At 60.7% G+C, this 115,343-nt stretch carries 93 protein-coding genes, 4 pseudogenes and 1 riboswitch (1 of these 98 running past the window's edge); of the genes and pseudogenes, 54 read left to right on the forward strand and 43 right to left on the reverse strand.

Annotation, left to right across the window (positions count from 1 at the left end; all coding sequences use genetic code 11):
- Nucleotides 1-204: 204 nt before the first annotated feature.
- The 3 genes from NKI19_RS15615 to NKI19_RS15625 form a co-directional block, all read right to left on the reverse strand.
- Nucleotides 205-1,791: a hypothetical protein gene (locus NKI19_RS15615; RefSeq protein ID WP_352474457.1), complete on the reverse strand. Its 1,587-nt coding sequence runs from the start codon at nucleotides 1,789-1,791 to the stop codon at nucleotides 205-207.
- 250 nt (nucleotides 1,792-2,041) lie between these two features.
- Nucleotides 2,042-2,767: a thermonuclease family protein gene (locus NKI19_RS15620; RefSeq protein WP_352951177.1), complete on the reverse strand. Its 726-nt coding sequence runs from the start codon at nucleotides 2,765-2,767 to the stop codon at nucleotides 2,042-2,044.
- Nucleotides 2,768-2,863: 96 nt separating this feature from the next.
- Entirely contained in the window at nucleotides 2,864-3,136 is a 273-nt protein-coding gene (locus NKI19_RS15625) for a hypothetical protein (protein WP_352467052.1), read from the reverse strand.
- 921 nt (nucleotides 3,137-4,057) lie between these two features.
- Here NKI19_RS15625 and NKI19_RS15630 point away from each other — a divergent pair.
- Nucleotides 4,058-4,336: pseudogene (locus NKI19_RS15630) on the forward strand (integrase core domain-containing protein); the annotation flags it as partial.
- Nucleotides 4,337-4,459: 123 nt separating this feature from the next.
- Here the strand turns inward: NKI19_RS15630 and gmd are convergent.
- Together gmd and NKI19_RS15640 are read right to left on the reverse strand one after the other, a co-directional pair.
- On the reverse strand, nucleotides 4,460-5,530 hold the full coding sequence (gmd, locus tag NKI19_RS15635; RefSeq protein WP_352474458.1) for a GDP-mannose 4,6-dehydratase: 1,071 nt from the start codon (nucleotides 5,528-5,530) through the stop codon (nucleotides 4,460-4,462).
- A gap of 141 nt (nucleotides 5,531-5,671) precedes the next feature.
- Nucleotides 5,672-5,973 (reverse strand): annotated as a pseudogene (locus NKI19_RS15640) (nodulation factor ABC transporter ATP-binding protein NodI); the annotation flags it as partial.
- An 888-nt stretch (nucleotides 5,974-6,861) separates the two neighbouring features.
- Between NKI19_RS15640 and NKI19_RS15645 the strand changes: the two are divergent.
- From NKI19_RS15645 to NKI19_RS15670, 6 genes are all read left to right on the forward strand, one after another.
- Nucleotides 6,862-7,224 carry a hypothetical protein gene (locus tag NKI19_RS15645; protein WP_156937465.1) on the forward strand — a complete coding sequence of 121 codons (363 nt, stop codon included), beginning with the start codon at nucleotides 6,862-6,864 and terminating at the stop codon, nucleotides 7,222-7,224.
- Between the two features lie 393 nt (nucleotides 7,225-7,617).
- Nucleotides 7,618-8,607 carry a nodulation protein NodZ gene (locus NKI19_RS15650; protein WP_352951168.1) on the forward strand — a complete coding sequence of 330 codons (990 nt, stop codon included), beginning with the start codon at nucleotides 7,618-7,620 and terminating at the stop codon, nucleotides 8,605-8,607.
- A gap of 241 nt (nucleotides 8,608-8,848) precedes the next feature.
- Complete coding sequence (locus NKI19_RS15655) at nucleotides 8,849-10,264, forward strand: mannose-1-phosphate guanylyltransferase/mannose-6-phosphate isomerase (RefSeq protein WP_031212902.1); 1,416 nt, start codon at nucleotides 8,849-8,851, stop codon at nucleotides 10,262-10,264.
- Between the two features lie 665 nt (nucleotides 10,265-10,929).
- Nucleotides 10,930-11,103, forward strand: a complete 174-nt coding sequence (locus NKI19_RS15660) for a hypothetical protein (protein ID WP_352474479.1) — start codon at nucleotides 10,930-10,932, stop codon at nucleotides 11,101-11,103.
- Nucleotides 11,104-11,450: 347 nt separating this feature from the next.
- A complete protein-coding gene (locus NKI19_RS15665) occupies nucleotides 11,451-11,909 on the forward strand; it encodes a (2Fe-2S)-binding protein (protein WP_352467057.1) in 459 nt (152 codons plus the stop codon).
- A gap of 3 nt (nucleotides 11,910-11,912) precedes the next feature.
- A complete protein-coding gene (locus NKI19_RS15670) occupies nucleotides 11,913-14,114 on the forward strand; it encodes a xanthine dehydrogenase family protein molybdopterin-binding subunit (protein WP_352474459.1) in 2,202 nt (733 codons plus the stop codon).
- A gap of 816 nt (nucleotides 14,115-14,930) precedes the next feature.
- Here NKI19_RS15670 and NKI19_RS15675 read toward each other — a convergent pair.
- Nucleotides 14,931-16,022 carry an aminotransferase-like domain-containing protein gene (locus NKI19_RS15675; protein WP_352489774.1) on the reverse strand — a complete coding sequence of 364 codons (1,092 nt, stop codon included), beginning with the start codon at nucleotides 16,020-16,022 and terminating at the stop codon, nucleotides 14,931-14,933.
- A gap of 136 nt (nucleotides 16,023-16,158) precedes the next feature.
- Nucleotides 16,159-16,335, reverse strand: a pseudogene (locus NKI19_RS15680) (GntR family transcriptional regulator); the annotation flags it as partial.
- A gap of 108 nt (nucleotides 16,336-16,443) precedes the next feature.
- Between NKI19_RS15680 and NKI19_RS15685 the strand changes: the two are divergent.
- The gene (locus NKI19_RS15685; RefSeq protein ID WP_352565407.1) at nucleotides 16,444-17,361 is read left to right on the forward strand and encodes an NADP-dependent oxidoreductase; all 918 of its coding nucleotides are present in this window, start codon (nucleotides 16,444-16,446) and stop codon (nucleotides 17,359-17,361) included.
- Between the two features lie 255 nt (nucleotides 17,362-17,616).
- On the opposite strand, the gene NKI19_RS15690 is transcribed toward NKI19_RS15685, so the two are convergent.
- Genes NKI19_RS15690 through NKI19_RS15715 form a run of 6 tightly spaced genes read right to left on the reverse strand, consistent with a single transcriptional unit; the run spans nucleotide 17,617 to nucleotide 22,807 of the window.
- A complete protein-coding gene (locus tag NKI19_RS15690; protein ID WP_352489776.1) occupies nucleotides 17,617-18,210 on the reverse strand; it encodes a HupE/UreJ family protein in 594 nt (197 codons plus the stop codon).
- 47 nt (nucleotides 18,211-18,257) lie between these two features.
- Nucleotides 18,258-18,797 carry a hypothetical protein gene (locus NKI19_RS15695; protein WP_352489777.1) on the reverse strand — a complete coding sequence of 180 codons (540 nt, stop codon included), beginning with the start codon at nucleotides 18,795-18,797 and terminating at the stop codon, nucleotides 18,258-18,260.
- A gap of 2 nt (nucleotides 18,798-18,799) precedes the next feature.
- Nucleotides 18,800-20,008, reverse strand: a complete 1,209-nt coding sequence (locus tag NKI19_RS15700) for an agmatinase family protein (protein ID WP_352489778.1) — start codon at nucleotides 20,006-20,008, stop codon at nucleotides 18,800-18,802.
- An 11-nt stretch (nucleotides 20,009-20,019) separates the two neighbouring features.
- A complete protein-coding gene (locus tag NKI19_RS15705) occupies nucleotides 20,020-20,829 on the reverse strand; it encodes an ATP-binding cassette domain-containing protein (RefSeq protein WP_352489779.1) in 810 nt (269 codons plus the stop codon).
- The gene (locus NKI19_RS15710; RefSeq protein ID WP_352489780.1) at nucleotides 20,826-21,728 is read right to left on the reverse strand and encodes an ABC transporter permease; all 903 of its coding nucleotides are present in this window, start codon (nucleotides 21,726-21,728) and stop codon (nucleotides 20,826-20,828) included. The genes NKI19_RS15705 and NKI19_RS15710 overlap by 4 nt, the downstream gene beginning before the upstream one ends.
- Nucleotides 21,729-21,742: 14 nt before the next feature.
- On the reverse strand, nucleotides 21,743-22,807 hold the full coding sequence (locus NKI19_RS15715) for a putative urea ABC transporter substrate-binding protein (RefSeq protein ID WP_352489781.1): 1,065 nt from the start codon (nucleotides 22,805-22,807) through the stop codon (nucleotides 21,743-21,745).
- A gap of 101 nt (nucleotides 22,808-22,908) precedes the next feature.
- Nucleotides 22,909-23,024, reverse strand: a riboswitch (guanidine-I (ykkC/yxkD leader).
- 375 nt (nucleotides 23,025-23,399) lie between these two features.
- Between NKI19_RS15715 and NKI19_RS15720 the strand changes: the two genes are divergently transcribed.
- The 6 genes from NKI19_RS15720 (at nucleotide 23,400) to NKI19_RS15745 (ending at nucleotide 28,909) form a co-directional block, all read left to right on the forward strand.
- Complete coding sequence (locus NKI19_RS15720) at nucleotides 23,400-24,041, forward strand: NADPH-dependent F420 reductase (RefSeq protein WP_352489782.1); 642 nt, start codon at nucleotides 23,400-23,402, stop codon at nucleotides 24,039-24,041.
- Entirely contained in the window at nucleotides 24,038-25,537 is a 1,500-nt protein-coding gene (locus NKI19_RS15725; RefSeq protein WP_352489783.1) for an aldehyde dehydrogenase family protein, read from the forward strand. The genes NKI19_RS15720 and NKI19_RS15725 overlap by 4 nt, the downstream gene beginning before the upstream one ends.
- Nucleotides 25,534-26,304 (forward strand): type 1 glutamine amidotransferase domain-containing protein, encoded by a 771-nt coding sequence (locus tag NKI19_RS15730; protein ID WP_352489784.1) that lies wholly within the window; start codon nucleotides 25,534-25,536, stop codon nucleotides 26,302-26,304. Before NKI19_RS15725 ends, NKI19_RS15730 begins: the two co-directional genes overlap by 4 nt.
- Nucleotides 26,305-26,448: 144 nt before the next feature.
- A complete protein-coding gene (locus NKI19_RS15735; RefSeq protein WP_352489785.1) occupies nucleotides 26,449-26,793 on the forward strand; it encodes a hypothetical protein in 345 nt (114 codons plus the stop codon).
- 75 nt (nucleotides 26,794-26,868) lie between these two features.
- The gene (locus tag NKI19_RS15740) at nucleotides 26,869-27,663 is read left to right on the forward strand and encodes a helix-turn-helix domain-containing protein (protein ID WP_352489786.1); all 795 of its coding nucleotides are present in this window, start codon (nucleotides 26,869-26,871) and stop codon (nucleotides 27,661-27,663) included.
- Between the two features lie 436 nt (nucleotides 27,664-28,099).
- The gene (locus NKI19_RS15745) at nucleotides 28,100-28,909 is read left to right on the forward strand and encodes an MBL fold metallo-hydrolase (protein ID WP_352489787.1); all 810 of its coding nucleotides are present in this window, start codon (nucleotides 28,100-28,102) and stop codon (nucleotides 28,907-28,909) included.
- A gap of 158 nt (nucleotides 28,910-29,067) precedes the next feature.
- Here the strand turns inward: NKI19_RS15745 and NKI19_RS15750 are convergent, their stop codons facing one another.
- A complete protein-coding gene (locus tag NKI19_RS15750) occupies nucleotides 29,068-29,937 on the reverse strand; it encodes a LysR family transcriptional regulator (protein WP_352565405.1) in 870 nt (289 codons plus the stop codon).
- Between the two features lie 229 nt (nucleotides 29,938-30,166).
- On the opposite strand from NKI19_RS15750, the gene NKI19_RS15755 reads away from it, so the two are divergent.
- Both NKI19_RS15755 and NKI19_RS15760 read left to right on the forward strand, forming a co-directional pair.
- Nucleotides 30,167-30,322, forward strand: coding sequence for a YjiS-like domain-containing protein (locus NKI19_RS15755; RefSeq protein WP_352951170.1), 156 nt, complete (start codon nucleotides 30,167-30,169; stop codon nucleotides 30,320-30,322).
- 10 nt (nucleotides 30,323-30,332) lie between these two features.
- Complete coding sequence (locus tag NKI19_RS15760) at nucleotides 30,333-31,316, forward strand: aldo/keto reductase (protein WP_352489790.1); 984 nt, start codon at nucleotides 30,333-30,335, stop codon at nucleotides 31,314-31,316.
- 159 nt (nucleotides 31,317-31,475) lie between these two features.
- On the opposite strand, the gene NKI19_RS15765 is transcribed toward NKI19_RS15760, so the two are convergent.
- The 3 genes from NKI19_RS15765 to NKI19_RS15775 form a co-directional block, all read right to left on the reverse strand.
- Nucleotides 31,476-33,416 carry a calcium-binding protein gene (locus tag NKI19_RS15765; RefSeq protein ID WP_352489791.1) on the reverse strand — a complete coding sequence of 647 codons (1,941 nt, stop codon included), beginning with the start codon at nucleotides 33,414-33,416 and terminating at the stop codon, nucleotides 31,476-31,478.
- 402 nt (nucleotides 33,417-33,818) lie between these two features.
- Nucleotides 33,819-34,895: an acyltransferase family protein gene (locus tag NKI19_RS15770; protein WP_352489792.1), complete on the reverse strand. Its 1,077-nt coding sequence runs from the start codon at nucleotides 34,893-34,895 to the stop codon at nucleotides 33,819-33,821.
- Nucleotides 34,896-34,992: 97 nt separating this feature from the next.
- The gene (locus tag NKI19_RS15775; RefSeq protein WP_352489793.1) at nucleotides 34,993-35,781 is read right to left on the reverse strand and encodes a class I SAM-dependent methyltransferase; all 789 of its coding nucleotides are present in this window, start codon (nucleotides 35,779-35,781) and stop codon (nucleotides 34,993-34,995) included.
- Between the two features lie 488 nt (nucleotides 35,782-36,269).
- Between NKI19_RS15775 and NKI19_RS15780 the strand changes: the two genes are divergently transcribed.
- The 8 genes from NKI19_RS15780 (at nucleotide 36,270) to NKI19_RS15815 (ending at nucleotide 47,479) form a co-directional block, all read left to right on the forward strand.
- Nucleotides 36,270-36,980 carry an AAA family ATPase gene (locus NKI19_RS15780; protein WP_352565403.1) on the forward strand — a complete coding sequence of 237 codons (711 nt, stop codon included), beginning with the start codon at nucleotides 36,270-36,272 and terminating at the stop codon, nucleotides 36,978-36,980.
- Between the two features lie 90 nt (nucleotides 36,981-37,070).
- Entirely contained in the window at nucleotides 37,071-38,354 is a 1,284-nt protein-coding gene (locus tag NKI19_RS15785; protein ID WP_352489795.1) for a hypothetical protein, read from the forward strand.
- Nucleotides 38,355-38,645: 291 nt separating this feature from the next.
- Entirely contained in the window at nucleotides 38,646-38,879 is a 234-nt protein-coding gene (locus NKI19_RS15790) for a Trm112 family protein (protein WP_352489796.1), read from the forward strand.
- A 329-nt stretch (nucleotides 38,880-39,208) separates the two neighbouring features.
- Nucleotides 39,209-40,432, forward strand: coding sequence for a glycosyltransferase family 4 protein (locus NKI19_RS15795; RefSeq protein WP_352489797.1), 1,224 nt, complete (start codon nucleotides 39,209-39,211; stop codon nucleotides 40,430-40,432).
- Entirely contained in the window at nucleotides 40,429-41,685 is a 1,257-nt protein-coding gene (locus tag NKI19_RS15800) for an O-antigen ligase family protein (RefSeq protein ID WP_352489798.1), read from the forward strand. The genes NKI19_RS15795 and NKI19_RS15800 overlap by 4 nt, the downstream gene beginning before the upstream one ends.
- 4 nt (nucleotides 41,686-41,689) lie before the next feature.
- Complete coding sequence (gene asnB / locus NKI19_RS15805; protein ID WP_352489799.1) at nucleotides 41,690-43,687, forward strand: asparagine synthase (glutamine-hydrolyzing); 1,998 nt, start codon at nucleotides 41,690-41,692, stop codon at nucleotides 43,685-43,687.
- A 1-nt stretch (nucleotide 43,688) separates the two neighbouring features.
- A complete protein-coding gene (locus tag NKI19_RS15810) occupies nucleotides 43,689-45,905 on the forward strand; it encodes a GumC family protein (RefSeq protein WP_352489800.1) in 2,217 nt (738 codons plus the stop codon).
- Complete coding sequence (locus NKI19_RS15815) at nucleotides 45,902-47,479, forward strand: lipopolysaccharide biosynthesis protein (RefSeq protein ID WP_352489801.1); 1,578 nt, start codon at nucleotides 45,902-45,904, stop codon at nucleotides 47,477-47,479. Before NKI19_RS15810 ends, NKI19_RS15815 begins: the two co-directional genes overlap by 4 nt.
- 147 nt (nucleotides 47,480-47,626) lie before the next feature.
- Here the strand turns inward: NKI19_RS15815 and NKI19_RS15820 are convergent.
- Both NKI19_RS15820 and NKI19_RS15825 read right to left on the reverse strand, forming a co-directional pair.
- Nucleotides 47,627-48,723: pseudogene (locus NKI19_RS15820) on the reverse strand (NAD-dependent epimerase/dehydratase family protein).
- 247 nt (nucleotides 48,724-48,970) lie between these two features.
- On the reverse strand, nucleotides 48,971-49,684 hold the full coding sequence (locus NKI19_RS15825) for a helix-turn-helix transcriptional regulator (RefSeq protein WP_352489803.1): 714 nt from the start codon (nucleotides 49,682-49,684) through the stop codon (nucleotides 48,971-48,973).
- A gap of 359 nt (nucleotides 49,685-50,043) precedes the next feature.
- Between NKI19_RS15825 and NKI19_RS15830 the strand changes: the two genes are divergently transcribed.
- On the forward strand, nucleotides 50,044-51,711 hold the full coding sequence (locus NKI19_RS15830) for a sensor histidine kinase (RefSeq protein WP_352490097.1): 1,668 nt from the start codon (nucleotides 50,044-50,046) through the stop codon (nucleotides 51,709-51,711).
- 185 nt (nucleotides 51,712-51,896) lie between these two features.
- Here the strand turns inward: NKI19_RS15830 and NKI19_RS15835 are convergent, their stop codons facing one another.
- Entirely contained in the window at nucleotides 51,897-52,574 is a 678-nt protein-coding gene (locus NKI19_RS15835; RefSeq protein WP_023675618.1) for a LuxR C-terminal-related transcriptional regulator, read from the reverse strand.
- A 510-nt stretch (nucleotides 52,575-53,084) separates the two neighbouring features.
- On the opposite strand from NKI19_RS15835, the gene NKI19_RS15840 reads away from it, so the two are divergent.
- From NKI19_RS15840 to NKI19_RS15860, 5 genes are all read left to right on the forward strand, one after another.
- On the forward strand, nucleotides 53,085-53,807 hold the full coding sequence (locus NKI19_RS15840; RefSeq protein ID WP_023675619.1) for a nucleotidyltransferase family protein: 723 nt from the start codon (nucleotides 53,085-53,087) through the stop codon (nucleotides 53,805-53,807).
- Between the two features lie 53 nt (nucleotides 53,808-53,860).
- Nucleotides 53,861-54,997, forward strand: a complete 1,137-nt coding sequence (locus NKI19_RS15845) for a DegT/DnrJ/EryC1/StrS family aminotransferase (RefSeq protein WP_352490098.1) — start codon at nucleotides 53,861-53,863, stop codon at nucleotides 54,995-54,997.
- Entirely contained in the window at nucleotides 54,994-55,668 is a 675-nt protein-coding gene (locus NKI19_RS15850) for a sugar transferase (RefSeq protein ID WP_352489804.1), read from the forward strand. Before NKI19_RS15845 ends, NKI19_RS15850 begins: the two co-directional genes overlap by 4 nt.
- Before the next feature lie 74 nt (nucleotides 55,669-55,742).
- Nucleotides 55,743-56,747: an SDR family NAD(P)-dependent oxidoreductase gene (locus NKI19_RS15855; protein ID WP_352489805.1), complete on the forward strand. Its 1,005-nt coding sequence runs from the start codon at nucleotides 55,743-55,745 to the stop codon at nucleotides 56,745-56,747.
- An 81-nt stretch (nucleotides 56,748-56,828) separates the two neighbouring features.
- Entirely contained in the window at nucleotides 56,829-58,091 is a 1,263-nt protein-coding gene (locus tag NKI19_RS15860; RefSeq protein ID WP_352489806.1) for a polysaccharide biosynthesis/export family protein, read from the forward strand.
- A gap of 24 nt (nucleotides 58,092-58,115) precedes the next feature.
- Here NKI19_RS15860 and NKI19_RS15865 read toward each other — a convergent pair whose 3' ends face one another.
- On the reverse strand, nucleotides 58,116-59,414 hold the full coding sequence (locus NKI19_RS15865; RefSeq protein ID WP_352489807.1) for an HlyD family type I secretion periplasmic adaptor subunit: 1,299 nt from the start codon (nucleotides 59,412-59,414) through the stop codon (nucleotides 58,116-58,118).
- A 242-nt stretch (nucleotides 59,415-59,656) separates the two neighbouring features.
- A complete protein-coding gene (locus tag NKI19_RS15870; protein WP_352489808.1) occupies nucleotides 59,657-61,408 on the reverse strand; it encodes a type I secretion system permease/ATPase in 1,752 nt (583 codons plus the stop codon).
- A 405-nt stretch (nucleotides 61,409-61,813) separates the two neighbouring features.
- On the opposite strand from NKI19_RS15870, the gene NKI19_RS15875 reads away from it, so the two are divergent.
- The gene (locus NKI19_RS15875; protein WP_352489809.1) at nucleotides 61,814-62,506 is read left to right on the forward strand and encodes a N5-glutamine methyltransferase family protein; all 693 of its coding nucleotides are present in this window, start codon (nucleotides 61,814-61,816) and stop codon (nucleotides 62,504-62,506) included.
- Between the two features lie 101 nt (nucleotides 62,507-62,607).
- Here NKI19_RS15875 and NKI19_RS15880 read toward each other — a convergent pair whose 3' ends face one another.
- From NKI19_RS15880 to NKI19_RS15915, 8 genes are all read right to left on the reverse strand, one after another.
- Nucleotides 62,608-62,874 carry an acyl carrier protein gene (locus NKI19_RS15880; protein ID WP_023675628.1) on the reverse strand — a complete coding sequence of 89 codons (267 nt, stop codon included), beginning with the start codon at nucleotides 62,872-62,874 and terminating at the stop codon, nucleotides 62,608-62,610.
- A 56-nt stretch (nucleotides 62,875-62,930) separates the two neighbouring features.
- Nucleotides 62,931-64,487, reverse strand: a complete 1,557-nt coding sequence (locus tag NKI19_RS15885) for a class I adenylate-forming enzyme family protein (RefSeq protein ID WP_352489810.1) — start codon at nucleotides 64,485-64,487, stop codon at nucleotides 62,931-62,933.
- On the reverse strand, nucleotides 64,484-66,505 hold the full coding sequence (gene asnB / locus NKI19_RS15890; protein ID WP_352489811.1) for an asparagine synthase (glutamine-hydrolyzing): 2,022 nt from the start codon (nucleotides 66,503-66,505) through the stop codon (nucleotides 64,484-64,486). The genes NKI19_RS15885 and asnB (NKI19_RS15890) overlap by 4 nt, the downstream gene beginning before the upstream one ends.
- Nucleotides 66,506-66,508: 3 nt before the next feature.
- Nucleotides 66,509-67,492 (reverse strand): NAD(+) synthase, encoded by a 984-nt coding sequence (nadE, locus tag NKI19_RS15895; protein WP_352565413.1) that lies wholly within the window; start codon nucleotides 67,490-67,492, stop codon nucleotides 66,509-66,511.
- Nucleotides 67,489-70,227: an AMP-binding protein gene (locus NKI19_RS15900; RefSeq protein ID WP_352489812.1), complete on the reverse strand. Its 2,739-nt coding sequence runs from the start codon at nucleotides 70,225-70,227 to the stop codon at nucleotides 67,489-67,491. Before NKI19_RS15900 ends, nadE begins: the two co-directional genes overlap by 4 nt.
- Before the next feature lie 253 nt (nucleotides 70,228-70,480).
- Nucleotides 70,481-70,729, reverse strand: a complete 249-nt coding sequence (locus NKI19_RS15905; protein ID WP_352489813.1) for a hypothetical protein — start codon at nucleotides 70,727-70,729, stop codon at nucleotides 70,481-70,483.
- 361 nt (nucleotides 70,730-71,090) lie between these two features.
- Nucleotides 71,091-71,990 carry a proline iminopeptidase-family hydrolase gene (locus tag NKI19_RS15910; protein WP_352489814.1) on the reverse strand — a complete coding sequence of 300 codons (900 nt, stop codon included), beginning with the start codon at nucleotides 71,988-71,990 and terminating at the stop codon, nucleotides 71,091-71,093.
- 173 nt (nucleotides 71,991-72,163) lie between these two features.
- Nucleotides 72,164-72,889, reverse strand: a complete 726-nt coding sequence (locus NKI19_RS15915) for a LuxR family transcriptional regulator (protein ID WP_352489815.1) — start codon at nucleotides 72,887-72,889, stop codon at nucleotides 72,164-72,166.
- Nucleotides 72,890-73,189: 300 nt separating this feature from the next.
- On the opposite strand from NKI19_RS15915, the gene NKI19_RS15920 reads away from it, so the two are divergent.
- The 10 genes from NKI19_RS15920 to NKI19_RS15965 all read left to right on the forward strand — a co-directional run bounded on the left by NKI19_RS15920 (nucleotide 73,190) and on the right by NKI19_RS15965 (nucleotide 83,853).
- Entirely contained in the window at nucleotides 73,190-74,863 is a 1,674-nt protein-coding gene (locus NKI19_RS15920) for an ABC transporter substrate-binding protein (RefSeq protein ID WP_352489816.1), read from the forward strand.
- A gap of 107 nt (nucleotides 74,864-74,970) precedes the next feature.
- Nucleotides 74,971-75,999 (forward strand): ABC transporter permease, encoded by a 1,029-nt coding sequence (locus tag NKI19_RS15925; RefSeq protein WP_352565401.1) that lies wholly within the window; start codon nucleotides 74,971-74,973, stop codon nucleotides 75,997-75,999.
- Nucleotides 75,999-76,973 carry an ABC transporter permease gene (locus NKI19_RS15930; RefSeq protein WP_352489818.1) on the forward strand — a complete coding sequence of 325 codons (975 nt, stop codon included), beginning with the start codon at nucleotides 75,999-76,001 and terminating at the stop codon, nucleotides 76,971-76,973. The genes NKI19_RS15925 and NKI19_RS15930 overlap by 1 nt, the downstream gene beginning before the upstream one ends.
- A complete protein-coding gene (locus tag NKI19_RS15935) occupies nucleotides 76,963-77,988 on the forward strand; it encodes an ABC transporter ATP-binding protein (RefSeq protein ID WP_352489819.1) in 1,026 nt (341 codons plus the stop codon). Before NKI19_RS15930 ends, NKI19_RS15935 begins: the two co-directional genes overlap by 11 nt.
- Entirely contained in the window at nucleotides 77,985-78,977 is a 993-nt protein-coding gene (locus tag NKI19_RS15940) for an ABC transporter ATP-binding protein (RefSeq protein WP_352565399.1), read from the forward strand. Before NKI19_RS15935 ends, NKI19_RS15940 begins: the two co-directional genes overlap by 4 nt.
- A gap of 305 nt (nucleotides 78,978-79,282) precedes the next feature.
- Nucleotides 79,283-80,491, forward strand: coding sequence for an ABC transporter substrate-binding protein (locus tag NKI19_RS15945; protein ID WP_352489821.1), 1,209 nt, complete (start codon nucleotides 79,283-79,285; stop codon nucleotides 80,489-80,491).
- Nucleotides 80,492-80,502: 11 nt separating this feature from the next.
- A complete protein-coding gene (locus NKI19_RS15950) occupies nucleotides 80,503-81,276 on the forward strand; it encodes an ABC transporter ATP-binding protein (RefSeq protein WP_352489822.1) in 774 nt (257 codons plus the stop codon).
- Nucleotides 81,269-81,979 carry an ABC transporter ATP-binding protein gene (locus NKI19_RS15955; protein ID WP_352489823.1) on the forward strand — a complete coding sequence of 237 codons (711 nt, stop codon included), beginning with the start codon at nucleotides 81,269-81,271 and terminating at the stop codon, nucleotides 81,977-81,979. Before NKI19_RS15950 ends, NKI19_RS15955 begins: the two co-directional genes overlap by 8 nt.
- A 7-nt stretch (nucleotides 81,980-81,986) precedes the next feature.
- Nucleotides 81,987-82,874 carry a branched-chain amino acid ABC transporter permease gene (locus NKI19_RS15960; RefSeq protein WP_254819527.1) on the forward strand — a complete coding sequence of 296 codons (888 nt, stop codon included), beginning with the start codon at nucleotides 81,987-81,989 and terminating at the stop codon, nucleotides 82,872-82,874.
- A gap of 1 nt (nucleotide 82,875) precedes the next feature.
- Nucleotides 82,876-83,853, forward strand: a complete 978-nt coding sequence (locus NKI19_RS15965) for a branched-chain amino acid ABC transporter permease (protein ID WP_352565398.1) — start codon at nucleotides 82,876-82,878, stop codon at nucleotides 83,851-83,853.
- 19 nt (nucleotides 83,854-83,872) lie between these two features.
- Here the strand turns inward: NKI19_RS15965 and NKI19_RS15970 are convergent, their stop codons facing one another.
- From NKI19_RS15970 to NKI19_RS15985, 4 genes are read right to left on the reverse strand one after another with little or no spacing between them, the layout of a single operon-like run.
- Nucleotides 83,873-85,051 carry an ABC transporter ATP-binding protein gene (locus tag NKI19_RS15970; protein ID WP_352489825.1) on the reverse strand — a complete coding sequence of 393 codons (1,179 nt, stop codon included), beginning with the start codon at nucleotides 85,049-85,051 and terminating at the stop codon, nucleotides 83,873-83,875.
- The gene (locus NKI19_RS15975) at nucleotides 85,044-86,186 is read right to left on the reverse strand and encodes an extracellular solute-binding protein (protein WP_352565396.1); all 1,143 of its coding nucleotides are present in this window, start codon (nucleotides 86,184-86,186) and stop codon (nucleotides 85,044-85,046) included. The genes NKI19_RS15970 and NKI19_RS15975 overlap by 8 nt, the downstream gene beginning before the upstream one ends.
- Before the next feature lie 22 nt (nucleotides 86,187-86,208).
- Nucleotides 86,209-87,030 (reverse strand): ABC transporter permease, encoded by an 822-nt coding sequence (locus NKI19_RS15980; RefSeq protein ID WP_352489827.1) that lies wholly within the window; start codon nucleotides 87,028-87,030, stop codon nucleotides 86,209-86,211.
- The gene (locus NKI19_RS15985) at nucleotides 87,027-87,905 is read right to left on the reverse strand and encodes an ABC transporter permease (RefSeq protein WP_352489828.1); all 879 of its coding nucleotides are present in this window, start codon (nucleotides 87,903-87,905) and stop codon (nucleotides 87,027-87,029) included. The genes NKI19_RS15980 and NKI19_RS15985 overlap by 4 nt, the downstream gene beginning before the upstream one ends.
- A 250-nt stretch (nucleotides 87,906-88,155) precedes the next feature.
- Here NKI19_RS15985 and NKI19_RS15990 point away from each other — a divergent pair, with 250 nt between their 5' ends.
- The 6 genes from NKI19_RS15990 to NKI19_RS16015 all read left to right on the forward strand — a co-directional run bounded on the left by NKI19_RS15990 (nucleotide 88,156) and on the right by NKI19_RS16015 (nucleotide 95,116).
- Complete coding sequence (locus NKI19_RS15990) at nucleotides 88,156-89,082, forward strand: ArsR/SmtB family transcription factor (RefSeq protein WP_352565394.1); 927 nt, start codon at nucleotides 88,156-88,158, stop codon at nucleotides 89,080-89,082.
- A 184-nt stretch (nucleotides 89,083-89,266) separates the two neighbouring features.
- Entirely contained in the window at nucleotides 89,267-90,778 is a 1,512-nt protein-coding gene (arfA, locus tag NKI19_RS15995) for an arabinosylfuranosidase ArfA (RefSeq protein WP_352489830.1), read from the forward strand.
- A gap of 49 nt (nucleotides 90,779-90,827) precedes the next feature.
- Nucleotides 90,828-91,919 carry an ABC transporter ATP-binding protein gene (locus NKI19_RS16000; protein ID WP_352489831.1) on the forward strand — a complete coding sequence of 364 codons (1,092 nt, stop codon included), beginning with the start codon at nucleotides 90,828-90,830 and terminating at the stop codon, nucleotides 91,917-91,919.
- A 19-nt stretch (nucleotides 91,920-91,938) separates the two neighbouring features.
- A complete protein-coding gene (locus NKI19_RS16005; protein WP_352490101.1) occupies nucleotides 91,939-92,856 on the forward strand; it encodes a carbohydrate ABC transporter permease in 918 nt (305 codons plus the stop codon).
- Complete coding sequence (locus NKI19_RS16010) at nucleotides 92,853-93,701, forward strand: carbohydrate ABC transporter permease (RefSeq protein WP_352565393.1); 849 nt, start codon at nucleotides 92,853-92,855, stop codon at nucleotides 93,699-93,701. The genes NKI19_RS16005 and NKI19_RS16010 overlap by 4 nt, the downstream gene beginning before the upstream one ends.
- A gap of 95 nt (nucleotides 93,702-93,796) precedes the next feature.
- The gene (locus tag NKI19_RS16015) at nucleotides 93,797-95,116 is read left to right on the forward strand and encodes an ABC transporter substrate-binding protein (RefSeq protein ID WP_352565392.1); all 1,320 of its coding nucleotides are present in this window, start codon (nucleotides 93,797-93,799) and stop codon (nucleotides 95,114-95,116) included.
- A gap of 169 nt (nucleotides 95,117-95,285) precedes the next feature.
- Here NKI19_RS16015 and minE read toward each other — a convergent pair whose 3' ends face one another.
- The 3 genes from minE to minC are packed head-to-tail and all read right to left on the reverse strand — an operon-like array spanning nucleotide 95,286 to nucleotide 97,109.
- Nucleotides 95,286-95,558 carry a cell division topological specificity factor MinE gene (minE, locus tag NKI19_RS16020; protein WP_023677151.1) on the reverse strand — a complete coding sequence of 91 codons (273 nt, stop codon included), beginning with the start codon at nucleotides 95,556-95,558 and terminating at the stop codon, nucleotides 95,286-95,288.
- Nucleotides 95,555-96,370 (reverse strand): septum site-determining protein MinD, encoded by an 816-nt coding sequence (minD, locus tag NKI19_RS16025; RefSeq protein WP_352489833.1) that lies wholly within the window; start codon nucleotides 96,368-96,370, stop codon nucleotides 95,555-95,557. The genes minE and minD overlap by 4 nt, the downstream gene beginning before the upstream one ends.
- Before the next feature lie 19 nt (nucleotides 96,371-96,389).
- Nucleotides 96,390-97,109: a septum site-determining protein MinC gene (gene minC, locus NKI19_RS16030; RefSeq protein ID WP_352489834.1), complete on the reverse strand. Its 720-nt coding sequence runs from the start codon at nucleotides 97,107-97,109 to the stop codon at nucleotides 96,390-96,392.
- Nucleotides 97,110-97,345: 236 nt separating this feature from the next.
- On the opposite strand from minC, the gene NKI19_RS16035 reads away from it, so the two are divergent.
- Entirely contained in the window at nucleotides 97,346-98,206 is an 861-nt protein-coding gene (locus NKI19_RS16035) for an alpha/beta hydrolase (RefSeq protein WP_352489835.1), read from the forward strand.
- Nucleotides 98,207-98,299: 93 nt separating this feature from the next.
- On the opposite strand, the gene NKI19_RS16040 is transcribed toward NKI19_RS16035, so the two are convergent.
- Both NKI19_RS16040 and NKI19_RS16045 read right to left on the reverse strand, forming a co-directional pair.
- A complete protein-coding gene (locus NKI19_RS16040; RefSeq protein ID WP_352489836.1) occupies nucleotides 98,300-99,406 on the reverse strand; it encodes a glycosyltransferase in 1,107 nt (368 codons plus the stop codon).
- A 10-nt stretch (nucleotides 99,407-99,416) separates the two neighbouring features.
- A complete protein-coding gene (locus NKI19_RS16045) occupies nucleotides 99,417-100,967 on the reverse strand; it encodes a GumC family protein (protein ID WP_352489837.1) in 1,551 nt (516 codons plus the stop codon).
- 171 nt (nucleotides 100,968-101,138) lie between these two features.
- Here NKI19_RS16045 and NKI19_RS16050 point away from each other — a divergent pair, with 171 nt between their 5' ends.
- On the forward strand, nucleotides 101,139-102,416 hold the full coding sequence (locus NKI19_RS16050) for a VpsF family polysaccharide biosynthesis protein (protein ID WP_352489838.1): 1,278 nt from the start codon (nucleotides 101,139-101,141) through the stop codon (nucleotides 102,414-102,416).
- A 19-nt stretch (nucleotides 102,417-102,435) separates the two neighbouring features.
- Here the strand turns inward: NKI19_RS16050 and NKI19_RS16055 are convergent, their stop codons facing one another.
- A complete protein-coding gene (locus NKI19_RS16055) occupies nucleotides 102,436-103,875 on the reverse strand; it encodes a glucosamine inositolphosphorylceramide transferase family protein (protein WP_352489839.1) in 1,440 nt (479 codons plus the stop codon).
- Between the two features lie 201 nt (nucleotides 103,876-104,076).
- Here NKI19_RS16055 and wecB point away from each other — a divergent pair, with 201 nt between their 5' ends.
- From wecB to NKI19_RS16070, 3 genes are read left to right on the forward strand one after another with little or no spacing between them, the layout of a single operon-like run.
- Nucleotides 104,077-105,231 (forward strand): non-hydrolyzing UDP-N-acetylglucosamine 2-epimerase, encoded by a 1,155-nt coding sequence (wecB, locus tag NKI19_RS16060; protein WP_352489840.1) that lies wholly within the window; start codon nucleotides 104,077-104,079, stop codon nucleotides 105,229-105,231.
- Nucleotides 105,224-106,555, forward strand: coding sequence for a UDP-N-acetyl-D-mannosamine dehydrogenase (gene wecC, locus NKI19_RS16065; protein ID WP_352489841.1), 1,332 nt, complete (start codon nucleotides 105,224-105,226; stop codon nucleotides 106,553-106,555). Before wecB ends, wecC begins: the two co-directional genes overlap by 8 nt.
- Entirely contained in the window at nucleotides 106,552-107,355 is an 804-nt protein-coding gene (locus tag NKI19_RS16070; RefSeq protein ID WP_352489842.1) for a WecB/TagA/CpsF family glycosyltransferase, read from the forward strand. Before wecC ends, NKI19_RS16070 begins: the two co-directional genes overlap by 4 nt.
- A gap of 44 nt (nucleotides 107,356-107,399) precedes the next feature.
- Here the strand turns inward: NKI19_RS16070 and NKI19_RS16075 are convergent, their stop codons facing one another.
- On the reverse strand, nucleotides 107,400-108,839 hold the full coding sequence (locus NKI19_RS16075; protein WP_352489843.1) for a lipopolysaccharide biosynthesis protein: 1,440 nt from the start codon (nucleotides 108,837-108,839) through the stop codon (nucleotides 107,400-107,402).
- Between the two features lie 169 nt (nucleotides 108,840-109,008).
- Here NKI19_RS16075 and NKI19_RS16080 point away from each other — a divergent pair, with 169 nt between their 5' ends.
- Nucleotides 109,009-110,127 carry a glycosyltransferase family 4 protein gene (locus NKI19_RS16080; RefSeq protein WP_352489844.1) on the forward strand — a complete coding sequence of 373 codons (1,119 nt, stop codon included), beginning with the start codon at nucleotides 109,009-109,011 and terminating at the stop codon, nucleotides 110,125-110,127.
- Here the strand turns inward: NKI19_RS16080 and asnB (NKI19_RS16085) are convergent.
- Complete coding sequence (gene asnB, locus NKI19_RS16085; protein ID WP_352565390.1) at nucleotides 110,101-112,026, reverse strand: asparagine synthase (glutamine-hydrolyzing); 1,926 nt, start codon at nucleotides 112,024-112,026, stop codon at nucleotides 110,101-110,103. The genes NKI19_RS16080 and asnB (NKI19_RS16085) overlap by 27 nt on opposite strands.
- 165 nt (nucleotides 112,027-112,191) lie before the next feature.
- The gene (locus tag NKI19_RS16090) at nucleotides 112,192-113,433 is read right to left on the reverse strand and encodes a glycoside hydrolase family 5 protein (protein WP_352489846.1); all 1,242 of its coding nucleotides are present in this window, start codon (nucleotides 113,431-113,433) and stop codon (nucleotides 112,192-112,194) included.
- A 116-nt stretch (nucleotides 113,434-113,549) separates the two neighbouring features.
- On the opposite strand from NKI19_RS16090, the gene NKI19_RS16095 reads away from it, so the two are divergent.
- Nucleotides 113,550-115,343, forward strand: partial view of a heparinase II/III family protein gene (locus tag NKI19_RS16095; protein WP_352489848.1) — the 5' portion only. It continues 135 nt past the right edge of the window; only the first 1,794 of its 1,929 coding nucleotides appear in the window; its start codon is at nucleotides 113,550-113,552; its stop codon lies beyond the right edge, outside the window.

The raw sequence follows: 115,343 nt of genomic DNA on the forward strand, positions 1-115,343 counted from the left end.
CCGCACGGGCTCGGACCTCGGGAGAGAACTTGTTGGTCGTCTTGCTTGTCATGGCTCCACCTTCTCAGGAGTTGGAGCCTCCGATCAACCCGGGGCGGTTCACTCGCTCGGGCTGTCTTCTCTTGGGCCGCGGCTTGAGCCTGCAAGGTTGGAATCGCTGACCTTTTGACGGCGAGATCGACGGCTTGCTCAAGCAGGGTGGTATTATGCCGGACGAGCACTTTTGCGACCCTTCATTGATACCGTCACGAGGTCTGAGACCTCAGGCGGCAAATCCTGGTCGAGGGCCTTGCGAAGGACTTCGGGATCATCGGTGAAGAGCGGAACATAGAGGATCTCTTTGACCACCTTTTCCACAGGCACCTCAACCCGCTTCTCAACCTCTTTCTCGACCATAACTTCGACTGGTACCTTAATCGTTCGAATTCGGCGCCACCGCCAACTCAGAAGCATTCTGCGGAGCAGCCTGGAAGTCTTGCTGTCTGAATTGTCCTCTTCTCGGGCGGCAATGCGCTGGAGCGCTAGAGCGACCATTGCCGTAATTGGTCCCGCGAGCGCGGCGATGAGCGCGAGCGAGCCGAACCAAATCACAGAGATTATTCCGGCCTGTGCCTCAGTCACCAGTTCAGGTTTGCTGCCGTACCACCGTGAGGCAATACGGCGGACCTGATCTGTCCGCGCCATTGGGATCCGCTCCTTGGCCAAGGCGCTGAGGGCTTTGGCAATCTGGTCCTGTCTGACCTGGTTTTGCGCCGAGGTGTTTGCCTTGTTGGCTTCTGCCGCCTGGGCATCTGCGAGCCGTTTGCCCGCTTCATCCAATCGACGCTGCCAAGCCGCGGCATCACTATCGCGCGTTTGCTCCAGAGACGAACGCCTATCGACAAGCTTCTGCCTCTGGTCAGTAGTCATAGGAGGGCTATTTGCCCGCAAACGATCGAAATTTTCGCGCAGCGCAGCAATCTCTTGATCGAGCGGCTCAATCCGAGTGTCGAACTTGGTGATAATTTTCGTGCGGGGGTTGGCAAGTTTAGCCACTTCCGATTCTAGCCTGCGTGCCGAGTCGCTGTCGCCTGAATCGCGCGCCATCTTGATACGTTCAACAAAGCTGTCGCGTTGGCGCTCAAACTGATCGACAGCGTCTTTAACTTCGCGATCACGCTGTTGAATCAGCGCCGATCGAACAGCATTTTTCTCATCCACTTGATCGCGAACACGCGAGGCCTCTGGAGTAAGGGCTGTCGTTCCCTCCAATTCCGCATTGGCCTCGGCAATTTGCGACTGAGAGGTCGCACGCGATTTTTCTGCAAGAGAGGTCAGCTGCTCAATTTCGGAACGGGCTTGATCGACCTGATCGGCTCTTCGACCAAGTTCGTCAGCAGAGGCGAGCTTTGTCGCTTCCTGCTCAAGGGCATCAATCTTGTTTACGAGCTCCTCATAACGCAGCTGACGCAATGCGCCTGCCCTCTCCATCCCCATAAAGACAGTTTCGAAAGTGATGCCTGCAAGAACCAGGAGGAAGACCAAGATTATGGGCTTCCAGAGCCAAGACGCGCTGAAAAGCAGTGTAGCTATCGGTATCTTGGTGAGCTCCGCGATTGCCACCATGAGAAAGGGTGCACTGGCGAGCGTCAAATCCATTGCAGTGACAGACTCGCTTGCAGAAAACGCTTGTACGCCTAATGCTACACCTGTCGTAAGACCAATCGCTGCGGCCGCAATCTCTAGGGCCCAGGCACCACGGTAGGTCCACTGGCCATAGCTTGCCAGCTTTTGACTCATCACAGTCTGCATTTTACTCGCCCCCCGACAGGGCAACATCACGCCTTGATCGCCTGCCAGCATACATTTAACGGTTTTGAAAGTCTTAGTTAAGGCGTCTCTTCTCTCTATTGTCGCAATAACTTTTTCTGCCCTTCAGATATAGAATACCTCGTCAAAAAAATGGGGTTAGCAGACCGCGTCGCCCATGCATGGTTTTCGTTGGATCGGTGTAAGCGGAAAGCCGAACAGGCCGTAGCGCGCTTACTCCGTTACATTTCAGCTAGCAGAGTGTTTCGCATGCGATCCCATCCTTGTCGCGATCGAGTTTTCCGCCCCATGAGCAGTTTTGCAGGTACCAGTTGGCTTCGTCGCAGGAACCGATCTGCTTGCACGTTCTCCGCGGCTCGCAAGAATAGCCGCTCTGCGCGACCAGCTTACGGCTGATGATGCCCAGCGGGCGACTCGACGGCGCCGCGCCGTCGGCGTGCGCAGCGCGCCATTCCCAGGGTGCCTGAAACGTCCCGGCCCACAGGCCGATCTTTGAGGCTTGGGCTTGCGCCTGCTGCCCCCCATAGGCGCCCTGGCTGTAGTGAGGCCAATCCAGCGCCTGGCCGTGCTTGACCATCCAGGCGGCCACGCCCGCGCCGTCGGCGCGCCGACAATCGCCGACAAAGCGGTGGTAGCGGTCCCACGTCACGAATGTGCATTCGAGCGGCCTCGACGCGGCCAGGAAAGTGTCCAGCGCTTCGGCCGATCGCCGGCCGCAAGGATACTCGGCGCCATTCGCATCGCGGCACAGCTGCCGGCCCTCTGGCGCGTCGATGCCGTTGAAGCGGACGCGCTGGCCGTGGATTTCGATCGTATCGCCGTCAATGACGGAAGCGACACCGGTAAGCGAGGCGGGCGCCGCCCTTTGTGGGCTGGCCTTTGATGCATCGTCGCTACGTTGCGCGCCCGACGGCGCCAGGAAGGCGGCCACCGCCGCCGCTGCCGTAAGACCGAGCATTGCCGGCACGCTCGCAAGTTGGCGCCGCCACAGCTTGGCACCGGTGGGTCTCTGCCACCGATTGGATCGATATTTGCGGTATGGCCTGCTCATCCGCTACGCCGACCAGCCCGGCCATGCGCTGTCGACCATGGGCAGGCCGGCGCAATAGTAATCGTCAACGAACCGCCCGGTGGACCGGTCGCGGCAGCGCCAGATAACGCTGTAGTTCTGGCCATAGAATTGGTCCCACGCGACGCCATAGGTTTGTGGTGGCGGTGGCCGGTAATATGTTCCGCCTCCATAGCCGTTGTTGGCAGCGACACCCACAGCTGCGCCGCCGACAGCCGCGATCGCTATGCCTGTCGCGACAGCATTGTCGGTTTGCACAAGCCTGGTGCACCTCTCTGCTGTTGCGCCCCTGCGCACTAGAAGGGCCGCTACCCTGCTACGATACTGTTCGTCCGTGCTGCTGGCGAGAACGTGACATAGCGCAACGGTATTCATTGCCGTGAGATCGCTGTCCGACACGACAGCGGTCGTAGAGCAGCCGCTGACGCACAGGGCTGCACTTGCGATGAGTGCTCCAATTTTCATGTGAATCCCCCAAACAAATATTGGGGCGAGTCCGACCTAGAAGTCCAGAGTTTTGTTTTTCACTTTGCTACGATTCACAGCATGCTGCGGCTAGCTGGCATCCACTGCAACCAACCCTTCCGCCGGTCGTTGACTGATGCTGGGTTGATCTCAGCCACTCCAGAACTTGCCCGCTGGCTCAAAACCGGCGGGCTTTTTTTCCGCGACGCCGGAAGGCTCTATCTCGCCGTATGTTGTGGTACATCGGCACGCCGTCATCGGGCCGTGCCGTTGACCGAGGTGGTCCCTCCGCCATGGTCGGCCGGCGCAGCCTTGACCGTCCGCGCGGGCCATCCCAATCAAGCCCGCTGGCTTCGGTCGGCGGCTTTTTATTTGATGCCCGGCGCCGTCGGCTTGGATCTAGATCCTCGCCAGTGCCGGATTGAAGGTAAGCTGCGGCGGTATGATCGCACTTCGCGCGGGACGGACCATTGGTGTGCAGCAAGAGCGCCGAGTTCATTCGGCCAAGATTCTGCACTAGGCCGAGGTAGGTGAAGGCAGATAGCTATCCGGTAATCGCTGAGATATTGGAGATAATGTTCCCCCATGGAGGTGTGTACCAGTATTATAAGTTTCCAAACTTCATGTACGAACGCCGTGGACGAGCTGCTGTGTGCGCTTGCCGTAAATCGCTTCCGCGAGTTCACAGTCGGAGGTTGGCTAGGACCCTAACGCGAGAGCTTCAACGGCCCCCTTCGCGATGAACTCCTCAACGAGACGCGGTTCACGTCCCTGGCCCAGGCCCGCGCGAGGCTCAATGTATGGCGCGCCGATTACAACGGCGCGCGTCCGCACTCGCACATCGGATGGCAGACACCCAACGAATGTGCATCGACCTTCAACCCGCGACGGTCGCTCGCGCTGCGCAACGTGAAACGCTCCGCGCCAGCACCCGTCGCGTCCACCGGCCATCAGGGCAAATCCACCCCCGGAAACGAACTCACGACTGGATAGAATTGGGGGAAACGTCAGGGCGGCCATAACTTTGCAGTCTTCAGACGCGAGGCGGCCTACAACAGCGCTGCCCACCATGCTTGTGGCCCGCGACCCACACGGCTTTTCCCTTCAGATCGTACATTATGCTTCCTTCATGATTACCGATGTCTGCATGACCTTGAGGTCTTCCCGCACCATTTCCGCGGCGAGCTCGCGCACGGATGTCTCATGCACCCAGCCGAGCTTCTCCTTCGCCTTGGTGGCATCGCCCAGGAGAAGATCGACTTCCGTGGGGCGGAAGTAGCGTGGGTCTACCTGGACTAGGCATCTGCCGGTCTCGACATCATAGCCCTTTTCGTCGACTCCCTCACCACGCCATTCGAGCGCGACGCCGACATCTTCGAAAACCCATTCGACGAATTGGCGGACAGGGGTCGTCTTGCCCGTCGCCAGCACGTAATCATCCGGTTGATCCTGCTGCATCATCATCCACATACCACGCACGTACTCACGCGCATGGCCCCAATCGCGTTGAGCATCCAGATTGCCGAGATAAAGCTTGTCCTGCTTGCCGAGGTAGATAGCAGCGGCGGCGCGGGTGATCTTGCGCGTCACAAAAGTTTCGCCGCGCAGTGGGCTTTCATGATTGAAGAGAATGCCGTTGGAAGCATGGATACCATAGGCCTCGCGATAGTTGACCACGATCCAGTAGGCGTAGAGCTTGGCGGCGGCGTAAGGGCTGCGCGGATAAAAGGGCGTTGTTTCGTTCTGCGGTACGGATTGCACGAGGCCGTAGAGCTCTGAAGTCGAGGCCTGATAGAAGCGGGTCTTGTCCTTCAGACCGAGGAGGCGGATCGCCTCAAGAAGTCGCAATGTTCCGATACCGTCGGCGTTTGCTGTGTATTCCGGCGTTTCGAACGACACCTGGACATGGCTCTGAGCGGCCAAGTTGTAAATCTCGTCTGGCTGGGATTCCTGAACTACTCGGATGAGATTAGTCGCATCAGTGAGGTCACCGTAATGCAAAATTAGGCGCGGATCGGGATCGTGCGGGTCTTGGTAGATGTCTTCGATGCGACCCGTGTTGAAGGAAGAGGAACGTCGCTTAATCCCATGAACGACGTAGCCTTTTTCCAGCAGAAGACGGGTAAGATAGGCACCATCCTGTCCCGTTATGCCCGTAACCAGAGCAACTTTCCTGTTCTCGCCCATTTTCTTCCTGCTCTATTATAGTTGAAGTTTCGACTCCGGCTCGCCACACCGCCAGCAAACTGCGGCCCGCCCCATACCCTATGGTAGGATTTCGACAGATGCGACGCGGAGCTCGTCATTGACAGTGTCAGCCAGCGAGCACACCTGCTCCTGCTTGGAGGCATAGCAAAACAGAGTCTCGCCGCTAACCTGCCTAAGTCGCACATGCGGCCTGAGTGCCGAACTCAGCTCACGGGGTGAGCGACATAGATTTCAATCACGTCGCACCCGATTTGCTCATCAATCAGCGAGTGAGGACGCACGTCCGTTCTCAAGCACGCAGGTCGGTTGCATAGCCGCTCCGCTTCTTCCACGAAGTGGGTGGCCAGTAGAATCGTCTTGCCCTGCGCCAACAGGGCACGTAGCCATTCCCAGATAAAATGGCGGGCATGTGGGTCCAAGCCGACAACTCCACCTTACCGCTCTCTTGCGCTAACCAAGTAATCTTAATCATTGCCTGCTTCAGCGTCTTCTAATGGAAATTGTTTTGATCAGTGAAATCGATTGTTTGGATGAGGTGCATCCATAAAATGGATTGTTTGACAGGGCAGCGCGGCACATCGGCGGCACAAAGTCGTGGGCGCGAGGTTTCGCTCCGCGCGAAGACAAAGTTCGTGGCAGTCGGGGGCTTTGGGCGAACCGCACATTTGAGACGGCGGCGAAAAGCCGGGTAGGGCATTACGTATTGACCTCCAAGGAATTTCGGGCGCGCTAGCCCGAAAACGGTAGCTGGGCTTCAACGATGGGGGGACGAGGCGACCATCAAACTGTGTTTCATACTGTAGGCGATCGCAGTGCGGCGAATTTGAACGGCCGCCTTTGCCAGCCCTCGCCATCGCATCCGGCTACAGGTGCCGAAGATCTTCTCGATCCGAGTACAAATTCTGTGGATCGGTTGGTTCCAGGCGTCGAGCTTTCGGCCTCGTCGCGCCCCCACAGCGGTTGCGACGATGCGCGGCCTTCCACCCTTGGCGCGCACCGCGTCGCCGAGATGATTGCCTCGGTAGGCGCTGTCGGCAAACACTTCGCCGGGATTGTCGGGCAGAGCATCAGGAACGGCGTTGCCGTCCTCGGTGTGGGCGCCGTGACGGCGATCTCCTCGACAAGGGCCGTATCGGCGTAGGCACCGAAATGGGCTTTGAAGCAATGAAACGCTGGTCGGCGCTTGTACTTGACCCAATGGCCCTCTTCATCATCTTCGCTGGCCGAGGCGATGATCGCCGCATCGACAGGCGTGCCGATCTTCACCTGGATCGCTGAACTGGCGGGTGATCTCGGCGAACAACAGGGTCATGAACCTCAAGGGCCTGTCGAAAACGGACGAGAGCGGGTTCGCACAGGTGTCGGCTCCGACACCGAGAACCCGCAGAACCGTCGGAACGATCCTCCACATGGCTGCAGACGCCAAAATTCCTCTCTCGGCCGTCGTCGCACAGCATCGCGTGCCAGTCGCTCAGTCCGGCCGGATCGAAAGCTATCCGGTCGACACGAGTTGCGCCATGTTGGCGCACTTGAAAGCGTCAGAGGGCGCTGTGTCGCATCTTTCGATGGGACCGGACGCCATGATGGCCATAAATGACGTGGATGGCCTGCGCCTGACATTCGACGGCTGGCGGGTCCTGCACATCCGTCCTTCAGGAAACGCCCGCAAATGACATGTTACGTTGAGGCAGTTAAGAATTGGACTTGAAAAAGGGACTTTGTGGACTGCCTCGAACGGCTGTTTCGCTTAGCAAAGCGCGGCCTCGCGTCAGCAGAGGCCCATCGTCAAGGAATGCCTTAGTATCCAACACATGGATGGGCCACATCCACGCAATCAATTTTACAGATGTCGCCCGGCGCATTAGAGAACGCTGAATTTAACCGGAAGCGGGAGTACCCGGCGTCAAGATTTGCGAGCGTCACAGAGATAAGGATAGGCAGTGCAGAGGGAGCTCTTCTGCCCCACGCGCAGCCTCTACCAAATCGCCCGGCGTAACGGTCGACTAGTATCGATTAAGAGATCCCAAGCCAGATGCAACCTCGTCTCTGAAACGAAATTTCCGAAAATGCAGGTCAGTGGATTGGTAAAGCGCAGGTTCGTCGTCTCTCAGAGGCGTACGGGGTTCGGTGATTGTCTATGGTCGCTGGCGGCCGCTTGGCGCTACGCTCAGCGGTCGGGACGAACGCTAGCCGTCGACTGGCGCGGGTCCTGCTATCTCGACCAACCCTTCACAAATGCCTTTCCGGTGTTCTTCGAACCGATCAATGACATCGCTGGCGTACCGGCTATTTGCGACGACCGGGTCAACGACTTTTCCTTCCCGGGTCCATTCTTCCCGGAGTGGTGGAATAGGCCAGCGATCGACTGCCTTTACCGCCCAGATGAGCAGATTTTCCAAGAGCGCGACGAGTTGGGCGAGCTCTTTCAGGCCGAACACGATGTCGAAGCGAACACAGTAGTGTGTGACGCTTGCTTGATGTGGCGCTGCGATGAGGATGCCGAGCGGCAGGTCTTCCAGAGTGTCAAGCCTCGGTCTGAAATTCAAACACGCATAAATGCCATTTACCAAGAATGTTTTGAGGGGCACAGCATCATCGGGGTTCATGTTCGACATGGTAACGGTGAAGACATCATGGACCATGCGCCCTACTGGGCCGATCCGGAGTTCGCCGTTCGACAAGTGTGCACTGCGGTTGATAAGGCTAAAGCGTTACCGCACCCCAAGCCTGTGCGGCTGTTCTTGTGCACGGACAGCGCGCAAATCCTGGATCACCTGTCGGCCAGGTTTCCCGATCTTCTCACCGTCCCCAAGCATTTCCGATCCGATCAAGACGGCCCCTTACACACTGCAGCACTTGGGATGGACGGCGCAATTTCCGCCCTCGTTGAGATGTATCTTCTCGGGCGCTGCGATACTGTAATTCGGTTTCCTCCGACGAGCGCCTTTACACGATATGCACGCCTTTTCGTACCACGCGTAATTGAGTTCGATCTGAAGGAGCCAAGTCGTTTGATTTTGATAGAAGACAGCCAAAGAATCTCTGGTCTCAGTTAAGACCCGTCACCTGCACAATTCGGCGGATGCAACCAACAGCATAGTTGAATGTCCATTTCTCATCGAGGCCATGGAAGCGTCGTACGATACCGATAGCGTCGTCATCTGAGGCCGTTCGGCAACGCGCCAGAACTTCGCTGTTACTCGGAGGCCGCAGACCAAGCCAGAGCGACGGCGATCGTGACGCTAACGCTCGAAAGGGCGCGGGCAATCACTCCAGAGACGAAATCGAGGTTGTTATATGAAAGTGGTTCCCGTCATCATCAGCGGCGGAGCCGGATCGCGGCTATGGCCCGCCTCAAGGCAATCGCACCCTAAACCTTTCCTCAAAGTGGCAGACGGGCATTCACTGATGCAGCACACTGTGTTGCGCGCCGGTTCGATAAAGGGCGTAGTGGAACTCGTCGCCGTGACATCTGGGGAACACCTCTTCCTTACCAAGGACGACTTCGACGAACTAGAGTCCGTGGTCCTGCCACGCACCTTTCTGCTCGAGCCTGAAGGCCGGGATACGGCCGCAGCCGTTGCGGCAGCCGCCATCCATGCCAAGGCGACGCAAGGCCCTGACGCGATTCTATGCGTCTTCCCAGCCGATCACATGGTTGGCAACCTGCCTGCATTTTTAGACGTCATGTGCCGGGCCATCGAACATGCGAAGCTCGGGCGGATCGCCACATTGGGCATCACCCCAACCAGACCGGACACGGCATTCGGCTATATCGAAGCGGATGGTGAGAAAGTCGTCCGTTTCGTTGAAAAACCGGATCTGGACACAGCCAAAGCCTATGTCGCGTCCAAGCGCTTCTTTTGGAACGCCGGCATTTTCTGCTTTAGCGCACAAACCATGCTCGACGAGATGGCATCGCATTGCCCCGCGGTGATCCAGGCCGTCTCCGACAGCTACGAGAACGGCCGCTTCAGTCAAGGCGAAGGCTTTGCCAAGATCGAACTCGCGCCTGAGCATTTCGGCTCCGCCCCGCGAATCTCGCTCGACTACGCTGTCATGGAGAAGACGAACAAACTTGCCGTGGTTGCCTGCGACATGGATTGGAACGACATCGGATCCTGGAACGCAATGGCCGATTTGATCGCCCCCGACGAAAGCGGGAACAGGATACGCGGCGATGTGCATATGGTCGACACGACCGGCAGCTATGTGAGCTCCGACAAGCGCGTCATCGGCACGGTCGGCGTCAGCGATCTGGTGATCGTCGATTCCCCGGACGCTTTGCTTGTCGCATCCCGCGACCGCGTTCAGGACGTCAAGAAGCTGTTCGAGGGCCTCAAGGCTTCAGGACATGAAGCTCACCTGGTCCATAGCACGGTACACCGGCCGTGGGGTACCTACACGGTTCTTGAGGAAGGCGAGCGCTTCAAGATCAAACGCATCGAGGTGAAGCCCGGTCGGCGGCTGAGCCTGCAGATGCACTATCATCGTTCGGAGCACTGGGTCGTGGTCAGCGGCTCCGCGAAAATCGTCAATGGCGAGCAGGAGTTGTTCCTGGCGACAAACGAATCAGCCTACATCCCCTGCGGCCATAAGCATCGGCTGGAGAACCCAGGCAGAATTGACCTGGTGATCATTGAAGTGCAGAGCGGCGATTATCTCGGCGAGGATGATATCGTTCGCTTCGACGACGTATATGGTCGAACGTAGATTTCACCCGCGTGACGAGAACGGTCAACGTGTCGCTGACTAATTACCACTAGGAAGCCCGTCTGCCCACTCAGGACCGGATGCTTGTGGAATCGGGAATTGACCAAGGCAGGGCGAATGACCGCAATCGGCATCAGGGGTGGGACAAATCAACCGGAAAAGACCGGAGAGCATAGTAACGCAACACAGTCCCACTGTCGAATAGCCTTTGATATTTCTGACTTTCCAAGCACCCTCAGGGCCCACCAAAATTATATCAATGGCTTATGGCCGACTTCGCTCTGAAGTGGGCCAAATCGACCTCGCTATCCCCGCAGCACTCAGTTCGATTGTTTTCGCATGAAAACGAGCAAGGACAGGGGGAGGGCGATCTTGTGCTGGCTTCTATGTCCAATCTTGCTCCTGTTCGTCGTCAGGTTGTGTGCAGCCACATAGCGCGGCTATCGCGAGGCTGGAAGGCCTCCGATCGATAGGTGCGGCGAACGGCGGCAACGAGGTGCGAATAGGATGGCTGAGCGTATGATCGAGAATACCGCAGTTGCGGTCTAGCGCGAAATGCAGCGTCTGTGACTCATCGGTCATTGCAGCGGGAATCATGGCCCTAAGCCGCCCTTCATCAGCCCACCAGCGCCCAGAAGAAGGCGAAGATCCGTCACAATGCCTACCTGTACCAAGGCTTCAAGCAGTTCACCGCGAATGGGAAGACCGCCAGCCATTGCTTCTTCATTTTCGGCCATTCGCTCGCTACGAATGACGACCACATCCTTAACCGCATAGCGCGTGGCAAGTTTCTGGCACCTATGGTGAACCAGCATCCGCGGATAACCAGCGGATCATGAACCACGCGAACGAGCTAGCGGTGCAGCGCAACGAAAAATCGCCGCTTGATGTCGTCTTTTATGATGCTGCTACAGTTCATGTCTGGGGTTTAGGCTTAGAAGCGGAATGACTGCCAACCAGGTCATCGAGCCGGAAACTGACCGGCCGGTGGGCCCAAAAATGACATTCAGTTGCCTCCAGCCTTTCGACACGAGCCACTTCACGATCTCGCGATTGCCAGCTAGCGGCTTGTTGCTCGAGCTGCGCGATCCTAGTCTGTGGTCGCTATGCCTCAGCAAGAAGAGTCCGGTTCCTAGCCGGGCGGAGGCGCAACGAGATAGCCAGCTCAGGACAAGGAGAGCAAGCCATGGTCGCTTTTACCCTCAATGGCGAGGCGCGAACACTCGACGTCGATCCAGAGATGCCGCTGCTCTGGGCGATCCGTGACGGCATCGGACTCACAGGAACGAAATTCGGTTGCGGCCTTGCCCAGTGCGGCGCTTGCACGGTTCACGTTAACGGCATGCCGACGCGCTCGTGCCAGACCGCAGTCGGCGACATCGAAGGAGCCTCGATCACCACCATTGAGGGCGTGTCGGGCAAGATCGGCGAAACGGTCCAGGCCGTGTGGGCCGAGTTCGACGTACCTCAATGCGGCTATTGCCAGTCTGGCCAGATCATGTCGGCCGTGGCCCTCCTGACAGAGACGCCGAAGCCGACGGACGATGATATTGATTCGGCGATGAGCGGCAATCTCTGCCGCTGCGCCACCTATCATCGCATCCGCGCGGCCATCCACGAGACCGCCAACCGGCTGGAGACTTGAGGCATGTTGCAGTTTCTCCCGAAGCATAATGCCGTGGGGCCCACGCGGCGCCAGTTCCTCCTCGGCACGGCCGTCACCACCGCGGGCTTCGCCGTGGGCTACCGGCTAATGATGGCCGCGCCCGCCAACGCACAAACGACGCCTGCAGCGGTCCAGGCGAACCCCTTCCAGACCTATGTCGAGATCACACCGGAGAACCGAATCGTCATCCACTCGTCGCAGTTCGAGATGGGACAAGGCTCCTATTTCGGCATCGCCACCCTGGTTATGGAAGAGCTCGACGGCGCCTGGGCGCAGGTCCACGTGGTCGGCGGATATGGCAATACCGCGCTCTACGGCAATCTCGCCTGGGGCGGGGCCGCGCAGGGAACCGGTGGCTCCACGTCGATGAGCTCGTCGTGGGAGCGCTACCGCAAGGCGGGTGCTGCCGCACGGGCCATGCTGGTGGCGGCCGCGGCGCAGCGGTGGGACGTGCCAGCCGGCGAGATCACAGTCGCTTCCGGGGTCGTGTCGCACGCCTCAGGGATGCAGGCGCGCTTCGGTGACCTGGCTAAAGCCGCAGCGGGAATGCCGGTTCCCGACGACGTGCCGCTAAAGCCGCGCGACAAGTGGGCCCAGATCGGATCGGACAGCCTCAAGCGCTACGATTCCGCCGGCAAGACCAATGGCGCGCAGACCTACACGATCGACCTCAAGATAGATGGACTCAATACGGCCGTTATGATCCATCCGCCGAAGTTCGGCGCTGAGATCGAGAGCTTCGACGCCTCCAAGGCCAAGGCACTCGACGGCATTGTCGATGTCGTCCAGACGCCGCGCGGCATTGCCGTGGTCGGCAGGGACATGTGGACGGCGCTCAAGGGCCGCGATCTCGTGGAGGTGACCTGGAACGAAGAGAAGGCCGAAAGGCGCGGCACGGCCGAGATCATGGCCGAATACACTAAGGCAGCAGACGATCCGGGCGCGGCCACCGCGCGCGACGACGGTAACACTCCCGCAGCGTTGGCCAGTGCTGAGAAAGTCATCCAAGGGCACTACGAATTCCCCTATCTTGTCCATGCTTCGATCGAGCCACTCAACGCGGCCGCCCGAATCAACGAAGACGGCACCATCGACGTCTGGGGCGGACACCAGATGCCCGATCTTTATCAGGCGGCTGCCGCTCAAGTAGGCGGCACCACGCCGGACAAGGTGAGGCTGCACGTGATGAAGACCGGCGGCAGCTTCGGCCGCCGAGCGGTCTCGGACGCAGATCTCATTATCGAAGCTGTTTCCACAGCGCGTGCACTGGGACCCGGCAAGCCAGTGAAGGTGCAGTGGACCCGCGAGAACGACATGCGGGGTGGGCGGTACCGGCCGGTCTATGTGCACGCAGTCAAGGCGGGGCTCGACAAGGAAGGCAATGTCGTCGCTCTCCATGACCACATCGTGGGCCAATCGATCGCGGGCGGTTCGCCCTTTGCGGCGATGATCGAGAACGGCATCGATCCGACCTCCGTGGAGGGCGCCACCAACCTGCCCTATGCGATCCCGAACCTGAAGGTCGAGCTGACCACGACGGACGTGAACATCCCAGTGCTGTGGTGGCGTTCGGTAGGCTCCACCCACACCGCTTACGCAATGGAAACCCTGATTGATGAGCTCGCCGCCGCTGCGAACCGTGATCCGGTCGATTTCCGCTTGTCGATGCTCGGTCACCATCCACGGCATGCCGGCGTGCTGAAATTGGCTGCTGAGAAGGCAGGCTGGGACAAGCCTCTGCCGGAAGGCCGTTTCCGCGGCGTGGCCCTGCATGAAAGCCTCTCGACCTATGTCGCCGAGGTGGTGGAGATCACCTTCAACGATGCAAATGATTTCAAAGTCGACCGCGTCGTCTGCGCGGTAGATTGCGGCACCGCGATAAATCCTGACCAGATCCGCGCTCAGATGGAGGGCGGTATCGGCTTCGGGCTAGGCGCGATCCTCCAGGAGGAGCTGACCCTGACGGGCGGTGTCATAGACCAAGAGAACTACGACACCTATACGCCGCTCAGGATCGAGCAGATGCCGCGCGTCGAGGTGCACATTATGCCGTCCGACGAGCCGCCCACGGGCGTTGGCGAGCCCGGTGTGCCGCCGATCGGCCCGGCCGTCGCCAACGCGCTACGGGCGGCGACGGGCAAGACGATCCGCAAGCTGCCGATCATAAAGAACTTGTCAGCATAGCCGGGAATGACACCATGAAAACGGCCGCGATGAAGATCGCGGTCGTAGGTCGTTTTTGAACGCCTCCTGACAGGCGATCACCTCCATTCGATCAATTTCCGGCGGCTGCCCGGTCCAATATCCGGTTTAGAGACGGTAACCCGTGTTCTGAACGACCGCAGACGGTCGTTGGTGCTGGTAGCACTGAAGAACCGCTTTCGAGACGCAAATGCCGCACGCAAATGTCTCGAAAGGGTCACACTAGAGACTTTTGTACCACCTATTGCATGTCTGCTATCGCTTTCTGGGCGCGAGAAGCGGCCGGTCCTCTGACGGCCCCATAACAGGACATTGATGTCTTCGCGCTGAGCGTCAGCAGTTGGCTCTACCGCGACCTTTCTCAGGAAGGCTGCACACCGACGCGATCTTCCTTTCACCTTGCGCAAACCTCCCTTCCGAGTGAGGCGTTCAGCGCGTCGGCTTGGTGGACTGAGGCACTTCTGAGTGGGACAACAACATTGAAAAATATTGGAAAAGATTTGAATGCTCTGAAGTCCCACTGATCTCTTACCAATTGATTTTTATGGCTTTCTGAATACCCTCCGGGCCCACCATTGTCATTATTTATCAACGACTTAGAAAAATTTTACCTCGGTTAGCCATGTCATAACTGGCGAACCTTCATCCATGGAATTGATTTTGTTGATTTATGGTGGGCTACCGAGGACTCGCTGCAACCGAAGTGGAATGGACCGTAGGCGCCAAGAGGCGCGTTGAGATCAAAAGCTCGATCGCGATGGGTCTGAAGCTTCCTCTTGGCGCTGAACGCTAGTGGCGCTATTGCGCCGCTTCCGCGAGCTGTCGGCAATACTGTGTAAGCCGACGCGTATCCAAGTTGGTCACGCCGAGCAGGAGCCCCTGCCACGGGGGTGATCGGACGCACCATTGAGAGAGGGGCGACGGAGCCAAGCCGAACGAGCGGGCGCGGCGGGCGATCTCCACGCCCGACAGAGAGGCGGTTATCGAGACAATAACGGCCAAGCCAGCGGTGGCTTCGACTTTCAGCGACTCCGACCCGACCTGCGCGAGGCCCTCAAGCAGGGCTTGCCGCCGAGACGCGTAGAGGCGCTTCATGCGCCGCAGATGCCGAATATAGTGCCCCTCGCGCACGAACTCGGCCACCGCGCCTTGGAGCGCCAGGGCCGGAGCCGGCGCCAGGCAGGCGCATACGTCACCGAACCGGCCAGTCAGTTCGATGGGCGCAACGACAAACCCGAGGCGCAGAACCGGGCTGATCGTCTTGCTGAAGTTGCCAATATGCACGACCCGTCCACCGTGATCGAGCGAAGCGAGCGCTGGAGCCGCCCGGCCGGTCAGCTGCAGCTCGCTCAGATAATCGTCCTCGATGATCCAGGCGTCGCTCCGCCGAGCCCAAGCGAGCAACGCAAGCCTGCGGGGCAGCGACATCGTCATCCCGAGCGGCGCATGTTGCCCTGGCGTGACGATCGCCAGCGCTGCGTCCTGAGCGCTCCGGACGCCGGAAGCGACATCCAGGCCTTCGGGGTCGACCGGAACGGCCGTCACGGTGATGCCGGCCAGGTCGAGCGCTTTGCGTGTGATCGGGAAGCTCGGGTCCTCGATCAAGGCTCGCGATCCCTCGACCTGCAGAGCGCGCACCGCCAGACCGATCGCCCCGGAATAGCCTGCCGCGATGAACACCTGGGCGGGACTGCACCGAAGACCCCGCGCGATCCCGACATAGGCCGCGATCTCCTTTCGCAGCTGCGGATCGCCCCGGGGATCGGGATAGCTGAGCGGCGCGGCCGCCGCCCGCCGCGCCGCTCGCGCGAAGACGCGCGACCACAGCTTGAAACGGAAAGGCGTCTTGCGAGGGCACGCCCATCTGGAAGGGCAGGGGCGGCGTTCCATAAGTATGGAACAGCTCCGGCAGGGGCGGCACGTCTGGCGACCACAAGGGCGCCGACCAAGGCGACGGGCTCTCGGCGACGCGGGTGCCCGCCGCGCCGGCGCCGACCGCGAACTGCTCGTCGATGAGGCGCTGGTAGGCGACGCGTACGGTGCCGCGCGAGACGCCGAGCTGAGCGGCCATGTCACGCCAGGAAGGAAGCTTTGCTCCCGCGTCTAGCCGCCCCGTCTCGATGGCGTCCCGGACCGCCCGGTAGATCTGCGTCGCCAGCGGCGTCCTTGCGGCGCGGTCGAGATGGATGGGCACAGCAGCCATGGCGCAATGGTACCATCATTTCCGCTAATCTTGGTCCTGTTTCACGACCAGAGCCGGACATATCTACCGGCCATCGCCACGTGACAAATGACCGAGGAGACAATTCCGATGAAGGCAATCGTTGTGACGGATCAGGCCGCGGGAACGGCCGGGATGAAGCTGGCCGAGCGGCCCGAGCCGCAGGCAGCGATAAACGACGTCGTCGTTCAGGTTCATGCGTCAGGATTCGTCCCGACTGAGTTGGCGTGGCCATCGACCTGGACCGATCGCCTCGACCGTGACCGGACGCCATCGATCCCCGGGCACGAGCTGGCCGGCGTGATCACCGCCCTCGGCTACGGGACGACAGGACTGTCCGTGGGCCAGCGGGTATTCGGCCTCGCCGATTGGTATCGCGACGGCACCCTGGCGGAGTATGTAGCCATGGAGGCACGTAACCTCGCGCCACTGCCGGGCGACGTCGACTTCACGGTAGGCGCCAGTTTGCCGATCTCGGGCCTGACTGCGTGGCAGGGTCTGTTCGACCATGGCCGCCCTCAGGCCGGGCAGAGCGTGCTCGCGCATGGTGCGGCCGGCGCAGTCGGGTCGATGGTGACGCAACTCGCACGAGAGGCCGGCGCCTATGTCATTGGCACTGGACGCGCTGCCGACCGCCAGAAGGCGCTCGACTTCGGCGCGAACGAGTTCGTCGACCTCGAGAACGACGCCCTGGAAGATGTCGGCGGCGTCGATCTGGTGTTCGATGTCATCGGCGGCGACATACAGAAGCGATCCGCGGGCCTGGTTCGAGCCGGAGGAACACTGGTGACCGTCGTCGGGCCGCCCGACGCGCAGCCCGCCAATGGCCTGGCAGTCGACTTCGTTGTCGAGTCCGATCGTGCTCAACTGAGTGAAATCGTCCAGCGGGTGCGGGACGGACGACTGCGGACGAACATCGGCAACATCTCGACCCTCGATGATGCCGTTTCCGCCTTCAACCCGACCGAGCGACGCTCGGGGAAGACGATCATCCGAGTTCGTCCGTGAGCGACACGCGCGTATCGATGCACGCGGCCGACCGGCGCTGTCCAGATCGGCCGGCTGCGTCCTAGTCGCGACCCGCGGCGGACCGCTCAGTACGCGCGAGGCGTACGGCAAGCTGCATAGCCTCAGTCCCCGGATGCGATCAGAGTCGCTCAGACCGGGTCTTCAGGATCTGGTATAGCATGTTTCGGATGCGCAGCCAGACGGTCAGACGCTTGATCATGCCTTCGCTTCCTGTTCATCGCAGATACCTGCGGGTCAGATGATCTGTGCCGCCAACGCCATACCGACCACCGACGTGCCGACTCCTGCCGTGCGGATGGCGCCCGGCCAGCGCCGAAGTGTCAGGGCGGCCAACGCGCCGGTCGCGTGAAGAGCCGAAGTAGCGACCACGAAGCCAACCGCGTAAGCGATGCCGCTGGTCGTCTCGGGAATTTCGAGGCCATGGACATTGCCGTGGAAGAGGGCGAAAAGGGCAGTCAGCGACGCAGCCACAGCGAGCGGAAACGGCTTGGCAAGCATCATCATGGCGCCGAAGACTACCAGCGATAGCGCTATGCCCGCTTCCAGTGAGGGCAGGCCGATGCCGGCGATTCCGAGCAGGGCGCCAGCGACCATCGCCGAGACAAAGCACGACGGGACGATGATGATCCCATTGCCACCGGCGCGAGCGGCAATGATGCCTACAGCCATCATGGCAAGCAGGTGGTCCATACCGGCCAGCGGGTGCTGAAGGCCGTCTACAAACCCATGAGCATGAAAACCGCCGCTGTGGGCGAAGGCCAATGAGGGGATGAAAGTTGTGGCGGCTGCCAAGGCGAGTCTGCCGAAGAATGAATGCGTTTTGTTCATGGTTCCTGACCTGTTTGATAGAGGTGCGATCGGTTCAAGGCCGGTGCTCATTGTCCGGCCCCTGGCATGGTGAATTGTGCGGCGCCGGACCTGTCGGCTAGAAGCCGCGCCTCGCCGAAGTCGAGGGGCGTTTGTGCCTTGCCGTTGTGGTAGACGAAGGCCAGGCGGCGCCGACGCGACGTCAGTTTCGCGGGCAGCGGGTGATAGGTGACGCCGGCGCCGCCGATCAGCGGCATGACGGCGCCGACATCGACCATGTCCTGCGTCTCGACGCGCAGAAGATGCAGCCGTACGCCGTCGGCGGTCTCGCCGACGAACGGAATCCCGGCGAGGCGCAGGAAACTGGAGGGGTCTGGCGCCCGCGAAAACCCTTCGAGAAACGCGATCTCGACGAGATCGAGATCCGTCGCCCGCGTGTCGGCGGGTTCGGGCGCATGGTGGTGCGGCAGATGCGGTGTCTGCCATTGCAACGGCTTGCCGGCCGGCCCGTTGTGGCCGACGGGGTGCGGATGGTGATGATGACCGTTCGGCCTGTCATGGTGACCGTCGCCATGGTTATGGTCGTGGTGATGATGATCATCGTGCATGGTCAAAAGCTCGTCGGCTTGTCGATGATGGATTTGTGCTTGCCGAGATTGCCGTGCGCGACCATCGAGCCGAGCGCCTCGACGACCACCCGCACGCCAAACAGCGCCGTGATGTCTGACGTGTCGTAGGGCGGCGACACCTCGACCACTTCCAGTCCGCAGATGCCGGGCGCCGACACCAGCCCGAGCAGCTTCAGTGCCTCGCGCGGCAGGAAGCCGCCGGGCTCCGGCCAGCCCGTACCCGGCACGAAACCGCAATCGATGCTGTCGACATCGAAGGAGATGTATACGGCGTCGGTGTCCTTCCATGCGAGCTCGAGCGCGATCTCCGCCGCCTTCTCCAGCCCCATCTGTTCGATATCGGAAATCGTCAGCACGTTGGTGCCGCGCTTCCGCGCCTCTGCGACGCCGTAGCGGGGCACCTGCCAGCCGCCGATGCCGAGTTGCACCAGATTGGTGGCCGAGACGTTCGGCAGGTTGGTTGCCCAGTACCAGGGCGTCGTGTGCATACGTTCGTCGAGATCCTTTTCCTGAATGTCGATGTGGCGGTCGAAATGGATGATGCCGATGCGCTTGGAGGTCACGTCGGCGATGCCGCGCACGCACGGAAACCCGATCGAATGGTCGCCACCGAGCATGATCGGCAGCGCGCCGGACGAGGCGACATGGCTGACGCCCTTGGTGATCTGGTCGAAGCTCTTTTCGAGATTGGCGGGAATGGTGAAGACGTCGCCGGCATCGCAAAGCGTCATCTGCTCGCGCAGGTCGACACCGAGCTCGTAATTGTAAGGCGTGTAGAGCGCCGAGATGCGGCGCATGCCTTGCGGCCCGAAGCGGGTTCCGGGCCGATAGGTGGTGCCGCTGTCGAAAGGAATGCCCATGACGGCAGCGTCATATCTGCCGACATCGCGGACGTTCTCGACATAGGGCGCCTTGAGGAAGGTGTTGATGCCGGCGAAATGCGGCAACTCGCCTCGCGCGAATGTCGGGATCGACTTGTCGATGATCGAATCCGATCCGGGCAGGCCCATGTCGAGTGCCCATTTCTGTTCCTTGCGCCAGCCATCCTCGGGCAGCTTTCCTTCCGCCTCGATCGACTTCCAGCCCTGCATGTCGCGGATCTCGAAGTTCGGATGATGGAAGCGTTGGCGCGGCTGGCGGTCGGTGAGCCCGGCGCGGCGATGCCGACGTTCTGGACTATCTCTGTGCATGAAAACCTCCTTCACGACGCCGTCGTCGCGATTGCGCTATCCAGTCGGGTCGTCCCAACCATCGCGGCCACTTCGGCCACGTCTCGTGTGGAAGCCCGGTGCTTGCGGTCGAGCTTCAGATCGTAGGTGATCGTCGCGCCATAGGCGGAGGGGAACTGGGGGTCGTGGCGCACCTTGTCGAAGACCAGCACGCGGGTGCCGAGCTTGAATGCCTCGCCGATATCGTGGGTGACCATGACCACGGTCATGCCGTGCTCGGTCCATAGCTCGGTGAGCAGCTCATGCATCTCGGCACGGATGCCGGGATCGAGCGCGCCGAACGGCTCGTCGAGAAGCAGGATCCGCGGCCGCCCGAGCAAGGTCTGCGCGATCGCCAGCCGTTGCTGCATGCCACCCGACAGCGAAGCCGGATAGAGGTCGCGCGCATGGGCAAGCCCGACCCGTTCCAGCATGGTTTCGGCTTCTTGCCTGGCGCTTTTGCGCCTGGCGCCGAAGACGCGGCCGAACGGTCCGCCCGAACGCAAGTCCTCGACCAGCAGCAAGTTCTGCAGCGCGGTCAGATGCGGAAACACGGAATAGCGCTGGAAGACGATGCCGCGCTGCGGCGTCGGCTCCGGCACGATCGGCTGGTCGCCGACGACGACCACGCCGCCGCTTTGCTGTTCCTGGCCAAGCAGGATGCGCAGGAATGTCGATTTTCCACAACCGCTGGCGCCAACCAGCGACAGGAATTCACCCGCTTCGGCGGAGACGTTGACCCGTTCCAGCACACGGGCGTCGCCGTAGCTCTTCTCCAGCCCATGGACGAGGATCCGGCTCATCTGCTCCGCACCGGATGCGCCCAGGGCGAGATGATGTGAGAGAGCCGCACGAGCAGCCAGTCGGTCATCACCGCAAGCAGCGTGATCCAGGCGACGTAAGGCAGGATGACGTCCATCGACAGGTAGCGACGAACGAGGAAGATGCGGTAGCCGAGCCCCTCGGTGGAGGCGATGGCTTCTGCCGCGATCAGGAACAGCCAGGCCGGCCCAAGCGCCAGCCGTACGCAAGTGATGAGGCGCGGCATGACCTGTGGCAGCACCAGCCTGAGCACCGTGGTCCAGCTGTTGCCGCCGAGCGTCTGTGCCTTGGCGACGAGCTCCGGCGGCAATTCCATCACCCGGTTGGCGATGTCGCGCACCATGACCGGTGCGACGCCGAGAGCGATCAAGGTGATCTTGGCCGTTTCGCCGAGGCCGAGCGCAATGAACAGGATCGGGAGCAGCGCCAGTGGCGGGATGACGCAGACAACTGTGACCAAGGGCAGCAGAAAGGCCCTGACGCGAGGAATGAAACCTATGGCGACGCCGAGGCTGAGCGCCACCAGCGTGGCCACGCCGACGCCGGCGAACAGCCTAATCAGGCTGGCATAGGTGTCGGCCCATAGGATCAGGTCGCCGGAGCGCTTGTCCGGCACTGTCGCCAGGTCTGAAAAGGCCGACCACATCTGTGCAGGGGAGGGCAGCAGCTTGTCGCTGGGATTGACCGCCAGCCTTTGCGCGGAAGCGAAGAGATAGGCAATCGCCACGGCGGCAAACGGCAGCGTCCCAAGCAGCAACGCTCCGCCGCGCGAGACCGTCGCGTTGATGAGGCGAAGCCGCGCTTTCGGCCTGCTAAGTTGCAGGCGCGCGACCTCGGGGCCTATTGCGGCCTGCACGATGCCGGTTCCTCTGGCTAGCATGTCGCGCTCCCGTGTCAGAGCGTTCCGCCCGCCGCCTCTGCCATAAAGGCCGGATCGAAGCGCAGCTTGACGTTGTTGACGTCACCCAGCGTCGAGCCATCGGGGAAGCTCATGCCGATCACGTCGACGCTCGGCGCGTTGGTACCAAGAATGCCGTGGCTGAACAGGAAGTTACGCACCAGATCCATGGTCTTCGGCAGTTCGGCGCCGTTGGTGAATGCGACCGCCTTGGCCGGCTCGAAGAACATCGCCGTTGATCCTAGCTGAGCGTCGAAACCGGTAAGATCCGTCCCCGACGCCTTGGCCATCTCTTCCTTGGCCGCCTTGCCTTCGGGCGTGCCCGAGGTCATCAGCGCCATGGCTTCATACCATGCACCGACAAGCGCCTTGCCCAAGGCCGGATTGTCCTTCAGCGTCGCGGTGTTGACGACCATCATGTCGATGATCTCGCCGGGAATCTCAGTCGAATCGAATACCTTGTGGGCGCCCGGCATGGCGGCGATTTCCGAGACCAGCGGATTCCAGGTGACGACGGAGGTGACATCGCTGGTGCCGTAGGCGGCGACCATGTCGGCATCGGAGGTGTTGACCACAGTGATGTCCTTCTCGGCGAGCCCGACCGTCTCCAGTGCGCGCGCCAGCAGATAATGCGAGACGGAGAGCTCGACGAGATTGACCTTCTGGCCGGCAATATCCTTGAGCGCGGCCTTGTTCTTGAGGATGACGGCGTCGTTGCCGTTGGAGAAATCGCCGACGATCAGGGCCGTGGTGTCGACACCGCCGCCGGCCGGAATCGAAAGCGCATCCATGTTGGTCATCGAACAGCCGTCAAAGCCGCCGGCGGTGTACTGGTTGATGCTCTCGACGTAGTCGTTGATGCGGGTGATTTCGACATTGATGCCGTATTTGTCGGCCCACTTCTTCATGATGCCGCTGTCGGAAAGATAGCCCCACGGCATCCATCCGACATAGATCGACCAGCAAATCTTGAAGTCTTTCTTGGGCGCCGCTTCCGCGGCCGATATGGAGGGAAGGCTGAGTGATGCGGCTAGGATGATTGCAGCCAGTTTGCGAAGCATTGCGTACCCCTGTTTGCGATCCGGATTGCGTCCGGACGTCTGTTGGGGGTTCACGGAGCGCGCATCCGGGAGAGGTTCGCGCCAGCAAACCCGTGCAGGGGTTCTCCCGGGATTTTGGCCCGCCGTGTTCCGCCGGATGCCTCAATGCATCTCAAGCGGTCGCGTCTCTTGGACCAGCACCGTAATCGACACGGCCGGAACCCTAGACGCTCTGCACGTGAACGACGAAGCAAGGGGCGTGCCAGTCCGGAAAGCCGTCCTGAGGCGGCCTTTCCCCGGATTTGCAGGCAATCGCGTTATGCTGATGCCACAAAAGTCATCGCAACGCCGACGGATTAGGCAAAGAAAATCTAGCGTCACCAATGTGAGCCTTGTGCCCTGGGGACCTCCGCTGGTGGCACCATCCTCTATGGTGGCCCACATACACGCCCAGTAGGGACACGTTCGGGGAGGGCGTGAGCGCGCGGCGGATCCGGATGCCAATTGGCGCCGACCCATGTGACGAGTGCGCCCGATCGTGCAAGGGCAATTCGTGAAATAAGCGCGACTGCAATGATGCTAGGCAAGCCCGATCGCGTGTCGGGAGGCAGTTGTGAAAGTTGCGATCATCGGACCAGGCTCGCTCGGGAAGGCCTTGGCGAAACGTCTTGGCCTCGCCGGGCACGAAATTCGCCTCAGCTTCAGTCGTGACGAAGGCAAGTTGCGCGCAATCGCGGCAACCCTCCATGTTGGCTTCGGTGCCCCTGACGAAGTAGCGAGATGGGCCGACGTAATTGCCCTGGCGACGCCATGGCCGGCTCTCGAGTTGGCGATGAACGCGCTTGGCGATTTGTCGGGCAAGATCGTCTGGGACAATACCAACGCAGTCGCGCCTGACCTTTCCACGATGCTGCTAGGCACTACTACGTCGGTAGGCGAGGAGGTTCAGAGGCGCGCGCGGGGCGCGCTTGTCGTCAAGTGCATTCCGACCTTTGCCGAATTGCTTGACAGGGATGATCCGCGTCTCAACGGCGATCCGGTGACGAGCTATGTCGCCGGCAATGACGCTGATGCCAAGGCGGCGGTTTGCCGGCTTCTCGCCGATCTACCGACAATGCCGGTCGATGTCGGCGATCTCACGGCCTCGCGCCTGATCGAGCCGATGATGCTGCTATTGGTCCAGCTCGCTTATCGGCGCGGGATGGGGCCGACAATTTCCTTCAATCTCATTCGACAGGACGGAACCGGTTCATGACTGATTATCTACCCGCGCGGCGCAAGGCGATTCCAGTAGGACGTCTGCTGATCGATGGCCAATGGCGCGATGCCGTCAGTGGCGAGACTTCGACGACTTTTGATCCGACCACGGAGGCGGCTATCACCGATATTGCGAAGGCGGACGTCACCGACACGAGCGATGCCATCGCGGCCGCGCAGCGGGCTTTCGAGCAAGGACCCTGGGCGCGGATGCATCATGAGGAGCGCGCCAAGATCCTGTTTCGCATCGGCGATCTGATGGACGAGCGGGCCGAGGATTTCGCGGTGCGCGAGGCGATGGATATGGGTATGCCCTATCGCGATTTCCGCGATATCATCATGCCGCACTGCTCAGGACTGTTCCGCTTTCATGGCGGGCTCGCCATGAGCGCGATGGACGGCGCCTATCGTACAAGCTACGAACCAAATATCAGGATCCTGACGCGACGCGAGCCGCTTGGCGTGGTCGCTGCGATCACCCCGTTCAATTTTCCCCTCGCGCTGTCCTGTTCGAAGATCGCGCCGGCACTCGCGGCGGGTAACACGGTCGTTCACAAGCCTGCGACCGACACGCCCCTGACGGCCCTCGCCTTGGCGCAAGTCATCCTCGACGCGGGCGTCCCGCCGGGCGTCTACAATCTCGTCACCGGCCCGGGCGGCACCATCGGCGACGCGCTGGTCAACGATGCCCGCGTCGACAAGATCGCCTTTACCGGGTCGACCGCCGTCGGCCAGGGCATCATGCGCAACGGTGCCGGGACGATGAAACACCTGACCATGGAGCTCGGCGGCAAGAGTCCCAATATCGTTTTCGCCGATGCCGATATCGATGCCGCGATACAGGCAGCCTTCTGGGGCATCTTCTGGAACAAGGGCGAAGTCTGCGTCGCCGGATCGCGCCTGCTGGTCGAACGCGCCTGCTATGACGAGGTCGTCGAGAAGCTGAGCGCCATGGCCAAGTCGGCGACGCTCGGCGATCCGCTGGACCCTGCGACGATGATCGGGCCGATCGCGGCGCGCGGCGAGTATGACAAGGTCTTGAGCTATGTCGAAGAGGGCAAGCGCACCGCGCGACTGACGGCGGGCGGCGGCACCTGCCAGATCAACGGCAAGGGCCTCTTCATCGAGCCGACCATCTTCGCCGATGCGACCAACGACCTAAGGATATCGCGCGAAGAGATTTTCGGCCCCGTCCTGCCGGTGATTCCATTCGACAGCGAGGAGGACGCGATCCGGATCGCAAACGACACGAGCTACGGGCTCGCCTCGGGCATCCAGACCGGCGATCTTGGCCGCGCCTTGCGGCTCGCCGACCGGATCAAGGCAGGCACGGTGTGGCTGAACTGCTGGCACAAATACCATCCTAATGCGCCGTTCGGAGGCTTCAAGATGAGCGGCTATGGCCGCGAGCAGGGCCGCGAGGCGTGGGAAAGCTACACCCAATACAAGACGATTTGGGCAAATCTTGGCGAACCAGTCGAGATGGCGCGATGAGCGTACGCGATCCCAACCCGCTCGACCCGCTGCATCCCAAACGCGTCGCGATGGTCCTTTCAAACCCGGCTGTGTCAACCACCACAGGCTGGCCGGTCGGGTTTTGGTGGAGCGAGTTAACTCATCCCTGGCTCGCCTTCACGGAGCGCGGATACGAAGTCGCGATCTTCTCGCCTGAGGGCGGCAAATGCGAGGCGGATGCGTTGAGCGACCCACGCGATCCGTCCGGCTATTCGGATACGGATCTGATCTCGCTCGGTTTCCTGTCGACGCCGAAACTGGCGGCGCTGGTGGAGACGACCCGGCCCATCGCAGAGCTGTCGGTCGACGCGTTCGACGCGATCGTCGTCGCTGGCGGCCAGGCGCCGATGTTCACCTTCGAAGGCGCAACTGAGTTGCAGCGGCTGTTCGTCGCCTTTTTCGCGGCCGACAAGGTCGCGGCCGCCTTGTGTCACGGCGTCGCGCTGCTGCGCTACGCGCGCCTCTCAACCGGCGAGCTGCTGGCCAAAGGCCGCACTGTTACGGGGTTCGCCAATGTCGAGGAGGACTTCGCCGACAATGCCGTCTGGGAGATGGGCGCGCTGCCGCACGGTACGCATTTGATGCCATGGCGGATCGAGGATGAGATGCGTGCGCTCGGCGCGAACTATATTCAGGCCGGGCTGTGGCGCGATTTTGCCGTGCGCGACGGCAATTTGATCACCGGCCAGCAGAACTTCTCCGGAGCGGCGACCGCCCGTCTTGTCATCGAGGCGCTCGGTGGCTGAGGACCAAAGACCGCTCCTGTCGGTGAAGTTCGGGAGTCAAACTCGCCGTCAGGACGGCGATGCCAAACGACATCGGCCCAGTAGGAGCCGGGGTCGTCCAAGAACTTCATTTCAAACAACCACAATCAGCAGCGAGGATGAACCATGGCCGTGGTGACGACACTTGATATTGCCGGCCTGACGGCCGAAGATTATAGCCGCATCCTCGCTCGGATCGGCGTGGAGAAACGGCCCGCTGGCGGCATCTACCAGCACCTCGCGCATGCCACCGACGATGGCTATCGCATCATCGAGATATGGGACGACAAGGCAGGCCTGGAACTCTTCTTGCAGCACACATTGTTTCCCGCCGCACAGGAACTGCAAATTCAGCGTGAAATGACCATTATGACCCAGACACTGCACAACATCTTTGTGCCCCGGATTGGTGAACTGACCGCCTTGGCAAGTGATGCGCCTGGTGGGCCGGCCAAACGGGCAAAAGTGTAGGCGTCAAGGATCGAGGATGCGGCGATCGATCATCGAAGTCCTGGAGGAACTTGCGTCCGGACGCCCGGTACAACGATGGTGACCGCCGCAAGTGCAAAGAGATTGTTCTTTCCTGCCGGCGACTATCGCCATGCGCCGGCCGGAGTCGTTCAGCTGCGTGTGATCCGCAGTGGTTCATCCTATGCAGAGATCGATCTTGGCCGCGGGCTGCGGCGCGTCTTCACCCGCCCCGGCGACCTGCTGCTCAGCCTTCCCGAGCGTGCCACGCGGTTCAAGATCGAGGAGCCGCGAGAGCTGACGATGATCACCGTTGACTCCGCGCTGGCTTCAAGGCTCCTGGTATCCGCAGCCGGGACCCTCGACGATCTGGTGATCCTGACCGATCGACCGATACGCGATTCGCTGGTGGCCGAGTTGTGCCGACGCCTCGAAGGCGACGCGCCAGCCAACGCCATCGTCCGCGAATGGACGCTGGGCCTGGTTTTCGCGAACCTGCTCCGTCTCGGGCATGCACGCCAGCGGCAGCAGAAGTCTCCGGTCTTAACCTCGCAGCGGTTCGACCGGGTCCTCGCTGCGATTGACGGCGATCTGGAAAAGGGGGTGTCGATCGACCATCTTGCCGGAATCGCGGGAATGCCACGACGCGCCTTCACCGCCGCCTTTCGCGAGGCGACCCAATTGCCGGTACATCAATTCATTTTGCGCCGCCGCGTTGATCGCGCGGTCGAGCTTTTGGAAAACAGCGATCTGCCGCTGGCCGAGATTGCTCAGCATGCGGGTTTCACGCACCAGGCCCATATGAATCGCGTCGTGACCCGATTTAAAGGGCTGTCGCCAGGCCGGCTGCGGTCTCGCAGGCGCGACGGCTGACTTGTGATCTATTCCAGCATCAGGATGGCGGAGACGTGAGTTGCTGAAACGTCCGTTGGCTAAAATGCCCGACAGTTTGCGTACAGAGCTCGAGGCCGCAAATCTGATGCCTGCTTTCAAGCAACGGCCTCCCTATCAGCGCAATGATTACTTGCACTGGATCGCGCGCCCTTCACCCGGAAACACGCCGAAAGCGCATAAATCAGATGATTGACGAGCTTACGAAGGGAGGAATCTACATGGGCATGCAACAAGAGCTGGCATCGTCGCGAAGCTAGCAGATCCGTCAACGATCATCTTCCGATAGCCTATCGAGATCGGGTGCTTTCCGCATTGATCTTCATCGATTTTCCCCACGCTTTTGCGCAGAGTATGCAGAGAGCCAAATAGTGACAATCGAACCTATCCTCCATTTTCGTTTGCGGCAGGTGGCCTTATGATCGTGACATCGCAAACCAACAATGTGCTCGGCAGCACGTCGGGAAGGTGGCGCGTCTGGTCGCTCTCGGACGGTTACATCGAGATGCCGGCGGACCTTCTGCGGGACCGGCAGGATAATCCGGTGCCGCAAACCGTGCAGGCAGGGGCGCTTCGCCTGTCTGTCAATTGCTTCGCGCTCGCAGGTCCAGGCGTTGACGGCGTTCTGATCGACAGCGGAGGAGGGGGCTGGGCCCCGTCAGTGGGGCGTCTTGAGCAGGCCATGGCGGAAGCCACGATCGACCCGGCTTCGATCACGGTCTTGGCGCTCACCCACGCCCATCAGGATCATGTGCACGGACTTTTGACCCCCGACGGCCGAGTGCTCTTTCCAAACTTGAAGGCGATCATTATTCCCGAAGCGGCCGTGCAGAGCTTTTTCGCTTACGCGCATCTTGCGCAGTTCCGGCCCCTGCTGAAGCCCATCCAGAATGGCGACAAGGTGGGTGCGCGATTGAGGGCGGTCGCACTGCCCGTTCATGCTGCCGGTCATACCGGCTACGCGTTCGACACGGACGAGGACCGTTTCCTATTCTTCGGGGACATCGTTCATGTGCCGGCCTTGCAGTTCGGCAATCCCGCGTTCAGTTGGGGCTATGACGACGATCAGCTGACCGCGCGCACAACCCGCCTAAAGGTTTTCAGTGACGCGGCCGAGGCAGGGACGTGGATCGCCGGCGCGCACCTTGGCTGGCCGGGCATCGGCCGCGTGGTGCGTAAGGGTGAAGCATACGGCTATGAGCCGGTAGAAGGACGAGTAACCGGATAGGCGGCCCAGTGCTGATCGGCTATACCGATCTCTCCACCCAAGACAAGGATCTCGACGAGCAGCGCCGCACTGCGGCGCCCTCAACGGCAGCGGCACATCGTCGGGCCCACCGAAGTGTCTGATTCTTGATTCGCCGGCGGCCGATCGACGCCTGAGGCTTACCGGATCGGCGTCTCGCCGCGAAACAGCGGCTGGTGCGCCCGCATCAAGGCGGCAATCCGGTCGGCGATTTTCCGCACCGGCGGGGCGTGGCGTTCTTCGTGATGGGTGACGATCCATTGGTCGCTTTCGAGTTCGGGGATAGGCTGAGCAACGCGAACCAGACGCGGATCGCTGTCACCGACGAAGCACGGAAAGACCGAAAGGCCGGCGCCGGCGGCCACCAGTTCGCGCACCGAATGGGTATTGTTGCCGCGTACGGCGATGCGGTCGCCGTGATGGGCTTGCAGCCAGCGCGCGGAAGCAATGTTGGCGCCTTCGCCGGTGACGCCGACGAACAAACCGGCGGCGATGCCGTTGATCAGGTGGCGTCCGGAATAAATGGCGTGGGCGACCTTGCCGCTCTGACGGCCGGCCAGCCACTGCTCGGTCGGGCGCTCGCTTCGGATGCCGATGTCGGCGGCACGGCGGCCGATGTCGACCCGGTCGGTGGTGGTGACAAGCTCTACCCTTATGCCGTCATCGACCGTCCAGATCTCGCCGATATGAGCGGAAACGAACGCCGAGGTCCATGGCCCGGCCGAGACGCGGACAATGCGGTCGGGCAGGTTTCCCTCGCGCCAGCGCGTCAGCGACTGCATTGCCGCCTCGACGTCTTCGGCGCGCCGCAGCAGTTCCTCGCCGACCGGGGTCAGCCGGTAGCCGGTCTGCTGGCGCACGAACAGAGGTTCGCCGATCTGCTTTTCGAGCGCGGTGACGCGTCGTCCAAGGGTGGCTGCGCTGAGGCGCGTGGTTCCCGTCGCTGCGCTCAAGCCACCCAGCCGCGCAACGTCGAGAAACAACCTCAGATCGTCCCAGCCGATATCCATTTTGCAGAAATGAAAAACTCCTTGCGACCGTGGCTGTAGCGCGAAGCAGGCATCAAGCACAAGTATGCAGGCGTTGGAGGCGTTGGACAATCCTGCCTGGCGGGACAAGCGCCTCGGCTGGCCAAGAAGCGAGCGCAGCCCGTCGATCGCGCATGCGATTGGCGCAGATGTTTTGCGCTTTCGACCAACTCCAGGCGCGCGGGCATTCTGCGGGCCAAAGGAGACGATCATGTTGGATGAACTTCGATACCGTTTCGAACGCTGGATTGCCTATCGCCAGACTCTTGCGAGCCTGAGGCAGGTTCCGGACAGCACATTGGCGGATGCCGGCATTTCTCGCGAAGAGATCCGCGAGCGTGCCCGCCGTGCCTGCTTGTGTCGTTGAGGAAGCGGGCATGCAGATGATGGAGCTTTGGGATGGCCGCTCGGTACCGCGCATCGGCATCGGCACCTGGGCGGCCGGTGGTGCCGCGCGCTGGCGCGACACGGCGACAGTCTATGGCGAGGTCGACGATATCAGGTCGCAAGCCGGGCTGGCGATGGCCTATGACATCGGCGCGCGGGTGTTCGACACGGCTGCCGCCTATGGCGCCGGCAATGCCGAACTGATCCTCGGGCGGGCGTTGAAGAATAAGGACGAAGCCGTCATCGTCACCAAGGTCGGCTATTTCGGTGATCCCCAAACGCGCAAGATCGCACCCGAGGATGCCTCTGCCGCGGCGATCCGGACATCGATCGACAATTCGCGGCAGCGCCTGCAGCGCGATTGTGTCGACGTAGTGCTGCTACATATCAACGAGTATCCGATCGAGCGCGCCGGCGAGGTGTTCGATACGCTCGGCCTGTTGCGCCAGGTGGGCAAGATCGGCGGCTTCGGCTGGAGCACCGATCACCCCGAACGGCTTGCCGCCTACGCGCCGCGCGAGGGGTTCGTCGCCGTGGAGAACGACTTCAATGTGTTTACCCCGGCGAACGAGCTGATGGCCGTTGCGGCGCGCGAGAACCTCGTCTCGTTCAGCCGCCTGCCGCTGGCGATGGGGCTGCTCACTGGCAAATACACGCCGGCCATGAGGCTGCCCACCGACGACGTCCGCGGCGGGAATGCCGAATGGATGGTGTTTTTCAGGGATGGCGCCGCCAACCCGCACTATCTGTCAAGGCTCTCGGCAATCCGCGACCTGCTCACCTCGGGCGGGCGCACGCTTGCGCAGGGCGCGCTCGGCTGGATCCTTGCCAAGTCGGCAATCGCCCTGCCGGTTCCCGGCTTCACGCGGCCCGAGCAGGTCGCGGACAATCTCGGTGCGCTGGAAAAAGGGCCGCTGCCGGCAGCGGTGATGGCCGAGATCGACGCCGTGCTGAAAATTGCCGAGACCGCTTAGGATGTGGCGGCGCCGAAATTCATTGGCGATATGCCGGCCAACTTCGATCTGTCGGATGTCAGCCGATATCGCATCTTTCCTTGATCAAGCTTCCGTGGCGCAATTGAACAAGGACGGAGCGGCGGACACGCTCGAGTTGAAGGTCCGCCGCTCTGGTTTTCAGATCAAAGAGTGATGCTGCAACGGGAGATGGGTGGCGAGCTGCGCTTGAGCTGCACCGCCGACCGCGTCGCTGTCGAGAGAGAGCGACCCGGTCGAGCTGTCAAAGATGATGTGGTGGGAACCATTATCATCGGTGGCCGTACCAGCAGGGGAAGTATGCAATGAAAGCCCGCCCGACTTAAGCTCGGTAGGCGCGGCTTGGTCGAGGTGGAGCTTGTCCTGAAGCTTGCTGAAATCGAAGGCATCGTTGCCTCCGTGGCTAGACATGACCTCGGCGGCGGCAGCGTTTTTCGCCTGGGCGCCGACACTTTCATCGGGCTGGACGGTTTGCGCGAACCCGTGGCGGATCAGGCTGGTTGCCGTCTTGTCGGATGGATCGTTGGTCGGGAGAAGTTCCGAGCCGGCCGAAAGAGAATGGCTCAACGAGGCCAATATGCGGTCAACGCTGCTGCCCTCGCTTACCTTGTCGCCGGCATTATCGTGGGTGGTGTCAGTCGAACTGCCGTCGGTGGCGAGGAGGTGCGACAGCGCGGTCTTGCCATGGCTGCCATCGGCGGTGGTGGCGGCGGAGGCGACGGTATCTGTCGAACTGCTATTGCCAGCGAGGAGTTGCGAAAGCGCGGTCTTGCCATGGCTGCCATCGCTGGTGGTGGCACCGGAGGCGGCGGTAGCAGTCGAACTGCCGTCGCCGGCGAGGAGGTGCGACAGCGCGGTCTTGCCATGACTGCCATCGCTGGTGGTAGCGCCGGAGGCGGTAGCAGTCGAACTGCCGTCGCTGGCGAGGAGGTGCGACAGCGCGGTCTTGTTATGACTGCCATCGCTGGCGGTAGCGCCGGAGGCGGCGGTAGCAGTTGAACTGCCGGTGCCGGCGAGGAGATGCGAGAGCGTGGTCTTGCCATGACTGCTATCGGAAGGGGCGGTGGCAGTCGAGGTGCTGCCGCCGGTGGTAGTCTCGGCCGGGGCTGTGGCAGTTGAGGTGCTGCCGCTGGAGGTGGCTTCGGTAGGGGCGGTCGCAGTCGAGGTGCTGCCGCCAGTGGTGGCCTCGGCCGGGGCGGTGGCAGTCGAGGTGTTGCCGCCGGTGGTGGCTTCGGTAGGGGCGGTGGCAGTCGAGGTGCTGCCGCCAGTGGTGGCCTCGGAAGGGATGCTCGCCGTAGAAGTGGGATCGGTGGCCGCGGCTTCGGAAGGAGCAGTCCCGGCAGTGCTGAGATTGTGTTGCCGGAAAACGGCCTGCAGTTCCGGGGAGCTTTCAAGCGCGGTGTCGCCTCGCTGCGAACCCCAGGCGTATGCGTAGTCGAAGGCGGGTGACGGAACCAGCTTGGCCCAGTGGTCCATCATGGTTTCCATCTGGGCGGCGGTGGGCACGACATATTTGCCACCCATGTCGGTGTTATAGTCGCCGCCTCCAAACGTCTGGTAGCCTGGAACGATCTTGCTCGTCGGGATGCCCGACGCCTGAGCGGCGGCGACGAATTTGTCGATCATGTTGTAGTCGACCGCGCCATCCGTGCGGACGGGATAGACATCCACGCCGTAGTAATCGATACCCGTATTGGCGGGATTGTACGTGCCCGAAAAATCCGGATTCGCCGACGTTCCCAAGCTCATCATCGTGATGTAGGTCTTGCCGTCCGGCACATTGGAATGAATCCAGTCGGATTCTGCCTTCAGATTTGCGGCAGAGGCATAAGTGCCCCATTGGCCGGTGGGATCCGGCTCGTCGACAAGGAAGAATCCGAACAGCTTCGGATTGCCGATGAAGGGCGTGACCTTGTCGATAAACGATTGGGTTACGCCGTCGGTTTCGTTCAGATAGACCAAGCCTTTCATACCGTCCGGCAGCGCATTGAGTTGGTCAACGGATGAAACGTCAGCCAGGTTAAATCCGGCTTGTGCAATTTCCGTGCCTGATCCGCCTGACGTGTAATGCAGAGTGGTCATCCAATATTCCTTTTTCTGTTTCGACTGCGCCCTACCTACAGACAGCGTATATTAGCGCCAAATCACATACCGGCACGCGGTGTGAGAATCTTTGATCGTAAGTTGATAAACATCGCGACGTTCTCGCCGATAAGCCTTCGATGGGGTGTCAGGTCGCAAGAGAGTCTCGCGCCATGTGTCGGACCTGGCGTGCGCTATCTGGGGCGCGCATCGCCGCTCTTGAAGCTCCGGTCTAGCTTGAAGAAGGGCCTCGTCATGCCGGGTGCTGGGCATCGGCTTAGCCGTCAACGAAATCGGAAGCGGGACGCATCCAGTGTGCCGTACAGCCGTGCCAAGCCCCAGATGCTCCAGTGTTTCGCTATTAACGCGAATCTTTCTGGGACACCCGCCGAGAGCTTGCGATCATGATGTTCGTGCGGAAGAGGTTGGCCGGATTGGCTGCGAGGCTGGTGCAAGGCGACATATCCCGGACATCAGGGCGCGGACGAGCGGCTTGCGTACCGGCGTCTCGATGAAGCGCCAGACGAGAAAAGAGGCCAGAAGGACCCCGGCCAATACAGCGACGAATGCGGCGTCCTTCCCGACATGCGGCGCCAGCGCGTTAAGCGAAACATAGCCAATGTACTGATGCAAAAGATACAGCGGATAAGTCAACCCTCCGAGCATCATGACGGTCTTGGATGGAGCAATCATGGAGCGGAGCAGTATCGCGCCAGCGAAGACTCCGTAGACCACTAAATTGGCAGCGAGGAGGGCAGGATACGAAATGGCTGCGCCAAAGTGCTCCTGCATCCAGTTGTGAGAGAACATTATGGTCTGGCAAGACACCAGGAACGCGACGGCAAGAAGCAAGAACGCAGCCGGCGAACGACCCCTTGCAACGATGTCTTCCGCGAGGATGCCGGCGGCAAACAAAGGCGCATAGTTTGTAATAAAGAGAATGCGTATCACCGTGTTTCCAAAGAAGAACTCGTTGCTTGCCGAAATTGCGAGCCAGATGGCAGCGATGGGTATTTTCCAGCGCTGAAAGGCACCTGCAAAGATCAGCACCGCAACCCAGCCGTAGAACAGGATCTCGAGCATGATCGACCAATAGGCGCCATCCATGGATGGTCTGCCGAAGAGGCGGGCGAACATGGAAAGATTGGCTATATAGGTTGCAACATCAGTCGGGAAACGCTGGTCTTTGGCGACGACGAGAAAAACAAACGTCGCGGTCATGCAGACGAGGAATCCGGGGTAAAGCCGGGCGAAGCGGGCGACCGCGAATTCTTGCCAGCTTCGACCTTCGGCCGACCACGCGATGACGAAACCGCTGATCAGGAAAAACAGATTGACGCCGAGATAGCCATAGATGGCGTAAGGTGCTGCGGCAGGATATTCCACATCGAGACTTCCGGCGATCGCGCCGCCGAAAAGATAATGATAGAGTACGACCGCGAGGGCTGCAGCCAGGCGCAGCAGGTCGAGTGATGCCATGCGCGCCGGAATGGCCCTACCTGCCGGTTCCACAGCTACCTCCCGCAGCCGTTTCAGCTTTTGACAATCATCAGCGGCCTGATCCGCAATACCAGTGCTAACGCGAAGACTGCAAACCGGCGGCGGGCCAAGCCTTTACCTTCTCAAGTACGAACAGCTGCTCGCAGGACAGGAACCGCAGGACACTAAAAGAGCGTACCAGCTTGAGCCCCGCCGCCGCGAAATCCTGTCGTGCAACCGTGAGATTGACAGGATGAGGCGCCGACATCCTTCCGGTGATCATCTTCCGCAGCCTTAGCCGTATTCTCTGGAGGCGGGTGCCAAGGCCGTAGGATACGATCAGGCGACGGCTGGCAACGCGCGCGAGCTCAATGATAATGTCGCGCCTGAGATGTGGCGGGATAAGGTGAATGAGGCGAAGACAGACCACCGTATCAAAGCTTTCGTCGGCGAACGGCAGCTGCGTCACGTCACATCGGATGAATCCCCGAAATCCGGATTGACCTTCATATGCTGACTTAGCCAAGGCCATCATTTCCATTGAAATGTCTGCAGCCAGCACCCGACAATCATGCTGGCCCAGCACGCCGGCCAGCTTCCCGGTTCCGCATGGGATATCGAGCACCTGAGATGGAGGCGGGCTGCACCTCTCCAGCGCCTTGGCGATGCAGCGTTGCTCCCGTCGCGCAATGACGTATGACGCAACGGTGGACAGCTTCAACCGGCCTGCATAGCCGTTCAGGTACCAGCTCGCAAAACTCGGATCTTGATATCTCTGTTTTGTCGGGAGCTCATAAGCCGCGACTGCCGCGACCTTGGCGTTGTAATTGGCAGGTATAGCCGTATTTGCCGCTGCCGTCTGATGTGGCTCGAGGTTCTCGCTCATATGCCTGCTTTCATACGATTTCTCCTGCAGATGAGATCGAAGATTTTGTCCGACACGTTTATTGGATAGCCGACCAGGCTGCCCTATTGGCGATAGAGGGGATAAACGGCCAGTTGGCTGCGTCCATCACAGAGAAGGTTTCCAGAAGGCTGGGTGTCTCGCATCCCTCGAACGGATGAGACATGGCGAACTCATGACTGCCGCGCCCTCGCGGAAGTGTGCCGGGGAATAGGGCTACTGCACAGCCCTGTCGGAGACGGAACGGTAAACGGACGGAAGGCAATCCGGAAGGGTAGTGACCCGAAACGCAATCCTTCCGTTCACGATTTTGGCGTCCGTCGATATCCCAACGTGACCACACCGTCATTCATACGGATGGCGCGGATTCCTGGCTCGTCGGCTAGACATCCCAGGAAGAGATGGGCGTTCGCTTCAGCAAATGGACATGACGTCACTGCCAGTAGGCTTCCCTCAGTCTGGATTAAAAGATGATCTTGGAGCTATTTGGGCCGTCCGGTGCTGGTAAGACGACGTTAGCGTCCGAGCTGGTGCACGTTTTGCGAGCTCAGGGCTACTGTGTTGTTTTGCAGACCGGTGACCGTCGACACCCGGTTAGAAGGGCCGCCTTCAAACTGGTTTCCGGCTTGCATTCAAAGTGGATCGGACAGCGTTCTCTCGGTGCAGAAGTGCTTAAGATTCTTCCACCCAAGAATGAGCTGTGGGCGGCTCGCCTGAACTGGCATCTTGAAGCTCTTCTTCAAGCTTGGCGCGCGGCAATAGCGTCCAATGACACGATCTCAATTTTTGACCAGGGTATGGTGCAATTCGTATGTTCACTGGTTTTGTTCAGCGGCATCACGGATCGTGAAAGGGTGTCGCGCGCGCTCGAGCTTCTACCCAAACCGGACCTGCTTGTCCGATTGCAGGCGCCAAGAGAAATTCTAGAGGTTCGGCTGAAGGAACGCCGGCGTAACCTCGGTATCATTCAGAAGTTACTCGAAGTCGATCTGCAGAGCAGTCTTGATCATATTGACCACGTTAATCTCATTGAGGAACAACTTGGATCGTTTCCGGTGCCAACAACTTGCGTCGAAAGTTTAGATTCGAACGGGCTCACAGCCGCCACAGAAATGATAGCGCGTGGAGTAATCGACAAGTTCGGGGCGGCGCGGGCGAAATTTAAAAGAGTTGAAGCTTAGAGAGATGCGGTTCTTAAAGCGTTGATAAGAAGATATCCAATAAGACGGAAAATCGAATTATTGAGAAGAAACCGCGCGAGTTGACATGACATGCGCTTTTTTCGCTACCAGACTGCCTTGGCGTTGACGTTAGCTGCTGTCAGCGCGATATCGATAGTCATCCGCGGGGCGGTGAGTGGAGAGGACGTCGCATCGACAAAGTTCGTCGCGCCGGTAGCCATGGACCTGCCGGATTACCTGCACGCCGCGAAGGATGCGGCATTTGGCACAACTTTCACCCGAATAACCAAACCCGGAATGCTCGGCGCCGGCATCGCATGCGGGAGCAAATATTGCAGCCACCGCTATTCGAGCGCCCAGGCCTGGAATTCGGATCAGAGCCTTCTTGTCATCAGCAACGGCTGCGGCGGCTTATGCTTCCTGGATGGGCGCACCTACGCTCCGCTTTTTCGCCGTGTTCGATCGATCGAATGCGAATGGCACCCTCGCGATCCCGACCTGATGATCTGCGTCGGCGGCCGGAAAATTTCGACCTGGGCGCCACGCACCAACCATGAGGAGGTCCTGTTTGTTTCGACTGACGGCAGCAAGCTCCAGTTCGGGCCATATAAAGGCAATCCAAGCCGTGACGGCAGCCGTATTGCCGTACGCGCGGTTCGCCGGGACGGCAAAGCGGTGGTCTTTGCCTACGATCTCAAACAGCGGCGGAAATTTCCGGAAATCGATCTAGCACAGCTTGTCGGGGCCAACGGCGCCTGCTCAATCTCGCCGCTTGGCGTCAACATCTTATGCATTCAGAACCTGAAAGACGACACTCAACAGACGTTCATCTTTTCTGTTGACGGCGTTCTGCGCCAGAAATGGACTGAGCATCATCGGCCTGGCCATGGCGACATGACCGTCGATGCCGACGGCAGCGAAATCTATGTGGGGATCAGTAAGTCCGATCCGGACATATACCAGGTGATCAAGCGAAGGCTGTCAGATGGGAAAGTCACCTCGCTCATGAGATATGGTGAAGCACAGCATGCGTCGCTCAGGTCGCTGGACAGACCCGGTTGGGTGTTCCTTAGCTATTCGGGCAATCCGGACGAAGTATCGAAATATCCGGCTTGGGCGCCATATGCACGGGAAGTCATCGCGTTGCGCATCGACGGCAGCGGAGAGGTCCGGCGCATTGTGCAGACGAACAACGTTCCATTCGACTACTGGAGTGAGACCCACGCCTCGCCGTCCCCGGACGGTTCACAGGTGATCTGGTCAAGCAATTGGGGAGTACCCGGCGGCCCGGTTTACGATTTCGTCGCCCGTATTGACTGGCCGGAAGGATCAGACACGGGCTCGAGAGCATTAGCCGCGAGCGGTCTTCAATAACGAAACCTTCCGGTTGCCTATGGCGATATCGCCGATCGTGCTTGCTCCATTCACGCTTTTAACGCCTCACGTTCAACTTCGCCGACATACGGGTCCGTTCATGTCGATTCATTCAAACGGACGACGACAGTGGCCAAGCCTCCACCTAGCGTGATTGTGCAGTTTGCAAGGCTTATGACACTTGCCGGAATCCTACGAATTACAGCGATGACGTCGGGTGACGGCTTGTATCGCGAAGGGCGCTCGCGTCGGAGCTCACTGTTGATGTCGCGGCCGAGAAAGGAATAGCAGATGGATTCGGATAAGCGAGCCGAAGAGAATGCCTCGTTCAACTCTGAGTTGTTAGAATGGCTGGTATGCCCAATGACCAAGTGCTCACTTGCCTGGGATTCGGATCGCGATGAACTCGTTTCGAAGAGCGCAGGACTTGCCTATCCGGTTCGCGACGGCATTCCAATCCTGCTAGCCTCGGAGGCACGGACGATCACCTCCCGCGTGGTCAAACTTCGCGCATCCAGACGATGATGGGAGCCGCGCTAAAGCAGGCGGCTTTCCGACGATAGCCAGCAATGACAGGAAAGTGTGCCGCGGAGCGCGAGCTGTCTGCGGACCCGGCTCGGCACCCGGGCAGTGGCGACCTCTTTGATGCAACGCGCGACGACCTGAACCGGCTGGGTACGGCGGCCCGTTGCCGAGACAGGGTTTGCGTCATTTAAACAGACGAGGACAGTGGCAAGACCTGCCCCTACCGTGACCATGGGCGAGATGGGTAGCGAAACCAACACCATGAAAGCAAATTCAAGGGCCGGCCACTTTGCGCGATCGGACTACAGCGAACGGTCAGGAGACGCAGGATGAATCCGCATCTCGTGTGTGTCGGAGGCGAGGATCATGCCCTGCGAATTCCGTTCCTGATGTCGCTGCGAGAGAAGGGATTTCGGGTTACTGCGGTGTCGAGCGGCGGTGAAGCCGCATTCCTGCGGCATGGCATTCCGCATCGCAGCTACGGTTTCGACCGATTTTCCAGCAGCAGCGGAGAATGGGCCGCTATCAGAACCATTCGAAAGCTGATGGCGGAACTCCGGCCGGACATTATCCAAAGCTTCGACACCAAGCCCAACCTGGTGACGCCACTTGCGGTGCGCGGGAGCGTTCCAGTCGTGCGCACTATCAACGGTCTGGGCTGGACGTTCTCGTCCCTGGAACCGCGCGCTCTTGCCCTGCGCCCAATCTTTTGCGGACTGCAATGGCTTTCGTCGTTATGGACGGCGGCTACGGTGTTCCAGAATCGGGACGATCAGGCATTCTTTGAACGCTACCGACTGATCGGACGCGGCAGCGGACGAGTGATCCGCAGTTCTGGAATCGACGTCGATGCGTTCGCCATGGCAAGGCATCTTGCCCCGTCGGCGATGAAAATGCGCGAAGAGCTTGGGCTCCAATCCGCCGAGATCGTGATTTTTGTCGGCCGGCTAACGCGCCAGAAAGGCATCCCGACACTCCTCAAGGCAGTCCCTCGCATCCTGTCGGAAAGGCCCAATGCCCGTTTCGTGCTTGTCGGGCCATTGGAATCCGAGGGCCCGTTTGCAGTGGACAAGGCGGAGATCGATCGGCATGTGCCGCATGTCATCGCGTTGGGTCTACGACGCGACGTTCCTGCCCTTCTTGGCATGGCCGATCTGTTCGCCTTTCCAACACAATACCGAGAAGGGATTCCGCGCGTCCTGCTGGAGGCAGGGCTCGCAGGATTGCCTATCGTCGCCTCGATGATGCCTGGTTGCAATGAGGTGGTCGAGGACGGATGGAACGGCTATCTCGTCCCCCCGCACGATGCGAACAGCCTTGCCTCTCGAATTATAGAGGTCCTGTCCGACCGCCGGAAGGGAACGACCATGGGCGCTCGCTCTGTCGAGCTCGTCCGGACGCAGTTCTCGCTGCCCTGGGTGGTCGAGCAATATTGCGATCTCTTCGACAATGTCCTTAGTGCCAAATCCCGGGAGGGCATCGCTCGACCGGCATCGCCGGTGTTGCTTGAAGAGCCTGCTGCAAACCGCGGATCCGGTGGAGCACGCCGATGATCCGGGACGCGATCCTGGCCTGCGGCGTTGCCATGTCGTATGCGGCGCAGCTCTCAGTTCCGGGCTTGCCCTTCGGCTATGGCGAATTGTTTCTCGCGCTTTGGATCATGCTGTCGATCGGGCGGGTGCTCGCCGGCGGTCACTTGGTCGTCAGGCCCGCCCTGATCCATGTTGCGGGCTTCTGGCTGATCATCACGCTCGCTCTGGGTATTGGAACCATCGTCGGCTACCTGACCACGGTGCTGTATCTGTCGGTGGTGATGCACGATGTCATAGCCTACCTGCTGCTGATCTGCGTCACCTGCCTGGCCGCCGCGGAGCCCGACGCGGATCGCCGTCTGCGCAGTACTGCCTGGTGGGTGGTCGCTATCGCGAATGCATGCTTTGTTGTTCAGTTGGCACTTGGATGGGGTTGGATTCACCAATCCGGCGTCGATCCCTGGTACTGGGATCGCTTCCGAGGCTGGTCAGAGAACCCCAACCAGCTCGCGCTCTATTGCGCACTCTTTGGTCCGCTCGCCTTGCATCTTGCGACGACCACAAGCAAGCCGTGGGCGAGGTTGGCCGGGCTCAGCAGCCTTATCCTGACCATCTATATCGGAAGGCTGACGAAGAGTGATGCCTATCTTTACACGACGGTCCTGGTCGGCCTGATATTTGTTGGGCTGCGGGTTCGGACATGGCTCGCAGCCGGTGACGGCAAGGTCAGCCTGTCCCGGCAAGTTACCCTTCTGCTGATGATTGGCTTCCTTCCGTTGGCAATGTCGATGACGCCTTACATCGTCACGGAGGTGGGCAGCGTCGAACAGTTCGCCTTGAGTCTTACCAAGGACAAGGGCGGCCAGGGGACCGCCGAAACCGCTGCACTTCGAATCCAACTCTGGGGAGATGCATTGGACAAGGGCCTAACGTCAGGATCCCTGGGCCTTGGTCCTGGCCCGCATCTGGAGCGCCCCCCCGTCGGCGACAGCCAGTTTCTGCCCCGACCTTTCGAAGCCCACAACACGATTCTCGATCTGTACACGCAAGGTGGTTTGGTTGCGGTCCTGGCCCTGGCCTGGATTGTCGGCGCGGCGGCTTTATGCGCGTGGCGTGCGAAGCTCGATGCCCTGTTCGTGTTGGTGGTGTCGATCGTCATTTTCGGAATGCCACATCTGATCATCCGCCATCCAATCGTGTGGTTTGCGCTTACCATTTGCCTTGTTGCCGGAACGCCGCGAACGATTTCGGCAACCTCCAGCGACCTGAGGTGATGGCATGTGTGGGATTACCGGAATTCTCCTTGCACCCGATGCCGCCAACATCGAGCCGCTCAGGGCAATTGGCCAGATGACGACGGCCCTTCGTCATCGTGGGCCTGACGGCGAAGGCTTCTGGATCAATCGCGAAGCCGGCATCGCCTTCGGCCACAGGCGTTTGGCTATAGTCGACCTATCGGAAGCAGGGCGCCAGCCGATGCTTTCGGCAAGTGGCCGATATACCATTACCTTCAACGGCGAGATCTACAATTTCCGCGATCTGCGCCGCGAGCTTGAAGACGCTGGCCATCGGTTCCGCAGCGCCAGCGATACCGAAGTGATGCTGTGCGCAATCGAGAGCTGGGGTCTCGACACCGCACTGACGCGCCTCGCTGGCATGTTCGCATTTGGATTGTGGGATCTAAAGACCAGGACCCTCCATCTCGCCCGCGACCGAATGGGCAAGAAGCCGCTCTTTATTGCTGCAACGCGCGATGCGCTCGTTTTTGCCTCCGAGCTGAAGGCAATCCATCGTTTTCCAGGTTTCTGTCAAGAGCTCGATCTCGACGCGGCCGCGACAATGCTTTCGAAGGGATGGGTACCGGGTAACAGTTGCATCTGGCAAGGCGTATTCAAGTTACCTCCAGGCTCGGTTCTGTCTGTGACGGCGGCGGATTTTGCCGAGGCGCGCAGTGCCGCATCCCTTTCGCAACGCGCCCGACACTGGTGGTCGCTGCCTGAAGTCGCCGCGAACGGACGACAGAATCCGATCGCCGGCACCGACGACGAACTGACCGACAAACTCGACGACCTGCTTCGACTTGCCGTCCGGGAACGCATGATAGCCGATGTGCCGCTGGGTGCCTTTCTCTCTGGTGGCCTCGACAGCTCCACGGTTGTGGCGCTGATGCAGGCCCAATCGCCAAAACCGGTGCGCACATTCACGATCGCTTTCGGAGAAGACGGGTTTGATGAAGCTCCCCACGCCGCGGAGGTCGCGCGGCACCTGGGCACCGATCACACTGAACTCCACCTTTCAGCAGCCGCTGCGCGCGAAGTCATTCCGGAACTGCCGCGGATCTGGGATGAGCCGTTCGCCGATGAATCGCAGATACCGACTTTGCTCGTGGCGCGGCTCGCTCGCCAACACGTTACGGTGGCCCTGTCAGGCGACGGTGGCGATGAATGCTTCGCCGGTTACGCCCGTCATTTCATGGCTGCGCGGTTGAAACGACAGCATGCGCTGCCGTCGCCGCTGCGTCACGCCCTTGCTGCAGGCGTCGGATTGCTGGCCCGTGCAGCGCGTCACGATTTCGTCGGCATGCTGCCGCTTTCGGCGAGTGGACGGCACGCGCTGCGGAGCGACCGGCTGCATCGCCTCGCTCGGCTGCTCGCTGCACCAGATGAGGACGAATTGTATCGACGGCTGACCGGAGCATCGACCGGGAGCCTCGCACTCCACACGCCGCCCACATCAATTCAAGGGTCCCCCCGGCTTGATGGCCTGCTGTCCCGTCTCTTGTACGACGATATGGCCGGTTACCTGCCCGACGATATACTGGTGAAGTTGGACCGCGCCAGCATGGCCAACAGCCTCGAAGGCCGGTGCCCGCTTCTCGACCATCGGGTTGTCGAATTCGCCTGGCAGCTGCCGGCACATGCGAAGGTCCGCAATGGCAAAGGCAAGTGGCTTCTTCGTCAGCTGCTTAGCCGCTATGTTCCGCAACGGCTGATCGACCGGCCGAAGCAGGGTTTCGATGTTCCCATAGCAGTCTGGCTGAGCGGCCCGTTGCGCATCTGGGCCAGCGATCTAGTCGCCGATATACGCCTCTCCGGAGATGGGATCTTCGACTTTGCGAAGGTCGAAACCTGCTGGCGCGACCATCTTGACGGAAGTCAGGATCATTCTCGCGATTTGTGGCCCGCGTTGATGTTCCAGGCCTGGCGCAACGAGGTCGGGCGGTCCGCCGGGCCGGCAACGGGCATGTCCACAGCGCTCGAACTGACAGGAGTATGAGATGGAAGGGTCCATAGTCAGCCGAATTCACCTTCCGCGCGCCACTGACATGCACGTGCCGACGCGCGAGATCAACCCGCGCATGAGGCCATTCCTGCGCGAACAGGTCGACGCGCAGACCCCCTTCCATCAACTCCTCACTACCATTGCGAGGAGAAAATGGTTCCTGCTTGCAATGGTGATTTTGGGCGGAGTGTTGGCTGGGCTTGCGGGTTTTGTGCGTCCTGTCCTGTTCGAGGCGACCGCACAGGTGATTGTCGATGCTCCTGGCAGGAATGCGGCTCCCGGAGGCGCGGATTCTGCTCAGGAGATGCTGGATGCGAGCATTGATGACCACTTAACCATGCTCTCTTCGCAGGGGCATCTGCGTCGCGTGGTGGCAGTCCTACGCAAGACAGAGATCGGCAATATTGCTGAGCAAGGTGATATCGGTAATTCCCCCGCCGCCCCGGTAGGCGGCAACCTGCAGAACATGCGCACCTTCGCAGCCGGTCTGCTAGAAAGGATTTGGCCGCAGGGCAGGCCGGAGGCGGCCGATGCAGCCGAACTCAAGGCATTGCGGAAGGGCATGAGGGTTGGACAGGAACTGAGATCAAGGGTGATCACCGTCGGCTTCACTGACGACGATCCGGCGCGAGCCGCCCTGGTGGCCAATACGTTCGTCCAAGTATACATCGACGATCTCGCACAGAAGCGCAGGGCGTCAGACAGGCTGGAACTCGCCTCGATCGTCGCCAGCCTGCCGGTCGTACAAAGCGACCTGGCGAAAGCGACCGACCGCCTGGAAAAGTATCGACTGAGCCATGGCGCGGCCGATCAAGGTGCGGCGGATAACGCTGCCAAGGAGACAGCCGAACTTAGTCAGCAGATATCGTTGTCGAAAGCGGATCTCTCAGCGACGGAATCTCGCCTTCAGCACATCGAGGCTTTGCGAGAGGAAGGAGCATCGGTCGCGGCGCTCGCCAAAGCGATCGGGTCTCCGGTGTTGGCCGACATGGCGGCCCGCCAAGCCAACGACAATGCGGATGCGGGCCTTAGCACTGCGATCAACGGCGAGATCGAACAAGGCACTGCTCGCATTGTAGCGGAGGCGAACATCTACCGTGCCCAGATTGCTGCTCTGGAGGGGCGTAAGAATGTGCTCGATGCGGTGGTGGCCGACACAGCCGGCCGGCTTTCCGGCTTGCGTGCGCTCGAGCCGCAGGTCAGCATCCTGACGCAGCGATACAACCAGCTTCTCACCCAACAACAGGATCTGGTCCAGCGCATCGCAACGCCCTTGCCCGGGGTCTCTATCCTTTCAGCGGCCTGGCCGCCGACTAATCCAAAAACCCTGCCGCCCGTCTTTCTTATTCCGCCCGGCATGATCGTATTTGGCCTCATTGGCGGGATCTTCGTCATGGTCCGCAGCCGTCTCAATCAGACCTTGCGCGGCGGGGCCGAAGCTGAAGCCGCGCTCAGGGTTCCGTGCCTGGGGCTGATACCGGAAGCGCCCACAATACACGCGAAACGACTACAGCAGCTGGTTCTCGGCCAGCAAAACTGCAGCTACAGCCGAGCGGTCACCTCTCTCCTTGTCACGGTGACGCTCAACAAGGCGAGGGGCCGCGCGTCGCACGTCATCCTCGTAACGTCCAGCGTCCGGCATGATGGCAAGACCGAGCTCGCATGGAGCCTCGCCTTGGCAGCTACCCGACTTGGGGGACGAGTGCTTTTTCTCGATCTTGACGGCACGGGCGCCCGCCTCACGAACGAGTTTCTGAACGAATTCGGTGCGTTCAAGCCGCATAAATCCTTTGGAGACTATATGAGCGACCGTTGTCCCCTGCACGACGCGGTCACCGGGATGCCCGAAATTGGCATTGACTTCATGGCACTCGCACCATCGGAGGATTTGCTGCCGCAACTGTCCATGATCGACGGGTCTCTGGTCACAGATGAGCTGCGCTCGATGTACAGCATCGTCATCATAAATGGACCACTGGGCCTTGGAGGACCTGAGGCCAGGCTACTCACGGGCTGGGCTGACGCGGTTCTTTTCGCTGTTCGCTGGGCCAAGACGCGCCGCAGCATCGCGCGTGGTGTTCTGCAGTTGCTGACGGAGAACGAGACGGCTCAGGTCCCCGTAGGCAGCGTTCTCACGCAGGTCAATCTCAGGAAACACGCCGGCTACCGGTTTGGGGACAGCGCGGATCTCTTGCTCGAGAGAACATCATGAGTGTCACATGCGGGATTCCGCGTAACGACCGCCACGGCATTCGGCCTGTCGAGCGGAAGATAATATCGACGATCTCGCAGTCCGGAGCCGGGTCCGCGGCCAAGGGCGATCAGGGCGATGAAATGCGCGAGGCCGGCGCAAGAGACATCGACGATTGCAGCGATCCGAAGCTCGCCCGCTTCCCTGCGGCCGCCGTTGCTCCAACGAATATGGTTTTGCCGCACAAGGAGGACACGGGCAGGGGTCTCGGCTATGCCAGCATCTTCGCTCTTTTGGTCTATATCGGGGGTGCGGGCCTGACCAGCTTGGCGCAGTTGTTGATTGCGCGCATCGTCGGCTCCACCAGCTATGGCATCTATTCCTATGTTCTGGCCTGGACCTCGGTGCTTGCCTATCTTGCAACGCTTGGTTTCCATGTATCCTTGTTACGTTTCGTCTCCGCTTACAGTGCCAAGGGGCGGCTTGACCTGGTACACGGCGTAATCAGGTTTGCTCTGCAAAGGTCGCTTGCGGCAGCGACACTATTCGGCATCATTGGCGCCGCCTTGGTTTTTTTCTTTTCAGATCCTTCTCACAAGGAGCTTCAAATCAGCCAGCTGCTAGGCATGGCAGCAGTGCCTTTGGTCACCGCCTACGCGTTGGGCGCAACACTTGTTCGTGCTTTCGGCGGCGGTGTCTCGTCCCTCCTGCCGGAACGCATCGTGCGCGACGGCCTCTTGTTGACGTTGCTGGGAATGGCGGTCTTATCCCGATCATGGACCCCCAACGCACCCTTGGTGATGCAGGCGGTGCTGGCAAGTTCAGCCATCACGGTCGGCCTGGTGTTCGTCATGGCGGCAAAATTTCAGCCGCCTGGCTTGCGGCAGGCTCAGCCAGCCGACGAGTCGCGGGAATGGTGGTCCGCAGTTCCGCCAATGATGCTCATGGCTGGGCTCGATGTTTTCATCAGCCGGGCCGGGGTCATGGTGCTGGGCTGGACGCATCACATTCGCGAAGCAGGCATTTTCGCATTGGGATTGAATGTCGCCTTGCTTGTGAGCCTTTCCCTGGTTGCCGTCTCTACGATGTTTGCGCCGACAGCGGCTGCCCTTCATGCCCGAGGCGATCGGCTCGCTCTGCAGCAGCTGTTTTCACGGGCCGCCCTACTTTCCTCTGGCGGGGCTCTAACGATGGCCATCCCGATGCTTGCGATTATTGAACCTCTGTTGAGCTGGTTCGGCGGGGATTTCAGTACCGCGGCACCCGTCGCGCGGATACTCATTCTCGGATATGTCTTTGTCGCGCTGTGCGGCCCCCAGATGCTCCTCTTGATGATGACCGGAAACGAATGGGCGGCAGCCGTAACCATGATCGTCGGCGCTGCGGCCAGTGTCATAGGCTGTGCCACAGGAATTGCGCTCTACGGCGCGCCGGGCGCCGCAATCGGCCTCGCGCTTGCGTTGGCGATTTGGAATGTGGCGATGTCGATCTACATCAGCAAACGGCTGAAAATTATCCCTGGGCTGATCTTTGCGCTAACATCGTTCAGAACGCACGCAGTCGAAGGCCAGCCGCGACATTGGTTCCTGCGCTGATCTGAAACCGTCGCCCCGATACGCGACGACATCAGCGTTCAGGAATTTCGAGTCCAGGGTTGTGTCGGATAGAGGCTGGCGAGGGCGGCTTTCTGGCCGACGCGTTACGCGGCGAGTGGCAGATCATCGCCCGACAGGCCGCGCGGCCTACACGGTGGCCTCATCATTCACCAACGTCTGTTGCCGTATGCTGGCCGCGGCATCCGTTCCATGAAAGTCCCGGTACCATTCGACAAAGCGTTGCACTCCATCCTCGAGCGGTGTTGCCGGGACGAAGCCGACGCCCTGGCGAAGATCGCTGACGTCGGCGCGCGTCTCCAGAACGTCGCCAGGCGGCAACGGCACATCGACGCGAAGCGCCCGGCTGCCAAGAGCGGTCTCGATGATCGAAATCAGCCGGTTGATCTCCTCGGGCCGGTCGTTGCCGATATTGTAGACGCGATATGGCGCGGAACTTGTGGCAGGGTCGGCGGTGCAAGGGTCCCAATTCGGATCTGGCCGCGGCGGTGCGGCAAGTGCTCGAACCACGCCCTCAGCGATATCGTCGATGTAGGTGAAATCCCGCCACACGCGGCCGGCATTGGCTACTTGAATTGGTTTGCCCTAATTGGTTTGCCCTCGACGATCGCGCGCGTGAACAAGTAGACCGCCATGTCGGGCCTGCCCCAAGGGCCGTAAACGGTGAAGAAGCGCAGTCCGGTCACGGGCAGGCCGAACAAATGGCTGGTGGCGGCGTAGAAGCTGACGGGATGATCGGCGCCGTGGTGTTCGGAAAACGGTACGGTTCGATTCAAGCCGTAGACGGAGCTCGAAGAGGCGTAGACGAGATGACTGACGCTGTGATGCCGGCAGCCCTCAAGGACGTTGAGAAACGCCACTACGTTCGATTGCACATAGGCGTGCGGGTCAACAAGTGAATGACGCACGCCGGCCTGAGCCGCGAGATGGACAAAGTGTGAGGGGCGAACGTGTGAAAACAGCAACTGAACGCGCGCGGCATCGGCCAGATCCATTCGCACCGGCGTGAATTTCGCCTCGCTACAGAGGCGTGCAAATCGCGCTTCCTTGAGCCGCAGATCGTAGTAGGGCGTGAAATTGTCGACGCCCACGACTTTGACACCGAGACGCAAAAGCCGTGAGGCCACGTGAAAACCAATGAAGCCTGCGGCGCCGGTGACGACGATCGGTCCTGTCCGTGCAAGTTTCTGCACCGCGCGGTCCGAACGGGATCGAGCGATTTCCATCTTCTCCGCTGCGGCAAGGACAGACTCGCTGCATAGACCGTTGTCCACTTGTCGCCTTTCGAATCCGTTCGACGGTACCGAATCGCCGGTCCGGGATTGCGGCTTTCGACATTTACGCTGGCGCATCGAACCTGGTGGAGTGCGCAACGCGATGCACGACCTGCCAAGTCATGACACGCCAACTTGCGCAGTTTTGAATCCCAGGCAGATGTCGACGTCCGGGCGATTGGATCTAAGTGGCCGGCCCTTACGGCAGGACCGAAATACGCCCAAGAAGGGCCACCAGTTCCGCCTGGCGTTTTGTTTCGGTCTTGGCGAACAGCGAGGCAAGCTGGGAACGGATCGTGGTGCGGCTGAGACGCCAGCTGCGGGCGATCTCCAAAGGTGCGTCGCCCTGGGCCAAGCGCAAGGCGAGGTGCGTTTCTGCGCTCGTCAGGCCAAACATTCTTTGCAGCGTGCGAGGATTTGGCCCCGACCTGTTGTCGCGATCCAGCAACGCCACAATGCTCGTCCCCTCGGGAGCGATAACGCCGTTCTCGTTCAGTATCACCGGTCGGTCGCCCCTGCTGCGGATCACCACCCAAGACAACGAGCCCGGCAGGAATTGGCCCGGAACATTCGCGATCAGCCGCCTTAGGGCGGCCGTAAGTCCGCTCGCCGTGTCGGCCGCTTCGCCCTGGCGCTCAAGCGTGGTTTGGGCGGCTGCGTTCCACTCGACTACTTTTCTTTCGCGATTCAGCACAAGATAGCCACAGCCAATGCGATCAAGCACGCCGGTTATGGATTCCAGACTGCGGCCTTTTTGTTCGCCGAACCTTGCGTCCAATGGATCCGATGCGCGATCGGGAAGGTGACCAGAAGAAGAGGGCCGCGTATTCCGCGCTTCAAAATCATACTTGGTCCTCGTAGCAATGTACCGATTGCTCGAAGAAGCATCGACCTGTCTATCAATCAGATTCATTTTCTACCCCTAACCCAAAGTTTCACACGCCCGAAATAAGTATTCGGGATTCAGATAGTCTTCTATGTGTAGCTGGATTCTAGTCTTCTATGCGCTGACGGATGATATGTTCATCACCACCTTGAAAAACTTAATATGATCCGACAGTTCTAAGGCAGCTCCTAGGCCCCGCTGCGTCCGATAAAATGCGCGCTATGATAGCGGTATGGCAATCCGGCAGTGGTACTAAGCTGTACGTTTTTTGCTCTAGTCTCGACGGGCTAGTCAGAAGGTTGTAGTCTGTGTCCATGAGCTCGCAGTCGCGCAGGTCGAATTCGAACCCGTCGGGCAGATTGCTAACTCATATTGCCTCTGCATCGGTGTTGGCCGCCACACTGATATTTGAAATAAAATCCTCAGCCTATATTGGGCAAGGCGCCAGTTTTCTGGAATTTATTCCGGCTATTATTATTATCGCCTATCTCGAAGACCGCGTACCGGCGCTCGCTGCGACCATTCTGATGGTGGCTGTCGGGCTGTGGGCACGAGGACACGATCAGATTTCAAGTGGAGATTGGGCACGCGCAATCCTGCTTCTGGTTTCGGGCGGCGTGATTGCCATGACCTTCCATCGCCTTCGGCAGGACTTGCGTGAGTTGCTGGAAGTCGCGGAGGCCAGGCTCGCTGCCGTCGAGGCGACCGAAAGCCGCTATCGTTGGGCCTTCGAACGTGCTGCCCTGGGATTCGCGAACACCAACGAGAAAGGTGAGTTGCTGCAGTCCAACAAACGCCTTTGCGAGATGACCGGGTACAAGGAGGAGGAGCTTGCCCAATTGCAACTCGATACGCTCGCCCATCCGAACGACCGGCACACCTTGGCGCAATTGTTGGCGAGGCTGGGCAATGACATCTCTTCGTTCGTTTCCGAGGTCCGTCTGTCAAGAAAGGACGGTACGGCCTTCTGGGCTCGGCTAACGCTTTCTTCGTCCGTACCCAAGGGGGGGCTCTCGGAGAGCATCTTCGTGGTGGTCGACGATATTTCGGAACGACGCGCTGTTCACGAAGCGCTTCGGGCTCAGAAGGAATGGCTGGACCTCGCTCTGTCTGCTGGACGCTTGGCCACGTGGCGCATTGACCTTAAAAACGGGACAGTCACGGGCTCGGACACGTTCTGGGACATTCTCGGCCTGGCCCAGGCCAATAGCCGCAGTTTGGAGGAACTGTCAGCTGTCGTTCATCCGGCGGACTGGCCAAAGCTGGCGGCATCAAGAAAGGCCGCACCATCGGTCACGAATTACGATGTTGAGATACGCGTCCGCCGACCGGACGGACATATCCGCTGGGTTGCGCTGCGCGGAAGGGAGGAAAGACATGATGATGGTGGACAGCGGCTTGGAGTGGCTGCCGACCTGAGCGAGAGACGACAAACCACGCTGCTGCGCGCCGCGGCAAAGAAGCGGGAGCGCATCATGCTCGAACAGCGTCACAGATTCGGCAATGTTTTCGCGGTGATCACGGCGCTCGTGAAGATGGTCGATGTTCCCGGAAACAACGTCGCCAAATACAAGGAAATGCTGATCGACCGGATACGCGCGCTCGAGGCAACCCATCTGCTTCTTTCACGCAACGGCAGCGTATCGGGGGCGATAAACGATCTCGTTGCGCAAGAATTGCACCCATATATTGGAACACGTGCGATATCGGTCAGCGGTCCTTCCGTGGCGATGTCGGGAGGCGCCGCCGAGAGTTTTGCAATGATCGTTCACGAGCTTGCCACCAATTCCATGAAATATGGAGCGCTTGCCGATCCAAAAGGCCGGATCGACGTAAGCTGGACGTTCGCACCTGAAGAAACAGGCAGTGATATCGTGTTCGAGTGGGTGGAATCGGGGCGGCGTAGGACCTCAAGCGTAGTCCGTCATGGCTTCGGCTCCATGATAATCGGAGTGGATGGAGCGCCGCTTGTCGGTCACTCTCCCAGGCTGGAAATATCGGACCAAGGGTTGCGGTATTCGCTGCGGCTGTCACGCAAGGAAATCGGATTGTAGTGCAGTGCTCCAATCGGAAAGCAGATATCTAAAAGGCGGGTCGCGCTGAGCGGCCTTTGAGATGCGCAGGGTTCCTTCCAAGAATGTCGTTGGCCCAAAGCCGCGCTGCGGCTTTGGGATATGCAGTAATATGCGTGAGGAGTCTTGGGACGCCGTTTGCACGTCCAAAAGGGACGCGCGGCGCTCTAGCTGGCATGTCTCGAAAGCCAAGTCTTCAGCATAACGGCAGCCTCGGTCCGATTGCGTACCCCCAACTCACGCAGAACCGCAGCAGCGTGGATTTTCGTGGTCGCCTCCGCGATTTCCAGATCGCGCGCAATTTCCTTGTTTGAATAGCCTTCCGCCATCAGCTTGAGGACTTCCTTTTGCCTCGAGGTCAGCCTGCCGAGGTTGACGCCAGCGGTACGCCTCTGTGGGCCTTTGTCGTCGGAATGGGTATGCGCGTGGGTTGTTTGCGTTGCACCCGGGCGTGACAGAAGTGCAGGAACATAGATGCGGCCGGAGAGGATTTCATTGACGGCCAAAACAACCTCTTCGTCCGTCTGCGATTTTACGATGTAGCCGTGAAGCCCGATCGACAGCGCGGTGAGTATTTCCGAGCGTGAATCGTTTCCGGAAACGATCGCAAATCGCGTGTCCGGATAGGCGGACAGGATCCCGCCGAGCACTTCTTGATTGAACAGGCCCGGCATATTCAGGTCCAGGATCGCAAGATCCACGAACGATTGCTCTGCCAGCAAACTGAGCACCGCGTCGAAACAAGACGCTTCAAATATCTCTACACCTGGAATGCCTGCGGTCAGTGCCAATCGCAAGCCGCGACGATACAAGCCGTGATCGTCGGCGATGACGATTCGATACATTGAACTACCCCAACGCCTGTCTGAATGGATTGAACGGCGATGGCCTGAAAGTCGTGGCCATCCACTCGTCGATTCATCCAGCCGACGCTGCGGCACCCCCAACACCGCAAACGCCAGATTTCTAATATAATCTTAAATGACGGGAAACGCTCCTCTTTTTTTGCCCCTTGTGAGCGAAACCCGCCGAACGTCGTCGAACATACGTTCTGACCTTTTGGACAGCTGACAGACCGGTCGGTCATTCAGCAGTGCTATAGGTCTAAAGATATAGAACAGCAAAACGGCTGAATTGTTACCATTCGAATGCACGACGACATCCACCCTGACGGCCACATACCATCCAGATGCAATGTCCGGATCAGGGGACAGTGGGGAAAACTCACCGGTCTTCTACGGGAAATCTCACCGGTTCTTCTGAGGGGACAAGAACGCGTTTCCCGGTGCTGACCAGGGCAGGATAGCCGGCCCGTGACGATAGCGTTCAGGCCGAATGAACAAGGGAGGACCAGGATGAAAGCGGTTATTCAATGTGGAGGAATGGGAACACGCCTGCGCCCCTTCACTTCGGTCTTGCCGAAGCCGCTCATGCCGATCGGCGCACGGCCGGTTCTCGAGATGCTTCTGAAATGGTTGCGACGCAACGGTATTCAGGAAGTCTATATTACAACCGGGTATCTCGGCCACTTGATCCGCACCGTGTGTGGAGATGGCTCGCAGTGGAACCTGAAAATTCGATATACGCAGGAGATGGAGCCGCTTGGCACCATCGGGCCACTGTCTTTGATCAGGGATGAACTGACGGAGCCATTCATCGTTCTCAATGGCGATGTCCTCACGGATCTAAGCCTCAGTCGATTTGTTGCAGCGCACCGTAAGCACACCGATCCAGTGACGATCGCAACAGCCTGTCGCCTGATCAAGATGGATTTCGGCGTCATCGACGAAGTCGACAATACCGTGCAGGTCTTTCGCGAGAAGCCGACGCTTTCGCATCTGGTCAGCATGGGAATTTACTGCATGAACCCGGATGTTCTGCAGTTTATCCCATCCGGCATACCCTTTGGGTTCGACGACCTGATGCTGCAGATGATGCAGAACGGCACAACCGTGCACGTGTACAAACATGAGGGTCTCTGGCTCGATATCGGGCGCGTCGACGACTTTCAGAACGCACAGACCATTTCCTGGGAAGACCAGTCGGCCTCGATCGAGGTCACTGCGACGGCTGCATGATCATGATGAAGTCACGAGCCCGGTTCCCACAGTTATCAGTCTAGGAGGTTGTGATGCTCTTGGTCAGTGCCCCGATCTTGGGTGTGCCGGAAAAGACTGCTTTGACCAAGGTCATCGACAGCGGCTGGCTGACCATGGGGGAGCAGGTACGAGCCTTCGAACAAGCTTTTGCCGACGTTCATGATGCGGAGGATTGCGTCGCGGTCAGTTCTTGCACCGCAGCGCTTCATCTCATTTTGCACGCACTTGGCATCGGACCGGGCGACGAGGTGCTGGTGCCATCCTTGACTTTCGTCGCGACCGCAAATGCGGTCCTCTATGTCGGTGCGACGCCGGTCTTCGTCGACATCGAGTCAGCCGACGTGCCGCTGATGTCGATCGTGGAAGCCGAAGCGAAATGCACGGCCCGCACCAAGGCAGTCATTCTTGTCCATTTCGCCGGCTACCTCGCCGATCGGGAACACTGGCAGAAGTTCGCCCGTGCCCGGGGGCTGCATATCGTCGAGGACGCGGCGCATGCGCCGGGCTTGAAGGAGGTGGGGACATTTGGTGCCGCGGCCGCCTTCAGCTTCTACGGCAACAAGAACATGACCACGGCGGAAGGCGGGGCAGTGATTGCCAGGGATGCTGGTCTGCTCGAGACAATCCGCCAGGCGCGTGGACATGGGATGACCACCGGGACGCGTCAAAGGCTGAACAGCCGCACCCCGCAGTATGATGTCACCATGCTCGGTTTCAACTATCGCATGGATGAACTGCGGGCTGCAATCGGACTGGTCCAGCTGCAAAATTTGCAGGAGTGGAATGAGATCAGGCGTATCCTGGTCATGCTGTATCGCCGTCTCATAGCGAAGCATTGCCCGGCCGTGACCATCCCGTTCCACGAGCCGCGGACGTCGGCCTACCACATCATGCCTATCCTTTTGCCACGTTACGCCGACAGGCAAGACGTCATCGACGCACTGCGCGCGCAAGGGATACAAACCACTATCCACTACCCGCCGGTGCACCAGATGACGCTCTATCGTGAGCTCATTCCCGGTACTCACTTACCGCGCACTGAAGATTTCGCGCAGCGCGAACTGACTGTACCGCTACATCCGCAGATCACCGCGCCATTGGTTGAATCGGTAGTCGTCGCTCTTGCCGCGGCGGTCAATAACTGCGCTCAGACAGGAACAGCCGCATGAATGCCCTGGACCTAGCCATTCATCGGTCTAACGTCTCGAGCGCCGCCCATGGGTCTGCGAGACGAGCAATCGATCTCGTCATTGCTGCGGCCGCGGCGATCGTCTTCGCCCCGCTGATGCTGCTGATTGCCGTGGCGCTGCTGCTGGAAGGCGGTCGGCCCATCTTCTTCACTCAGACCCGCGTCGGGGCTGGTGCTCGCCCATTCCGCATGTACAAGTTCCGCAAGTTCAGCGTGCAATGCGACCCCGGTGGCTTGGCGCTGACCATGGCCGACGACAGCCGCATGACGCCGATAGGACGGTTCCTCGCCGTCACCAAATTCGACGAACTGCCACAGCTTTGGAACGTCTTCAGAGGCGAGATGGCAATCATCGGGCCACGCCCGGAGAGCCTTGCCTTCGCCGATTGTTTTCGCGGGGGCTTCGAGGGTATTTTACAATACAAGCCAGGCTTGCTGGGTCCTGCCCAGGTTCTCTTCCGGCACGAAGCCCGTTTTTATCCTCGGTCCGTGGATCCGCTACTGTTCTACCGCGAGGTTCTGTTTCCTGCCAAAGCCAGGCTCGACCTTTCCTATTATCCGCAGCGCACGATCGGCTCCGATGTCGTGTGGATGGTGCGCGGGCTGCTGGCAGTGCTTGGCGTCGTCTCGCCGCCGCCGATCGGACCTTGAGAGCAGGTGGGACATCCGCGCTCTCGTGGATTTGCAAAGTCAGTGCCTCACGTCATAGGGGGAACGCTTGGGTCATGGCATACAAGGGCAGGAAAGTTCTGGTTACGGGTGCCGATGGGTTCATCGGTTCGCATCTCACCGAAGCACTCGTCCGTAGCGGTGCCGACGTCACCGCGCTGGCTCTCTACAATTCCTTCGACAGCCACGGCTGGCTGGACGATTTGCCGAACACCATACGAAGCCAGCTGAATCTCATCCGCGGCGATGTTCGCGACAGCGCGTTCCTTAACCGGATCGTGCGTGGCCAGGCGGTCGTGTTTCATCTCGCCGCACTGATAGCGATCCCGTATTCGTATGCCGCTGCCCAGTCCTATGTGGAGACCAATATCCTGGGCACGGTCAACGTTCTCGAAGCGGCGCGCCAATGGGAGACGGAGCGTGTGGTGCACACTTCGACAAGCGAGGTCTACGGCACCGCGCTGACAATGCCTATCAGCGAATCCCACCCGTTGCAGGGACAGTCACCATATTCGGCATCCAAGATCGGCGCGGACATGATGGCGGAGTCCTATGCCAGATCGTTCGACATCCCTGTGGTCATCATGCGGCCGTTCAATACGTACGGCCCGCGCCAGAGTGAGCGGGCCATCGTACCGACCATTATACGCCAGGCTCTCGACAAAAAATGCCCGGCGATCATGGTGGGAGACACAAGCCCGATCCGCGATCTTACTTTCGTGGAAGACACTGCGGCGGCGTTTTTGACCGCAGGTTCGGCCGAGCTCGAATTTGGCCATGCCTATAATGCCGGAAGCCAGCGCGCTGTGACGATTTCGGACATATTGGATCTGGTGATCGAGTTGAGTGGCTGCAAGAAACCAATCCACCGGGACGAGCGCCGCCTGCGGCCGCAGAATTCCGAAGTACGTGCCTTGCTGGCCGATTCTTCGCTCCTCGAAAGCAAGACTGGATGGCGTGCCCAGACCAGCCTGCGCGAAGGCTTGGAGCGGACCATCGGATGGTGGCAACGGCGCCTCAGCGAAGGCCGGGTGCGACACGAAATGAGTTACATGACATGAGCTTTCGCCTGGGAGAATTGGCTCCGCTGTTGATTGCGGCCGCGGTATCGCCGGATTCGAGCCAGAAGGAGATTGTCGCCCATGGTCCTCGTTGATCGAATCCTTATTGTCTTGCTCGGCATGCTGGCTGCCATGGATACGGCTGCTGCAGCGGAAGCACGGGTCGCCTATCGACTTTCCGCCGGCGACACCGTCGAGATTGGAATTGCCTCCATCCCTGAGCGAACGCAACGTGCGGTGGTCCAGATGGACGGCACGATCGCGCTTCCCGAAGTCGGTATGGTTTCGGTGGGCGGCTTAACTCCGGCTGAACTGCAAACGCGCATGCAGACGATCTTGCCGACCAAGATATTCCACCAGCGTCTGCCTGATGGGCGGGAGCAAATGATCGTCATCAAGCCGACAGACGTGACCGCCGTGGTTGCGGAGTACAGGCCGATCTATGTGACCGGCGACGTGCTCACTCCCGGACAGCAGGCCTACCGCCCGCTGATGACCGTGCGGCAGGCGATTGCCGTGTCAGGCGGTTTCAGCCTTTTGCGGTCCCGGGCAAACCAGGTTGGCCCAGATCCGGTGGATCTGCGGCGCGATTACGAGTCGCTTTGGGGGGAATATACGAGAGATTATTTTCATAGCGCCCGCCTCCGCGCCGAACTTCAGAACAAACCGACTTTCGACATGCAGCCACCACAAGGATCGCCCTTGCCGGCAAGTTTTGCATCGGCGATCGCCCAGGCTGAAGCGGAAGGGCTGAAGCTCTCGCTGGACAACTTCCAGCAAGAGCAGGGCTTTCTGGATAAAAGCGGTAAGGATGCCGCCGCACAAACCGAGACCTTGCTCAAACGCGAGCAGGCCGAAGCGGATGGTGTGAAGGCGGACGAAGACGATCTGGCGCGCGTAAGGAAAGCGTTTGAGTCGGGAAATCTAACCAATACCCGGCTCGCCGACGTCCGGCGCGCTTTGGTTCTCTCTTCCAGCCGGGCACTCGAAACGTCCGTTGAACTTATGAGAGCACGACGTCAGCAGGACGATTTTGCCAGACAGCACGAACGCAATGACAACCAAAGAAGGATGGGTCTGCTGATCGAGTTGAAGGATACCAACGTGCGCCTTGCCGACGTCAGCGCAAGACTTCGCGCCGCCAGCCAAAAGTTGCAGCCCACGGGAGCTGCCGCACTGCCGTTGCCGGTTGCCGGCGAGAAGATCCAGGCCGAGGTCACGATCATTCGCAAGGTCGGCGAAGAATGGCGAAAACAGCTTGCCCAAGAAGACACCGAGGTCATGCCGGGAGACACGATCGAGGTCAGGTTCAGCAGCGCTCTCGAAAATGCGGCGACCCGATAGATCGGGCCGCGTTTCGCAACCGCTTTACTGCCTGAAGGCTCTGGAAAACTGGTCGGTAAGGGGCTTCATCAAGTAGGACCAGACACTGCGCTCGTCGGTTCTTATGTGGACTTCGGCGGGCATGCCCGGTTTGAGTATTTTCTCTCCTGTCAGGCAGGTCGCTTCATTTTCGACGTCGATGCGCGCCGAAAAATAGGAAAGCTGACGCTGCTGATCCTTGATCAGATCCGCTGACACGCGCTTGACCGAGCCTTCGCAAGCAGGTGTGGTGCCGGCGTCGAACGCCGGAAAGCGGATCGACACCTGCTGTCCAGGATGGATCTCATCAATACGCGCCGGAGGAATGGAAGCGTCGACGACAAGGTTGTCGGAATCGGGCACAATCATCATAAGCACCTCTCCGGCGCCAATCACGCCGCCGACGGTGTGGATCGAGGATTCTTGTACCGTGCCCGATTGCGGGGCACGAATGTCTGTCCTGCCGAGTTCGTCTTCGGCCACCAGCTTGCGCTCACTGAGTTCGGTTTGCTTGGCTTCCGTTTCGCGAAGTTCGTTGGTCACGTCGCTCCGCATTTGTTCGTCGAGCTGAAGCACCTGCAGGTCCGTTTCACTGATGTGAGCTTGTACCTCCGCTATCGCTGCGACAAGGCGTCCCGATTCGCCGCGAGTCCGGGTCTTCTCCAGGCTGACATTGCTCAACCTCTCCTTGGACACCAACTTCTTTGCGTAGAGAGATTCGACATCTGCAAGGTTCTTGGTCAGCAGATCCAGAGACTCGTCCGTTGCAGACTGCTGCGATTTGAGGCCATCGATCTGACGTTCCAGCTGCTTCGCGCGGCTTTGCAATTGTGCCTTCTGGCCAGCCAGCGCCGCAGCACGACTTTCAAACAAGGCACGCTCGCCACTGACAAGTGCCACCACTTGCGGGTCACCCATTTGAGCCCGAAGGTCGGGCGGGATCTGCATTTCCGGCAGACCCTGGCGCTCGGCCTCCAGTCGGGCCAGACGAATGGTGGCGCGATTGAGGTCCTCGGTGATTATCTGCAGGTTTGCTCGGGTCAATGTGTTGTCCAGCCTGACCAACACGTCGCCGGCCTTCACATGATCGCCGTCCTGCGCGAAGATTCCGCCGATGGTGCCGCCGGTTTGATGCTGGACTTTTTTAATGTTGCTTTCGACCACCACGGTTGCGGGCGCAATCACCGCGCCGGCAATCTTGGTCAATCCCAACCAGAGCCCTCCGCCAAAGATCAACAGCAAGCTGGTTGCCAAGCCCAAGAGCAGATTGGCCCGGATGCCATCCGGCTCTGGCTTCGTCTCCAACGAACGGCTCTCGCCACCGGCGGCGACGTATGACGACACGGTAACAACAGAGCGATACTTCACATATGCCCGGCTGCACGTTTGTGCGGCGGAACGACAATGTGCTGCCAGGCTCCGGACCAGACTACCCCAGGGTAGATTGGCTCGAATCCCATCCGGCCCCGGCTTCTCCCCGGTCGGCTGGCCTTCGTCGCCTACCGCAGCATATGACGACATGGTCACGTTAGACACTAAGCAATACCTCAAGCATGCCCGCTTGCACCGTGCTGCAGCGGAACGACAATGTTTGGCTTGTCCGGGCGCGGGAAGGGCCGGATCACATTTGCCAGAACGTCTTCGCGCGAGCCGAACGAATGGAGCATCCCGTTCGACAGGACGAGTACCTGATCGATGTTGACGAGAGCGGAGGGGCGATGCGCAACGACGATCACGATACCGCCGCGCTGACGCACTGCCAGGATAGCGCCGGCCAAAGCAGCATCACCGTCTGCGTCCAGATTGGAATTTGGTTCGTCAAGGACGACGAGAAATGGATCGCCGTAAAGTGCCCTGGCAAGCCCGACGAGCTGCCTCTGCCCAGCCGAAAGGGCCGCGCCGCCTTCTCCGATGCGTGTTTGAAAACCCTGCGGAAGACGCATGATCATCTTGTCCACGCCCGCAGCCTTGGCAGCTGCCAGCACGCCTTTTGCGTCGCTTTTGCCGCCGAACCTCGAAATGTTGTCGGCGATCGTCCCGTCGAACAGCTCAACGTCCTGCGGCAGGTAGCCAATATGAATGCCGAGCAGTTCTGAGTTCCACTGATTGAGCGAGGCGCCGTCCAATCTTACGGTGCCACGAAGCGGCTTCCATGCCCCGACCAAAGCGCGCACGAGCGTGGTCTTGCCGGAGCCGCTCGGGCCGACGACCGCCAACCCTGCGCCTCTCGCCAAGCGGAAGCTTACATTGAAGATGGTTGGTTTCTGCAGGCTTGGTGGCGCGACGGTCAATTCCTCGACCGCAAGCTCTGCCTTCGGGCGGGGCAGTTCCATTGGCTCTTGCTGGCTATCAAAAGCATCCAGCGCTGCCGCCAGCTCGGTATAGCTTTTGCGGGTTGCCAGAAACCCTCTCCAGTTTGCGATCGCCACATCGACCGGCGCCAGCGAGCGGCCCAGCAATATGGACGATGCAATGATCACGCCAGGCGAGGCCTCGCCGCCGATCACAAGGTAGGCACCAAGCCCTAGCACACATGATTGCAGGGCCATTCGGAGCGTCTTCGACAATGAGCTTGCTGCGCCGACGACGTCGGAGAGCCGTTCCTGGTTCTTCAGATAAAGATGACTGACCTCGTTCCAGCGCCGGCTAAGCGGGGCGGAAAGGCCCATCGCCTGAACAACCTCTGCGTTGCGGCGGCCGGAGTCGGCCAGAAGCCGCTGCGCAACGAGTGTCTCAGATGCACGAGCCGCAGGTTTGCGGCCGACGATCTCGGCAACCACCGTCAAAAACACAACGGCGCATGCGCCGAGCGTTGCCAGCACGCCAAGCGCGGGGTGCAGCAGATAGATGACCACCATATAAAATGGTATCCAGGGAGCGTCGAATAAGACTGTCGGCCCGAGCCCGGAAAGAAAGCCACGTAGCTGGTCCAGATCACGAAGCGGGTGCACCCGGTTCGCATCCGGCCCGGCGACGAGGGGCAGGGAAAGCGAGGCTGCGAACGCTTTTTGCTGCAGATTTCTATGCAGGCGGCTGCCGATGCGGACCAACAGGCGAAGCCTCACGAAATCGAGGAGCCCATAGGCCGCGTAAAGTCCCAGCATCCCGACTGTAAATCCGATAAGAGTCGGCACGCTCTGCGAAGGCAGCACGCGGTCGTAGACCTGGAGCATGTAGACGGAGCCGGTCAAGGCGAGGATATTTATCAATGCGGAGAAAACGCCTACGCCGACGAGGCCGTGCACACAGCCGAACATTGCGGAGCGGAGATCGAGCGAGCGTCCTTTGGTCGACTTCATGATGTGCGCTCGTTGACGCGAAATTGCTGCGCAATCTCGTCGATTCTTTCGATGAGGGACAAACTTTAACCTTCCGGGAAGCAGCAGCCCCGCCCCGCTGCTGGAACATTACGAATTGCTTACATACGTGCCTTCTTTGATTAAAATGTAGCAAAATCGTGACGCCAGGCTGAGAATTCGGCAACTGGCTCGCCAGGCTGGGGATAACCGGGTCGGGTAAGGAGATATTCCTAATCATGACACCCGGCAGAAGCTTATGATCATCTTTGTAGCATCAAGGCTTCAAAGCGTCTGGCGACGGATGGGTTTTGATTTTGTCGATCGAGAGTTAAACGGTTTTGAGATACACTTCATCGGTACGCAATTGTCGGCCACCAACGCCGGCTAAAACGGGAGGCGAGTGTCGTGAGCGAAGAGATCAATGTCGCCGATGCCTACGGCAAGGGCCGCAGCACCTTCATGGGATTGCAGTTGCTGGTCTCGCCCGGTGCGCTTGTTCCTCGGCCGGAAACGGAACTGCTCGGCAAGGCCGCTCTCGATGTCCTGAGCCAACTGAACCTGCCGGTGCCTCGCGTTGTCGACATGTGCTGTGGGGCGGGCAATCTGGCGTGCGCCATCGCGCACCACGCTCCCACCGCGCGCGTGTGGGCAAGCGATCTTACCGACGGATGCGTGGAGGTCGCGCGCCGCAACGTCACCCATCTTGAAATGGAGGACCGGGTAACGGTTCTTCAGGGCGACTTGTTCAGCGCCTTCTCCGGCTTGGAGCTCGACGGTACGATCGACGTGATTGTTTGCAACCCGCCCTACATTTCGGAAAAACGGCTCGAGGGCGACCGTTCACATCTGGTCGAGCTCGAGCCGCGTGAAGCATTCGCAGCCGGCCCCTACGGCCTGAGCATCCACATGCGGGTGCTCAAGGAGGCGCCGCGTTATTTGCGGCGTGGAGGCATCCTGCTTTTCGAGGTGGGGCTTGGCCAGGACCGGCAGGTCATGAGTTTGCTCGAGCGTTCCAAGGCTTATGAGAGTATCCGGGCAGTCACCAACCAGGCCGGTGAGGGCAGGGTGGTTGTGGGACATACGAAGGCGCAGGCGTAAGCATCGCAGCCGTGGCAGGCCCAGACGCGCTGTCGCGGCTAGAAACGGCCGGGAACTTGAAACAGAGTTGCGCGAGATTTCGGCAATCAGTTTCGCTCGTGTCAGTTTCTCTTGCGCATGACGTATTGCGCAATTCCCTCGATGGAATCGAGATTCTCCGGCAGCAGCTCGCTGTCTTCGACTGTGATGCCGAAGGTCTCCTCGATGAAGCCGATAACCTCGAGCACACCCGTCGAGTCCACGATGCCCTGGTCGAGGAGCGAGGTGTCGCTCTCCAGGCTCTCGGGATCGGCTATATAGAAATTCGAAGCCAGGAAAGCGCGAATTTGTTCGCTGCAGGTATCGGTTCTATCCTTGGTAGATAACATTGATTTCGCCTCCGGTACAAAAAATGAATGCTGATCAACTTCGCCCTGGTACCGACTCATGACAGGGCCGTTTTTTTGAGCTTACCCGTGTCGGTCATCGGCAGACTGGGTACGATGACGATGGACTTCGGAACCATGAAGTTTTCCAGCCGTCTCTGGCACTCTTTCTGCAACTGCTTTTCACCGATCATGCTTCCCTGCTCCATCACGACAAATGCCTTCACTGCTTGCCCGAGCAGCTCGTCCGGAACGCCGATGACCGCGGCTTCCCGTACGCCCGCAATGTTCATCAACACGTTTTCCACCTCCTTCGGCGCTATCTTCTCTCCGCGCGATTTTATGATCTCGTCGCCGCGACCGACAAAGTAGAGGTAGCCCTCGGCGTCCATCCGGCAGTAGTCGCCGGTGTATAGGACCTGCTCACCCGGCAGCGGGCCGGGCTTGAGCTTCCTGGCTGTCGCCTCCGGCTTGCCCCAATAGCCCTTCATCACCGTCGCTCCGCGGATGACGAGCTGACCAACGATGCCGGGGCCTACCCGCCTGTCATGCTCGTCGACAATCCACATTTCCGTATTGGGGATAGCGATCCCGACGCTCGACGGCTTTCGCTCCAGATCCTCCGGCGGCAGGTAGGTGCAGCGCTTGCATTCGGTAAGGCCGTACATCGAATAGATGCGGGCGCCAGAAAACAGCTCCTGCAGCAGGAGAATGTGCTTGAGCGGCAAGGCGGCCGCAGTGTTCGTGACGTAGCGAATACTCGAAAAATCCTGATCCCTGAGAGACCTGAGCTCCCCGAGTGCGGCGAAGATGGTCGGTACGCCGGGAAAACCCGTCACCCTTTCTTGCTTGATCAGCCCAAGGATCTGCGCCGGGAAGGCGAACGAGCGCTCAAGCACCAGCCGGGCGCCCGCGCCGAAGGCCATGATCATCTGGTAAAGACCGTAGTCGAAGGCGAGCGGCAGGACATTGAGGATCACCTCGTCTTCGGCAAGCGCCAGGTATGAGGAAATCGAGGCGCATGCGGCAATCATGTTTCGGTGCGTCAGCATCACGCCCTTGGGCTCGCCCGTCGAGCCGGACGTATAAATGATCGCAGCGAGATCGATGTCGATGCAGCGGCGCGCGGGCGGCGTGCTGCGGGCTGCCGCGACCGCGGCGTCCCAGCGCACAGCATGCGGCAGTTCTTGTAGATCGCTGCGTTCGATCGGCCCGGAGACGATCATGCGGCGCAACGATGGGCAATTCCGCGCCGGCTCCCTGAAAATCGAGTGCAGGTGTTTGTCGGTAATCAGTGCCGTCGGGCGGCAATCGTTAAGCAGATAATCAAGCTTGTCGCTTTTGGTGAGCGGATTGACGATGCACACCACGGCGTTGGCCTTGAGCACCGCCCAGAACGCAACGACGGCCTCGACAGTGTTGTCGGCGAAGACCACCACGCGATCGCCACGCGCAATTCCGGCATCGGTCAAATGGTGCGCTATGGCGTTCGAACGCATATCGAGATCGCCATAAGTGACACGTTGATTGCCGCACACCAGGGCCACCTTGCCGCCGAGCCGGCTGGCAGAGTGGGTGAGATAGTCGTGCAGGAGCGGTACGGCGCCATGCATCATGCGAGCACCTCTTCGCGATGCACGCGGTCGATATCGATGCTGAGCTTGAGCGTGCGAGCCCCACTTGGACGGCTCGCGATAAATTGCCGATGAAGAAGCTGCGTCGACAGCACCCCGACAAGCGCCATATTGTCGGAGTTGGACAGGTCGCCGCCGCCGGCGCTGGCCTGGCACTTGCTCAGGAGCCGGGTAACCGACTTTGGATCGAAGACGTTCGCTTCGCGCAGCGCCGCCTCCGAAAGTGCTTCGCGAATGTAGGCCGGTGCGCCATCTGCGACGAAGCAAAGCGCGTTGGGAGCCCGGTAAGGCTGCTTCTTGCGGGTGACGATTTCCGAAGGCACGATCGGCTGCGCCACGCGCTTCAGCACATGCTTTTCATCGAGCACACGCAGCTTGTAGGCGGCCGGAAGCGAATTCGCGAGTCTCACGAGTTCATGATCGAGGAACGGGAAGCGCCCCTCAACGGAATGAGCCATCAGCATCCTGTCCCCTTGTGAGGAAAGCAGGTATCCCGACATCAGCGTCTGAATCTCTATGTACTGGTCCTGCGCAAGAGAGCCCCATCGCGAAAACTCCGCCGGCAGACGGGCAAGCAGCTCGGACACGGCGTTGCGGCGCTCCGTTTGGGCGCGCATGTCTGCCGAAAACAGCCGCTTGATGGCGCTTGTGGTACGCCAGCGCGTGCCATGCGCAAAACCAGGCGCGTCACCGGCATGGATGTCGCGCCCGAAGAACTGGCGTGCCATCGCCTGCTGCTGCACTGGCGAGCGGCTGAGATAGGGATAGAGGCGCTCCAGCAGCCGCGAGCGTCGCGTCGAGGCGGGCTGGCGTCCCCAGAAGCGGCGGACCTTGCCCTCGCGGAACAAATCGTAGCCGGCGAACATTTCGTCGGCCCCTTCGCCGGTCAGCACGACCTTGATGCCATGCTGGCGCACCAGTCTCGAGAGCAGGAACAGCGGCGCCGGCGCGGTCCTGAGGATTGGCCGCTCGGTGTGGTAGGTCACCTCAGGGAAGATGCCAGCGATATCGCTGCGCGAAACAACCACCTCATGATGGTCACTGCCGGCCACGCCGGCAACCAGGCGCTGGAAATGCGTCTCATCATACTCGGCGTCGGCAAAACGCAGCGAGAAAGTCTGGAAGCGCTCGCCCGCGAAGCGTCTCCCCAGCGTGGCGACCAGCGAGCTGTCGAGCCCGCCTGACAAATAGCAGCCGACCGGCACGTCGGCGCGTACTATCCTGAGCGCCGTCGCGGCTTCCAGGGCGCTGCGCACTTCCTCCACCGCGTCATCAAGCGAGCCGGTGAATTCATCATCGCCGGGTCCGTCAACCTCTGGATAGTCAGGCTTCCAAAAAGCCCGCTCCCGGACGACGCCGCTTTCATAAATACGAATGCGCCCCGGCGTGAGTTCGCTTACTCCTCCAAACACGCCCTGTGGCGGCGTGACAGTCCAAAGTGTGAAAGTCTGATCGATGCCGGCTGGATCGAAGGCGCGGGGGATATCCGCATCGGCCGCGAAAATGGCCTTCACCTCGCTGGCGAAGTAAAGCCGCCCGCCATGCTCGCAAAAGTGCAGCGGGCAGATGCCGAACCGATCCCGCGACAAGACGAGACGACCTGCCACGGAGTCCCAGATGGCGACTGCCCACTGCCCATTCATTCGCTCGAAGGCGGCCTCGCCCCAGGCATGATAGGCATGGACGATGACCTCGGTGTCGCTGCGTGTACGGAAGCGATAACCGAGCGCGACCAGGTCTTGTCGCAGCTCGACGTAATTGAAGATTTCGCCGTTGAAGACGATCCACATTGTGTCGCCCGCGCCGGCGAGTGGCTGCTGGCCGCTTGCGAGATCGATGACGGACAGGCGGGCATGCGCCAATCCCGCACGTCTGTCCCGGTAAAGGCCGCGCTCGTCCGGGCCGCGATGCGCCAGCGCGCCCGCCATGCGTATCAGCGCATCCCGGGAAGGGGGCGCCGCTGCGGCGCTCAGCGACACAATTCCGGCGATGCCGCACATCGCTTAGCCCTCGCCCATTGAAGAGGACACCAACGGCCGTGCGTGAAGATAACGTGCGGCGCGCCGCTTGCTGTCGATATCCTTGAAAACCTTCTGGACCTGTATCACGGTGAGGCCGGTTGCCTCAGCGACGTCTTCGTCGGTGATCCCATGGTTCAAGCCGTAGAGGCACAGATCCATCAGATAATAAGGAAGCGCGAAGTAGAACTCCTCCTGACTCTGCGCCATCGAGAAGGTGTCCGTGGTGGGCGGCCTGCGCCGGACCTCGTCCTCCAACCCAAGATATTCGGCCAACTGATAGACCTGGGTCTTGTAGAGGTGGACGATTGGCATCAGATCGGCAATTCCGTCGCCCTGTTTGACGAAGAAGCCCTGGTCGTACTCCAGGCGGTTCGGCGTGCCCGCTACCGCGTAGTTGAGGCGGTCGGCATGGTAGTATTCGGTCATCTTGCGCAGGCGCTGCTTGTAGTTGGTTGCAGCGACGATCTGCAGATAGGCTGCCGACGGCAGACGCACCGTGTCGGTCCTGCCCTGGGGGTCCTGAACCGTGAGGCGCGTGATGTTGAGACCGTTGCTCTCGAGAACCGAGGCGAGCACCAGCTTGCATTTCCAGCCGTCCCCATATTCGGGAACGACGGTCTGGATTGCTTCGGTCTGCCGTCTATAGGCGCCGATCGCTTCCAGGGCCGGCGTTATATCCTCCAGGATCGTTTCGATACCAAGCTGTGCGGCGACAATGCGGCCGAGCCTCAGTGAGTCGCCGGAGGAATGGCGCTCCGGCATGAATATCCCGAGGACCTTGCCTTTCCCAAAGGCGCGAACACACAACGCCGCGACGACGGAGCTGTCGATGCCGCCTGAGAGGCCGACAACCACCCCTCGACGTCGCAGCGTGCCGAAGACCTGCTGGCGCAAGATCTGGACGATGCGATCGACTTCCGCGCCAGCGTCGAGCACCAGCGCGTCCTTGCCGAATGTTGAGATCAGGTCGATGGCTTGTACTCCAGTTTGCGAGACTCGACTGGCGAATAGGTTTTCGCCACCGCTTTCTCGATAAGGGGACGATTGGTGGTAAGGTGAGGCTCTACAACCAGATCGATGTGGCTGCCGACGATCGGAATCACGTCCAGATGGGCGAAGACGCTATCCCAGCCGATTGCCAGAGGCATTCCGGGTCGAGCACAGCGGAACAGGGTGCCTGTGATCGGCAGAGCCGGCTTTGGCTCGGCCACCCATTGGAAGAAGGCTTGCGCGCGCAAAACCTCTTGCAGTTCCAGTTTGGTTCTAAAGCTCGTCGCGTTGAACTGTCCGTGAGCGAAGCGGTCGAGAAACTGGACCAGTTGTGCCTCGCGCTTCATTGCCACGGCGACTTTCGCGAGGGCCCGGCAAGCCATCCGGTAAGCGGACACGCGGTTGGTTCGGATTCGATTGACTGTGCGCGTAAACGTCTCCCAGCGGGCGCTTCGCTCCCCGACGAGACTGGTGTCGAGGATGCCGAGGAACTTTACGGTTCGCCCCGAGGCCAGCAGCCGCGCCGCAACCTCGAAGGCAACAGCGCCGCCGAGCGAATGGCCGAGAAGTCGTACATGACCCGAGGGTTGGGCGCGGCGGATCTGGTCGACGGCGGCGTCGGCCATATCGGCGAGGCTGTCTTGTCCGCGCAGTATCATAGCCAGGGCCGGATACCTGATCGGGGCAACGCGCGTCACCTTGCCCATCGCTGCTGCAAAGGCAGCAAGGCTCGGGCCATAGCCGACGGACCCTGGGAACAGAAAAAGAACGGGAGGGTCGTGCTTCTGGGCGCGCGCGCTTTGATCGCCTGCCTGGGCGGACACGACCGCCTTGACCATTTCTTCCAGGCTCATCCCGACGGTGAAGGCCTCAAGGCCGAGTTCCTGCCCGATGGCGCTTTCGATTTCCATGACGCAGTGCAGCAGCTTCAGCGAATCTCCTCCGGCGTCATCCCAGCGTCCTGCCGCCACGCGCGTATTGAGAATGCTGGTCCATGCCCGCTGGACGACCTGCTGCGCCGTCAGCTTGCCTCGCGGCTCGAGCGGACGCGCGGTCGCCGCTGTCTCTCTGGCTGAAAGGTCCATCTCTGCAAGTGTCGTGATGTCGACTTTGCCGCTCGGCAGACGCGGAACCTCGGCGATCGTGTGCAACCGCAAGGGACGCAGCGGCGGCGGCAGATTGGTCCTGACAAGCTGGCGAAGCTCGTCCGAAAAGGTCCCTTCAGCCGAGCGCCGAGGAACAGCGAAGGCGACAAGCTCATTCGCGGCCGTCACGATTGCCACAGCATCCGCGACAGAGGGTGCGCAACGCAGCACCCGTTCGAGTTCGGCTGGCTCGACGCGTCGACCGTTGATTTTTACCTGGCGCCCCTTGCGACCGACGATGTGCAGTAGGCCTTGATCATCAAGTCGAACGAGGTCACCTGTCGCGAAAATCCGAAGGCCTGGATCGTCCGGGTCTGATGTTGCCGGTACAACCGCCCCGTCCTCCCAATGGCCAAGCAAAACATACGGACTCCTGATCAGAAGCTCTCCGCTGCGGCCCGATTGAACGCGGCGACCCGCTTCGTCGACAATTGCGAAGGTGATTCCAGGCAGCAGTCCGCCAACTGGAACCGAATCTCCATGCTCTGGCCAGTCTCGCGGCAGGAACCATTGCGAGCCGGTGGTCTCGGTTGACGAGTAACCGATCTGGACAAGGCACGTATCGGAGACGGCCTTGCGCAGCACGGCGATGTCGGTCCAGGGCACCTTCTCGCCACCGATCCGGGCGACTCTGAGTGAATGGAACGCTTCTGCAGGTCCGTCTGCCATAAGCGCGCGAAGCAGTGCCGGCACCAGATAGGTGATTGTCACGTTTTCGGATCGCACCAGGCGTTGAACGGCGCGCAAGCCGACCGCTTCGACTTCGACCAGATGCAAGGTGGCGCCGGTGAGAAGAGCTGCAAGAATCTCCCGGCACCCGGCGATTGTGGCGGGTCCGGTCAATGGCAGGAAAACATCATCCGAGTTGATGTGGCATGCATCGACGTATTGCTGGACCCGGCACAGCAAGCTGCGCTGGCTGTTAACGATGCCTTTGGGCCGGCCCGTACTCCCTGACGTATAAAGCACGATGGCGGGCGCATCGACCGATACGGAATAAGACCGAGGCACTTGCCCAGCCGGCGAGGCGGCACTGGTCGACACATCGATCCAACTGACCCGGTGAGGCAAACCATCGGGTCGGACATTGCCCTCGCCCAGGACAGCTGAGAGCCGCGCTCCGGCCACGATTTCAAGGATCCGCGAGCTAGGATCTCGCGCGTTGAGTGGCACCGAAGGCCGCCCAGCCGTCATGCTTGCCAGCATGGCAATGGGATACCAGGCCGAGTTGGCCTGAAGAATCCCTATCGCCTGTCCGTCTGGGACGGCCGCCGCGATCTGGTAGGACAGCGTCTCGACGGACCGGAGGAGCTGGGAATAGGTCAGACGATTGGCGCCGTCGCTGATTGCAAGCTTGTCGGGGTACTGGCGGACAACATTTCTCAGGTGATCGAAGGCCGCAATGTTGGTAAAATCGACGCCCAATCTTTGAAATGGGCGCAGTACGGGACCGCCCTGATCCAGTGCGTATTGTGCGACACTTGACCAATTATCGGAGGTCGTTATCTGACAATCCACCGCTAGATCCTGATCCGCGACTTCTGATCCCAAATATGCCGAAGACATGAGTTGCCTACGCTAAGATTAGGGTCACTTATCGCCCCCCGCCCCAATCTTTTCATCGATCATTCTGATGATGCCCTGATCTTCCCTCAAGGACGCTTGGCTAGTCACTTCGCCTGTTTCGCAAGCCGCGGGCGGAGCCAATCATGCCAGGCTCGCTGGCTGTTGTGGTGCGCATGACACGGACACATGCCAAGGCGGGATCGAAGACCAAGGTGGGGTCGAAGACGGAATTGCCGCTATTCAGGCATATTGCCTATTCGGTGGTTCTCCCGGGCGATACCGGCGATGCTTCGGTGTCGGAATAGCTGCCGGGGACAAAACAATATGCATAGATCTGTCCCCGATTTTCGTCGGTCACGCGGATCCAATCCTTTTCCCACGTTCGGAAGGTAATACGCCCGCCCGTCATCATAGCTGCGGCTCTGAACGGACTCGGCGCGTTGACAACGCGCACCGAGATAACATCGTCGCCATCCATCCGCTCGACGAGATACGTCTGCATGAGAGCCTCCCCATGCCCCGCTAGATCACCCGTACTTTAACGCCGGCTAATGAATTCGGTTGCAACTGCTTAGCGAAACTTTGGGTTCCGATACTTTCCGTACCTACCGGCAACGGGGTCCCTCCCACTCCGTATCCGTCAGGTTTTCAGCGACCCGATGCCGGTTTCAGGGGAAGGCAGGCTGATTCCGGCCATGCCGGCGACGCAACGTTAGGCCTCCGCGTGGCGTCGCGATCACGGAGCATCACAATGCGCCGGCGGAGGCATGGGACAGCAGGCTATTCGAAGTTTCTGAACCTGCCTTTACGACGACTGCGCCGTGTCGACGATCCGTTGGAACAGTAGGCCGGGTCCTGGAACGTCAATCGTGTTTGGCCAGGAAGCGCCCGACGGCGGCGAGGCAGTCGTGCTTTTCCTCGACATGCGGCATGTGGCTGGAATTCGGGAAGACCAGGCCTTCGACGTACGGGATAAGATCCAGAAAGGGCTGGACGCAGGCCTCGGTCGCTTCGTCGTAGAAGCCGCGGAAAACCAGGGTCGGCGCCTCGATCCGATGCAGGCGGTCGACGATGGTCCAGTCCCGCATCGTGCCGATGACGTGGAACTCATTGGGACCATTCATGGTGTGATAGACGGTCGGATCTTCCTCGATTGCCGCAAATGTCCGGGCGACCTCTGGCGGCATCGGAACGACGCGACAGACGTGACGGTCGTAGAAAGCCTTCGTCGCCGCAACATATTCGGGGTGATCGGTGGTTCCCGCCGCTTCGTGCCGGTCGAGCGCACTTTGCACATCGGCTGGCAACTCGGCGCGCAATTGCCGGGCTCCTTCCACCCACAGCGCCATCGAGGCCAGCGAATTGGCCAGGATCAATGCCTTGAGCCCTTCAGGGCGGCGCACGGCGTGCTCGGCCGAGAGTATGCCGCCCCAGGACTGGCCGAGCAGGGCATAATGGCCGGCGATGCCGACATGGGCGAGCAGCGCATCGAGTTCGCCCAGGAAGAAATCGACGGTCCAGAAGTCGCCGCCCTTGTCCGGCAGATGGGTCGATTTGCCGTTGCCGATCTGATCGTAGTGGATGACGGCTCGCCCGGTTCCGGCAAGCTCCTTGAACGAGTCCACATAGTCGTGTGTGCAGCCCGGTCCACCATGAGCGACGACCAGGGGCAGCTTGCCCGACCCGAGGTCCCCGGTCACACGGTACCAGGTGCGATAGCCCTTGTAGTCGCTAAATCCTTCGGTGATCGCATGTGCCGTCACAGTCCAAGCTCCGCATCATGGCGCGGCAGGAGCCACTTTGGCGCACCCCTCCCAAGCCTTGTTTGCGGCTGACGGTACTAAGCGGCCCGGCGCATTTACAGCTAGCACTATTTATAGGTTCGCCGGTTATAAGTTGGCCCGAGCCAAGGCCGATCGCCCGCAGGTCGCGAGCCTCAATGCTCCGGTTCGAGCAGCCGGTAATGGGCGGCGAGCGCGATGGCATGGAAGCGGTTGCGCGCACCAAGCTTTCGCGTCGCCGCATTGAGGTGCAGCGTTGCGGTAGGCACCGCACGGCCAATCTCACGCGCGACCTGCTTGGCCGTCAGTCCGGCAGCGGCCAGGCGCAGGCACTGGCGTTCGCGCGACGTCAGATGGACATGTTGGCAGGTGCGGATCCCGGCGTCGAAACCGGCGTAGACGGAGTCATGCAGCAGATGACCCAGATCGCCGATCTCGGCGATGAAGGGTCTGGCTTCGAGCTCGAACCCGGCCTCCGGCTCGGCACGGATCGCGGTGAAGGTGGCGAGATCGCCGCCTGCAAGGCGAATGGGTACGGTGACGCCGCAGGTCATCCTGGTGTCAAGCAAATAGCTGACCACAGGATCGTGCTTGGACTGGAGCACGCGCTGCATGACGGTGCTCTGAACGCCGTTGTGCGACCAGAGAAACGGTCTCGATACGGTGAGCGCGGCCTCCTGCACCGGATCGAGCTGATAATATCCGCCCTTGCACCAGAGATCCTGCATGTCGCGCGGCACGTTGCGCAGAGCCATCAGCGAGGGCGTGATAAGCTCGCCCTTGTGACTGACCGGCACGGGCGTATAGTCATAGATGAATGCGGTGAAACCGATCGGCTCCAGCACCTCCGTTGCCACCGCCATGGCAGCGTCGATGCTCATTCCAGTTCGGAACCGGCTCTCTAGATCGCCTGGAAGGCTTTGCATCCGGCAAGCTTACCCGCTGATGATTGCTTGTCAAATAGCCATGTCGGCCGGCTGCTCAACAAATAGGCGGGATAAGCCTGTCCGACCCTATCTATCTTAATAGCTATCCCGTCCGGCTTCGCTCGCCGTAGTCTTTTGCGATTGGGCCAAGTAGCGGACGCCGTTCGCAACCCCAGCACTGTTTTCAGCCGCGCAATGGTCGATCGACCGGGTTCAGCGCGGCAAAAGCCGACACACCTCCATGAGGGAACAAATATGCGACTCCAAAAAGCATTTACAGCGTTGATATCCGGGCTGGCTCTGCTCGGCGTGACGATGATGTCGCCGGCAAGCAGTGCCTTGGCCGCCGAGGGCAAGCCAGGCGGCACGCTCCGATTGCTGGCCAATGCCGCGGCAGGCACCGCCGATCCGCACATCAACTACACGCTGCAGTATTTCCAGATCAATTATATCCTCTACGATGGCCTGGTGACCTACAAGAAGGCTGGGGACAAGACGGGCTTCGAGGTCGTCGCGGACCTGGCGGAAAGCCTCCCGCAGGTCGAGAACGGCGGCAAGACCTATGTCTTCAAGCTGCGCAAGGGCATCAAATTTGCGGATGGCTCGGACGTCACCACGAAAGATGTGGTCGCTTCGTTCCAGCGCATCTTCAAGATCAGCGGGCCGACGGCCGGGACCTTCTACAAAGGCATCGTCGGCGCGGATGCGTGCTTGAAGGCGCCCGCCGCATGCACCCTCGAAGGTGGCCTGTCGGTCGACGATACGGCCCGAACCATTACCTTCAACCTGGTCCAGCCGGATGCCGAGTTCCTGCAGAAGCTGGCCGTTCCACATGCGTCGATCCTGCCGGCGAGCGCACCGCTCAAGGACGCCGGCACGGATCCGATCCCGGGTACCGGACCCTACATGATCGCCAGCTACGACCCCAACAAGCTGATGAAGATTGTGCGCAACCCTCATTTCAAGGAATGGAGCAAGGAAGCGCAGCCGGCCGGATATCCGGACGAGATCGACTATGAATTCGGCCTGACCGACGAGGCGGCGGTGACGGCGGTCGAGAATGGGCAGGCGGACTGGATGTTCGACCCGCCGCCATCCGACCGTCTCGCCGAACTCGGCACCAAATATGCCAAGCAGGTCACGGTTCACCCGCTGACGGCGATGTGGTACGCGCCGATGAACACCAATCTGGCGCCGTTCAACGACATCCGCGTTCGCCAAGCCGTGAACTTCGCGATCGACCGCGCCGCGATCGTCAAGCTGTTCGGCGGCAGCAATCTGGCGCAGCCGGCCTGTCAGATTCTGCCGCCGGGCTTCCCGTCATTCGCAGCCTATTGCCCGTTCACCGCCAATCCGGGTGAGAAGTGGTCGGCGCCGGATATGGACAAGGCCAAGCAATTGGTCGCGGAATCGGGAACCGCAGGCCAGGAGGTGACGATCATCACCGAGGACACCACGGTCTCCAAGGCGATCGGCGTCTACCTCCAGGATGTGCTCAACCAGCTTGGCTACAAAACGTCGGTCAAGCCGATCTCACAGAACATACAGTTCACCTACATCCAGAACACCAATAACAAGGTGCAGATTTCGATCTCGCAATGGTTCCAGGATTACCCGGCGCCGTCGAATTTCCTGCAGGTCTTGTTCAGCTGTGCCTCGTTCACGCCGGGTTCCGACGCCTCGGTCAATATTTCGGGGTTCTGCGACAAGTCGATCGACGCATCGATGGACGAGGCAGAGGCAGCCACCATCGCCGATCCGGCCAAGGGCGCGACACTCTGGACCGCCATCGACAAGGCCGTGACGGACAAGGCTCCGGTCGCTGTCCTGTTCACGCCAAAGCGCGTCGATGTGATCTCTTCCAGACTGAAGAACTTCACCTTCAGCCCGCAATTCTACTGGATCGTCAGCCAGTCCTGGGTGGAATAGCCGACCGGAGCCAATGCGACGGAGTGCCGCTGGCTCTCCGTCGCATTTCCTTTTCCGGCGGATCAGCGCATCTTCCAGGCCGCGATTTTTCCTAGGCAATCCTGTTCATGGTCAATGTCATTGCGGACCAGCCCGCCATCCCGGTTCGCCGGGCCACCGATGGCCCGTGGCGTACCGCTTGGCGCAAGCTGAAAGGCGATCGTTCGGCAATATCGGCCTTCGCCGTGCTCGTCGTCATCGTGATCGCCTCGCTCGCGGCGCCGCTTTACGCGCGATACGTCTCCGGCACCGATCCATTTGTGACCAATCTCAATGGCGAGATCGTCGTCGATGGGGTGACCCAGCCGGTGCTGCAGCCCTCCACCGAAGGCCTTGGCCTCGGCATGACGCCGATCGGGCCGACCTGGCGCATCGGCCCCTATATGCTCGGTGCCGACAACCAGGGCCGTGACGTCGCGGCGCGGCTGCTTTACGGCGGACGGGATTCGCTGTTGATCTCGGGTGCTGCAGCCGTGCTGTGCCTCGTCCTCGCGACGTTTCTGGGTGTCGTTTCCGGCTTCTTCGGCGGCATCGTCGACATCGGCCTGTCGCGCATTCTCGACGTGCTCTGGGCCTTTCCGATTTTCCTGTTGGCGATTTCGTTGTCGATCGTGCTGATTGCGCAGAGCATCCAGATCGGTCCATTCGAAATCCGCTCCGGCAGCCTGTGGCTGCCGGTCTTCATCATCGGCATCGTCTATGTGCCCTATGTGGCGCGGCCGATCCGCGGCCATGTCCTGACCTTGATGCATGCCGAATTCGTTACCGCTGCGATCGGCCTTGGCGCGTCGCCCTGGCGCATCCTTCTGCGCGACATCATGCCCAATGTGGTGACCCGCATCATCGTTTTCGTGCCGTTGATCCTGGCGCTCAACATGATGACGGAATCCTCGCTGTCGTTCCTGTCGATCGGCGTGCAGCCGCCGGATGCCAGCTGGGGCACGATCATCCAGGACGGCCAGGGCCTGCTTTATTCGCGGCCGGTCGTGGCACTGGCGCCGGGGCTAGCCATTGTCATCACGGTGCTGGCCCTCAACATTCTGGGCGACGGCGTGCGCGACGCGCTCGATCCGAAATCCTCGCCGAGGGGCGTCTAGTGGTTGCCGCGCTCGGCTTCCGGCTTGGCCAGATGGTGCTGGTCATGTTCGGCATCAGTGTCGTCGCTTTCCTGATCTTCTTTGCGACGCCCGGCGCTGATCCATCGGCGCGCATTGCCGGCCGCAATGCTTCGCAAGAGACGCTGATCCAGGTGCGCCACGATTTCGGTCTCGACCGGCCACTGCCGGTGCAATATGGGCTGATGATGAATCGGCTTTTCGTCAGCCGCGATCTCACCTCCTTCGTCAATCGCGGGCAACGCGTCATCCCGACCGTGGTAAGCGCCATTCCCGTGACGCTGTCGCTGGTCGGCGGCGCGGCAGTGCTGTGGGTGCTGGGTGGACTGATCATCGGGGTGATCGCAGGCGCAACGCGCGGGACATTCATCGATCGCGCGCTGATGATCCTGAGCCTGGTAGGCGTGTCGATTCCGGTCTTCTGGCTGGGCGAGGTCGCCAACCTGCTGACGCAAAGCCGCTGGCACGACAGCTGGCTGTTTTCCTGGGTTCCTCCGCTCGGCTACATCCCCCTGACCGAGAATCCCTGGGGCTGGTTCAAAGCGCTGGTCATTCCGTGGTTCACGCTGGCAACCCTTTATGTCGGCCTCTATGGCCGGGTGCTGCGGGCAAGCCTGATCGAGATGATGCAGGAGGATTTCATACGCACCGCCCGGGCCAAGGGGATCGGCGAGCGGCGGGTGCTGCTGCATCATGGCCTCAGGACCTCGCTGGTCGCATTCGTCACCATGTTCGGCCTCGATTTTGGTGCCCTGGTCGGCGGCGGCGCGCTGCTGACCGAAGTGGTCTTCGGACTGCAGGGCGTCGGAAAACTCACCTATGAGGCACTGCAGACGCTCGATCTGCCGATGATCCTGGCCACGGTGATCTACGCCGCCTTCTTCGTGGTGATGGCGAACTTCGTCGTCGACGTGGTCTTCGTCATCATCGACCCGAGGGCTCGCGATGTCGGCTGATGCTCCTCTTCTGGTGGTCAAGGACCTCACCGTCTCCTTCCGCAGCGACGAGGGCCTGGTGCGCGCGGTGGGAGGTGTTTCGTTCTCCGTCGAGCAGCGCGAGATCGTCGGTGTGGTCGGCGAATCCGGTTCGGGCAAAAGCCAGACCTTGCTCGCCATCATGGGGCTGATCGACAGCCCCAACGCTATCGTATCCGGTTCCATCCGTTTCATGGGACAGGAGCTGATCGGGCTCAAGCGACGTGCGCTCGATGCCATTCGCGGCCGCCAGATCGCGATGATCTTCCAGGATCCGATGTCGGCGCTCACCCCGGTGCATACGATCGGCAACCAGATCGGCGAGCAGGTGCGCGCGCATGAAAAAGTGTCGGCGAAAGCGGCACGGGCGCGGGCCGTGCAATTGCTGGACGCGGTCGGCATCGCAAATCCGGATCGGGTCGTCGACAGCTACCCGCACCAGCTTTCCGGCGGCATGCGCCAGCGTGCGGTAATTGCCATGGCGCTCTCCTGCAACCCGGTGCTGCTCGTCGCGGATGAACCGACTACAGCCCTCGATGTTACCGTGCAGGCGCAGATCCTCGAACTGATCGGACGATTGCGCGACCAGTTCGGTTCCGCGGTGATCCTGGTCACGCACGATCTTGGCGTCGTCGCCGAAGTCGCGGACCGGGTACTGGTGATGTATGGCGGACGCTTTGTCGAGGAGGGCGGCAAGAGCAGCGTGTTCCGGGCGCCGCTGCATCCCTACACATGGGGCTTGTTCGGCTCGATCCCGCCGATGGAGGGACCACGTCCAGCCCGGCTTGCCGCCATTCCGGGAATTCCGCCCTCGCTCTCCAACCTGCCGAAAGGCTGCGCCTTCGGCCCCCGCTGCGCCTTTCGCCACGACGCCTGCCTGGCTGAGCTGCCGATCATGCAAGGCGGGAGCCATCGCGCCGCGTGCCTGTTGCCGGAGCCTACGCGCAGGCAATTCGCTGCCCAGAGGCCTGGCGGCGTGGTGGAGATGCAACGATGAATGCCATGCCACGCGAGCGTCCGCTGCTTCGTGCCGGCGATCTGTCGAAGCGCTATAGCGTCGGCCGCTCGATCTTCCCGGCGCAGCGCCGGACCGTGCATGCGGTCGATACGGTGTCGCTCGACATCTGGCCCGGGGAGACCCTCGGCATCGTCGGCGAGTCCGGTTGCGGCAAATCCACGCTTGGCCGGTGTCTGGTGCGTCTGACCGAAATCAGCTCGGGGTCGCTGGAATTCGAGGGCCGCGACATCAGCGACGCTTCCCAGCGCCAGCTCCGTCCGTTGCGGCGGCAGATGCAGATGGTCTTCCAGGATCCCAGCGCTTCGCTCAATCCGCGCCGGCGGGTCGGCGATCTTCTGGCCGATCCGTTCCGCATCCATGAACGCCTCTCGGCATCGGAAATGGCGGACCGCGTGGCCGAGCTCCTGCGCCGGGTCGACTTGTCGCCCCAGCACGCATCGCGCTATCCGCACGAATTCTCCGGCGGCCAGCGCCAGCGTATCGGCATCGCCCGCGCGCTGGCCCTGCGGCCACGGCTGATCGTGGCCGACGAGCCGGTCTCGGCGCTCGACGTGTCGATCCAGGCGCAGATCGTCAATCTGCTCGCCGACCTGCGCGAGGAGTTCAACCTGACTTATGTGTTCATCGCTCACGACCTTTCCGTGGTGCGCCAGATCTCGAGCCGTGTGGCGGTGATGTATCTGGGATCGATCGTGGAGAGCGGGCCGACCGACGAGGTCTTTGCGGCGCCCAGACACCACTACACCGCGGCGCTGCGTTCCGCCGTGCCGATACCCAGCATCGAACGGGCGCGGCGCGGCCGGCTGGTGCTCAAGGGTGACCTGCCCAGTCCGATGAGCCCACCCTCCGGGTGCCGGTTCCACACCCGTTGCCCGGCTGCCACCCCGATCTGCCGCAGCGAGCGTCCGCTTCTCCAAAGCATTGGCGAGGGCCGCCTGGTTGCTTGCCATCATCCAGCCGACGGTTGACGACGGGAACTCTCGTTCAGCGATATCGGATCGTCCTTTCGGCGAGGATAGAGGCCGATCTGGACGCCGCACGATCCGGCGCTATGTTGCGCTTCGGCGGCCGGGCATCGCGAATGCCTAATACTAAAGTAACTGTTCTCGCGTTGCCGAGCGATGCTACGATTTGAAGGACGGGCATCGGCGGCCGTATAGCGCTGCGCGATCTGGCGCCGGAGAGGACGGAATGTCGGAGGCCACTCTTCGTGCCGCATCAGTCAGCCGCCGACATGATTGCTGGTTGTCGACCATAAGGGAGGAAGTCACCAATGAAGATATCGTACCTGGTCTCGGCCGCGCTTCTTGCAGCGACTGCGATGCCTGCCGCAGCCGCCGAGATTTCCGACGGCAAGGTCAAGATCGGCATTCTCAACGACCAGTCGGGCGTCTATGCCGATTTCGGCGGCAAGTGGTCGGTCGAGGCCGCCAAGATGGCGGTCGAGGATTTCGGTGGCAAGGTGCAAGGTGCGCCGGTCGAGATCGTCAGCGCCGACCACCAGAACAAGCCGGACATCGCCTCCAACATTGCGCGGCAGTGGTATGACACCGAACAGGTCGATTCCATCATGGAACTGACCACCTCCTCGGTGGCGCTCGCCGTCCAGGGGATTTCCAAAGAAAAGAAGAAAATCGACATCGTCACCGGCGCGGCGACCACCGAGCTAACCGGCAAACAGTGCTCGCCCTATGGCTTCCACTGGGCCTACGACACGCATTCGCAGGCAGTGGGGACCGGTGGCGCTCTCGTCCAGCAAGGCGGCGACAGCTGGTTCTTCGTCACAGTCGATTATGCATTCGGATATTCGCTCAAGGAGCAGACCGCAAAGTTCGTCGAGAGCCATGGCGGCAAGGTGGTTGGCGAGGTGCGTTACCCGCTCGGCTCGACCGACTATTCATCCTTCCTGCTGCAGGCGCAATCGTCGGGCGCCAAGGTCATCGGCCTGGCGAATGCCGGCCTCGACACCTCCAACTCGATCAAGCAAGCGGCTGAATTCGGTATCGTGCAGGGCGGCCAACGTCTTGCAGCACTTCTGTTCACTCTGGCCGAGGTGCATGGGCTCGGCCTCGAGGCGGCGCAAGGCGTGGTGCTGACCGAAGGTTTCTACTGGGATCGCGACGACAAGAGTCGCGAGTTCGCCCAGCGGTTCTTCAAGCGCACCAACCGCATGCCGAATATGATCCAGGCCGCCACCTATTCAGCGGTGACCCAGTATTTGAAGGCGATCGACAAAGCCGGCACCGATGGAACCGAGGCGGTCGCCAAGGAATTGCATTCGATGCCGGTGAACGACGTCTTTACGGCAAACGGCAAAGTGCAGGCCGATGGCAACATGGTTCACGACATGTATCTTTATCAGGTCAAGTCGCCGAGTGAGAGCACCAAGGAGTGGGACTATTACAAACCGCTCGCCACGATCCCCGGCAACGAGGCGTTTCTGAGCCCCAAGGAGAGCGGCTGTCCCACGGCCGGCGAGTGATTGGCGGACCGATGGAACCGCCCGAACCGAGTGAGCCGCGGGTGGTGCTTTCCGCCCGCGGTTTGCGGCGTGACTTCGCCGGCTTTGTTGCGGTCAGGAATGTCGATCTCGACCTCTACCACGGCAACATCCACGCACTGATCGGACCTAACGGTGCCGGCAAGACCACCGTCTTCAACCTGCTCACCAAGTTCCTCCCGCCGACCAGCGGCAAGATCGAACTGCTCGGCCACGACATCACCCGCACCTCGCCGGCCAAGGTCGCGCGGATGGGCCTGGTGCGCTCGTTCCAGATCTCGGCGGTGTTTCCACATCTCAGCGTGCTCGATAATGTGCGCGTTGCGCTGCAGCGGCCGGGCGGGCTCAGCGTTCAGTTCTGGCGCTCGCTGGCGGCCCTCGACCGGTTGACGCCGCGCGCCGAGGAGCTTTTGCGGTCGGTCGGCCTCGACGATGCCAAGAACAGGCCCGCCGCCGATCTCTCCTATGGCAGGAAACGCGTGCTCGAGATCGCCACGACGCTGGCGCTCGACCCGAAAGTGCTGCTGCTCGACGAGCCGATGGCCGGCATGGGGCACGAGGATGTGCGCACGGTTTCCGACATCATCCGCTCGGTCGCCAGTGAGCGCGCGGTGCTGATGGTCGAGCACAATTTGACTGTTGTAGCCGATCTTTGCGACTGGATAACCGTCATGCAGCGCGGCGAAATCCTTGCCGCCGGCGACTACGCCACGGTCAGCCGCGACGAGCGGGTGAGGATCGCCTACATGGGCACCGCCGATGAGTGACGCCGCGCCGCTGCTCGCAGTCCGCGGCCTCAACGCCTGGTATGGCGAGAGCCATGCGCTGCACGGCGTCGATCTGGAGGTCTTTCCAGGTGAAACTGTAACGTTGCTCGGCCGCAACGGCGTCGGCAAGACCACGACATTGCGCGCCATCATCGGGCTGATCCGCCAGCGAACCGGCCAGATTTTTTTTGACGGCAAGGATTTGATGCGCCTGCCATTGCACCGGACCGCGCATCAAGGCATCGGCCTGGTTCCTGAGGAACGCGGCATCTTCGCAACATTGACCGTGGACGAGAATCTGGTCCTGCCGCCGATCGTCGCCGAGGGCGGCATGAACGTGGAGGAAATATTCGATCTCTTCCCCAATCTGAAGGAGCGACGCAACAGCCCCGGCACCAGGCTGTCGGGCGGCGAACAGCAGATGCTGGCGATCGCGCGCATGCTGCGGACCGGCGTGAAAATGCTGCTTCTCGATGAGCCGACCGAGGGACTGGCTCCCGTCATCGTGCAGCGCATCGGCGACTTGCTGGCGACGATGAAAAAGCGCGGCATGACGATCCTGCTGGTCGAGCAGAATTTCCGCTTTGCCAGCCGCGTCACCGACCGTTTCTATCTGATGGAGCACGGCAAGGTCGTGGCGGGCTTTCCGGTCGGCGAATTGCCGGATCGCATGACGCTGCTGCATGAAGTGCTGGGTGTATGATGGCGCCATGACGATGATCTTCGGAATCCCCGTTCAGGCATTCCTCGGCCAATTGCTGGTCGGCCTCATCAACGGCTCATTCTACGCAATGTTGAGCCTCGGCCTGGCTGTCATATTCGGCCTGTTGCGCGTCATCAATTTCGCTCACGGCGCGCTTTATATGCTCGGCGCCTTCATCGGCTACCTGCTGCTCACCCGGTTCGGCATCGGCTACTGGCCGGCTCTGATCCTGTCGCCGCTGATCGTCGGCGGCTTCGGCGTCGTGGTCGAGCGCCTGGCGCTGTCGAGGCTTTACGACATCGACCCGCTCTACGGGCTGCTTTTCACCTTTGGCCTCGCGCTCGTGCTCGAAGGGGTGTTCCGCTACTACTATGGCGTATCGGGAAGTCCTTATTCCGTGCCGCCGCTGCTCTCCGGGGGAACCAATCTCGGCTTCATGTTCCTGCCTAATTACCGCGGCTGGGTGGTGGTCGCCTCGATGATCGTCTGTTTCGGCACCTGGGCGCTGATCGAGAAGACCAGGCTGGGCTCCTATCTGCGCGCGGCAACGGAGAACCCCGGCCTGGTGCAGGCTTTCGGCGTCAACGTGCCGTTGCTGCTGACCCTCACCTACGGCCTCGGCGCCGCTCTTGCCGGGCTTGCGGGGGTTCTCGCCGCGCCGATCTATCAGGTCAGCCCGCTGATGGGATCTGACCTCATCATCGTCGTCTTTGCCGTCGTCGTGGTCGGCGGCATGGGATCAATCCTCGGGGCGATCGTCACCGGTTACATGCTTGGCCTCGCCGAAGGCCTGACCAAGGTTTTCTATCCCGAAGCCTCCAATCTGGTGGTCTTCGTCATCATGGCGATCGTGCTTCTGGTCCGGCCAGCCGGCCTGTTCGGAAGGGATGCCTGAGATGGCCGAACTCTCACTTCGCGAGACGCGCGCCAAAAGTTCGGTATGGCTTGAATGGACGCTGGTGGGGCTCGGCATCCTGGCGCTGCTGGTGGCGCCTTTCTTCGTCTATCCGATCTTCCTGATGAAGATGCTGTGCTTTGCGCTGTTTGCCTGCGCGTTCAACCTTCTGCCCGGCTACACCGGGCTGTTGTCCTTCGGCCATGCGACATTCTTCGGCGGGGCGGCTTATTTCACCGCATACGCGGTCAAGGTCTGGGGTTGGCCGCCGGAAGCGGGCATCCTGCTCGGTGTCCTGGGAGCCGCGCTGCTCGGCCTTGTGATGGGCTTCTTCGCCATCCGCCGGCAAGGCATCTACTTCGCCATGATCACGCTGGCGCTGTCGCAGATGTTCTTCTTCTTCTGCGTGCAGGCGCCGTTCACCGGAGGTGAGGACGGCATCCAGGGTGTGCCGCGCGGCAGGCTGTTTGGAATGCTCGACCTGAACGGCTCGATCAACATCTATTATTTCGTGCTGGTGGTCTTCCTGATCGGCGTGTTCGCCATCTGGCGCATCATCAATTCGCCTTTCGGCATGATCCTGCGTTCCATCCGGGAAAACGAGAGCCGGGCCATTTCGCTGGGCTATTCCGTCGCCAATTACAAGCTGGCGGCTTTCGTCATGTCGGCAACATTGGCCGGGCTGGCCGGCGCGCTCAAGGCGATCGTTTTTCAGTTTGCCACGCTCACCGACGTCACCTGGCAGATGTCGGGCGAGGTGATCCTGATGACGCTCCTCGGCGGCATCGGCACCATGGTCGGGCCGATCATCGGCGCCAGCCTGGTCGTCGGCTTGGAAAACACGCTCGCCACCTCGAGTTTTCCTGTGACCATCGCCACCGGCCTGACCTTCATGGTCTGCGTGCTGGTTTTCCGGCGCGGAATTGTCGGTGAGGTCTATGCGCGGTTTCTCGGGCCAAAGGGTGACGCGAAAGACTGAACGGCTCAGGTCCGCCTCGCTACGCGATGCGTAAGCCTTGCGCGTCGAGAAGCACGCAGCCCAACGGATCGAAGCAGACATCGACCGTTTCGCCTTCACGCAGCGGCTGGCCATCGATCAGCGTATTGGCGCGCACCAGCGTGCCGGCGCCGATGTCGATCTCGTAGACCGCATTGCCGCCGAGATAGGAGGTCGAGACTATCCGTCCCGCCAGCCTGTTGGCAGCACCGGCGGTACCGACGGTGAGCTTCTGCGGGCGAACGACGACGGTGACCGCGCTGCCAATCGCGAGCGCCTTCGGCGCGGCCGCCTTTACGACATGGCCGCTGGCCAGCGCGATCGTCGCCATCTTGCCGTCCATCACGGTCACGCTGCCGGGCAGCATGTTGGCCTTGCCAAGGAAATTGGCGACGAATGCGGTGGCCGGCTGGTCATAGACCTGCGCGGGGGAGCCGATCTGCTCGATCAGGCCGGCGTTCATGACGACGATATCGTCGGACATCGACAAGGCCTCTTCCTGGTCGTGCGTCACGAAGATAGCGGTGATGCCCGTCTCCCTCTGGATTTTCTTGATCTCGACGCGCATGTCCTCGCGCATATTGGCGTCGAGCGCCGACAAGGGCTCGTCCAGCAGCAGCACTTCCGGCTCGAAGACGATGGCGCGGGCCAGTGCGATGCGTTGCTGCTGGCCGCCCGAAAGCTGTGACGGCAGCTTTGTCTCACTGCCGGGCAGCCGCACCATATCCAGCGCCTTCTTGACCCGGCGCACGATTTCCGGTTTCGGCACGTTTCGGTATTTGAGGCCGAATGCGACGTTGTCGAAGACGTTCTTGTGCGGAAAAAGCGCGTAGTTCTGGAACACCAGACCAATGTTGCGCTTGTAGATCGGGATGTCGTCGACCCGCTTTCCGCCGATCGAGATCTGGCCACTGGAGATGTCGACCAGGCCCGCGATCGATCGCAGGATCGTCGTCTTGCCGCACCCGGACGGCCCCAGCAAGGTGACGAAACTACCCTTGCGGATCGTCAGTGAAAAATCGCGCACAGCGGCGAACTTGCCGTAGAAAATATCGATGTCGCGAAACTCGACCGCAGGCTTTTCTATAGGCTGCTGCCTCTCGCTGTGGGCGAGCGGGTCGCCATTAGCCCCGGCCGAAGCCGGCCGGGGCTGATGGTCGTGGCTGTTGTCGTCATGCACCTTTCGACACCCTGTCCCATTGCTTGGTCCAGGCGTCTTCGTTCTTCGCCCAGTAGAGCGGATCGGCGAAGGTCAGCGACTTCATCGATCCGGTCGGGTCGAAGGCCGGAAGTGCCGCGATCTTGTCGGTCAGCTTCACCTTGGTCGGGTCAAGCGATGGCGGATAGTTCTGGCCCTCGGCGACGGCGATCGACGTGGCCGGGTCCAGCATGAAGTTGATCAGTTCCTCGCATTCGGCCATGGGCGAACCCTTGAGCACTAGCATGTCCTCCATCCATGCGTATGAGCCGGCAGGGTCGAGATAGCCGATCGGCTGGCCCTGCTGCTGCAGGGCGGCGACACGTCCTGACCATGCGTCGGTGACGACGATCTCGTTTCGCGACAGGAGGTCCATGAGTTCCGCGCCGGAACTCCAGAATTTCTTGGCCAGGTCCCGGGTCTCGCGAACCTTGGCCCAGACCGCATCCATATCCTGGATGTTGTTGGGGTCTTGTTTCGTCTGCAGCGCCGCATACCAGACGCGCGTCGTCATATCGGCGTAGCCGCCGATCTTGCCGGCATATTTCGTGTCGGTAAGCAGGTTGGCGCCCTTTTCCTTGGCTTCCTCCGGCGAGATGACCTTGTTGTTGTAGGCGATGCCGGTGGTGCCGTAATCATATGGCACTGCCGACAGCTTCGGCGTGATCTTACGGAACGGCTCGATCATGGCGGTCAGCATATTCGCCATGTTCGGAATGTTCGCCTCGTTGATCTCCGAATTGAAACCGCCATTGACATATTTGATGTAGTAGTTGACGCCGGAAGAATGGACGATCTGGAAGTCGCCCGGCTTCGACGTCTTGATCTTGGTGATGATCTCATTCTCGTCGCCAAAGGTGCCCTGGACGACCTTGACCTTGGACTTGGCGGTATAAGGCTGGAACGCGTACTTATCGATCGCCTCCTGCACCACGCCGCCCCATCCGTCGAAGCGCACTTCCGAAACCGCGGCCAGCGCCCGTCCCATCCAGGGCATGGAAAGCCCGGTGGCGGCGGAAGCGGCGGCCGTCAGCGTCAGGAATGATCGCCGGCTGATGTCGCCATTGGCATAGCGTTCGTTGAGCCGTTCCAGTCGTTTGGTGGTTGTCAGCTTCATTTCCATTCTCCCATTTTCATTTTCACTTGCCTGCCTTGAACCAGGTGAGGCTTTGCAGGATGAGCCCGCCAGCCAAGGGAATGCCGACCGTCAAAAGGATCATGACGGTTCCGAGCGCGTTGACCTCGGGGCTGATCGAGATCTTCAGCATCGAAAGGATTTGCGTCGGCATGGTCTCGACGCCCGCCGGCCGCCAGAACAGGCTGGCCGAGGTGTTGTCGAACGAGATGGTGAAAGCGAGCAGAACACTGGCAAGCACTGCGGGAATGAGCAGCGGCAGCGTGATCTCGCGGAATGTCGACACACGCGGCGCCCCGAGCGAAAGCGCCGCCTCCTCATAGGAACGTTTTATGCCGACCATACGCGCCTGGACGATCAGCACCACGTAGGGGAGCGTGAGCAGAATGTGGCCGAGCACCAGCAGCGTCATGCTGCGCGGCTGGTCGACGGCTTTGATCATGACCAGCAGGCCGACGCCGAGTATCGTTTCGGGGACCAGCGCGGGAAGAATGACAAGCGTGTTGATCGCCTGCCTGCCACGGAACTCGAAGCGCACCAGCGCCAATGCCGCCATGATGCCGAGCAGCGTCGTCACCGTCGCCGTCACCAGGGCAATCCACATCGATGTCCGGAAGGCGTCGAGAACCGGCTCGTTGGTGAGCAGCTTCTCATACCATCGCAGGCTGAAGCCGGTGAGGGGAAAGCCGCCGAACATCGAGGCGTTGAAGGAAAGCACGACCGTGGCGAGGATCGGCGCGAACATGAAGACGTAGACGCAGACCGTGATCACGCCGGTCAGCCGCCACGCCCATCTGCCTTCGCGATCGGGATGATCCGCTCTCATGCACTAAGGCCCTTCATGATCTGCGATAGGCCCATATAGCGGCTGTAGGCGGCCGCGGCCGCGCCGAGCAGGACGAACAGGACGATGGAAAGCGTGGCGCCCATCGGCCAATTGAGCTGCCCCATGATGGTGTCGTAGATCAGGTTGCCGAACAGCGCATCGCGGCTGCCGCCGAGCAGCTGCGGCGTCACATAGGAGCCGGCCGCCAGCACGAAGCAGAGCAGCAGCCCGGCGCCCAGCCCCGGCATCGACAGCGGCAGGGTCACTTCGCGGAACGCCTGCGCGCTGGTGCAGCCCATCGAGCGGGCGGCGGCGATCAGTGTGCGGTCGATGCCTTCCAGGCTGACATAGACGTTCAGGATCATGTAGGGCAGCAGAAAATGCAGCAGCCCCATGATGACGGCGCCCTCGGTGTAGAGCATCGGCAACGGCTCGTTGATAACGCCCAGCCTGATGAGCACGACGTTGATCAGCCCCTGTTCGCCAAGGATGTGGATCCACGAGAACGTCCGGATGGTGAAGCTGATCCAGAACGGCACGATGAGCAGCAGCAACAATAGCCATTTGTGCCTGAAGGTCGTGGCCCAGATGAAATAGGCGGGGAAATAGCCAAGGATCGCGCAGATCACAGCGGTGATGGCGCCGACGCGAACGGTCTTCCAAAGAAAACCGTGATAGTAGCTGTCGGTGAGGAATTCCTTCCAGTTGTCAAAGGTCAGCACCGCCGACTCCACCCCCGCGGTGACGAAGGTGAAGAACGTGTAGACCGTCATCATCGCGATCGGCAGCAGCAGAAGCAGGGTAAGCAGCAAAAGCACAGGCGCGACGAGGACCCAGGCCAGTCGCTGATCGTATAATTTCCACCCTTTGGTCACGACCCGTCCAACCACTTTATATGCAAGCCGCCATCACCGGGCTCGGCTCCGGACCAGATTGGGCGATCGGCGTTCAGGTGTCCACTCTGCATATGGCTCCTGCACAAATTCTGTGCAGGGCCACCGTGCGACCACCGGCCTTGCTGGATTCAACAAATTGCCCGGCGTTCTGCCTGCGCATTGATTAAATCAGATATCCCGATATACAGGATAATTTCGGATATAGATTTTGGATGGGTCGGGCAATTTCATGAGTCGCAATTTTCTGGTGATTGAACCTGAGGAAGGCATTGCGGTGCTCAAGGGGCTTGCCTCCTCGGCGCGGATCTCGATGCTGAAACTGCTGCATGAGAAGGGGCCGATGAATGTCAACGAAATCGCCGCCGTGCTGTCGCTGCCGCAGTCAACCGTCTCGACCAACATCCAGGTGCTGGAGGATGCGGGGCTGATCCGCACCGAGAACCTGAAAGCGAAGAAAGGCAGTCAGAAAATCTGTTATCCGACGGCCGAAGAAGTGCTCGTCGTGTTCAAGAGCGAATATCGTGCGGTCAAGAACAACGCGATCGAAGTGTCGATGCCGATCGGGCTTTACACCGGCTTCGAGGTTACCGCGCCCTGCGGCCTTTGTTCGCCGGACGGCATCATCGGTCTGCTCGATGTTCCCAACACTTTCCTAGATCCGGACCGCATGAAGGCCGGTCTGCTATGGTTCACGTGCGGTTTTGTCGAATACCAGTTCCCTAACAATGCCAAGCTCGCCAATGCCGAGATCACCGAACTCGAAGTGGCGATAGAGCTGTCCTCGGAAGTGCCGGGCACCAGCGCCGATTGGCCCTCGGACATCACGCTGACGATCAATGGCGTCGATGTCGGCACCTGGACGTCGCCAGGGGATTTCGGCGACAAGCGCGGCGTCTTCACGCCCTCATGGTGGAAGCTCAAGGGCTCGCAATACGGCAAGCTGAAGAACTGGCGAATTGCCAATGACGGCACCTATGTCGACGGCCTCAGGATTTCCGAAACCGGCCTCGCCGCACTCGATCTGAAGAGCCATCATTCAATCCGCGTCCGTATCGGCGTCAAGGATGACGCCAAGCGCCCCGGCGGGATCAACATTTTCGGCAAGGGCTTTGGAAATTACGATCAGGACATCCTGCTCAGGATCAAAACTGGTTGATATCATGAAACCGGGTTCTGAAGATAACGCAGCAATTTCAACCAGCTGGCTTTCTACCGTGCCAAAGCGTTCGTCTAATTGTCCTACATTTGGGTATTTTGGCTTGACGAAGGGCTGCCAATCCCGCTTTGATATCGGGCAAGATGATTTAAATCATCGTTTGTGATATCGATGGGAGGAATGCATGAAGGCAGCCGTTACGGCTCATCCGCATTATGTTGTCTCGGAAATCGATCCGAGGCTCTACGGATCCTTCATCGAGCATCTGGGGCGAGCAGTTTACACCGGCATTTACGAGCCCGGCCATCCGACAGCGGATGCCAACGGCATGAGGCAGGACGTCATCGATCTCGTCAGGGAACTCAATGTTCCGATCGTCCGCTATCCCGGCGGCAATTTCGTCTCCGCCTACAATTGGGAAGACGGCATTGGCCCCAAGGAACAGCGCCCAGTCCGCCTCGATCTCGCCTGGCACACATCGGAAAGCAACGAAGTCGGCCTGCATGAATTTGCCGATTGGTGCACCTCCGCCAACACCGAGATGATGCTTGCCGTCAATCTCGGCTCGCGCGGCCTAGACGAAGCCCGCAACCTGCTGGAATACGCCAACCATCCCGGCGGCAGTAAATGGAGCGACAAGCGCATCGCCAATGGCCGCAAGCAGCCGTTCGACGTCAAGCTCTGGTGCCTCGGCAATGAAATGGATGGCCCCTGGCAGATCGGCCATAAGACCGCGGACGAGTATGGCCGGCTGGCGCATGAGACGGCCAAGGCCATGCGCGCCTTCTCCAAGTCACTCGAGCTGGTGGTCTGCGGCTCTTCGAATGCCAAGATGCCGACCTACCCTGAATGGGAAGCGACGGTTCTCGACCATACCTACAACGAGGTCGACTACATCTCGCTGCACATGTATTTCGACAACGCAGCCAACGACGCTCCGAACTATCTCGCCATGAGCGAAAAGCTCGACGACTACATTGTCTCGGTCGCCGGCGTCATCGACTATATCAAGGCCAAGAAGCGCTCCAACAAGCAGGTCTACATCTCGTTCGACGAATGGAACGTCTGGTACCATTCCAAGGAGCAGGACAAGAAGATACTCGGCGGCAGCGACGGTTGGCCGTTCGCCCCGCCGTTGCTCGAAGACATCTATAATTTCGAGGATGTGCTGCAGGTCGGCCTGATCCTCAACACCTTCATCCGCCGTTCCGATGTCGTCAAGATTGCCTGCCTGGCACAACTGGTCAATGTCATCGCGCCGATCATGACCGTTCCGAATGGCCCGGCATGGCGGCAGACGATTTTTTATCCCTATCTGTTTGCTTCTAACTATGGCCGCGGCAATGCGCTGGATCTCAAGGTGGAAAGCCCGACCTACAAATCCAGCGTTGCGGGCGACGTCGCCTACGTCGACATCGCCGGCGTGCACGACAGGCAAACCGGCCACGTCACCTTCTTCGCCGTCAACCGCCATTCGAGCGAGGCAATCGAAACAGTGGTCGACCTCACCGGCTTCGGCGCGGCGGAGATCGTCGATCACCAGGTGATGGCACACGCCGATCTGAAAGCCGTCAATTCGGCCGAAAACCCGGGCAATGTCGGCCCCAGGAAGGGTCAGGGCGCCTCGCTCGCCGGCGGCAAGCTGAGCCTGTCGCTGCCGGCCTATTCCTACCAGGTCATACGCCTGAGGCTCTGAGTTCAGGCGGATCATCGAGAAAGCGCAAACGCTGAGGAGGAGCGTCGACGTGACGGCCGATATCGAGATCAGGAACGTGAGCAAGCAGTTCGGTGCCATGACCGTGCTGGATCATCTGTCGCTCTCCATAAGGGCACGCGAATTCATCGTGTTCCTGGGCCCGTCCGGCTGCGGAAAATCGACGCTTCTTCGGATGATCGCCGGGCTCGAAGCTGTCGATAGCGGCGAGATTGCCATCAACAACGAGCGCATCGATCATTTGCCGCCGGGCAAGCGCGGCATTGCGATGGTGTTCCAGTCCTATGCGCTTTATCCGCATATGACGGTGCGCGACAACATGGCCTTCGGCCTTGCGAATATCGGCGTACCAGGCAAGGTCATCGAGGCGCGCATCAATGAAGCCGCCCGCATCCTGGAAATGCCGCATCTGCTCGATCGCAAGCCGGGCCAGCTCTCCGGCGGTCAGCGCCAGCGCGTCGCCATCGGCCGTGCCATCGTCAAGGAGCCGAAGGCCTTCCTGTTCGATGAGCCGCTGTCCAATCTTGATGCGGCGTTGCGCACCCGCACCCGGATCGAACTTGCCCAGCTTCATCAGCGCCTGCAGTCGACGATGATCTTCGTCACCCACGACCAGGTCGAGGCAATGACGCTCGCCGACCGCATCGTCGTCATGAACAATCGCAAGATCGACCAGATCGGTACCCCGATGGAGATCTATGAGCGCCCAGCGACCAAATTCGTCGCGGGTTTCGTCGGCGCGCCGGCGATGAACTTCGTCGACGCGACGCTCGACAAATCCGCCGCGAACGCCACGGCCAGATTTGCGAACGGCATCTCGGTGAAGACCGAGATCGCCTCCAGCCAATTGATCGATGGCAGGTACACATTCGGCATCCGTTCGGAAGACGTGCGTATCGTTGCCGCCGGACAGGGCAATGCCGACGGCGTCGTCGATGTGCTCGAGCGGCTTGGCGAACGCACGCTGATCTATGCGCGGCTGGGCGATGGCCAGCAGATCGTCGGCTCGGATGCCGGCAACAGCCGCGTCGCCGTCGGCGACAGAATCGGGCTCGCCTTTGACGGCCGGAAATCGCATCTGTTCAACGAGATCGGCCGCGCCTGGCATGCGAGGGAGGCCTGAGATGGCTCACCGGCTGGCGATGTCCCCGACCGCGACGCTTGCTGTCGGCGTCAGAGCCCCTACTGCCGACATCTATGCGCCGCAATGGCGAAACGTCATTTTCGTTGCGCCATTCTTGTTTTTCTTCACCACGCTGCTGCTCTTCCCGCTGCTCTGGGGGATGTGGCTGAGCTTCCACAAGGCCGACACGTTCTCGTCCGGAAATTTTGTCGGTCTCGGCAATTATGCCAGGCTGTATCACGACAAGGTCTTCCTGCAATCGATCTGGAACACCTTCTATTTCGTGCTTCTGACGGTTCCGACGCTGGCGCTGATCGGCCTTTTCCTGGCGCTTTGCCTCAACCGCCGCACGCGCACTGCCGCGGTTTTGCGGACGCTGTTCTTTTCCTCCTCGGTGCTGTCGGTCACCATCGTCACGCTGATCTGGCGCATCGTCTTCATTCCGAATGTCGGCCTGTTGTCGACGATCTATGGATGGTTCGGCGCGACCGCACCGGCCTTCATTTCCGATCCCAGCCTGGCGATGATCGGCATCGCCATTGCCACCATCTGGTGGTGCATCGGCCTGCCGATGATGCTCTTTCTCTCGGCGCTCCAGCAGATTCCGCAGGACATTTACGAGGCGGCAGCGCTGGACAATGCGAATCGCTGGCAGACGCTACGCTCGATCACGCTGCCGTCGATCAAGCGGACCTTCATCCTGGTGATCATCATCCAGATCGTGCTGCAATTTCAGCTGTTCGGCCAGGCCTGGCTGATGACGCGCGGCGGTCCGAACAACCTGACCAAGCCGATCGTGCTCTACATCTACGATACCGCATTCCGTCGCTGGGATCTCGGCCTGGGTGCCGCTGCATCGGAAATCCTGTTCATCCTCATACTGATCGCGGCCATGGCCCAGTACCTGGTGACACGCAGCAGGGGAGACCAGGCATGAGCGCTCGAGCCACTTCCATCAAGGGACGGGCATTTGGCGACCACGTGCTATTAGCCCTCGTCATCCTGCTTTCGATCGTCATGATCGCGCCGGTTCTATGGGTCATCGGCCTGTCGCTCAAGGACAATGCCGAGCTGATGGCCGATCCGAATTCGGTGTTTCACGCGCCTTATACGCTGAAGAACTACATCAATACCGTCGGCACCTCGTCGGTGTTCATCTGGGTGCGCAACAGCATCATCGTCTCGGGCGGATTGACGCTCGGCACGTTGATCCTGTCGTCGCTCGCCGGCTACGGCTTTGCACGGCTGAATTTCCCCGGCCGAGACGTGCTGTTCGTGATTGTGCTGTTCGGCCTGGCGGTCCCGGAGCAGGCCGTGCTCGTCGCCCGTCACCAGATCTTCAGCATGCTGAAATTCCACAACACCTATCAAGGGCTCATCCTGCCGGGCCTTTCGGCTCCGTTCGGCGTCTTCTTGATGACCCAGTATTTCAAGGCCATCCCGAAGGAGCTGGACGAAGCCGCCATGCTCGATAACGCCAGCCGGCTCAGGATTTTCTGGAAGGTGCTTCTGCCGCTCACGCTGCCTGCGCAGGCGACGCTCGGCATCTTCACCTTTCTCGGCGCCTGGAACGACTACTTCTGGCCGCTGATTTCGGCGACGAGGAAGGACATGTTCACGCTGACGGTGGGCATGGCCTCGACCCAGACCAACTTCGCCCAGTCCGAAGGCATCGGCTTCCTGATGGCGCAGGCGGTGTTCGCCGGTGCACCGATCCTGATCGTCTACCTGTTCTTCCAGAAATACATCGTCACGGCGGTCTCCGGTGCTGCGGTGAGATAACGAAGACTGCCTGACGGCCGGGGGGAATGCGTAGCGATTGAAGCACGAAAGCCAATCCAGGGTGGAGCGGCGGAAACTCAGTAGGAGGAACTGATATGAAACTGAAGAAAATACTGTTTGCCGCAGTTTCTGCGGGCGCAATGATGCTCGCAGCTCCAAGCTTCGCCGCCACGGAACTGAGCGTGCAGCGCTTTTTCGGCGCCTGCGATGCCGATTTCGGCACCAACACCGATCCCACCAAGGCCGTTGGCGAATGCGGCATCATCACCTCGCTGATCAACAAGTTCAACGCCGACAATCCCGATGTCCACGTCAACGTCACCACCGTGGAATGGCCCGGCTATGATCAGCTGACCGCGCAGTTCGCTTCAGGCGACGCTCCGGACATCGTCACGATCCATGAATCCGTACTGTCGGATTATCAGTCGAAGGGCCTGTTGATGCCGCTCGACGATCTCTTGAAGTCGGTCGGCGTGACACCCGACGCCTTCACCGACGCGGCGCGCAATGGCGCCACCAAAGACGGCAAGATCTACGGCCTGCCGATCGACAGCTGGACGATGCTCTATCACGTCAACATGGATCTTTTCAAACAAGCCGGCCTCGTCAATGCCGACGGCACGCCGGTCTTTCCAAAGTCGCCCGAGGAACTGCTCGCCCAGGCCGAACAGTTCAAGCAGAAGACGGGCAAGCCTTATTTCGTCCAAAACCTGGCCAATGAGACTGCACTCTACACACGCAACCTCTACACCTATCTTTTCCAGCAGGATTCCGATTTCTTCGCCGATCCGAAACATGTGAAGTTGAATACGCCGGAAGCCAAGAAGGTAGTCGAGATGTACAAGGCGATCTTCGAGAAGGGTTACACCACCAAGGATCTCGACTATGGCGGCTCGATCAACGCCTTCCTTGCCGGCGAGGGTGGCGTCCACCTCAACGGCACCTGGGTGGTGGGCGACTACAACGCCCAGTCCGAGACCAAGGGGACGGCGCTCAACAAGGGCGGCTATGCGGTCTATCCGTATCCGCAGCTGTTTGGCGGCACCCACGCGCAATATGCCGACGGCCACACCTGGGCCGTTTCGCAGAAAGACCGCACGCCTGAACAGATCGCGGCCATCGGCAAATTCCTGAAGTTCTTCGCCGACAACGACTTCGAATGGTCGCGCACCGGCCACCTGCCGGCCTACAAGGCGGTCATCACCTCGGACGCCTTCAAGGCCCTGCCGCATCGCGGCACGATCTCTGCGGTCGCCGATCTCGGCAAGCCGCTGCCGTCCGCCGTACAGCGTCAGTTTGCGATCCAGGACATCATCGGCGAAGAGATGAGTGCAGCAATCAGTGGCCAGAAGGACGTCGACACCGCCCTTGCCGACATGGAAAGCCGCGTCAACGAATTGCTCGCCAACATTTGACCATGGGTTTCGAAAGGCCCCTCCCAAGGCGCCCCGCGGCTGGAAACGGCCGCGGGGTTTTGGTGAGGAAATGGTTATTATCCTCGAGTTGCGTGACTTGCCGGTGGCGACCGGGTCAAACACGCCAACCTCGGCGCCGCAACCGACGCGAGCCCTGACTGGCGAGTCGTTAGAACGCCGCGGCCATGGGCATTGCGACCTTGTTGGGGATCTGGATGTCGATCTCCAATCTCGACGTCGTTTCGCCGTGATCCATGCTCACCTGCAGGAAATCCTGATCGACCTGAACATGCCGGGCGATCACCGCCATGATCTCCTCGCGCAACACGGAGACGAGATCGGGCTGGTTGCGGCTTCGACGCTCGTAAGCCAACAGCAGTTGCAAGCGCTCGCGCGCCACCGGCGCGCTGCCGCGGCGCTTGAAGATATCGAGCAGGTTCATGCCGCCCTCCTTCCCAACAGCCGGTCGAGAAGGCCCCTCCGCTCGAACGGCAGAACGACCGGCAAGTTCTCGCCCTCGAGTCTTCTTGCCGCGTCGATATAGGCGCGTGCGGCGGGGTTGGTGTTTTCGCTGAGCGTAACCGGCGCGCCCACATTGGATGCGCGCAGCACGTCCTGACTCTCGGGAATTATTCCCAGCAGAGGCGTCGACAGGATCTCGAGCACGTCATCGATGCTCAGCATCTCGCCGCGGGCCGCGCGCGCTGCATCATAGCGCGTGACGAGGACGTGTTTGGCAATCGATTCACCTTGCTCGGCCTTCATCGTCCTGGAGTCGAGCAGGCCGATAATGCGATCGGAATCGCGGACCGAGCTCACTTCCGGGTTGGTGACGATTACCGCCTCGTCGGCAAAGCGCATGGCAAGTTGCGCGCCCCGCTCTATGCCGGCCGGGCTATCGCAGAAGACGTAGTCGAAAACCGATCGCAGCTTGTCGATGACATCGGCGACGCCGTCCTCGGTGAGGGCATCCTTGTCGCGCGTTTGCGAGGCCGGCAGCAGGAACAGCGTTTCGAGTCGTTTGTCACGGATCAGCGCCTGCGAGAGCTTGGCGGTTCCCTGAATGACGTTGACGATATCGAAAACAACCCGCCGCTCGGCACCCATGATCAGATCGAGGTTGCGCAGGCCGACGTCGAAATCGACGAGGGCCACCCGCTTGCCGGTTTTCGCGACCGCGGCGCCGAGAGCGGCCGTCGAGGTCGTCTTGCCGACACCCCCTTTGCCGGATGTGACAACCACTACCTTGCCCATATTTGTGCCTCCAATGTTGTTAGTTGAGCGGTGCGACGCAAAGCGCGCCGTCCTCGAGAAAGGCCTGTACCGGCCTTCCTCGCGAGGAGGCGTCCATTTCCTCGGCGGTGCGGTACCAGCCGTCCACCGCCAGAAGTTCGGCTTCGTTTTTCCGGCAAAAGATACGAGCCGCGGAATTTCCCGTAGCGCCGGCGAACGCACGTCCACGCAGCGTGCCGTAGACGTGGATCGATCCTCCGGCGACGATCTCGGATCCGGAACTGACGGAGCCGACAATGACCACATCGCCATCTGGGTGAAAGATCGACTGGCCGGAGCGGATCGGTGCCTTGATCATCAATGAGTTCGGCGCCTGCGGCTCTTCCGTCTTGGCCTCAGCGGCGGCCTTCGGGTCAGGCTGCACGTAAAGCGCATCAGCGGTGGCCTCCTTGGCGCCAACGAGGAGCGGCGGCAGATCGGCATCGAGAGCAACATTGCCATCGGCCTCGATCGCGTAAATGCGAATCCCGCGCTCCGCGAGCTGTAAGACCAGATCCCGCATCTCGCCCACTTCGGGCTTGAGCATACTCAGATCGAGCACGACCGGACGGCCGGCAAAGAAGCCGGGAGAGTTTTCGGTCCAGTGATCGAGGCTTTGCAGCCATTCCCCTAGCGGGGCCTCAGGGGTGAGGGTGAAGGCTACAAACGAGCGCGCTCGAAAGCGTATGGACTTGTTTTGGATGGGAGCGACGCAGGTCACAGAGGCGAGTCCTTACTGATTGGTTAAGGCTAGCCCGGCATGGTTAACGAAAAGTTAATGGCGGCTTCCCGAGGCGTTGGCGGAGGCATTCTTTTTGCCTCCGATCGTCCCGCCGGGCGCCCTGCTTCCGATGCACGACGAGGTCCTCGTGGCTGCCTGGAGGCGTCTCCAGTTCACGAGGTCGGCCGACCGGTATATTGTTGCCGGAACGCCGCGCCTATTAAGGAGTTATCGATTTGACAAGCGTTGCCAGGGGGCCTGTCGCGGATCGCGGTCGCGCTACCTATGACCTTGGCGCGACCGCCATCTTTGCTTCCAAATCAGACCCGCGCTTTCACTATTGCCTGTATGTGCCTCCCGCGGTTGGGGAAGGCGCCAAAGTCGATCTGATGGCCGCCATCCATGGCACCGGCCGCACCTCTTTTCTTGGATTCCGCGACGCGTTTTCCGAGTTCGGACGCTGGAACGGCTGCGCCGTTTTGTGTCCGCTGTTTCCCATCGGCGTTCTCGGCGATGATGCCCGCAGCGGGTACAAATATGTGCTCGAGGGCAACATACGCTACGATCAGGTGCTGCTCGCCATGATTGAGGAGGTCAGTGCCAAATACAGTCAGGATTGGAGCCGCTTTGCCATGTTCGGATTTTCCGGAGGCGGGCATTTCACGCATCGTTTTGCTATCCTGCATCCCGACAGGCTCTGGGCGGCCTCAATCGGCGCGCCAGGCTCGGTGACCTTGCTCGATCCGACGCATGACTGGTGGGTGGGCATTCGCGATCTGCCGGAGAAGTTCGGCGTCACCTTCGATGCCGCAGCGCTGGCAAAAGTGCCTTTCCAGATGATCGTCGGCGACGCTGACCTGGAGACTTGGGAAATCACTCATGTCCAAGGCAGCACCCATTGGATGCCGGGCGCCAACGATGCGGGGCTAACACGGCCGGAACGCCTCATGGCATTGTGTCGATCGTTCGAGGCAGCGGGTGCGCGCGTGCGCTTCGATTTGCTGCCAGGCGTATCTCATGAACGGGACGCGGTTCTCGATTCGGTCAAGGATTTCCTCGCCCAACAACTCAAGGAACGAGGGAACGCCTCACGATGAATTCGTCGCGCCCCAGCCCGTGAAGAGATTACGGCAATCAAAGCCCGACCACGTCGATCGATCCAACCGCGATCTGCTGGCCGTGCGTGACAATCAGAGCAACGCTTCGTATCGATCGCCGATCTTGTCGACTGTGAAATCCGCCGCCCTGTTTTTCAGCACCGCAGCAGGGGTGGGGTGGTCCAGCATCTCGGCCATCGCCTTCGCCATGGCCGCGGCGTCACCGACCGGCACCAAGGTGCCGAAGCGGCCGTCACCGAGTATTTCGCGCGGGCCATGCGGAGCATCGGTGGAGATTACGGGAACACCGGCGGCCATCGCCTCGACCAGCACATTGCCGAAGCCCTCGCTGGTCGATGACAGAACGAACAGATCGGCCGCGGCGTAACAGGCTGGGGGATCGTTGACGTAGCCGGCAAAGAGTACGTCCTGGCCAATGCCGGTCTCTTCGGCATAGGCGCGCAATTCGGCAGCCAGCGGACCTTCGCCGAAGATGACAAGCCGAGCAGGGCGGCCGACGCGCAGGGCAGCGAAGGCCTGCAGCAAAGTCCGGTGGTCCTTGACCGGCACCAGGCGCCCGGCGGTGGCGATGACCGGGCCATCGCCCATTGCCGCCAACGCTGCCTGCCAGGCATAGGAAATCCCCTGCGGTGATTCAGCCGGCGGCAGCGGGTTGTTGATGACGACGACCTTGGATTCGGGGAAGCCGCGGGCGATGATGTCACGGCCGACACCCGCCGAAACGGCGATGGCTTTGGTTGTACGCGCTGCAACCAGCGCGGAAAGCCAGATCGCCAGCCTCGCGCCGAGGCCGCTGGCAGGCAGCGAGGCGGCGGCGTGGAAGCTTGGAAAGAATTTTGCCCGGCTTCTGGCCAGCATGAGTGACAGCGCCATCACCAGATTGGCGAATTCCGGGGCGCTATAGACCGCATCAGGGTCAAGGTGGCGGAACAAATTTGCGCTTCGCACGATGCCTTTCAGCGTCGCCGACTTGGCGTAACCCTCGCCGCGCAAGAGAAGGCCGAAGTCGACCAGATGCACGGCGGCGGAGCGCAGCGCGGCGTTAGGCCCTTCCGCATTCCAGGTAAAAAGCGTGACCTCGTGGCCACGCGACGCCATTTCATTTGCCATCAGGACGAAGACACGTTCGGCGCCGCCGCCCCTCAGGCTGGCGATGTGGAAAACGACGCGCTTCGCCATGCCCTGTGCTTCAGGCTCGGCTGGCGGCAAGGCCTGATCGGTTCGGCGGCCGGCGCATGTCGCGGATGATGCCCATGCCGATGGCCAGCAGCATGCCCAGGGCAAAGCCTGCGAACGCTCCTGCGCCTGCCACCAGGGCAGGGCGCGGTGGCCATGAGCGCCCTGGTGGCGGCACCGCGGTCGAAATCACCTGTACGTTTGTGGTGTCGATCTGCTCGCGCTCGCTGATTTGGCGCGCACGTGACAGGAAGCTCTCATAGACGGCTCTCTTGGAGGCGGCATCGCGTTCAAGTTCACGCAGGGCCACTTCGGACTCGCTGTCGGTGAAAACATTGCTCTTCAGATCGTTCATCCTGGCGTTGAGAGAAGCCAACGAGGCCCTGGCCTTGTCCAGGCTGGCCTTTGCCGTGCCAACGGTGCGGGAGAACTCGGCCCGGAGTTGCGAGTTGACGGTCTCGAGTTCCGTCCTGAGCCTGACAATCGTCGGATGGCGAGGACCGAAGGTCATCGACTGTGAATCGATCTGCTGCCGCAGGCTGTTTGACCTGTCGCGCAGCGCCGCGAGCGCTTCCGAAACCGTGGGGTCGGGATTGGCCCCATTTATACCGGAGGCAACCAGGGCGTCGTAGCTTGCCTGCGCGGCGATCACGCGCGATTGCGCATCGACGATTTCGCCATTGAGCTGCGTCAGCGTCTGCGAACTGACGAGCTGGCCGTTGCTGGACGACAGGTTGTGGCTGCGCCTGTAGCTCTCGACCTTCTCTTCGGCAGTCTGCACGTCGCTCTTGAGTTGGCCAAGCCGGCTGTCAAGGGCAGCCGCGGCACGGCTGGCGCCGGCAGCTTCGGCCTTGGCCAGTTCTTCCTGGAAGTTTTTGACTATGGCCTGCGAGATCAGGATCGCCTTGGCGGTGGTTTCCGCAGATACCGAGAGGGTTGTGACAAACGATGTCGGGTCCGCGATCGCGTCTACCCGGTCCGCCAGGTTCTTCAAGGCGATAAGCCTCGGGTCGGGCTTCGCCACAGCGCCAGATGAGGATGTGCTCCGGTCCGGATCGAAAAACTCCGGATCGTGAGTCAGATTCAGTTCGTCCACCACACGGGAAAGCACGTTGCCCGAGGTCAGGATGCGCTGCTTGCTGCGCGTGCTGAGCAGTTGGCTATCAACCTGGCCCGGTTGCGAGTAGAGGTCGTTTTCCACAACCTGCAAATTGGATGGGTTGATGAGAACCTCGGTCGTGACGGTGTAACGCTGCTTGCTCAGCAATGCATACGCGCCACCGACAATGCCCCCGATTACCGCCAGCATGAAGGCCAGGGCGAGGCCGGCCCGCAGCCAGACGAACAGGCGTCGAAAATCGAGCTCGAGGAAATCGCCGATCTTGTCCAGGGTCACAGTCGCGACAGGCTCTGGAGGTTGCGGCGTCACCGGCGCGGAGCTTAGCGCCGCGACTGGGCCATGCTGTTGCAGCAATGCCCTGCGCCGTGCATTGGCGATACGCTCGAATGCACTGTTATTGGAAGCCGTCGCGGAGATAGGGGGTGTGCCGGAACCGGCAGACATGGTGACAACCCTTGTTAAATCATTACGCTTGGCCTGCTCTACAGAAACATCGTTAACATCTTATTTTCCAAGTTGGCCCATTTTACTGTTCATACACCCCGTCCGTCCGGCGGACGTTGAAGGGATTTCGTTGCCCAGAATGCCGTTCGAATATCGCCATTTGGATGGGCCATGAGCTATCCCGCTGCCGCTTCGGAACGAGTGTTGTCCAGTCGAGCGCGCCGTCAGAACGCGCTGTCGCTGCTGTTTTTCCTGTGCGCGGCGTTCGCGCTCCTGCTTCGCTTTACGGTGTCGCCGCAGGTGATGAACATGGTCGTCGACTATACGGCCCAGGGAGGCTCGTTCTACGAAAAGCTGCATTTCGGCACCTATGCGATCATCCTGCTGCTTCCTATCGTTCTTTTCAGCCGACCGTTTCTGCTGCACGGCGATGAAATTGGAATATTCAAGGCGTTGATCCGCTATTCGGTGCTGATGTTCGCGCTGGTGCCTTATCTGTTCGTTACCGGCCGTGCGGGCTCCTCCGGCTTCATCATCGATACCTATCTGGTGGCCGGCGCCACAGGCCTGTTGATGCTGGCATTGAATGCAGAGGTGCGGCGGGCGTTGGGAGACGTCGTGCTTGGAATGGCGGTCCTGAGCGCTGTCATCGGCACCATCGAGGCGGTGACTCAACATCGGTTGTTGCCCTATGGCTTGAACGAACTGCAATTCAGGCCAACTGGCCTGTCGTCCCATCCGCTGGCACTGGGCGCGCTCTGCGCCACAAGCATTGGATTCGTGCCGCTGACGCACTGGCGCATCTGGATGCGGGTGATGGCGATCTTCCTGTTGTTCATCGGTTGCGCTGCGTCAGGCGCTCGCGCTGCGCTGATGCTCGCCACGGCGGAAATTCTCATTCTGCTACTGTTCGTGCCCTGGCCAGGCCTATCGCTCAAATACGAGCGGCAGGCCAAATTTTTCGTACTGATGTTCACCGTTGCCGGTGGCGCGGTGCTCGTAGCTGTACTGTTTGCGGGCGGTCTGCTGAATCGGTTCAGCAACACCATCTTCGACGAAAACTTCATGGCCCGGGTGACCATTTACCAGGTATTCGGACTGGTCAGCTGGAACGACATCCTGTTCGGCATGAACGTTGACGACCTGCTGGCGATCGTCAGGCAGAAGCTGCATCTGCCCTACATCGAAAGCGCGCCTGTGGTAATTATCTTGCTCTTCGGCCTGCCCATAGCCCTGCTGTTTACAGCGCTGATATTCTGGTTTGTCTTCCGGCTGCTGCGCGGGGCGCCGCTGCCCGCATGGATCGGCACCATAACGTTCTTGCTTGCCGCGCTGTCGAACAACGCGCTTTCGTCAAAAACGCCGGACATGACGATCATCGTGGTGTTGCTGCTTGCCTACAGGGACCAGTCTTCGGTCGCTGCATTGAAGCCGACTGAGATCCGTTAAGCACGGGCCTCGGATCCGCTCAGCCGGCGCTGTCCACGACCTCGACACGGCCCGCGCGATTGAGCGTGTGAATGCCGGAGCGAGCCCATGCCGGCCCGGGGTCGATTGGCTGGGGCAGTTCAAAACGGACGTCGAAATCGTCAAGCCGATCCAGCCGCATCAAGCCGAGGCCGCCACCATAGGCTCTCGAGCCGTTTTGCACCGGCAGCAGCGAGCCCTCCCGGCGGATAAAGGCGCCGCCAGGCCGAGTGGCCGAGTGATCGACGGCGACCGGATTGAGCGCGTGCGCAGCCCACGGCCCACGCAATGCCGGGGCGGAATAGACGGCCATTGTGTCGGACGCGCTACCGTGACCGAACCGCTCAGTCCCCAACAGCCAGAAGCGGCCGTCGGATTCGAGCAGCGTGGCGTCGTTGAAGTCCCTGTCCGCGATCAGCACCGTATCGCGTACCCAGCGATCCGGAAACTGCACGGCACGGTAGAGCACCAGTTCGCGCGCCATAGCGCTTTCAGGGATCATGAAAATCTCGCCGGAGTGAGCGAACACCTGCGGATATGACAGGTGATGCGCTTCCTCCAGCACCATTTTCGGGACGCCGAAAGTGCCGTCGGTGCCAAGTTCCGCGACAGAAATCACCCCGCGGCCGGTGGCGTAAGGAAACTCCTCGACAAAAAGATAGTGGCGGCCATCGCGTTCGAGAACGAACGGATCGGCGTAGAATCGCTGTCCGTCATCGGCAAGCACGGTGAAGGGCTTGCCATCCAGCTGTCCGGTTTCGGCGACGCCTGGACCATCGATCAGCCGGTAAGCAACCTGCCAATAGAAGGGGCGCCGGCCACGTCGCAGTTTTTGCACGGCGCGGTCGACCAACCCCCTGCCGAAAAAGGGCAGATAGTACCTGATAAATCCGCCTTTCTGCAGGGGCGGCGCCGGGCTCTCGGCAATCGGCGCAAGTTTGCCCGTGGAGAATCGGGCGACACATTGGGCAATCAGGGAGATGGCGCCGGCGAGCAGGTCGTTGCTGGTTCGGGACAGCCAGAGCCGATCGCTGATCATCGGCCGCGCCCTGGCGACGGCAACGCCGTCGAGGCGCGCGGTGAGTTCTGGCAAACGCCCGCTCGCCAGCATCTCGGTCATGCCCGCGGCAAGGCTGCTGTGGCCGCAAAATTCGAGCGTCAGGACAGGCGTGCCCCGTCGTGCGGCGGTAGCGGTGAGATCGACTATAAGATCGACTGGGCCGGTGTCGCCGGACGGCAACGGCTCGGAACGGCTCGCCAATGAGGGGCCGAAGCGCCGGCCCTCGAGCGCCAGCACATTATCCATCATGCGCGCATTGGGTTCAGGCGCCGGCGCGCGGCAACTCGAAACCGCATGTCCAGCCACACTCAACCGCGCCAGAAGCTCATTTTCCCAGCGCCGGGATGCGTCGGCGTGGCCGATGATTAAAATATTAGCCAATCCAATATATTCTTTTTCAAGACTACTGCCATAGAACACTTGTCAGCCCAACCTTTCACAAGAGTTAAGCCGGGAGAACGCGGCCTTGGTTATTAATCATATATTAAGAATTGAGATCACGAAGGCGCTTCCCGGCGCTATTATGGCTCTTGCGGGCAATAGTCGGCATGTCCCGAAGGCTGCAGGCGACCAGGATCAGCAATGAACGTCCTTTCACGTCCAAAACTGCCGTCCAGGCAGAAACTGCTGATCGTGTTCGGCACGAGGCCGGAGGCACTCAAATGCTTTCCAGTGGCGCGTGCGGCCCTTGCTCATCCAGGCTTCATCACCGAAATATGCATCACCGCCCAGCATCGTGAAATGGTCGACCAGGTTGTCGAGCTGACCGGCCTGCCTGTGCATCACGATCTCAACATCATGCAACCCGGCCAGTCGCTGTTCGATGTGACCTCGCGCGTGCTCCTGGGCATGGCCGAGGTGCTGGACAAGGCGAAGCCCGATATCGTCATGGTACAGGGCGACACCACCACGGCAATGGCCGCGGCTCTGGCTGCCTTCTACAAGCGTATCCCGGTCGCTCATGTCGAAGCAGGATTGCGCAGCCACAACATCAACTCGCCGTTTCCTGAAGAACTGAACCGCAAGATTGCCGGCGACATCGCCACCTGGCATTTTGCGCCGACCGTTCAGGCTCGCGACAACCTCATCGCCGAAGGAAAGGCCGAAAGCACCATCTTCGTGACCGGTAACACGGTGATCGACACGCTGTTGCACTTTTCAAGCGCGATCGATGCCGACAGGCTGATGAACGCGAAGCTCGCTGCCCGCTTCCCGTTCCTCGATCCTTCCAAGAAAATGATCCTCGTCACTGGCCATCGCCGCGAGAATTTCGACGGCGGTATCCAGCGCATCTGTACGGCGTTGAAGGGATTGGCGGCGCGCGGAGACGTGCAGATCGTCTACCCTGTCCATCCAAACCCCAATGTGCGCTCGGTGGTCAACGCAGAGCTGGAAGGCGTGCCGAACATCCATCTGGTCGAGCCGCAGGACTATCTGCCCTTCCTGTACCTGCAGAAGCAGAGCTATCTGGTGCTTACCGATAGCGGCGGCGTGCAGGAAGAAGCGCCGTCGCTCGGCAAGCCGGTGCTGGTGATGCGCGAAAATACCGAGCGACCCGAGGGGGTCGTGGCCGGCACCGCCCGTCTTGTCGGCACCGATGTCGAGAAAATCCTGTTCAACGCCAATCGCCTGCTCGACGATCAGGCTGCCTATCGCGGCATGGCGGAACGACACAACCCATATGGCGATGGCCGGGCCAGTAACCGGATTGTTGAGGAACTGCTGCATCATGGCTGAAATCAAGACCGTTTCCGTAATCGGCATGGGCTATATCGGCCTGCCGACCTGCGCCATTTTCGCCAGCCGCGGGCTCAATGTCATTGGCGTCGATGTCAACGGAGCGGTGGTCGAGAAGGTCAACCGCGGTGAAATCCACATCGTCGAGCCGGACCTCGACGGCCTGATCCAGAAGGTCGTGGCGAACGGCAAGCTCATGGCCTACAGCACGCCACAGCCGGCGGACGCCTATATCATCGCCGTGCCGACCCCGATGACCCACGACCATAAGCCGGACGTGACCTACGTGCTCGCGGCGGCACGAAGCATCGCCCCGGTGCTGAAGCGGGGAGACCTTGTGGTGTTGGAATCGACATCGCCGGTGGGAACTACGCGTATCATGACCGGGCTGCTTGCCGAGCTGCGGCCTGATCTCAAATTTCCTGTCCAGCATGGCGAAGACGCCGATGTGCTGGTCGCCTATTCGCCCGAGCGCGTGCTGCCGGGAAAGGTGCTGACCGAGCTGATCAACAACGATCGCTCGATCGGCGGATTGTCCCGCAAATCGTCGGAACGGACCGCGGCACTCTATTCGACCTTCGTCACCGGCGACCTGTTCATGACAACGGCCGAAAGTGCCGAGCTGGTGAAACTGACGGAGAACGCGTTCCGCGACGTCAACATCGCCTTTGCCAACGAGCTTGCCGCGGTGTGTCAGGACCTGTCGCTCAATGTATGGGAAGTGATCGATCTCGCCAATCGACACCCTCGCGTGAACATCCTCCAGCCGAGCCCGGGCGTTGGCGGTCACTGCATTGCGGTCGATCCATATTTTATCATCGACGCCGCACCCAACAGCACGCGGCTGATGGCTTCGGCACGCCGGATCAATTCCGAGCGGCCCATGTCGGTGGTCAGGGATATCGAGGCCTTGCTCGACCCCTCCCGCAAACAGACGATCGCCTGTCTTGGCCTCAGCTTCAAAGCCAACATCGATGATTTGCGCGAGAGCCCGGCCGTCGAGGTGGTGAAGCTTCTGTCCGATATCCCCAATGTGAAGATCATTGCGGCTGAACCCAACACAAATTCGCTGCCGCATGAGCTCGAGGGCAGGGGCATCGTGTTCACCGACGCACTTTCGGCCATCGACAGATCCGATATCGTCGTCCTCCTGGTCGACCATCGGCAATTCAATCTGGTCGACCCCGAAGCGCTCAAGGACAAGAAGCTCGTCGATACGAGGGGTCTGTGGACGTGGCGCAAGGCACGCAAGCCCGACGCCCGCATCGAAGGGAAGAAACCAGAGGTCGCACAAGTGACGCTTGCAAGGGAGCAGGCTGCATGAACGCGCACGCCCCGGCATGGGCGCAGCATACCCTGTTGGCGTCACGGCGCCGGGAGTTCCTTGGCGCACCTATCCATGCGCTGACTATGGCAGAGACGCTGGCTATCGCCGACGAGGCGATGACGCTGCGACGGCCGCTGCATCATGTGGTCGTGAACGTCGCCAAGCTGGTGACCATGCGCCAGAATGCCGAATTGCGCGAGGACGTGGCCGGGGCGGACGTGGTCAATGTCGACGGCATCGGCGTGCTTTGGGGTGCACGTCTGTGCGGCGTCGCGCTGCCCGAGCGGGTGGCGGGCGTCGACATCATGATCAATCTGCTGAGCCTCTGCGCGAAGCGTGGATTCAGGCCGTATCTGCTGGGGGCCGAACAGCACGTTCTCGACGCGGTTGTATCGAGACTTGCCAGGGACCATCCGAGCCTCAGTATAGCGGGAATGCGCAACGGCTATTTCAAGCCGGAGGACGAGGCCGGAATCGTCGCGGCGATCAACGCCTCGGATGCCGACTGCCTGCTGGTGGCCATGCCGACACCGCGCAAGGAACGCTTTCTCAAACGCTACCGCGATGAACTCGCCTCAAGCTTCGTGATGGGCGTGGGCGGCAGTTTCGACGTCTATGGCGGCAAGGTTGCCCGTGCGCCGAAGCTGATACAAGCAGCCGGACTGGAGTGGCTGTTCCGCGTCGTCCAGGAGCCGCGACGCTTGTGGCGCCGCTACTACGACACGAACACTGCCTATGCGGGACTGCTGTGCCGGGAGTTCTGGGAGCGTCGCTGGCGCCGAAACGCCGGTTTATAGTTTCGCATTCCCCCACAAAACAGGCGTTGGCCCTGGACTTCGCTTTACGCGATCCGTAGCCGCGCCCGCAGCTGCGCGACGAATTGCGTCGCTGCCACGGGGTGGAACAACGAGGTCAGCCCGAAGAAAACCGCAGCGCCGGCAGTGCCGCCGGCGATAAGCGAGAAGATTGCCGGCACGTCGCCGGCCACCATGCTGGCAAGCTTGGCGGCCACCCCCGTGCTGAGCGAGATGATCACCGAAACACCGATGTCGCGCCACGGCACCGGCACCGGTGTGAGCCGCTCGCTGATGATGATGCAGGTTATGGAGCCCACCACCGAGCCGCCCGCAAGCGCCAAAGCGGCGCCGATCTCGGCCATCGGGGGGATCAACAGCAGGGACAATGCGATTGTTGCCACCGAGCCGAAGAGATTGGCGATGATCAGCAGCCACGGCCGCTTGTGCGCGTGCACCACGACGCCGTAGACGAAGCTGGTGAGGTTGGCGCACAGCACGCTGAAGGCAATGATCGGAAACAGCAGCCCGAAGCGGCCGTGATATTGCGAAGGCAGCATGAGCTCGGTGATATCGCTGCTGAGCGCGACCAGCATCGCTGCAATCGGCAGGCAAAGCCGCATCATCAGCGCCATCAGTTGCGACAGCAGCCGGCCCGACGCCGCGGGCCCATCCTCGTCGAACCGGCTGACCACCTCGGGAAAGGCGCCCATGTTGATGGCGTTGGCGACCATGTCGATCGGCTGGCGGGCCAGCGCATAGGCTGCGGCGAAGATCGCCACAGCGCTGGCGTCGTAATAGATCTTGAGGAACAGACGCTCCGCGCTGTTGAGCCCGAAGCCTACCAGCGCCATGACGATCAGCGGCACACCGAGCGCAAAGAAGTCCCTGTGGGTGAAGCGCGGCGGACCGGTAACGAGCCGTCGCGATGCCATGGTGCCCGCCACGATGCCGGCAATCAAGGCGCCGAGGCTCGAGCCGAGCGATACCGTCAGAAAGCTATCCTGAAAGACAAGGATGGCGCCGATCGGCAATGCGAGTTGCAGCAGGGCACGCAGGGCTTCTAGCATCGAATAGACCGAATGGCGCTGCTGCATCTGCAGCACTGTCAAGGCGAAGCGGCTGATGGACCCGGCGACCAGATAGCCGCAGACCGCGATCGCGAACTCGACCCAGCGTTCAGGCACGATCACCGCAGACGCGCCTACCGATATGACCAGCGCCAGTGCCGTCGTGGCAAGCAACACCTGCCCGGCTAGCATCAGGCTGCCGCGGCTGACTTCGCCCTTGCCGCCCAGCCTGAGCAAGGCGATGCGCAGCCAGTTGGTGACGGCAATGTCGGTCATTTCACCGACGGTCACCACCAGGGTGAGCAGGCCGTACTCGGTCTGGTCGATCAAACGCGTCACGACGACCAGCAGGAGCAGCGCCGAAATTCGCGTCAGCAGGATCGCCGGAGCATAAATGAGCGTGGAACGGAGCAGCAAGGGCGTGTCCCTGGAAAACTCACCTTCGACTAGCCGCCGACTGGCGGAAAATCCAGCGCGATGACGGCGAAGGGTGAACAGATTCAGTTTGAACTAAAAGATTTACCGTAAACCTTATCGGGAACGTTTGCTTTGCAGTTACCCGGTCTGTGTTATTTAGAGTACCATCATGTTGCAGCGCCTCATATCCGATCGAAAAATACATGTCCTGGTCGCGACGCCGTCGGGCGTTTCGGGGCAAGGCGGCATCGACCGCATCATGGGGGCGTTGAAGCAGGAGTTCGAACGGCAAGAAATCGCCGACATCGATGTGTGCTTCCTTGCCAGCCGTGGCCCGGGGCATGTCGGACTTTCGATCTTCTATATGCTCGGCTTTTGCTTACGGATGCTTAAAGCACGACTGGCTGGACGCGCCGATGTCATTCATATCAACATCTCAGTTTCCGGCAGCACCTACCGCAAGATGGTGATCGCCGCCTGCGCACGGCTGCTGTCGATACCTTATGTCCTGCATCTGCACGGGGCGCAGTATCAGACATTCTGGAAAGCCGACCGCGGTTTCATAAGCCGCCGTATCAAAGCCCTGTTCGAGCATGCCGATCGGGTGATCGTTTTGGGCAGGCTTTGGCGCGATTTCGTCGCCAGCCGGGCGCCGGGCGCAGCCGGCAATATCGTGATCGTGCCCAATGCGACCGAAGTCCCGTCGCTGGCGCATGTCGGCGGCGGCGACGATGTGCATATCCTGTTCCTGGGCCGCATCGGCGACCGCAAGGGCGTACCGCAATTGCTGGAGGCACTGCACCGCATGAGCCCTGCCAAGAATTGGCGCGCGACCATTGCCGGCGATGGCGAAGTCGAGGCAGCACGGGCAAAGTCGGCCGCGCTGGGGATTGCAGACCGGATCGCCTTTCCGGGTTGGGTGGGACCTGACGATGTCGCATCGCTGATCTCGTCGGCCGATATTCTGGTTCTTCCCTCCTTCGCCGAAAATCTGCCGATGTCGGTGATCGAAGGCATGGCAGCCGGTTTGGCGGTGGTGGCGACCCCGGTCGGCGCGGTCGAAGACATAATCACCGACGGGCAATCCGGGCTGCTGGTGCCGCCAGGCGATGTTACAGCGTTGACGGACGCGTTGAGCCGCCTCGCCGAGAACCCGGCACTGCGGGCAAGGCTTGGTGCCGGTGCCATGGCCGTGCATCGGGAACGGCTTGAGCTCGCCCCCTTTGTCGGCGCAATCTGCGATGTCTGGCGGTCGGCGGCGTCAAGCCGTCAACCGGTCAAGCGCTGAGGCCGACGATCGCGGCGGCGCTTCGAGCCTGAATTCGCGGTGGAATATCTCCAAATTCAACAGCGCCCATATCAGCTTTTCGTGGTCGGCAGCACGCGTGGTGTGTTCCGAGACGATTTGATCAAGCTGTTTCGGACTCAGATAGCTGCGAATGACGGAGTGAGGCGAGCAAAGATGGTCATGCACGTAGTTCCTCATCGAGCCGCGAAACCATTCGGCGACCGGTACCTTGAACCCGACCTTGCGGCGGCTGAGAATTTCCTCCGGGAGGATATTGGCCATGCTGTCGCGCAGGATCTGCTTGCTGTGCAACCAACCCAGCCTGTAGCGATCGGGCAATTTGCTGACGAACGAAACTAGGTCGCGATCGAGGAACGGCATTCTCCCTTCGATCGAACCGGCCATCATCATGTGATCGCCTCGTTCCAGGAGATTGTCAGGCAGCCACGATGTCTGATCGAAAAACAGCACGCGGCGAAGATGGGAAGCCGTGGCGCTTGACGAGAACGGAAAGTCGTTGCGCTCATAACGGCGATTTGCGGACGCACCGATCAGGCAAGCGCCCTGCTGCGCCGAAACGGCTCCAAACCAGGAGACCATCCGGGCGGCAAAGTCCCTTTCGCCCGCGGTGCGGGCAAACGTATCGACCTTGGCCGACGCGCCCGGCATGGCGCGTACCAAAGGGGAAAGGACATTATCGTGCAGCGAGGCTGGAACAAGCGACTGGTAGATCCCGGCCAGTGATTCCGCGCGATGCTTGGGATAGCCGCCGAGAATCTCGTCGGCTCCTTCTCCGCTGAGCACCATCTTGACGTCCTGGGAGGCGCGCTCCGACATCAGGTAAATTGGAATATCGCTGCTTTGCGAAACAGGTGCCCCGCGTTGGCGAACCATCGCCGGCAGGTGATCCATCAGATCGCCTGGCTGGATGACAAGTTCGCAATGATCGGTCTTGAAATGATCGGCAACGCGCCGGGCGAATGCAAATTCGCTATAGGCCGCGTCGTCGAACCCGACAGAAAACGTGCGAATAGGTGTGGCGCTGTGCCTGGCCATCAGCGCGACGATAGCCGAGGAGTCGAGCCCTCCTGAGAGAAAGGCACCAAAAGGTGCATCGCTGCGCATCCTGATCTCGACGGAATGGTCGAGCAGTTCCAGAAATCGCCGCTTGGCGGTTTTTTCGTCGATCCGCTCGGTCAGGGCCGCCTGGTCCGGAGGCGTATAATAGCGCGTTTCCTTGACTACCCCTTGCGACCAGACGGCATAGCTTCCGGGATTGAGCTTGCGGATCTGTTTAAAAAGCGTGCGTGGTCCCGGCACATAACGCCAGTTCAGATACTCGTGCACAGCATCCAGATCGAGTTGCTGCGCATCTTGCTGCGACGACAACAATGCGTTGATCTCCGAGGCAAACAGCAGCAATTTTTCGCTTTGCATGAGGTAAAGCGGCTTTTCCCCGAAGGGATCCCGGGCGAGGATCAATTCCTGCCTCTGAGCATCCCAGAGTGCAAAGGCGAACATGCCGCTCAGCCGGTCGAACATGGACAAGTGCCACTGATCGTAGGCTCGGAGCAGCACCTCGGTATCGGAGCGCGTTCGAAAATGATGGCCAAGGCCGATCAGTTCCTGGCGCAGCTCGATGTAGTTATATATCTCGCCGTTGAAAGTTATTTTGAGACGACCGTCCTCAATCTGCATCGGCTGGTTCGACTCAGGCGCCAAGTCAATGATCGCCAGGCGGCGATGGACCAATGCCAATTGTTGCTCGCCGGTATTCAGGTCCAGTATCTCGGTGCCTTCGGCATCGGGCCCGCGATGCCGCAATGCGTTTGACATTCTGGCGGCCCGCTCTTGTGGATTTTTAGCCCTTCGACCGATCCATCCGGCAATTCCACACATTGTTCCCCCTAGGCGCGCATTCCTCACTTCAGTACAACAAATGTGTTAAACACTTCGTGCCAATACAACCCGACCGGGAGAAAGCTGCCCCAGGCCGTTCCTCGATCGAGCCTGGCGGTCAGGGGTTGCGACCGGTTGTTCGCTGGTGAGGGCGAGTGACGGCACCTATGGCAGGCCCAATGCCTGCAGCATCTCGGGGTCGGGAACCGGGGGACCATCGGGCGGGATGAGGCTCATCCCATAGGGATTGGAGAACTCCCAGACAGACCATGGGATCGCGAAGCGTTCGGCCTCTCGGCGCACTGCCTTGAGATAGCGCGAACGGTCGGCCTCAAAGGCGCCCATGCGGCCGTCCGCGGACATGAGGATAGCGCCGAATTCGCCCATGAAAAGCCGCCGGCTGGGAATGCCATGGCCTTCAGCCCAGTCGACAGCCTGGCGAAAGCTCGCCTCCAGTTGGCTCTGGCCCCAGTTCTGCTCGAAATATTTCGCGATTGCTTGGCGCGCGGTGGCCATGTTCATCATCTGCTCGACCCGGCTCAAGCCGGCAGCTTCCATCCGCGCTCTAAGGGTTTCGGTCACCACTTCGGGTGTACTGCTGTCGGCCGGCCAGGGAAGTCCCGAAGCAAAGCTGATTGTGTCATCGGGCCGCTGGTGGGTGAAGCTGTGCGGCTCATACATATGGAAGCTGTAATAGAGGTTTGGGTCATCAAAGCTGGGGCTGAGGTTGACCAATCCGGCAATGCTGCCGCCGCAGGCGCCGGTTGCAACGATGGTAAGTTCGCTGCTGACCGCTCGAATGTCGTGGACGGTCCCTGCCATGATCCGCTGCCAGTCATCGCTGCCGCTCGCATCGCAAGGGTAGTATGCGGGCTCGTTGTAAGGTTCGAGGGCGACTTTGTCGGTGCCTATCTTGACCAGCATGGCGGCGACCGCCACAACCATTTGACGATAGCGGGCGACACCCTCGCTGTCGGCGCCGCCATAGATCATCTCCATGCTGTAGTCGGGAACCTGAGTGACGCCATGCAGGTCGAAAACCACCTTGAGGCCGGTCGACGTGATCCGCTCGACGGCGGCGGCAAGTATGTCCAGCGCCTGCTGCCGCTTGGCGTCCCCGCTGGCAAGCAGCGGGCCGGGATCGACGCTCAGCCGGACGAAGTCGAAGCCCATCGATCGGATGTGGGCAAACACCTCCCCGGCCGGCCAGTCGGTGAGCGGCCTGCTTTCCGCAAGCCACTCCTTTTCGCTGCGATAGGGCGGCCAAACGTAGGTTCCATCTTTGTCCACCGGCGACCAGTTGAGCCACTGATGCACGCCAACGCCGCGCTTGAGAGGGATGGGCGCTGCGTCGGCAGCCACAAGCAAGGCGAGCACCCAGGCAACAACATACACCGCTTTTTGCATCGCTCCCTCCGCATGCTCGCGGGAGATATTAACCGCAACGAACGGGAAAGAAGATTGCCGGCCCGCAGCTTTTCGACGGCATGGTATACAAGGACCGAAACGTTGACGGGGCGTGCATGAGAATCGGCTGGTACATCAACCGATTGCGCAGCATGGGACCGGCCGAGGTGCTGCACCGGCTGGGCGAGCAACGTCGAAGGATCGCGTCGCGCCGCCGCGATGATGGGTGGGAGCGCTATCCATCGCCGCAGTTGCACCCGGTGCTGCCCGGATTTCGCCATGCTGCGCTGGCAGCGACCGACGCTCAACGGCAAGCCATAGCGGCGGCCGCGCAAGAGATGCTTCACGGCCGGTTTTCGGCACTCGGGCGGACATGGCCAAAGCGTGAGCCCGATCTTTTGTTTCCTGCTGAGCTTTGGCGTCTTGATCCGATGACCGGCAGGCTTTGGCCTGGCCCCGAGGCTCATACTTTCGATATTGATTTTCGCGATGGCGGCGACCTTGGCGATATAAAATATGTCTGGGAGATCAACCGGCTGCAGCAATTGCCAGTACTGGCTGCACATCTGCTCCTCAGCGAGGACAATCGATCCCGGAGTGCCATCGAGGCGGCAATCGGCAGCTGGCATTCCGCCAATCCGCCGTTCCGAGGCATTGGCTGGGCTTCCGGCATCGAAGTAGCGCTGCGAGCCATCAGCCTGATCGTCACCCTTGACCTTGTCGGTGACCGGCTTGACCCGGCGACGCTGCGGAAAGCCGGTGAGATACTCGCGGCAAGCGCCTATTGGCTGCCGCGGTTTCCGTCGCGATATTCCTCCGCCAACAATCATCTCGTCGCAGAGTTGGCTGGCGAATATCTGGTCGGCCTGGCGCTCGGGGCCGGATCCGAAATCGCCCGCGGCGCCCTCTTGAATGAGACGCACAAGCAGATTCTTGCCGACGGCGCCGGTGCCGAGCAAACGCCGACCTATGCAGCTTTCAGCGCCGAACTCATCTTGCTGTGCGCCGCAGCGGCACGCCAGGCAGGAACGCCGTTTCCCTCGGCCGTCGAAGCGCGTCTGGGCGCCTTCGCCAATTTCGTCGGCTGGCTGCCACAGAAAGCCGCCCGCTTCGGCGACGACGATGAGGGCCATGTGCTGAAGCTGGGCGACGAGCCGAACTATGTCCGATCCGTCGCGGCCGCCATCCACGGCTTACTGGGGACGCCGGGCAACGCGCCGGAGCCCGACGATTTTCGTTCGCTTTTCTTTGGTGCGCCGTCGGGCCCGACGCCCGCGGTGCATGGCTTGCAGACATTCACGCAAGGCGGGCTCTCCGTCTGGCGCGGAGCAATGAATGGCCGCAATGTCGAACTGACGTTCGATCATGGACCGCTCGGCTATCTCTCGATAGCGGCGCACGGCCATGCCGACGCGCTGTCGCTCACCCTGTGCATCGACGGTGAGCCGGTGCTGGTCGATCCCGGCACCTGGCTCTACGGTTCGGGAGGCGCATGGCGCGACTGGTTCCGCTCCACACCGGCGCACAACACGCTGAACATCGAGGGCAAGAGCCAGAGCACCATCGCTGGAAATTTCAACTGGTCGCACAAGGCAGTCGCAGCGCTGGCGGAGAGCAAGCCGGGGATGCACTGGAGGCTGAGCGCCCGGCATGACGGCTATCGAAGCCGCTTCGGCGTCGTGCATCAGCGCACTTTGGCGCGCCGGGCCGATGGCATCCTCATCACCGACCAACTGCTTGGCGGCAGGCGCCAGTCCGAGATCGTCTTCCAACTGGCCGCCGGCCTCCATGCCGACCGGCACGAAAACACGGTCACGGTATTGCGCGGCGACGAGGCACTGTTGGCCATCCGCTTTCCTGATGCTGCGCTCGATATCGGCGCCGGCGGTGACATGCCGGGCCAAGGCGGT

The sequence above is a fragment of the Mesorhizobium sp. M0751 genome, from assembly GCF_040320265.1.
Classification (GTDB): domain Bacteria; phylum Pseudomonadota; class Alphaproteobacteria; order Rhizobiales; family Rhizobiaceae; genus Mesorhizobium.

Bases quoted from the DNA above. Each gene is read 5' to 3' on its own strand.
- NKI19_RS15615 (WP_352474457.1), bottom strand. From the start codon at position 1,791: ATGCAGACTGTGATGAGTCAAAAGCTGGCAAGCTATGGCCAGTGGACC.
- NKI19_RS15620 (WP_352951177.1), bottom strand. From the start codon at position 2,767: ATGCTCGGTCTTACGGCAGCGGCGGCGGTGGCCGCCTTCCTGGCGCCG.
- gmd (WP_352474458.1), bottom strand. From the start codon at position 5,530: ATGGGCGAGAACAGGAAAGTTGCTCTGGTTACGGGCATAACGGGACAG.
- NKI19_RS15645 (WP_156937465.1), top strand. From the start codon at position 6,862: ATGAACCTCAAGGGCCTGTCGAAAACGGACGAGAGCGGGTTCGCACAG.
- NKI19_RS15650 (WP_352951168.1), top strand. From the start codon at position 7,618: ATGCAGGTCAGTGGATTGGTAAAGCGCAGGTTCGTCGTCTCTCAGAGG.
- NKI19_RS15655 (WP_031212902.1), top strand. From the start codon at position 8,849: ATGAAAGTGGTTCCCGTCATCATCAGCGGCGGAGCCGGATCGCGGCTA.
- NKI19_RS15665 (WP_352467057.1), top strand. From the start codon at position 11,451: ATGGTCGCTTTTACCCTCAATGGCGAGGCGCGAACACTCGACGTCGAT.
- NKI19_RS15670 (WP_352474459.1), top strand. From the start codon at position 11,913: ATGTTGCAGTTTCTCCCGAAGCATAATGCCGTGGGGCCCACGCGGCGC.
- NKI19_RS15675 (WP_352489774.1), bottom strand. From the start codon at position 16,022: ATGGAACGCCGCCCCTGCCCTTCCAGATGGGCGTGCCCTCGCAAGACG.
- NKI19_RS15685 (WP_352565407.1), top strand. From the start codon at position 16,444: ATGAAGGCAATCGTTGTGACGGATCAGGCCGCGGGAACGGCCGGGATG.
- NKI19_RS15690 (WP_352489776.1), bottom strand. From the start codon at position 18,210: ATGAACAAAACGCATTCATTCTTCGGCAGACTCGCCTTGGCAGCCGCC.
- NKI19_RS15695 (WP_352489777.1), bottom strand. From the start codon at position 18,797: ATGCACGATGATCATCATCACCACGACCATAACCATGGCGACGGTCAC.
- NKI19_RS15700 (WP_352489778.1), bottom strand. From the start codon at position 20,008: ATGCACAGAGATAGTCCAGAACGTCGGCATCGCCGCGCCGGGCTCACC.
- NKI19_RS15705 (WP_352489779.1), bottom strand. From the start codon at position 20,829: ATGAGCCGGATCCTCGTCCATGGGCTGGAGAAGAGCTACGGCGACGCC.
- NKI19_RS15710 (WP_352489780.1), bottom strand. From the start codon at position 21,728: ATGCTAGCCAGAGGAACCGGCATCGTGCAGGCCGCAATAGGCCCCGAG.
- NKI19_RS15715 (WP_352489781.1), bottom strand. From the start codon at position 22,807: ATGCTTCGCAAACTGGCTGCAATCATCCTAGCCGCATCACTCAGCCTT.
- NKI19_RS15725 (WP_352489783.1), top strand. From the start codon at position 24,038: ATGACTGATTATCTACCCGCGCGGCGCAAGGCGATTCCAGTAGGACGT.
- NKI19_RS15730 (WP_352489784.1), top strand. From the start codon at position 25,534: ATGAGCGTACGCGATCCCAACCCGCTCGACCCGCTGCATCCCAAACGC.
- NKI19_RS15735 (WP_352489785.1), top strand. From the start codon at position 26,449: ATGGCCGTGGTGACGACACTTGATATTGCCGGCCTGACGGCCGAAGAT.
- NKI19_RS15740 (WP_352489786.1), top strand. From the start codon at position 26,869: ATGGTGACCGCCGCAAGTGCAAAGAGATTGTTCTTTCCTGCCGGCGAC.
- NKI19_RS15745 (WP_352489787.1), top strand. From the start codon at position 28,100: ATGATCGTGACATCGCAAACCAACAATGTGCTCGGCAGCACGTCGGGA.
- NKI19_RS15750 (WP_352565405.1), bottom strand. From the start codon at position 29,937: ATGGATATCGGCTGGGACGATCTGAGGTTGTTTCTCGACGTTGCGCGG.
- NKI19_RS15755 (WP_352951170.1), top strand. From the start codon at position 30,167: ATGTTGGATGAACTTCGATACCGTTTCGAACGCTGGATTGCCTATCGC.
- NKI19_RS15760 (WP_352489790.1), top strand. From the start codon at position 30,333: ATGCAGATGATGGAGCTTTGGGATGGCCGCTCGGTACCGCGCATCGGC.
- NKI19_RS15765 (WP_352489791.1), bottom strand. From the start codon at position 33,416: ATGACCACTCTGCATTACACGTCAGGCGGATCAGGCACGGAAATTGCA.
- NKI19_RS15770 (WP_352489792.1), bottom strand. From the start codon at position 34,895: ATGGCATCACTCGACCTGCTGCGCCTGGCTGCAGCCCTCGCGGTCGTA.
- NKI19_RS15775 (WP_352489793.1), bottom strand. From the start codon at position 35,781: ATGAGCGAGAACCTCGAGCCACATCAGACGGCAGCGGCAAATACGGCT.
- NKI19_RS15780 (WP_352565403.1), top strand. From the start codon at position 36,270: ATGATCTTGGAGCTATTTGGGCCGTCCGGTGCTGGTAAGACGACGTTA.
- NKI19_RS15785 (WP_352489795.1), top strand. From the start codon at position 37,071: ATGCGCTTTTTTCGCTACCAGACTGCCTTGGCGTTGACGTTAGCTGCT.
- NKI19_RS15790 (WP_352489796.1), top strand. From the start codon at position 38,646: ATGGATTCGGATAAGCGAGCCGAAGAGAATGCCTCGTTCAACTCTGAG.
- NKI19_RS15795 (WP_352489797.1), top strand. From the start codon at position 39,209: ATGAATCCGCATCTCGTGTGTGTCGGAGGCGAGGATCATGCCCTGCGA.
- NKI19_RS15800 (WP_352489798.1), top strand. From the start codon at position 40,429: ATGATCCGGGACGCGATCCTGGCCTGCGGCGTTGCCATGTCGTATGCG.
- asnB (WP_352489799.1), top strand. From the start codon at position 41,690: ATGTGTGGGATTACCGGAATTCTCCTTGCACCCGATGCCGCCAACATC.
- NKI19_RS15810 (WP_352489800.1), top strand. From the start codon at position 43,689: ATGGAAGGGTCCATAGTCAGCCGAATTCACCTTCCGCGCGCCACTGAC.
- NKI19_RS15815 (WP_352489801.1), top strand. From the start codon at position 45,902: ATGAGTGTCACATGCGGGATTCCGCGTAACGACCGCCACGGCATTCGG.
- NKI19_RS15825 (WP_352489803.1), bottom strand. From the start codon at position 49,684: ATGAATCTGATTGATAGACAGGTCGATGCTTCTTCGAGCAATCGGTAC.
- NKI19_RS15835 (WP_023675618.1), bottom strand. From the start codon at position 52,574: ATGTATCGAATCGTCATCGCCGACGATCACGGCTTGTATCGTCGCGGC.
- NKI19_RS15840 (WP_023675619.1), top strand. From the start codon at position 53,085: ATGAAAGCGGTTATTCAATGTGGAGGAATGGGAACACGCCTGCGCCCC.
- NKI19_RS15845 (WP_352490098.1), top strand. From the start codon at position 53,861: ATGCTCTTGGTCAGTGCCCCGATCTTGGGTGTGCCGGAAAAGACTGCT.
- NKI19_RS15850 (WP_352489804.1), top strand. From the start codon at position 54,994: ATGAATGCCCTGGACCTAGCCATTCATCGGTCTAACGTCTCGAGCGCC.
- NKI19_RS15855 (WP_352489805.1), top strand. From the start codon at position 55,743: ATGGCATACAAGGGCAGGAAAGTTCTGGTTACGGGTGCCGATGGGTTC.
- NKI19_RS15860 (WP_352489806.1), top strand. From the start codon at position 56,829: ATGGTCCTCGTTGATCGAATCCTTATTGTCTTGCTCGGCATGCTGGCT.
- NKI19_RS15870 (WP_352489808.1), bottom strand. From the start codon at position 61,408: ATGAAGTCGACCAAAGGACGCTCGCTCGATCTCCGCTCCGCAATGTTC.
- NKI19_RS15880 (WP_023675628.1), bottom strand. From the start codon at position 62,874: ATGTTATCTACCAAGGATAGAACCGATACCTGCAGCGAACAAATTCGC.
- NKI19_RS15885 (WP_352489810.1), bottom strand. From the start codon at position 64,487: ATGATGCATGGCGCCGTACCGCTCCTGCACGACTATCTCACCCACTCT.
- asnB (WP_352489811.1), bottom strand. From the start codon at position 66,505: ATGTGCGGCATCGCCGGAATTGTGTCGCTGAGCGCCGCAGCGGCGCCC.
- NKI19_RS15900 (WP_352489812.1), bottom strand. From the start codon at position 70,227: ATGTCTTCGGCATATTTGGGATCAGAAGTCGCGGATCAGGATCTAGCG.
- NKI19_RS15905 (WP_352489813.1), bottom strand. From the start codon at position 70,729: ATGCAGACGTATCTCGTCGAGCGGATGGATGGCGACGATGTTATCTCG.
- NKI19_RS15915 (WP_352489815.1), bottom strand. From the start codon at position 72,889: ATGAGCATCGACGCTGCCATGGCGGTGGCAACGGAGGTGCTGGAGCCG.
- NKI19_RS15920 (WP_352489816.1), top strand. From the start codon at position 73,190: ATGCGACTCCAAAAAGCATTTACAGCGTTGATATCCGGGCTGGCTCTG.
- NKI19_RS15925 (WP_352565401.1), top strand. From the start codon at position 74,971: ATGGTCAATGTCATTGCGGACCAGCCCGCCATCCCGGTTCGCCGGGCC.
- NKI19_RS15935 (WP_352489819.1), top strand. From the start codon at position 76,963: ATGTCGGCTGATGCTCCTCTTCTGGTGGTCAAGGACCTCACCGTCTCC.
- NKI19_RS15940 (WP_352565399.1), top strand. From the start codon at position 77,985: ATGAATGCCATGCCACGCGAGCGTCCGCTGCTTCGTGCCGGCGATCTG.
- NKI19_RS15945 (WP_352489821.1), top strand. From the start codon at position 79,283: ATGAAGATATCGTACCTGGTCTCGGCCGCGCTTCTTGCAGCGACTGCG.
- NKI19_RS15950 (WP_352489822.1), top strand. From the start codon at position 80,503: ATGGAACCGCCCGAACCGAGTGAGCCGCGGGTGGTGCTTTCCGCCCGC.
- NKI19_RS15955 (WP_352489823.1), top strand. From the start codon at position 81,269: ATGAGTGACGCCGCGCCGCTGCTCGCAGTCCGCGGCCTCAACGCCTGG.
- NKI19_RS15960 (WP_254819527.1), top strand. From the start codon at position 81,987: ATGACGATGATCTTCGGAATCCCCGTTCAGGCATTCCTCGGCCAATTG.
- NKI19_RS15965 (WP_352565398.1), top strand. From the start codon at position 82,876: ATGGCCGAACTCTCACTTCGCGAGACGCGCGCCAAAAGTTCGGTATGG.
- NKI19_RS15975 (WP_352565396.1), bottom strand. From the start codon at position 86,186: ATGAAGCTGACAACCACCAAACGACTGGAACGGCTCAACGAACGCTAT.
- NKI19_RS15980 (WP_352489827.1), bottom strand. From the start codon at position 87,030: ATGAGAGCGGATCATCCCGATCGCGAAGGCAGATGGGCGTGGCGGCTG.
- NKI19_RS15990 (WP_352565394.1), top strand. From the start codon at position 88,156: ATGAGTCGCAATTTTCTGGTGATTGAACCTGAGGAAGGCATTGCGGTG.
- arfA (WP_352489830.1), top strand. From the start codon at position 89,267: ATGAAGGCAGCCGTTACGGCTCATCCGCATTATGTTGTCTCGGAAATC.
- NKI19_RS16005 (WP_352490101.1), top strand. From the start codon at position 91,939: ATGTCCCCGACCGCGACGCTTGCTGTCGGCGTCAGAGCCCCTACTGCC.
- NKI19_RS16010 (WP_352565393.1), top strand. From the start codon at position 92,853: ATGAGCGCTCGAGCCACTTCCATCAAGGGACGGGCATTTGGCGACCAC.
- NKI19_RS16015 (WP_352565392.1), top strand. From the start codon at position 93,797: ATGAAACTGAAGAAAATACTGTTTGCCGCAGTTTCTGCGGGCGCAATG.
- minE (WP_023677151.1), bottom strand. From the start codon at position 95,558: ATGAACCTGCTCGATATCTTCAAGCGCCGCGGCAGCGCGCCGGTGGCG.
- minD (WP_352489833.1), bottom strand. From the start codon at position 96,370: ATGGGCAAGGTAGTGGTTGTCACATCCGGCAAAGGGGGTGTCGGCAAG.
- NKI19_RS16040 (WP_352489836.1), bottom strand. From the start codon at position 99,406: ATGGCGAAGCGCGTCGTTTTCCACATCGCCAGCCTGAGGGGCGGCGGC.
- NKI19_RS16045 (WP_352489837.1), bottom strand. From the start codon at position 100,967: ATGTCTGCCGGTTCCGGCACACCCCCTATCTCCGCGACGGCTTCCAAT.
- NKI19_RS16050 (WP_352489838.1), top strand. From the start codon at position 101,139: ATGAGCTATCCCGCTGCCGCTTCGGAACGAGTGTTGTCCAGTCGAGCG.
- wecB (WP_352489840.1), top strand. From the start codon at position 104,077: ATGAACGTCCTTTCACGTCCAAAACTGCCGTCCAGGCAGAAACTGCTG.
- wecC (WP_352489841.1), top strand. From the start codon at position 105,224: ATGGCTGAAATCAAGACCGTTTCCGTAATCGGCATGGGCTATATCGGC.
- NKI19_RS16070 (WP_352489842.1), top strand. From the start codon at position 106,552: ATGAACGCGCACGCCCCGGCATGGGCGCAGCATACCCTGTTGGCGTCA.
- NKI19_RS16080 (WP_352489844.1), top strand. From the start codon at position 109,009: ATGTTGCAGCGCCTCATATCCGATCGAAAAATACATGTCCTGGTCGCG.
- asnB (WP_352565390.1), bottom strand. From the start codon at position 112,026: ATGTGTGGAATTGCCGGATGGATCGGTCGAAGGGCTAAAAATCCACAA.
- NKI19_RS16090 (WP_352489846.1), bottom strand. From the start codon at position 113,433: ATGCAAAAAGCGGTGTATGTTGTTGCCTGGGTGCTCGCCTTGCTTGTG.